This window comes from Streptomyces sp. NPDC001599 (genome assembly GCF_042893535.1).
Taxonomy (GTDB): Bacteria; Actinomycetota; Actinomycetes; order Streptomycetales; family Streptomycetaceae; genus Streptomyces.
In genome coordinates, this window is sequence record NZ_JBIAVA010000013.1 from 114,493 (window position 1) to 212,249 (window position 97,757).

Annotated in this window: 89 protein-coding genes and 6 pseudogenes (1 of these 95 running past the window's edge); 47 read left to right on the forward strand and 48 right to left on the reverse strand. The window is 70.2% G+C overall.

The features are described from left to right. Window positions 1-515, reverse strand: partial view of a LysR family transcriptional regulator gene (locus ACFYZ3_RS28815; RefSeq protein ID WP_388523527.1) — the 5' portion only. Its footprint begins 430 nt before the window's first position; only the first 515 of its 945 coding nucleotides appear in the window; it begins with the start codon at window positions 513-515; the stop codon falls past the left edge of the window. Window positions 516-629: 114 nt separating this feature from the next. Between ACFYZ3_RS28815 and ACFYZ3_RS28820 the strand changes: the two genes are divergently transcribed. Continuing rightward, window positions 630-1,157 (forward strand): DapH/DapD/GlmU-related protein, encoded by a 528-nt coding sequence (locus tag ACFYZ3_RS28820; RefSeq protein WP_388523755.1) that lies wholly within the window; start codon window positions 630-632, stop codon window positions 1,155-1,157. Window positions 1,158-1,218: 61 nt separating this feature from the next. On the opposite strand, the gene ACFYZ3_RS28825 is transcribed toward ACFYZ3_RS28820, so the two are convergent. The 5 genes from ACFYZ3_RS28825 to ACFYZ3_RS28845 form a co-directional block, all read right to left on the reverse strand. After that, window positions 1,219-1,548 (reverse strand): putative quinol monooxygenase, encoded by a 330-nt coding sequence (locus ACFYZ3_RS28825; protein ID WP_388523529.1) that lies wholly within the window; start codon window positions 1,546-1,548, stop codon window positions 1,219-1,221. A gap of 52 nt (window positions 1,549-1,600) precedes the next feature. Further along, a complete protein-coding gene (locus tag ACFYZ3_RS28830) occupies window positions 1,601-2,626 on the reverse strand; it encodes an NAD(P)-dependent alcohol dehydrogenase (protein ID WP_388523532.1) in 1,026 nt (341 codons plus the stop codon). Then, on the reverse strand, window positions 2,623-3,432 hold the full coding sequence (locus ACFYZ3_RS28835; RefSeq protein WP_388523535.1) for an iron-sulfur cluster assembly protein: 810 nt from the start codon (window positions 3,430-3,432) through the stop codon (window positions 2,623-2,625). The genes ACFYZ3_RS28830 and ACFYZ3_RS28835 overlap by 4 nt, the downstream gene beginning before the upstream one ends. Window position 3,433: 1 nt before the next feature. Next, the gene (locus ACFYZ3_RS28840) at window positions 3,434-4,435 is read right to left on the reverse strand and encodes an amidohydrolase family protein (RefSeq protein ID WP_388523538.1); all 1,002 of its coding nucleotides are present in this window, start codon (window positions 4,433-4,435) and stop codon (window positions 3,434-3,436) included. A gap of 80 nt (window positions 4,436-4,515) precedes the next feature. Next, entirely contained in the window at window positions 4,516-5,313 is a 798-nt protein-coding gene (locus ACFYZ3_RS28845) for an acetoin reductase (RefSeq protein ID WP_282089389.1), read from the reverse strand. Between the two features lie 226 nt (window positions 5,314-5,539). On the opposite strand from ACFYZ3_RS28845, the gene ACFYZ3_RS28850 reads away from it, so the two are divergent. Further along, complete coding sequence (locus ACFYZ3_RS28850) at window positions 5,540-7,363, forward strand: sigma-54-dependent Fis family transcriptional regulator (protein ID WP_388523541.1); 1,824 nt, start codon at window positions 5,540-5,542, stop codon at window positions 7,361-7,363. Between the two features lie 162 nt (window positions 7,364-7,525). Then, entirely contained in the window at window positions 7,526-8,101 is a 576-nt protein-coding gene (locus ACFYZ3_RS28855; RefSeq protein ID WP_388523544.1) for a hypothetical protein, read from the forward strand. 42 nt (window positions 8,102-8,143) lie between these two features. On the opposite strand, the gene ACFYZ3_RS28860 is transcribed toward ACFYZ3_RS28855, so the two are convergent. The 4 genes from ACFYZ3_RS28860 to ACFYZ3_RS28875 all read right to left on the reverse strand — a co-directional run bounded on the left by ACFYZ3_RS28860 (window position 8,144) and on the right by ACFYZ3_RS28875 (window position 12,234). Next, window positions 8,144-9,634: a sensor histidine kinase gene (locus ACFYZ3_RS28860; protein ID WP_388523546.1), complete on the reverse strand. Its 1,491-nt coding sequence runs from the start codon at window positions 9,632-9,634 to the stop codon at window positions 8,144-8,146. 5 nt (window positions 9,635-9,639) lie between these two features. Then, a complete protein-coding gene (locus ACFYZ3_RS28865; RefSeq protein WP_361001330.1) occupies window positions 9,640-10,344 on the reverse strand; it encodes a response regulator transcription factor in 705 nt (234 codons plus the stop codon). 97 nt (window positions 10,345-10,441) lie between these two features. Then, window positions 10,442-11,170 (reverse strand): ABC transporter permease, encoded by a 729-nt coding sequence (locus ACFYZ3_RS28870; protein ID WP_388523550.1) that lies wholly within the window; start codon window positions 11,168-11,170, stop codon window positions 10,442-10,444. Between the two features lie 149 nt (window positions 11,171-11,319). Then, on the reverse strand, window positions 11,320-12,234 hold the full coding sequence (locus tag ACFYZ3_RS28875; RefSeq protein ID WP_388523553.1) for an ABC transporter ATP-binding protein: 915 nt from the start codon (window positions 12,232-12,234) through the stop codon (window positions 11,320-11,322). A 369-nt stretch (window positions 12,235-12,603) separates the two neighbouring features. Between ACFYZ3_RS28875 and ACFYZ3_RS28880 the strand changes: the two genes are divergently transcribed. Next, on the forward strand, window positions 12,604-14,160 hold the full coding sequence (locus tag ACFYZ3_RS28880) for an FMN-binding glutamate synthase family protein (protein WP_388523556.1): 1,557 nt from the start codon (window positions 12,604-12,606) through the stop codon (window positions 14,158-14,160). Between the two features lie 751 nt (window positions 14,161-14,911). Further along, a complete protein-coding gene (locus tag ACFYZ3_RS28885; protein ID WP_388523559.1) occupies window positions 14,912-15,772 on the forward strand; it encodes an MBL fold metallo-hydrolase in 861 nt (286 codons plus the stop codon). Between the two features lie 99 nt (window positions 15,773-15,871). Here ACFYZ3_RS28885 and ACFYZ3_RS28890 read toward each other — a convergent pair whose 3' ends face one another. Beyond that, the gene (locus ACFYZ3_RS28890; RefSeq protein WP_388523562.1) at window positions 15,872-17,401 is read right to left on the reverse strand and encodes a glycoside hydrolase family 43 protein; all 1,530 of its coding nucleotides are present in this window, start codon (window positions 17,399-17,401) and stop codon (window positions 15,872-15,874) included. Window positions 17,402-18,004: 603 nt separating this feature from the next. Between ACFYZ3_RS28890 and ACFYZ3_RS28895 the strand changes: the two genes are divergently transcribed. Beyond that, window positions 18,005-18,730: a glycoside hydrolase family 11 protein gene (locus tag ACFYZ3_RS28895; RefSeq protein ID WP_388523565.1), complete on the forward strand. Its 726-nt coding sequence runs from the start codon at window positions 18,005-18,007 to the stop codon at window positions 18,728-18,730. Between the two features lie 526 nt (window positions 18,731-19,256). On the opposite strand, the gene ACFYZ3_RS28900 is transcribed toward ACFYZ3_RS28895, so the two are convergent. Both ACFYZ3_RS28900 and ACFYZ3_RS28905 read right to left on the reverse strand, forming a co-directional pair. After that, a complete protein-coding gene (locus ACFYZ3_RS28900; RefSeq protein ID WP_388523568.1) occupies window positions 19,257-19,823 on the reverse strand; it encodes a hypothetical protein in 567 nt (188 codons plus the stop codon). 351 nt (window positions 19,824-20,174) lie between these two features. Continuing rightward, entirely contained in the window at window positions 20,175-20,849 is a 675-nt protein-coding gene (locus ACFYZ3_RS28905) for a TetR family transcriptional regulator (protein ID WP_388523570.1), read from the reverse strand. A 421-nt stretch (window positions 20,850-21,270) separates the two neighbouring features. Between ACFYZ3_RS28905 and ACFYZ3_RS28910 the strand changes: the two genes are divergently transcribed. Beyond that, entirely contained in the window at window positions 21,271-22,206 is a 936-nt protein-coding gene (locus ACFYZ3_RS28910) for an oxidoreductase (RefSeq protein WP_388523573.1), read from the forward strand. Between the two features lie 28 nt (window positions 22,207-22,234). Here ACFYZ3_RS28910 and ACFYZ3_RS28915 read toward each other — a convergent pair. Continuing rightward, a pseudogene (locus ACFYZ3_RS28915) lies at window positions 22,235-22,456 on the reverse strand (SGNH/GDSL hydrolase family protein); the annotation flags it as partial. 496 nt (window positions 22,457-22,952) lie between these two features. Between ACFYZ3_RS28915 and ACFYZ3_RS28920 the strand changes: the two are divergent. The 3 genes from ACFYZ3_RS28920 to ACFYZ3_RS28930 all read left to right on the forward strand — a co-directional run bounded on the left by ACFYZ3_RS28920 (window position 22,953) and on the right by ACFYZ3_RS28930 (window position 27,196). Beyond that, complete coding sequence (locus ACFYZ3_RS28920; protein WP_388523576.1) at window positions 22,953-24,728, forward strand: SpoIIE family protein phosphatase; 1,776 nt, start codon at window positions 22,953-22,955, stop codon at window positions 24,726-24,728. Window positions 24,729-25,836: 1,108 nt separating this feature from the next. After that, window positions 25,837-26,199 carry a beta/gamma crystallin domain-containing protein gene (locus ACFYZ3_RS28925; RefSeq protein WP_388523579.1) on the forward strand — a complete coding sequence of 121 codons (363 nt, stop codon included), beginning with the start codon at window positions 25,837-25,839 and terminating at the stop codon, window positions 26,197-26,199. A gap of 53 nt (window positions 26,200-26,252) precedes the next feature. Then, window positions 26,253-27,196, forward strand: a protein-coding gene (locus ACFYZ3_RS28930; RefSeq protein ID WP_385960704.1) for an IS5 family transposase whose coding sequence is annotated in 2 segments (ribosomal slippage) — window positions 26,253-26,700 and window positions 26,700-27,196 — 945 coding nt in all. Because the reading frame shifts where the segments join, the coding sequence is not laid out codon by codon here. A 15-nt stretch (window positions 27,197-27,211) separates the two neighbouring features. Here the strand turns inward: ACFYZ3_RS28930 and ACFYZ3_RS28935 are convergent. Both ACFYZ3_RS28935 and ACFYZ3_RS28940 read right to left on the reverse strand, forming a co-directional pair. Next, window positions 27,212-27,511, reverse strand: a complete 300-nt coding sequence (locus ACFYZ3_RS28935; RefSeq protein WP_388523583.1) for a hypothetical protein — start codon at window positions 27,509-27,511, stop codon at window positions 27,212-27,214. 557 nt (window positions 27,512-28,068) lie between these two features. Continuing rightward, window positions 28,069-28,443, reverse strand: a complete 375-nt coding sequence (locus ACFYZ3_RS28940) for a hypothetical protein (RefSeq protein ID WP_388523758.1) — start codon at window positions 28,441-28,443, stop codon at window positions 28,069-28,071. An 81-nt stretch (window positions 28,444-28,524) separates the two neighbouring features. On the opposite strand from ACFYZ3_RS28940, the pseudogene ACFYZ3_RS28945 reads away from it, so the two are divergent. From ACFYZ3_RS28945 to ACFYZ3_RS28965, 5 genes and pseudogenes are all read left to right on the forward strand, one after another. Beyond that, window positions 28,525-29,287, forward strand: a pseudogene (locus ACFYZ3_RS28945) (transposase). 879 nt (window positions 29,288-30,166) lie between these two features. Next, window positions 30,167-31,267 (forward strand): FAD-binding oxidoreductase, encoded by a 1,101-nt coding sequence (locus ACFYZ3_RS28950; RefSeq protein ID WP_019359437.1) that lies wholly within the window; start codon window positions 30,167-30,169, stop codon window positions 31,265-31,267. A 134-nt stretch (window positions 31,268-31,401) separates the two neighbouring features. Further along, window positions 31,402-32,235: an aldo/keto reductase gene (locus tag ACFYZ3_RS28955; protein ID WP_388523586.1), complete on the forward strand. Its 834-nt coding sequence runs from the start codon at window positions 31,402-31,404 to the stop codon at window positions 32,233-32,235. Between the two features lie 1,101 nt (window positions 32,236-33,336). After that, window positions 33,337-33,840 (forward strand): hypothetical protein, encoded by a 504-nt coding sequence (locus ACFYZ3_RS28960; RefSeq protein ID WP_224317186.1) that lies wholly within the window; start codon window positions 33,337-33,339, stop codon window positions 33,838-33,840. Window positions 33,841-34,113: 273 nt separating this feature from the next. After that, the gene (locus ACFYZ3_RS28965; protein WP_007389165.1) at window positions 34,114-34,422 is read left to right on the forward strand and encodes a putative quinol monooxygenase; all 309 of its coding nucleotides are present in this window, start codon (window positions 34,114-34,116) and stop codon (window positions 34,420-34,422) included. Window positions 34,423-34,544: 122 nt separating this feature from the next. Here the strand turns inward: ACFYZ3_RS28965 and ACFYZ3_RS28970 are convergent, their stop codons facing one another. Both ACFYZ3_RS28970 and ACFYZ3_RS28975 read right to left on the reverse strand, forming a co-directional pair. Beyond that, window positions 34,545-34,745, reverse strand: a complete 201-nt coding sequence (locus tag ACFYZ3_RS28970) for a hypothetical protein (protein ID WP_228773899.1) — start codon at window positions 34,743-34,745, stop codon at window positions 34,545-34,547. Window positions 34,746-34,748: 3 nt separating this feature from the next. Further along, window positions 34,749-34,903 (reverse strand): annotated as a pseudogene (locus ACFYZ3_RS28975) (transposase); the annotation flags it as partial. Between the two features lie 572 nt (window positions 34,904-35,475). Between ACFYZ3_RS28975 and ACFYZ3_RS28980 the strand changes: the two are divergent. Together ACFYZ3_RS28980 and ACFYZ3_RS28985 are read left to right on the forward strand one after the other, a co-directional pair. Further along, window positions 35,476-36,033 (forward strand): type 1 glutamine amidotransferase domain-containing protein, encoded by a 558-nt coding sequence (locus ACFYZ3_RS28980; RefSeq protein WP_388523591.1) that lies wholly within the window; start codon window positions 35,476-35,478, stop codon window positions 36,031-36,033. 189 nt (window positions 36,034-36,222) lie between these two features. Then, window positions 36,223-37,416: an alcohol dehydrogenase catalytic domain-containing protein gene (locus tag ACFYZ3_RS28985; protein WP_040247054.1), complete on the forward strand. Its 1,194-nt coding sequence runs from the start codon at window positions 36,223-36,225 to the stop codon at window positions 37,414-37,416. A 707-nt stretch (window positions 37,417-38,123) separates the two neighbouring features. Here the strand turns inward: ACFYZ3_RS28985 and ACFYZ3_RS28990 are convergent. The 3 genes from ACFYZ3_RS28990 to ACFYZ3_RS29000 form a co-directional block, all read right to left on the reverse strand. Continuing rightward, window positions 38,124-38,969, reverse strand: a complete 846-nt coding sequence (locus ACFYZ3_RS28990; protein WP_061440767.1) for an IS5 family transposase — start codon at window positions 38,967-38,969, stop codon at window positions 38,124-38,126. Window positions 38,970-39,033: 64 nt separating this feature from the next. After that, on the reverse strand, window positions 39,034-39,453 hold the full coding sequence (locus ACFYZ3_RS28995; RefSeq protein WP_019359427.1) for a hypothetical protein: 420 nt from the start codon (window positions 39,451-39,453) through the stop codon (window positions 39,034-39,036). Between the two features lie 2 nt (window positions 39,454-39,455). Then, on the reverse strand, window positions 39,456-40,457 hold the full coding sequence (locus tag ACFYZ3_RS29000) for a DUF6192 family protein (RefSeq protein WP_019359426.1): 1,002 nt from the start codon (window positions 40,455-40,457) through the stop codon (window positions 39,456-39,458). A 644-nt stretch (window positions 40,458-41,101) separates the two neighbouring features. Between ACFYZ3_RS29000 and ACFYZ3_RS29005 the strand changes: the two genes are divergently transcribed. Beyond that, entirely contained in the window at window positions 41,102-41,536 is a 435-nt protein-coding gene (locus ACFYZ3_RS29005; RefSeq protein WP_388523596.1) for a hypothetical protein, read from the forward strand. A gap of 43 nt (window positions 41,537-41,579) precedes the next feature. On the opposite strand, the gene ACFYZ3_RS29010 is transcribed toward ACFYZ3_RS29005, so the two are convergent. The 4 genes from ACFYZ3_RS29010 to ACFYZ3_RS29025 all read right to left on the reverse strand — a co-directional run bounded on the left by ACFYZ3_RS29010 (window position 41,580) and on the right by ACFYZ3_RS29025 (window position 44,842). Next, window positions 41,580-42,523, reverse strand: a protein-coding gene (locus tag ACFYZ3_RS29010) for an IS5 family transposase (RefSeq protein WP_388523599.1) whose coding sequence is annotated in 2 segments (ribosomal slippage) — window positions 41,580-42,173 and window positions 42,176-42,523 — 942 coding nt in all. Because the reading frame shifts where the segments join, the coding sequence is not laid out codon by codon here. A gap of 53 nt (window positions 42,524-42,576) precedes the next feature. Next, window positions 42,577-43,479: an SDR family NAD(P)-dependent oxidoreductase gene (locus ACFYZ3_RS29015; protein ID WP_388523602.1), complete on the reverse strand. Its 903-nt coding sequence runs from the start codon at window positions 43,477-43,479 to the stop codon at window positions 42,577-42,579. Between the two features lie 75 nt (window positions 43,480-43,554). Then, window positions 43,555-44,118: a TetR/AcrR family transcriptional regulator gene (locus ACFYZ3_RS29020; protein ID WP_388523605.1), complete on the reverse strand. Its 564-nt coding sequence runs from the start codon at window positions 44,116-44,118 to the stop codon at window positions 43,555-43,557. Window positions 44,119-44,233: 115 nt separating this feature from the next. Next, complete coding sequence (locus tag ACFYZ3_RS29025; RefSeq protein ID WP_388523608.1) at window positions 44,234-44,842, reverse strand: TetR/AcrR family transcriptional regulator; 609 nt, start codon at window positions 44,840-44,842, stop codon at window positions 44,234-44,236. Window positions 44,843-45,186: 344 nt separating this feature from the next. On the opposite strand from ACFYZ3_RS29025, the gene ACFYZ3_RS29030 reads away from it, so the two are divergent. The 6 genes from ACFYZ3_RS29030 (at window position 45,187) to ACFYZ3_RS29055 (ending at window position 51,111) form a co-directional block, all read left to right on the forward strand. After that, window positions 45,187-46,389: a saccharopine dehydrogenase NADP-binding domain-containing protein gene (locus tag ACFYZ3_RS29030; protein ID WP_388523611.1), complete on the forward strand. Its 1,203-nt coding sequence runs from the start codon at window positions 45,187-45,189 to the stop codon at window positions 46,387-46,389. 652 nt (window positions 46,390-47,041) lie between these two features. Continuing rightward, window positions 47,042-47,623: a sigma-70 family RNA polymerase sigma factor gene (locus ACFYZ3_RS29035; RefSeq protein ID WP_388523614.1), complete on the forward strand. Its 582-nt coding sequence runs from the start codon at window positions 47,042-47,044 to the stop codon at window positions 47,621-47,623. Further along, a complete protein-coding gene (locus tag ACFYZ3_RS29040; protein WP_388523617.1) occupies window positions 47,608-48,318 on the forward strand; it encodes a hypothetical protein in 711 nt (236 codons plus the stop codon). The genes ACFYZ3_RS29035 and ACFYZ3_RS29040 overlap by 16 nt, the downstream gene beginning before the upstream one ends. A 125-nt stretch (window positions 48,319-48,443) precedes the next feature. Next, entirely contained in the window at window positions 48,444-49,988 is a 1,545-nt protein-coding gene (locus ACFYZ3_RS29045; protein WP_388523620.1) for a beta-propeller fold lactonase family protein, read from the forward strand. Window positions 49,989-50,041: 53 nt separating this feature from the next. Then, on the forward strand, window positions 50,042-50,776 hold the full coding sequence (locus ACFYZ3_RS29050) for a DUF1775 domain-containing protein (RefSeq protein WP_388523623.1): 735 nt from the start codon (window positions 50,042-50,044) through the stop codon (window positions 50,774-50,776). Window positions 50,777-50,988: 212 nt separating this feature from the next. Continuing rightward, complete coding sequence (locus ACFYZ3_RS29055; protein WP_388523626.1) at window positions 50,989-51,111, forward strand: hypothetical protein; 123 nt, start codon at window positions 50,989-50,991, stop codon at window positions 51,109-51,111. Between the two features lie 207 nt (window positions 51,112-51,318). On the opposite strand, the gene ACFYZ3_RS29060 is transcribed toward ACFYZ3_RS29055, so the two are convergent. The 3 genes from ACFYZ3_RS29060 to ACFYZ3_RS29070 are packed head-to-tail and all read right to left on the reverse strand — an operon-like array spanning window position 51,319 to window position 54,411. Next, complete coding sequence (locus ACFYZ3_RS29060) at window positions 51,319-51,846, reverse strand: copper chaperone PCu(A)C (protein ID WP_388523629.1); 528 nt, start codon at window positions 51,844-51,846, stop codon at window positions 51,319-51,321. Next, window positions 51,843-54,137, reverse strand: a complete 2,295-nt coding sequence (locus tag ACFYZ3_RS29065) for a heavy metal translocating P-type ATPase (protein WP_388523632.1) — start codon at window positions 54,135-54,137, stop codon at window positions 51,843-51,845. Before ACFYZ3_RS29065 ends, ACFYZ3_RS29060 begins: the two co-directional genes overlap by 4 nt. A 10-nt stretch (window positions 54,138-54,147) precedes the next feature. Further along, on the reverse strand, window positions 54,148-54,411 hold the full coding sequence (locus ACFYZ3_RS29070; protein ID WP_388523635.1) for a hypothetical protein: 264 nt from the start codon (window positions 54,409-54,411) through the stop codon (window positions 54,148-54,150). A gap of 425 nt (window positions 54,412-54,836) precedes the next feature. Here ACFYZ3_RS29070 and ACFYZ3_RS29075 point away from each other — a divergent pair, with 425 nt between their 5' ends. Genes ACFYZ3_RS29075 through ACFYZ3_RS29085 form a run of 3 tightly spaced genes read left to right on the forward strand, consistent with a single transcriptional unit; the run spans window position 54,837 to window position 57,784 of the window. Next, on the forward strand, window positions 54,837-55,889 hold the full coding sequence (locus ACFYZ3_RS29075; RefSeq protein WP_388523638.1) for an ABC transporter substrate-binding protein: 1,053 nt from the start codon (window positions 54,837-54,839) through the stop codon (window positions 55,887-55,889). Next, complete coding sequence (locus ACFYZ3_RS29080; protein WP_388523641.1) at window positions 55,890-56,996, forward strand: FecCD family ABC transporter permease; 1,107 nt, start codon at window positions 55,890-55,892, stop codon at window positions 56,994-56,996. Beyond that, a complete protein-coding gene (locus tag ACFYZ3_RS29085; protein WP_388523644.1) occupies window positions 56,993-57,784 on the forward strand; it encodes an ABC transporter ATP-binding protein in 792 nt (263 codons plus the stop codon). The genes ACFYZ3_RS29080 and ACFYZ3_RS29085 overlap by 4 nt, the downstream gene beginning before the upstream one ends. Before the next feature lie 251 nt (window positions 57,785-58,035). Here the strand turns inward: ACFYZ3_RS29085 and ACFYZ3_RS29090 are convergent, their stop codons facing one another. The 3 genes from ACFYZ3_RS29090 to ACFYZ3_RS29100 all read right to left on the reverse strand — a co-directional run bounded on the left by ACFYZ3_RS29090 (window position 58,036) and on the right by ACFYZ3_RS29100 (window position 60,706). Further along, window positions 58,036-59,112: an alpha/beta hydrolase family protein gene (locus tag ACFYZ3_RS29090; protein ID WP_388523647.1), complete on the reverse strand. Its 1,077-nt coding sequence runs from the start codon at window positions 59,110-59,112 to the stop codon at window positions 58,036-58,038. A gap of 114 nt (window positions 59,113-59,226) precedes the next feature. Continuing rightward, on the reverse strand, window positions 59,227-59,967 hold the full coding sequence (locus ACFYZ3_RS29095; RefSeq protein ID WP_388523650.1) for a cytochrome b/b6 domain-containing protein: 741 nt from the start codon (window positions 59,965-59,967) through the stop codon (window positions 59,227-59,229). Continuing rightward, window positions 59,951-60,706 carry a molybdopterin-dependent oxidoreductase gene (locus ACFYZ3_RS29100; RefSeq protein WP_388523653.1) on the reverse strand — a complete coding sequence of 252 codons (756 nt, stop codon included), beginning with the start codon at window positions 60,704-60,706 and terminating at the stop codon, window positions 59,951-59,953. Before ACFYZ3_RS29100 ends, ACFYZ3_RS29095 begins: the two co-directional genes overlap by 17 nt. A 468-nt stretch (window positions 60,707-61,174) precedes the next feature. Here ACFYZ3_RS29100 and ACFYZ3_RS29105 point away from each other — a divergent pair, with 468 nt between their 5' ends. Further along, on the forward strand, window positions 61,175-62,347 hold the full coding sequence (locus ACFYZ3_RS29105) for a serine hydrolase domain-containing protein (protein ID WP_388523656.1): 1,173 nt from the start codon (window positions 61,175-61,177) through the stop codon (window positions 62,345-62,347). A gap of 61 nt (window positions 62,348-62,408) precedes the next feature. After that, complete coding sequence (locus tag ACFYZ3_RS29110) at window positions 62,409-63,605, forward strand: serine hydrolase domain-containing protein (protein ID WP_388523659.1); 1,197 nt, start codon at window positions 62,409-62,411, stop codon at window positions 63,603-63,605. A 42-nt stretch (window positions 63,606-63,647) separates the two neighbouring features. Here the strand turns inward: ACFYZ3_RS29110 and ACFYZ3_RS29115 are convergent, their stop codons facing one another. Further along, window positions 63,648-64,256, reverse strand: a complete 609-nt coding sequence (locus ACFYZ3_RS29115; RefSeq protein WP_388523662.1) for a DJ-1/PfpI family protein — start codon at window positions 64,254-64,256, stop codon at window positions 63,648-63,650. Between the two features lie 230 nt (window positions 64,257-64,486). Here ACFYZ3_RS29115 and ACFYZ3_RS29120 point away from each other — a divergent pair, with 230 nt between their 5' ends. From ACFYZ3_RS29120 to ACFYZ3_RS29140, 5 genes are all read left to right on the forward strand, one after another. Continuing rightward, entirely contained in the window at window positions 64,487-65,518 is a 1,032-nt protein-coding gene (locus ACFYZ3_RS29120; RefSeq protein WP_388523665.1) for an ABC transporter substrate-binding protein, read from the forward strand. 56 nt (window positions 65,519-65,574) lie between these two features. Then, window positions 65,575-66,540: a FecCD family ABC transporter permease gene (locus tag ACFYZ3_RS29125; RefSeq protein WP_388523668.1), complete on the forward strand. Its 966-nt coding sequence runs from the start codon at window positions 65,575-65,577 to the stop codon at window positions 66,538-66,540. A 3-nt stretch (window positions 66,541-66,543) separates the two neighbouring features. Then, window positions 66,544-67,359: an ABC transporter ATP-binding protein gene (locus tag ACFYZ3_RS29130; RefSeq protein ID WP_388523671.1), complete on the forward strand. Its 816-nt coding sequence runs from the start codon at window positions 66,544-66,546 to the stop codon at window positions 67,357-67,359. Window positions 67,360-67,409: 50 nt separating this feature from the next. Further along, window positions 67,410-68,180 (forward strand): hypothetical protein, encoded by a 771-nt coding sequence (locus tag ACFYZ3_RS29135; protein ID WP_388523674.1) that lies wholly within the window; start codon window positions 67,410-67,412, stop codon window positions 68,178-68,180. A 151-nt stretch (window positions 68,181-68,331) separates the two neighbouring features. Further along, window positions 68,332-68,928, forward strand: coding sequence for a sigma-70 family RNA polymerase sigma factor (locus ACFYZ3_RS29140; RefSeq protein ID WP_388523677.1), 597 nt, complete (start codon window positions 68,332-68,334; stop codon window positions 68,926-68,928). A gap of 229 nt (window positions 68,929-69,157) precedes the next feature. Here ACFYZ3_RS29140 and ACFYZ3_RS29145 read toward each other — a convergent pair whose 3' ends face one another. Further along, complete coding sequence (locus tag ACFYZ3_RS29145) at window positions 69,158-70,489, reverse strand: MFS transporter (RefSeq protein WP_388523680.1); 1,332 nt, start codon at window positions 70,487-70,489, stop codon at window positions 69,158-69,160. Window positions 70,490-70,559: 70 nt separating this feature from the next. Here ACFYZ3_RS29145 and ACFYZ3_RS29150 point away from each other — a divergent pair, with 70 nt between their 5' ends. Continuing rightward, the gene (locus ACFYZ3_RS29150; protein WP_388523683.1) at window positions 70,560-71,525 is read left to right on the forward strand and encodes a GlxA family transcriptional regulator; all 966 of its coding nucleotides are present in this window, start codon (window positions 70,560-70,562) and stop codon (window positions 71,523-71,525) included. A 23-nt stretch (window positions 71,526-71,548) separates the two neighbouring features. Here ACFYZ3_RS29150 and ACFYZ3_RS29155 read toward each other — a convergent pair whose 3' ends face one another. The 5 genes from ACFYZ3_RS29155 to cseB form a co-directional block, all read right to left on the reverse strand. After that, window positions 71,549-71,713 carry a hypothetical protein gene (locus ACFYZ3_RS29155; protein WP_388523686.1) on the reverse strand — a complete coding sequence of 55 codons (165 nt, stop codon included), beginning with the start codon at window positions 71,711-71,713 and terminating at the stop codon, window positions 71,549-71,551. Next, window positions 71,714-72,688, reverse strand: coding sequence for an endonuclease/exonuclease/phosphatase family protein (locus ACFYZ3_RS29160; protein ID WP_388523762.1), 975 nt, complete (start codon window positions 72,686-72,688; stop codon window positions 71,714-71,716). A 16-nt stretch (window positions 72,689-72,704) separates the two neighbouring features. Next, complete coding sequence (locus tag ACFYZ3_RS29165) at window positions 72,705-73,781, reverse strand: D-alanyl-D-alanine carboxypeptidase family protein (protein WP_388523689.1); 1,077 nt, start codon at window positions 73,779-73,781, stop codon at window positions 72,705-72,707. A gap of 195 nt (window positions 73,782-73,976) precedes the next feature. Next, window positions 73,977-75,239: a sensor histidine kinase gene (locus ACFYZ3_RS29170; RefSeq protein WP_388523692.1), complete on the reverse strand. Its 1,263-nt coding sequence runs from the start codon at window positions 75,237-75,239 to the stop codon at window positions 73,977-73,979. Between the two features lies 1 nt (window position 75,240). After that, window positions 75,241-75,990 carry a two-component system response regulator CseB gene (gene cseB, locus ACFYZ3_RS29175; protein ID WP_388523695.1) on the reverse strand — a complete coding sequence of 250 codons (750 nt, stop codon included), beginning with the start codon at window positions 75,988-75,990 and terminating at the stop codon, window positions 75,241-75,243. A gap of 205 nt (window positions 75,991-76,195) precedes the next feature. On the opposite strand from cseB, the gene ACFYZ3_RS29180 reads away from it, so the two are divergent. After that, on the forward strand, window positions 76,196-76,990 hold the full coding sequence (locus tag ACFYZ3_RS29180; protein WP_388523698.1) for a LysR family transcriptional regulator: 795 nt from the start codon (window positions 76,196-76,198) through the stop codon (window positions 76,988-76,990). A 303-nt stretch (window positions 76,991-77,293) separates the two neighbouring features. Here the strand turns inward: ACFYZ3_RS29180 and ACFYZ3_RS29185 are convergent, their stop codons facing one another. Beyond that, on the reverse strand, window positions 77,294-77,959 hold the full coding sequence (locus tag ACFYZ3_RS29185; protein ID WP_388523701.1) for a TetR/AcrR family transcriptional regulator: 666 nt from the start codon (window positions 77,957-77,959) through the stop codon (window positions 77,294-77,296). Between the two features lie 63 nt (window positions 77,960-78,022). Here ACFYZ3_RS29185 and ACFYZ3_RS29190 point away from each other — a divergent pair, with 63 nt between their 5' ends. Further along, a complete protein-coding gene (locus ACFYZ3_RS29190; protein WP_388523704.1) occupies window positions 78,023-79,537 on the forward strand; it encodes a monooxygenase in 1,515 nt (504 codons plus the stop codon). A gap of 226 nt (window positions 79,538-79,763) precedes the next feature. Here the strand turns inward: ACFYZ3_RS29190 and ACFYZ3_RS29195 are convergent, their stop codons facing one another. Then, a complete protein-coding gene (locus tag ACFYZ3_RS29195; RefSeq protein WP_388523707.1) occupies window positions 79,764-80,045 on the reverse strand; it encodes an isochorismatase family cysteine hydrolase in 282 nt (93 codons plus the stop codon). Between the two features lie 201 nt (window positions 80,046-80,246). Between ACFYZ3_RS29195 and ACFYZ3_RS29200 the strand changes: the two genes are divergently transcribed. Next, window positions 80,247-80,759: a PadR family transcriptional regulator gene (locus ACFYZ3_RS29200; protein WP_388523710.1), complete on the forward strand. Its 513-nt coding sequence runs from the start codon at window positions 80,247-80,249 to the stop codon at window positions 80,757-80,759. A gap of 83 nt (window positions 80,760-80,842) precedes the next feature. Here ACFYZ3_RS29200 and ACFYZ3_RS29205 read toward each other — a convergent pair. Then, window positions 80,843-80,926, reverse strand: a pseudogene (locus ACFYZ3_RS29205) (hypothetical protein); the annotation flags it as partial. Here ACFYZ3_RS29205 and ACFYZ3_RS29210 point away from each other — a divergent pair. Beyond that, window positions 80,897-81,685, forward strand: coding sequence for a 3-beta hydroxysteroid dehydrogenase (locus tag ACFYZ3_RS29210; RefSeq protein WP_388523713.1), 789 nt, complete (start codon window positions 80,897-80,899; stop codon window positions 81,683-81,685). The pseudogene ACFYZ3_RS29205 and the gene ACFYZ3_RS29210 overlap by 30 nt on opposite strands. A 251-nt stretch (window positions 81,686-81,936) precedes the next feature. On the opposite strand, the gene ACFYZ3_RS29215 is transcribed toward ACFYZ3_RS29210, so the two are convergent. Continuing rightward, the gene (locus ACFYZ3_RS29215; RefSeq protein ID WP_388523716.1) at window positions 81,937-82,527 is read right to left on the reverse strand and encodes a TetR family transcriptional regulator; all 591 of its coding nucleotides are present in this window, start codon (window positions 82,525-82,527) and stop codon (window positions 81,937-81,939) included. Between the two features lie 120 nt (window positions 82,528-82,647). Between ACFYZ3_RS29215 and ACFYZ3_RS29220 the strand changes: the two genes are divergently transcribed. After that, complete coding sequence (locus ACFYZ3_RS29220; RefSeq protein WP_388523719.1) at window positions 82,648-83,766, forward strand: ABC transporter permease; 1,119 nt, start codon at window positions 82,648-82,650, stop codon at window positions 83,764-83,766. Further along, a complete protein-coding gene (locus ACFYZ3_RS29225) occupies window positions 83,763-84,443 on the forward strand; it encodes an ABC transporter ATP-binding protein (RefSeq protein WP_388523722.1) in 681 nt (226 codons plus the stop codon). The genes ACFYZ3_RS29220 and ACFYZ3_RS29225 overlap by 4 nt, the downstream gene beginning before the upstream one ends. Before the next feature lie 322 nt (window positions 84,444-84,765). Here ACFYZ3_RS29225 and ACFYZ3_RS29230 read toward each other — a convergent pair whose 3' ends face one another. The 3 genes from ACFYZ3_RS29230 to ACFYZ3_RS29240 form a co-directional block, all read right to left on the reverse strand. Next, entirely contained in the window at window positions 84,766-85,512 is a 747-nt protein-coding gene (locus ACFYZ3_RS29230; protein WP_388523725.1) for an alpha/beta fold hydrolase, read from the reverse strand. A 604-nt stretch (window positions 85,513-86,116) separates the two neighbouring features. Next, complete coding sequence (locus ACFYZ3_RS29235) at window positions 86,117-86,701, reverse strand: hypothetical protein (RefSeq protein ID WP_388523728.1); 585 nt, start codon at window positions 86,699-86,701, stop codon at window positions 86,117-86,119. Window positions 86,702-87,030: 329 nt separating this feature from the next. Next, the gene (locus ACFYZ3_RS29240) at window positions 87,031-87,813 is read right to left on the reverse strand and encodes an HAD family hydrolase (RefSeq protein WP_388523731.1); all 783 of its coding nucleotides are present in this window, start codon (window positions 87,811-87,813) and stop codon (window positions 87,031-87,033) included. Between the two features lie 528 nt (window positions 87,814-88,341). On the opposite strand from ACFYZ3_RS29240, the gene ACFYZ3_RS29245 reads away from it, so the two are divergent. Next, the gene (locus ACFYZ3_RS29245; protein WP_388523733.1) at window positions 88,342-89,052 is read left to right on the forward strand and encodes a ScbR family autoregulator-binding transcription factor; all 711 of its coding nucleotides are present in this window, start codon (window positions 88,342-88,344) and stop codon (window positions 89,050-89,052) included. A 78-nt stretch (window positions 89,053-89,130) separates the two neighbouring features. Here the strand turns inward: ACFYZ3_RS29245 and ACFYZ3_RS29250 are convergent, their stop codons facing one another. Beyond that, window positions 89,131-90,126, reverse strand: a complete 996-nt coding sequence (locus ACFYZ3_RS29250; RefSeq protein ID WP_388523736.1) for an amidohydrolase family protein — start codon at window positions 90,124-90,126, stop codon at window positions 89,131-89,133. A 100-nt stretch (window positions 90,127-90,226) separates the two neighbouring features. Here ACFYZ3_RS29250 and ACFYZ3_RS29255 point away from each other — a divergent pair, with 100 nt between their 5' ends. The 3 genes and pseudogenes from ACFYZ3_RS29255 to ACFYZ3_RS29265 all read left to right on the forward strand — a co-directional run. After that, window positions 90,227-90,853, forward strand: coding sequence for a TetR/AcrR family transcriptional regulator (locus ACFYZ3_RS29255; RefSeq protein WP_388523739.1), 627 nt, complete (start codon window positions 90,227-90,229; stop codon window positions 90,851-90,853). 61 nt (window positions 90,854-90,914) lie between these two features. Beyond that, window positions 90,915-91,228: pseudogene (locus tag ACFYZ3_RS29260) on the forward strand (PTS sugar transporter subunit IIB); the annotation flags it as partial. A gap of 189 nt (window positions 91,229-91,417) precedes the next feature. Next, window positions 91,418-91,988, forward strand: a pseudogene (locus ACFYZ3_RS29265) (PTS transporter subunit IIC); the annotation flags it as partial. 341 nt (window positions 91,989-92,329) lie between these two features. Here ACFYZ3_RS29265 and ACFYZ3_RS29270 read toward each other — a convergent pair. Beyond that, window positions 92,330-92,488 carry a hypothetical protein gene (locus tag ACFYZ3_RS29270; protein ID WP_388523742.1) on the reverse strand — a complete coding sequence of 53 codons (159 nt, stop codon included), beginning with the start codon at window positions 92,486-92,488 and terminating at the stop codon, window positions 92,330-92,332. Window positions 92,489-92,686: 198 nt separating this feature from the next. Here ACFYZ3_RS29270 and ACFYZ3_RS29275 point away from each other — a divergent pair, with 198 nt between their 5' ends. Together ACFYZ3_RS29275 and ACFYZ3_RS29280 are read left to right on the forward strand one after the other, a co-directional pair. Next, window positions 92,687-95,416, forward strand: a complete 2,730-nt coding sequence (locus tag ACFYZ3_RS29275; protein ID WP_388523744.1) for an AAA family ATPase — start codon at window positions 92,687-92,689, stop codon at window positions 95,414-95,416. Between the two features lie 398 nt (window positions 95,417-95,814). Continuing rightward, window positions 95,815-96,195 carry a hypothetical protein gene (locus ACFYZ3_RS29280; RefSeq protein ID WP_388523747.1) on the forward strand — a complete coding sequence of 127 codons (381 nt, stop codon included), beginning with the start codon at window positions 95,815-95,817 and terminating at the stop codon, window positions 96,193-96,195. 134 nt (window positions 96,196-96,329) lie between these two features. Here the strand turns inward: ACFYZ3_RS29280 and ACFYZ3_RS29285 are convergent, their stop codons facing one another. Continuing rightward, the gene (locus ACFYZ3_RS29285; protein WP_388523750.1) at window positions 96,330-97,244 is read right to left on the reverse strand and encodes an MBL fold metallo-hydrolase; all 915 of its coding nucleotides are present in this window, start codon (window positions 97,242-97,244) and stop codon (window positions 96,330-96,332) included. Window positions 97,245-97,757: the final 513 nt, after the last annotated feature.

The following is a 97,757-nucleotide window of genomic DNA, read 5'->3' on the forward strand; positions in this document are numbered from 1 at the left end:
TGGCCGGGGCCGACCAGCAGTTCCAGGGGTTCGTCCAGGAGTCGTTCGGCGCTGATCCCGGTCGGGACCTGGTCGGCCGGCAAGGCACGGAAGGACGCGTCGACCACCCCTTCGAGCACCGCCCGGGCGGCCTGGACGGCGTTCTCCTTGTCCAGCGTGACGGCGTCCAGGTCCGTCTCGGGGCGGGAGCGGTAGAAGCGGTAGACGGCCTGCGCCGGGGAGATGCGCCGATTGAGGACATCGACGCGCAACGGACGGCTCCCGGGGTCGACGGCCCGCTCGGCCTGCTCGACGGCCGTCAGGACCCGCTTGGCGTGCGGCAGGAAGACCTGCCCGTCCAGGCTCAGCCGGGAGCCTCGGGAGCTGCGCACCAGGAGTGCGACCGCGACATGCCTCTCCAGGGCCGCGATCCGCTTGGAGACCGCCTGTTGGCTGATGCCCAGTTCGTCGGCGGCAGCCTGGAACTGGCCGGCCTCAGCGACGACCACGAACGTCCGTAGTGCTTCCACATCCACGCTGTTCAGCCTACTTCCACAACTGTGGGTTGTGTCCGCTGTGGTGATGGTTGTTTGATGGAAGGTTCTGCGGGGTGGTGGGATCGTCGCATGTCTACCCGCACAGAGCAGGTCATGTATGTCCGCACGCCCGAGTTCGCACGTCATGTGGAGCGGATCGTGGAGGTGACCGATGCGACGTCTCGACTGAACGTGCTTCCGTTCAGCGACAGTGAAGGTCGTTCGGAACTACTTTCCGTTGTGTTCGGTGGTCCGCTGCCGGAATCGGTGACGATCTACCCGCCGTTCTTCACCGAGTACGGACTGAACACGACGTTCGGGGAGAACGTCTTCGTCAATCAGGGATGCACCTTCATGGACAAGGGAGGCATCCGTGTCGGGAACGGAGTCATGATCGCCCCTAAGGCGAGCCTCATCACCGGAGGCCATCCGTTGCCCCTGGCCGAGCGCCGCGCGTACCTCTCCTTCGCCCCGATCGTCGTCGAGGACGACGTCTGGATCGGAACGGCCGCCGTGATCACGCAGGGGGTGACCATCGGCGCCGGTGCGGTGGTGGCTGCCGGTGCGGTGGTCACACGTGATGTCCCCGCAGGCACCGTCGTCGCGGGAGTGCCCGCCCGGGTGATCAAGCAGATCGGCTGACGGCGACAGGGGGGCGGCAGCCGTACGAGCGGCTGTCGCCCCCCTGTCAGGCTCGTCGGCGTCAGCCCGCGTCGACCGCCATCTCGCCGAGCAGCGACCAGTCGTCCTGGGGCACGTTGGCGTTGACGATCCTGGGGGTCGCCGCGAGGTGGGGCGGCAGCGTCTGCTGGGCCGCCCTGAAATGCGCCGAGCCCACGTGGGCCGCGCCGGCCTCGTCGTCCCGGAAGGCTTCCACGAGGACGTACTCGGTCGGGTCGTCGAGGCTGCGGGACCAGTCGAACCACAGGCATCCCGGTTCGGAACGCGTCGCGCGGGTGAACTCCTCCACCACCTGCGGCCATTGGTCGGCATGCTCGGGCAGGACACGGAACTTCGCGGTGATGAAGATCAAGGTCTTGCTTCCTTCGTCGTTCGTGCTCGGGGCTCCGTCACCCCGGGCCGGGTCACGGGACAAGGATCGCGCGGCCCCGGATGCGGCCGCCGTCCAGGTCGTCCAGGGCTTCCTGGAAACGGTCGAGAGAGTACTTGGCGGTGTGCAGGCGCACGCGGCCCCGCGCCGCGAGGACCATCAGCTCGCACAGGTCGTTGTAGGAACCGACGAGGTTGCCGATGAAGTTGATCTCGGCGGAGATGATGTCGATGGTCGGGACGTCGATGTTCTCGCCGTAGCCGACCACGTGGTAGTCGCCGGCCTGGCGCAGTATGCCGACGCCGTCCCTGGTGGAGCCGCCCTCACCGACGAAGTCGATCACTGCCTCCGCCCCGTGCCCGCCGGTCAGCTCGCGCACCCGGTCCACCTGGCCGCCGTCGGCGAGGACACCGTGGTCGGCCCCGACGGAGACGGCCAGGTCGACCGCGTCGGGATTGCGGTCGACGACGACGATCTCGGCGGCGGTGAGGGCCCTCAGCACCTGGATGCCGATGTGCCCGAGACCGCCCGCGCCGATCACGACGCAGCGGTCGCCCGGCCGGAGTCTCCGGGCCGCCTTGGCCGCCGCGTGGTACGCCGTGAGGCCCGCGTCGGCGAGAGCGGCGACGTCCGCCGGTTCGAGGGAGTCGTCGAGCCGTACGACACTGCGCGCGGAGGTCTTCAGGTACTCGGCGTAACCGCCCGCGGTGTCGATGCCCGGGAACTGGTTGTTCTCGCAGTGCACGTCGTCACCGGCCCGGCACGCCCGGCACAGCCCGCAGGTGATCAGCGGGTGCACGATGACCTTGTCGCCCTCGGACACGTTGGTGACGGCGCTGCCGACCGCGTGCACCCACCCGGCGTTCTCGTGACCGATCGTGTAGGGCAGCTCCACCCCCGACTTCTCGGCCCACTGCCCCTCCAGGATGTGGATGTCGGTACGGCACACCCCGGCGCCGCCGATCCTGACGATCACGTCGTACGGGCCGGTGACCTCGGGGGCCGGGACCTCGGCCATCTCGAGGTTCTTGCCGTAGCCCACCACCTGGACTGCTTTCACGAGACGTTCTCCTTCGCCGGATCGGTGAGTCGGAAGAGCTCACCCGCGGGTACGGGTTCCCCGGCCCCCACGGGTTTCCCGCCCGCGGGGAACTCCTCCGGGCGCGCGGACTGGTCGGCCCCGGACTGCGGGTACCGGGTACGGAGCAGGCCCCGGCAGAAGTGGGCGTTGCCGTCGATGGAGATGCGTACGGAGCGGGCGAACCGCAGCCGCAGCGGGATCTCCCCCGGCGGGCAGGGCCGGCCGTCGTCGTCCACGAGGGCCGGGTCGGCAGGGGCGGTGCCGAGCCCGAGGGCGGCGCGGCGGCGCAGCAGTGCCCGGGTGGCGGAGGTGTCCGGCAGGTCGCCGAGGACGACGTCGCCGAGCTGTTCCTCGGTCAGGGCGGGCCGGGCGCGCAGCAGCGCGGTGAGTGCCCGTTCCATCGCGGCGGTGTGCGCCTTGCGCCGGAAGATGCCCCGCAGCTCCTCCAGGTCCTGCTCCGCCTCGTGGCCGAAGGTGCCGCGGTACCCGGCATCGGCGGCCAGCCCCCGGTTGATGAGATCGGAGTCGTGGTGGTCGTCGAGCAGGACCGTGACCTCCCGGGCACCGGGCAGGGCGCTGAGCGCGTCCTTGGCGTCGGAGGCCATGAGGTGGGCGAAGTTCGGTGAGCAGAACGAGGTCGGCAGCCGCAGGTGCACGGTGACGCGGCCGTCCTCGGCGGTCAGTGAGCGCACGAAGCCGAGGTCGGTGACGGGCTCGTCCAGCTCGGGGTCGTACACCGTGTCGAGCGCGGCGCGCGCCGCCATCTCCAGTTGCGCGGCCCACATGTCACACCACCGCCGGCTCGGTGAGGCCCAGCCCGGCCGGGACCTCGATGTCGTACATGGCGGCCGCGTTCAGCCCGAGGATCTTCTTCTTCTGGGCGACGGTGAGCTGCGGATACTCGCCCGTCATGTCGTCGGGGATCCGGAAGTCGACGAACTGCTCGACGATCCACCTGGGCGTCCACAGCGCGTAGTCGCTGGAGAACTGGATGCGGTCCTCGTCCAGCCAGTACAGCAGCTCGCCGATGATCTGCGCGAAGTAGCGGGGCCGGGTGTGCATGAACGGGATCGCGACGGCGAGCCCCGCGTGCACGTTGGGCTCCTGGGTGGCGATCCAGCAGAAGTCCTCCAGGCGGGGCAGACCGCAGTGCTCCACCACGAAGTTCAGGTCGGTGAAGTCGCTGGCCGCCGCGTCGACGTCGGCCACGTCGAAGGCGTCCCGGTCCAGCGGCCGGATGGTGGGGCCCTTGTGGATGTGGATGTTCTTGATGCCCAGCTCCCGGCAGGCGTCCAGGTAGCGGTAGGTCCACGGGTCGCTGAGCTTGTAGCCTCGGGAGTCGCCCTTCCACTCGGCGGTGTAGAGCTTGACGCCCTTCAGGCCGAAGCGGGCGGCGTCCTCGCGCAGTTGCCTGAGGCCCGCCTCCTCGAAGCGCGGGTCGAAGCAGTGGTTGTAGGTGAGCTTGCCGGGGTGCTTCCGCGTGAGCGCGAAGGCCTCCTCGGTCTGCCCGAAGCCGGTGTTGTAGAACGCCCCGAGATGGGCCGGCTGGAAGATCGCGTGGTCCACGTACCCGTCGGTGAACAGGTCCTTCATCAGCCGCTCGCCGCCCTGGTACAGGAACTCCTCGTACGGCCAGAGCTCCGACGCCGGGCTCAGGTTGCGGTGGTAGTCGTAGAAGCAGTCGATGAACTGCTTGCCGTGGATGTTGCGCTGGTTCTCGCGGCGCGCGTCCCAGAGGGCGACGTGCGCGTCCACGATGAAGTAGTTCTCGCCGTCCTTGGAATACATCGGTTGCTCCTCGGTTCGCGGTGGGTGGTGGGCCGAGTGGGCGCTCGGCGGTGCGGGGCAGGAGGGCTCGACGGCGGGAGTCAGGCGAACTGGATGCCGCCGTCGATCATTACCGACTGGCCGGTCATGTAGTCCGAGTCCCGTGAGGCCAGGTAGGAGACGAAGGCCGCGACGTCGGCGGGTTCCTCGACCCGGCCGAGGGCGATCGCCTCCGCGTGCTTCTTGATGGCCTGGCCCTTCTGGATGCCCGCCTCCTCGGCCAGCCGCTCGTCGATCAGGTCCCACATGTCGGTGCCGACGATGCCCGGGCAGTACGCGTTGACGGTGATGCCGTGGCGCGCCCACTCCATCGCCGCGGCCTGGGTCAGCCCGCGTACGCCCCACTTCGACGCCGAGTAGGCGCCGAGCAGCGCGAAGGGGCGGTGCGCGACGATCGAGGCGGCACCGATGATCTTGCCGCCGCCGCCCTGGGCGATCATCTGCCGCGCGGCGGCCTGGTAGGAGAGGAAGACACCGCGCAGGTTCACGGCCATGACCTGCTCGAACTCGTCGAGATCGGTCTCCAGCAGCGGGGTCACCCGGGCGATACCGGCGTTGGCCACGTAGACGTCGACCCGGCCGAAGCGGTCCGCCGCCGCCGCGACGAGTGCGTCGGTCTGTTCCTTGCTGGTCACGTCGGCGTGCACGGCGAGGGCCCGGCGGCCCGTCTTCTCGATGCCGGCCGCCACCGCGCCCAACTCCTCGGCCATGCCGGGCAGGTCGGCGACGACCACGTCGAGACCGTCCTCGGCCAGCCGCTCCGCGATGCCGCGGCCGATGCCCCGCGCCGCGCCGGTGACGACGGCGATACGGGGGGTGGCGTTGTCGACGGAAGTCATGGGTCCTCCAGGGTTCGACTGCTCGACGGTGAGCATCCGCGCTCTCGTGCGGTGCTGCCCAACAGCGTGCGGGCGGGGAGCGCCGTCGACTTTTTCAATGTGGAACACACCCGGCCCACCCCCGATCGGGGCACGGCGAACGCCGGGAAAAGCCGTACCGAACCACCCGTTGACAGGTGCAAACGCGTTCGTAATATGGCGGAAACACGCTCATCGGAGGGGCGCCATGCTCAGTGACAGCACAGCGCGCGACCGAACCATCGCGCGAGCACGCCTGAAGTTCCTTCAGAACGCGGAACTGCCTGCGGCGGTCGTGCCCGAGGGCATCCTCAACTCCTGGCAGCGTTCCAAGTACCTGGGGATCGGCACGGACGAGGTGGTCGTCCCCTACCAGCCGGACTACGACCGGGAGAGCCGCCTGGTACGCGCCGCCACACCGGTCCTGGACCGGCTGGAACAGGCGCTGGCGGGTTCGGACGCCAGCGTGATCGTGACGGACCGCAACGGCTGGGTGCGCGACCGCCGCGTCGGGGAGAAGCGGCTCTCGGCGCACCTGGACCGGGTCCACCTGGCACCCGGCTTCAACTACGCCGAACAGTTCGTCGGCACGAACGGCATCGGGGTCGCGCTGGAGGAACGCCGCCCCAACGTGGTCACGGGCACCGAGCACTTCAACGAACGCCTGCAGAGCGTCTCCTGCGCGGCCGCCCCGATCCGCAACACGGTCACCGGGCGGGTCGAGGGAGCCATGAACCTGACCTGCTGGAACGGTCCGGCGCGCCCCCTCATGGCAGCCCTCGTGCAGGAGGCCGTCGAAGACATCGAACGCGTGATGTACGAGTTCAGCAGCGCGCACCAACGCGCCTTGCTGGAGGCATTCCAGCAGGTCACCCACTACGGTGACCGGCCGGTGCTCTGCCTAGGTCAGGACCTCGTGCTCGCCAACACCGCCGCCTCGGCGAGGCTCACCGGCGACGACCACCGGCTGCTGCACGAGGCCGCCGCCGAGTTCGGGGACGCACCCCGCACCCGCAGGGAAGTGCGGCTGACCGGCGGGGAGAGCGTCATGATGCGCTGCCGGCAGGTCGACAGCTCCGCGGGCGCGGCCGGATACCTGCTGGAGCTGGCCTTCACGGACCGCCGGGCCGACGCCCCTGGCCCCGGTACGGCATCCCGTACCGGATTCCGCCATGGCTCCCGCACGGAGGGCGGCGCCGCCGGACCCTGGCCGCTGCCGGGCCTGGCCGGGACGGACCCGGCCTGGAACTCGGTCTCCCGCACGGTCACACGCTGCGCACGGGACCGCACCCCGCTCCTGCTCCACGGCGAGACCGGCACCGGCAAGGCCACCCTGGTCCGCGCCGCGCACGCGCTGACGGGTGCGGCCTGGGCACCCGTCGTCGTGGACGCCGCCGCCCCCGGCACCCCGCACGCCGGGCAGGACCCGGCAGCCGCCCTGCGCGCGGCGCCCGCCGGACCGGGCCGCGCCCTGGTCCTGCGCAACGCCGACGAGGTGACCCCCGAGGACGAAGCCGCCGTCGCCGAAGCACTGGACACGGCGGCGGCCCGGGGCACCTGGGTGGTCGGCACCCTGCATCGTGCAACGGGCATCCCGGAGTCGCTCAGGCACTGCTTCCTCGAAGCGGCGGCGGTGCCCGCCCTGCGACACCGCCTCACCGACCTCCCGGCCCTGGTCGACTGCCTGCTGCGGCGCATCGGCGGCGGCGTGGAATGCGCCCCGGAGGTGCTGCCGCCGCTGCGCCGGCACGACTGGCCCGGCAACGTCCGCGAACTGAGCCTCGTCCTGAGCAAGGCCGCCGCGGCCCGCCGTACGTACCGGATCGAGGTCGGCGACCTGCCGCCGTCCCTGCACAGCGCGGGCAGCCGGTCCCTGAGCGTCTGGGAGGCGTCCGAGCGCGACACCCTGGTCCAGGCGCTGCTGGAGGCGGACGGCAACAAACTGCTCGCGGCCCAGCGTCTCGGCATCTCCCGTACGACGATCTACCGCAAGATGCGGGCCTACGGCATCACCCTCCCCTCCCGGCGCTGAGGCGGGCGCGGCCGCCCGGGTGGCAGCGGTGGTGGCCGCATCCAGACCCTCCGCGAACGCGGCCAGTGATCACCTGGATCTTCCGCTCCACGGCCATGAGTGCTCGGTCCCCGCCGGCCCGCGGCGTGACGGGCTGTCGGTGGCCGCTTCTACTGTTGCCGCATGGGGAACTATTTCCAGACCGTCGTCGATCTCGACGCCACACACGCGGACGCCCAGACCCTGGCAGACAGCGGACTCGACTGGCTGATCAGGGAGGGGATAGTTCTGGCCGAGCGCACCGACTGTGTCCTCGGGGCGCCGTTGGGGCATCCGCCCGGTCCCTCCTGGGCCAAGGCGGTCGGTCAGGAGGACTGGGAGCCCAGCGACGGACTCAGGGTCGAGACCGGCCGTACCGTCTTCAACTGCGGTCAGGGCGAACCCAGGTTCGCGGTGTGCCCGCATTGTGCCGGTCGGGCGGATTTCTGCACCGACCGGCTGGAGGAGATCGAGGGAGCGTGGGAACCCTTCAGCGAGGCCATCAGCGCCTGGAGCGACACCGGCAGCGCGGCAGTCGCCTGCCCGCGTTGCCTGCGCCCCGGTGATCTGACCGCGTGGACCTGGTCGGACGGCTACTTCGCCTTCGGGCATCTCGGTTTCGAGTTCTGGGACTGGCCCGACTTCGGGCCCGGCTTCCTGGAAGGTCTCTCCCGCGCGCTCGGGGGGCATCGCACGGTCCTCGTGGAGGGCAAACTCTGACGGAGCCGGAACACCGCTGTCGGGTGGCTGGCTTGAACCCGGTCACCCGGACGTGTCACGGGGCAGCAGGATGCGGAAGGTCGCACCGGCACCCGGCGCCGTTCGGAGGTCGACGCGGCCGTCGTGGGCACGCACCAGCGAGTCGACGATCGCCAGCCCCAGACCGGCGCCGCCCTCTCCCGTACGGGCACGGGCCCGGTCGGCGCGGTAGAACCGGCTGAAGACCCGTTCGGCCTGCTCGCCCGTCATCCCGGGACCTTCGTCCGCGAACTCCAGGACGGCGTGCCCGCCCTCGGTGCCGACGCCGATGCGGACCGGCGTGCCGGGCGGCGTGTGGGCGACGGCGTTGCCGACGAGGTTGGAGGTGACCCGGCGCAGCCGGGCCTCGTCGCCGAGCACGGGGGCGGCACCGGGCCGTCCGCCACCGAGGCCGGTGAGTTCGACAGGTCGCCCCGGGTCCAGCGCGCGCAGGTCGTGCAGCGCGTCGACGGCCAGGGTGCGCAGGTCCATCGGCGTGAAGTCCAGTGGGAGCGCGGCGGCGGTGCCGTGCTCGTCGAGCCGGGCGAGCAGCAGGAGTTCCTCCACCATGTCGACGAGGCGGGCGGCCTCCCGCTCGATCCGGCCCATCGAGGCGTCCACGTCGGCCCGCTCGGGCATGCCGCCCATCCGGTACAGCTCGGTGAACCCCTTGATGCCGGCGAGCGGGGTGCGCAGCTCGTGGCTCGCGTCGGCGATGAACCGGCGCATGCGCCGCTCGGAGTCGGCGCGAGCGGCGTCGCCCGCCTCGATCCGGTCCAGCATGCCGTTCAGTGCCGTGGACAGCCGGTCCAGCTCGGTGCGTGGGGCGGCCAGCCGCGGTACCCGCCTGGAGAGGTCGCCGGACGCGATCGCCGCCGCGGTGGTCTCGATACGGCGCAACGGCCGCAGCCCCGCCCGTACCGCGAACCACCCGGCGACCCCCAGAAGCGCCAGGACGACCGTGTCGAGGACCAGGACGCGGCCGGCCAGGTGCCACACGGCGTCGTCGACCTCACCGAGCGAGCCGGCCGCAACCACGCTGCCGCTCCGGGCACCGTGCCCGGCGGTGAGCGGCACCGCGACCACCCGCCAGTCGCCCGTGCCGCCCCCGCCCTCGACGGTGAACGGCTCGCCGGAACGCTCGGCGACCTCCGCCCGGTCGAGTCGCGGCAGCGCGGGCGGCTGCCGGGCGGCGGGCCGGACCACGCGCTCGACCCGGCCCTCGGGTGTCAGGTAGGCGATGTAGACGTCCCGCACCCACTGCAGCTCCACCGCGTCGCGCACCCGCGGAGCGTCGTCCTCACCGACCACCTCCGGCAGGACGGGAAGCCGCGCGGTCACCTCGGCCACGCCGCGGACCCGCTCGTCCACCTGCGCCACGAGGCCGCGCCGGAGCTGGTCGACGGCGATCCCGGTGCTGCCGAGCAGAGCGGCCACCAGCAGGGCCAGGGTGATGACGAGCAGACGGCCGCGCAGCGACAGACCCCGGATACGACGCGTCAGGGTGCTGGGCACCCTGCTCACCGCGAGGGCCTGCGCAGTACGTACCCGGTGCCCCGCACCGTGTGGATCAGCTTGGGCTCGGTGGCGTCCACCTTGCGCCGCAGGTAGCTGATGTACGAGGCGACGATGCTGTCGTCGCCGCCGAAGTCGTAGTGCCACACGGCCTCCAGCAACTGCCGTTTGGTCAGCACCTGGCCGACGTGTTCCATCAGCACCTTCAGCAGGCTGAACTCGGTGGGGGACAGCGGGACCGGCACCCCACCGCGGGTGACGTGATGGCCCTCGGGGTCGAGAGCGAGGTCCGCGACGACCAGATCGGCGTCCGGCTGCCGGCCGCCGGTGCGGCGCAGGATGGCCCGGATGCGCAGGATCAGCTCCTCCAGGTTGAACGGTTTGGTGACGTAGTCGTCGCCGCCCGCGCTCAGCCCGCTGATCCGGTCCTCGGCCGCGTCCCGGGCGGTGAGGAACAGCACCGGCGGGGGTCCGGCCGGCGCCGGCAGCCGCTGTCCGCCCTCACGCAGTCTGCGTACGACCTCGAACCCGTCGAAGTCCGGCAGCATCACGTCCAGGACGATGAGGCCGGGCGGGTCGCTCCGCACCGCGGCCACCGCCTCGGCGCCGGTCGTGACCGCCCGGACCTCGAAGCCGGCCAGTCGCAGGCTCGCGGACAGGAGCTCACGCAGCGTGCTGTCGTCCTCCACCACCAGGAGCTGTTCCGCCATGTCCGTCCCGTTCCGGTAGCGTGATCGCGCGTGCCTGTCGTGCCTGTCGTGCCTGTCGTGCCTGTCGTTCTTGCCGGTCGCCCCCGTACCGATCCTTCTACGCGTCCCGTCGGCGGAAGGTGAGGAACGCCGCGCCCAGCAGGACGGCGACGCAGCCCGCCATCACGGTGAACCCCGGCCACGGGCCCAGCAGATCGGGATCGTGGTATCCGGTCACGATCTGACCGCCCGCGGAAGGCGGCCAGTACTTCGCCACCCAGTCCGCGAGCGCACCGGGAAAGGCCGGGGCCAGCGCGGGAACGAGCAGTGTCGACGTGAAGAGCGTCGTCACCGTGGCCGTGGTGCTGCGGATCATGGTGCCCGCGGCGAGCCCGAGGAGGGCGGAGAGAGCCAGGAAGAGCCCGCCGCCGAGGACCGCCCGCCACGCCCCCGCGTCGCCGAGCGCGACGTACGGGGCACCCGAGGAGTCCAGTGCCGCCTGGCCCGCGAGGAAGCCGCCGAGGGTCGTCAGCAGTCCCGTCGGCAGCGCGATCGCCAGGACCACGATCGCCTTGGCCAGGAGCACCCGGCCGCGGCGGGGGACCGCCGTCAGCGTGCTGACGATCGTGCGGCTGCCGTACTCGGAGGCGATGGCCAGGCCTCCGAGCAGCGCCAGGGTGAGCTGGGCCAGAATGACGCCCTTGAGGCTGGTGGCCAGCGGGTCGAAGGTGAGCCTGTCCGCGGCCGACATCACGGCGTACTCGTCGCCCGCCGAGGATCCGTTCAGGGTGCCCAGACCGGCTCCGGCGCCAAGGGTGGCCAGAACCACGTACAGGGTGGAGCGCATCGTGCGCAACCTGATCCACTCCGCGCGCAGACTGTGACCGAACGCCGCACGCCCCACGGGCCCCGTGGACGGTTCCTCGTGCCTGACGCGCCGCGGCCTCGCGGACCGCTTGAGGCGTGGCACGCGGGTGGCAACCGTGCTCCGGCTCATCACGCGGCCTCCCCTTCGGCGGAGAATTCGACACTTTCCCGGGTGAGTTCCATGAAGGCGTCCTCCAAAGACGTCTGGCGCGGCGCCAGTTCGTGCAGTTCGACCCCCGTCGCGGCGGCCAGCGCGCCGATGTGCGCGGCGTCGAGCCCGGTCACGATCAGTTCGTCCTCCCCGCCCGTCCGCAGGGCGGCTCCGGCCGCCGCGAGCCGGCCGGCGAAGGGGACCGCCTGGGGACTGCGCACCACGACCTCCTGGTGCGCGACCGCGGCGATGAAGTCCGCCATGCCGGTGTCGGCGATCAGCCGGCCGCGGCCGACGACGACCAGGTGGTCGACGGTGAGCTCGACCTCGCTCATCAGGTGGCTGGAGACCATCACCGCCCGCCCCTCGGCGGCCATGCGCCGCATCAGCCGGCGGATCCACACGATGCCCTCGGGATCGAGTCCGTTCAGCGGCTCGTCGAGCACGAGCACCGGAGGATCGCCCAGCAGGGCCCCCGCGATGCCGAGCCGCTGCCGCATGCCGAGCGAGTACGTGCCGGCCGCCCGGCGCGCGACTCCCGACAGTCCCACCTCGTCCAGGACGGCGTCGACGCGGCTGCGGGGGATCCCGTTGCTCCCCGCGAGCGCCAGCAGATGGTGATAGGCGCTCCGGCTCCCCAGTACCGCGCTCGCGTCCAGCAGGGCTCCCACGGCCCGCATCGGCACGGGATGCTCGGCGAGGGGCCGGCCACTGATGGCGGCGGTGCCGGCGGTGGGGGCGTCCAGGCCAAGGATCATCCGCATGGTGGTGGACTTTCCGGCGCCGTTCGGGCCGAGGAAGCCGGTCACCTCGCCGGGGCGCACGCTGAAGTTCAGATCGTCTACGGCCAGGACCTCGCCGTAGCGTTTGGTCAGCCCGCGAACCTCGATCATTCGCTCTCCCTGATCCGCTCGTTGACAGGCCGCACGGTCCGGTGCGGCGAGACCAACGCTCGCCGGGGCCGATGGAAGCGTGATGAGCGTTTATGAGAGTCCGATGGGAATCGCGAGCGACATCGTGACGAAAATGACCGAAATGCACCCCTTGGGCGATCGCACGCCTGTCGGTCGGTGAGGAAACTCGCAGAGCACTGTCAGGACCTCGGCCGCCCCGGGCCGCGTCTCCTCCCGTCCACCGCCTAACATCGCACTGCGTTCCGCAACGGACACCGACACCGACGTCGGCCGTGCACCGCTGCCCGCACGGCAGGACGACGTCCACCGTCGGCGCGGGCGACCGGCCGTCGACAAGGGGGAAGAATCATGCGCGCCCGGAGCATCGGCACCGCCGCCGCAGCGGCACTGGCCCTGGTGGCCGCCCGCGACCTCGTCCAGAAGAAGCACGCGCTGCTGCGCAACTTCCCACTGGTCGGGCACGCCCGGTACCTGCTGGAGACCATCGGGCCGGAGCTGCGGCAGTACATCGTGACCTCCAACGAGGAGGAGCGACCCTTCAGCCGTGACCAGCGCACCTGGATCTACGCGTCGGCGAAGGAGGAGAACAACTACTTCGGATTCGGCACCGACGTCGACGTCGAGCACGTGCAGGGACGCGCGTATGTGAAGCAGCGCACGTTCGCCGACCGCCTCCCCGAGACGCACGGCCGTCCGGACCTCCCCGATGCCGTGCCGTCCGCCAAGGTCCTGGGGGGACCGCGCGGCCGGGCCAGGGCGTTCCGGCCGAACAGCGTGGTGAACATCTCGGCGATGAGCTTCGGTTCCCTCTCCGGCGCCGCGGTCACGGCCCTCAACAAGGGGGCGGCGCTGGCCGGGACGATGCAGAACACGGGCGAGGGCGGGCTGTCCCCTTACCACCGCAACGGCGCCGACCTCGTCCTCCAGATCGGCACGGCCTACTTCGGCTGCCGCGACGAGGACGGCGGCTTCGACCTCGCCAGGCTCAAGGACGTGGTCGCGGGCGCCCCGGTCAAGGCGATAGAGATCAAGCTCTCCCAGGGTGCCAAGCCGGGCCTGGGCGGGATGCTGCCCGGGGCGAAGGTCACCCCGGAGATCGCCGAGATCCGGGGCATCCCACAGGGCAAGGACTGCGCCTCCCCGTCGCGCCACACCGCGTTCGGCGACGTCGACTCGATGCTGGACTTCGTCGAGCTGATCGCCGCCGAGACCGGTGTGCCGGTCGGGATCAAGAGCGCGGTGGGCGAGATGGAGTTCTGGCGCGAGCTGGCCACACTGATGGCGCGCGGCGACCGCGGAGTCGACTTCGTGACGATCGACGGCGGCGAGGGCGGCACCGGGGCGGCGCCGCTCACCTTCACGGACTCGGTGTCGCTGCCCTTCCGGATGGGATTCTCCCGGGTCTACGGCACCTTCGCCGAGCTGGGACTGACCGACGACCTGACGTTCATCGGCTCCGGCAAGCTCGGCCTGCCCGACAACGCCGCGGTCGCCTTCGCCCTCGGCGCCGACATGATCAATGTCGGCCGTGAGGCGATGCTGTCCATCGGCTGCATCCAGTCGCAGAGGTGCCACACCGACAAGTGCCCCACGGGTGTCGCCACCCAGAGCCCGTGGCTGGCCCGCGGACTCGACCCGGAGTCGAAGGCCACCCGCGCCGCCGTGTACCTGCGCACCCTGCGCAAGGAGCTGACGAAGCTCTCGGCGGCCGTCGGTGTCGCCCACCCGGGGCTCATCACGCCCACGGACATCGAGATACTCAACGGCGACTACGACGCCCGTACCCTGGCCGCCGTCTACGGCTACAAGGAGGGCTGGGGCGAGCTCGGCCCGCACCTCGCCGACGAGATCACCGCACTGCTCACCGCCGAGCCGGGCACTCCTGGGGACGTCAGGGGTGTCTGACGTCGGCCGCGTGGGGGATGCCTGCGCCGGTCAGGGACGGGGAGAGCGTGTCACCGGGCCACCGCCCGGCGCGGGCCGGCAATCCGCCGAAAACGGTTACCGAGGCCGACCCGGTGTCGGCCGCACCGGGCGGTGCTGGACAAACTGAGGGCCCGGGGCGAGGCAAAAGGGGGGGGCGCTGACCGGGCGGCCCCGGCCGTTGCGGCAGACAGTGCACCAAGCTGCACGTTCATTCCGATGCTCAGGGCATCCCGCTCGCCGTCGCGGTGTCCGGCGCGCGAACATGCATGACGGCCTCACGCCCGGGCCGTTCATCCGCGGCACACCGCCATCCGTTCCCACGGCGGACCACGGCGGACCACGGCGGCGCCGGCCCGTCGAACGCCGCGCGAACAAGGCGTACTTCTCCGCCGGACACTTCGGTCGTCACCGCTGGACGATCGGTCCGTCGCCTGACTCTTCGGCTCCGCCGCCGCACCGCCCCGTACGAACGAATGGGCTCGCACCCCCCCTCGCCTTCGAAGAAGTCGCCGACCTCGTCGACCTCGTCGACGACTTCCGCTGCTGAAGAAGCCCCCGTGGATGGCCTCGCAGTGGGGGGCGCCATCGCGCATCCCCGTCCGTCGTGTTGATGTGCGTCACACCCTCTGGCAGGGTGACGCTGCAAACCGGGCAGGGACTTCGACCCTGAGCGGGACCAACGACCCAGTGCCGGTCAAGACGCGGCCGCAGTCTTCAAACGGGAGGGCCCATGCTGAAGCAGGTCGCCGAGGGCGTACTGGTTCACCAGAGTGAGTTGCTCGAGAACAACACCGTTGTCGTGCATGGCAGGGACGGCGTGCTACTCGTAGACGTCGGGATTACCGGCGCCGAGATGACCTGCCTGGCGAGCGACCTTCGTGAGCTGGGCCGGCCGGTGGTGGCAGGCTTCTCGACGCATCCTGACTGGGATCACGTGCTCTGGCATGCCGAACTTGGCGAAGCGCCTCGTTACGGCACAGCCCGCTGCGCGGCGTTCATGCAGGACGTGTTGTCGAACGCGGACTGGAAGGCCGGCGTCGCCGAGGGACTGCCGCCGGAAATAGCCGAGGACACACCGTTGGCCTTGTACGGCCTCATCACTGGCCTGCCTGCTGAAACCGCGCTGCTTCCCTGGGACGGCCCCAAGGTGCGGATCATTGAGCATACGGCGCATGCCCCGGGCCACGCGGCGCTGTTGATCGAAGAACGGCGAGTTCTCATCGCCGGAGACATGCTCTCCGACGTCTTCGTTCCCATGCTCGACGACACCGACGACCCGATTGAGGACTACCTCGTTGGGCTGGGAGTGCTCGAAGGCGTAGCGGACGACGTCGATGTCCTCATCCCCGGACACGGATCCGTCGCCAGGGACCAGGAGGTACGCGCAAGGATCAAACTGGATCGAGCGTACGTGGAGGATCTGCGTGACGCCCGGGTTTCCAGCGACCCGCGGGTCGTATCGCCCAAGCCCGGCTGGGAGTGGGCAAGCGGCATTCACGAAGGGCAGGTCCGAAGCCTGGCCCGGGCAGGCGAGCCCGAGGGGACGCCTGACCAGAGATCCGCTTCCGCCACGGGACGACCCTGCCAGTGAACCGTTGCCGGGAGTTGGGCACCACGCCGGGGCGGTATCGGGACGAGACAGCGGGGCGGCCCGCCGACGTCGGAACAGACCGAAGACCGCTCACGGGCGTCACACGGACGGTGCCGGGGCGTACTCGAACCAGTCGAAGGCGACCGCGCCCTCGGTGGCGTACATGCCGATCACACGTCCGGTGAAGCCGCAGGCGACCTCGGTGGAAAGGTAGCGCCCGTCCAGCTCGGCGAGCGGCTGAGTGTCCGGGGCATCCGGGTCGCCGAGCCCGAAGGCGATGGTGTCGGGTCCCGTGGTCCCTCCGTCGGTGAGTTCGGGAGACGCGGGAACGAGGCCTGACGTCCGGATGGTCACGGTGAGATGCAGCGGCCCGGCCGGGACCGGTCGGCGGGCCACGGTCTGGCGCAGCGGCCCGATCCGGGCGACGACACGGACTTCCCCGCCCCCGACCTCCACCTCGTAGTGGTGGGCCTCGTCCAGGCGCACGCAGAGACCACCGCGTCCTGTATCCGGGTCGATCAGGGCAGTGACGCGGCAGTCGTGGTGCTGCTGGCGCCGCCCGACAAAGGTGTAGCCGGGGCGGTCGAGGGCTGGGCCGGTGGCGCTGAGACGCAGCCAGCCAGGCTGCTCGGTGAGCGACCAGGAGCCTTCCTGGCGGGCGAACGGCGAGATCCAGTGCGGTGCGAGGGCTGGCCCGTCGAAGTCGTCACGGGTGGACGGGGCCGGAAGGGGGTGCCAGGCACCACCCGGGGCCGCATGGCTCACAGGAACGGCCGCGACGACGGGCCATCCGTCCCGGTCCCACTCCACCGGGGTCAGAAACGTCTCGCGACCGAGCACGTGCACGTCGGGCGTGAAGCCGCGGGGGCGGACACCGAGCAGCACCATCCACCAGCTGCCGTCGGGAGCCTCGACCAGATCGGCGTGGCCCGTGTTCTGGATGGAGCGGGCGGTCCCGCTGTGGGACAGCAGGGGGTTGGTGGGCGCGCCTTCCCACGGGCCGCGCGGCGAGCGGCTGCGGGCCACGGACACGCTGTGACCGCGTTCCGTGCCGCCCTCCGCGATCAGCAGGTACCACCAGTCGCGGATGCGGTAGAGGTGCGGCGCCTCGGGGTACTTGAGGCCGCTGCCCGACCATGTGGCGAACGGCTTTTCCAGCACCTCGCCCGTTACGGGGTCGATCCTGGCCATGTTGATCCCCCCTTCGGGGCCTGAGAAGGCACACCAGCAGGTGCCGTCCTCCTCCCATGCCAGGTCGGGATCGATTCCGGTCAGGTCGATCCACACGGGGTCGCTCCAGGGCCCTTCGGGCCGCTCGGCAGAGACGACGAAGTTGCCTCCACCGTCGACGTTGGTGTTGATGACCCAGTAACGGCCGTCGTGGTGACGGATGGTCGGGGCGTAGAGGCCTCCGGACGCCTTGGCGCCGGGAAGAGGCAGCGGCAGTTGCCCTGGCCGGTCGAGCACGTTGCCGATCTGCTCCCAGTGCACAAGGTCCTTGCTGTGGAAGAGCGGCAGTCCGGGGAAGTACTCGAAGCTGGAGCAGACCAGGTAGTAGTCGTCACCGACCCGGCACACGCTCGGATCGGGGTGGAACCCGCTGATCACCGGATTGTCATACATGTGCATGTGAGCGTCTTCCCCTCGAGCAGCCGGGTGCCGAGAGTCTAACCAGCGCACCTGGCCCGCTCGCAGCAGACGCCAGGCGAGACCCAGCTCGGGACGTGCTGCCCGGAGTTGCCGGGAGCAACGCTTGCGTTCCCGAACGTAGGTCTCATCGCCCACCGCGAAGCGGGCGCCGGACGGGCCTGTCGCAGTAAGCAGGAGCTTCGGCAGCGCCGGTCCAGCGGTGTCAACGCCCGTACCGCCCAGGCCATTCGAAACTTTCGGACACTGTGTACATGATTGCGAGATGCCTCTCTCGTATCTCGTCTCTTCTCTCGCGTCGATTCACGTGAGAGGTGTCATGACCAGCAGAATAGTGGCCGCCAAGCCCTCTTCTTGCAGGGGGAAGATTTCCGAAACTCTGCCGAAACTGTTGACAGGAGCATGGCGTTCTACGAAAGCTGTGGCCCACCGAACGACAGGAGGCCGTCGGTTCGCTCACGTCACGTGGCCGAGTACGGCGTCGGTTGTCACGGCGCCGTGACCGGGCGGCCCGCCCCGTGGTTCGGGCAAGGCCGCGGGCGGCAGGAGCCGCCCGCCCCCCACCAGCCTTCATCGGGAGAACGCATGCAGCAGGACGGCACGCAGCAGGACCGGATCAAGCAGAACCCCGCCCCCCACAACGGAGTGAGCCGCCGAGGCTTCCTCGGCGGCGTCGGCACCCTCGCGCTCGCTACCTCGTCCGGGCTGCTGCTGCCCGGCACCGCCCACGCCGCCACCACCATCACCACCAACCAGACCGGCACCGACGGCATGTACTACTCGTTCTGGACCGACGGCGGCGGCTCCGTCTCCATGACGCTCAACGGCGGAGGCAGCTACAGCACCCAGTGGACCAACTGCGGCAACTTCGTGGCCGGCAAGGGCTGGAGCACCGGCGGACGCAGGACAGTCCGCTACAACGGCTACTTCAACCCGTCGGGCAACGGCTACGGCTGCCTCTACGGCTGGACCTCGAACCCGCTGGTGGAGTACTACATCGTCGACAACTGGGGCAGCTACCGGCCCACCGGTACGTACAAGGGCACCGTCTCCAGCGACGGCGGTACCTACGACATCTACCAGACGACCCGGTACAACGCCCCTTCCGTGGAAGGCACCAAGACCTTCCAGCAGTACTGGAGTGTCCGGCAGTCGAAGGTGACCAGCGGCTCCGGGACCATCACCACCGGCAACCACTTCGACGCCTGGGCGCGCGCGGGCATGAGCATGGGCCAGTTCAAGTACTACATGATCATGGCCACCGAGGGCTACCAGAGCAGTGGAAGCTCGAACATCACGGTCAGCGGTTGACCTCCGTCCGGCGATCCTGATTCGGCAAAGCCCGGTGGTTGGCGCGGAGCGGCGGCCGGCCCCTCCGCGCCGGCCATCGAACGGCGTGGTCAGGAGAAGCGTTGTCAAAGCCCGGTCCACGGCGGGGGATTGCCGCCCGTGAGAATGAAGAGGACGCGGGAGAAGACCGGACGGGGGAGGCCGGCCCCGCAAGCGGGCAGATCGCGGGTCGGTCGGGTTCCTCGCGATGTCAGATACCAGTACTGGTACGTGAGCGGTTCGCATCCGGGAGCACCGTGGAGTCGGCGAAGCCGTCGGAGCGGGGCTTGTTCGGGACTCGTGACATCAGCCGGTGTGTGCCCTCAGGACGAAGCACGCCGCGCAGCCGGCGCGTGGTGACGATGCGGCTGTTCACCCCTGGTTGGGCGTCAGGTGGTGGACTCCTCCCTGAGTTTGCGGGAGAACGCCGTCGCGGACGCGCGTGTGGCCTGCTCCACGATGCTGATGCCGACCTCCTGGGTGCTGCAGTTGTTGAGGAGTACCGCCATCAGATAGACGCGACGCGACCGTCGCGCTGTGTTCGACCGATGCTGTTGACGTCCCATTTCCTGGTCTGAGTCCGCTTGAGCCACCCGTTCTTCAGTGCGGTCGTGCCCGAGTCGGCCGCTGCGGACAGGCCCCAGGTCTGGCTTCCCACGACGTGCCGCATCAGATCCTCCTTGTAGGCACGCGACGCCTCGCTCAGCGGCGACTTGTCGCCGAACACGGACTGGAGCAGGCGTATCTGATCTTCCGCTGTGGTCGGGGTGATGCCCCAGACGGTCCCATCACCGCCCTGTGTCTGGGACAGGCCCAGGCGTTCGTTGGCCGAGTCGAGCCCGGGGGCACTGCCTACCCGGGCCAGAGCCGGTTCGAGGTCGAACGGCTTCTGCGTCGAGGTGGGCGACGGCAGCGGTTCTGGCGACTCCGCAGACGCCTCGCCTGCCTTCGCCCGGGCCGAGACGGCCGGTGGGGACGGAGCCTTCGCCCGGGCGGGAGCGGAAGAGTCACCGGAGTCGCTCCCGGTGATGGCATAGGTCGCGCCGCCGCCGACCAGGATCACGACCGAGGTCACGGTCCACGTGATGCGGCGTCGCCTGTCGAATCAAAATTCGAGGTCCCCGGCGCCTCGGGGCCACCGAGCCGAGGCGTGCGTGTCGGCGCCCAGCCGGGCGAAGGCAGCGTTCACCCCATCCGGGCGAGTCCGGCGACTCCGACGAGTCGGCCTGCGGCCCCAGGGTGTCCATCGGCATCGACCGGCACGGCAACACCGGCGGCGGCATTGTCCCCGACTTCGTGATCCGGGTCCTGAAGCGGATCAGCGTCCGCGCCGGCAGCCCGCTCACCAGCGGGTCGATGCCTGCGAGCACAACGCCACGGCGCGTCGGCCGCCGCGGTCTGGCTCACGGCTACTGCCTGGAGGGGCTCAGGCGGAGGCGCGGGCGACGGTGCCTGCCGTGAGCGTGGCCAGCATCTCCTGCAGGGTGGTCACGAAGTCCAGCTTGAACGCGGTGAGTAAGGGGTCGGCTTCGTAGGCGGCGAGCATCGCCGGGGAAGGTCGTGCGTGTGTCCATACGGCGCCGATGGCCATGATCATGGCTGCGGTCAACTGCGCTGCGCTGTTGCCCAGCTCAGGAAGGTGCCGGCGGGCCAACGCCGCGATGTCGGCGACGTTGGCCACGGCTGCGCGCTTATAGCGGGCGGCCGCCTGCGGGGAGACGTTGTGCTCCAGTACGCCCGCCTGCGCGCTCAGCAAGTCACACAGGACCTGGCGTTGGGCGAGAGAGGCCGCGATGACGGCGGCGAACTGCTCTGCACGCCGGCTCACCGGAGCGTCCTGGTCGATGCCGACGTGCGCAAGGGCAGGCAAGTCGGCAACCCACTGTTGCCAGGCACGGTCGAGCAGCTCCAGCAGGATGGCCTCACGCGATTCGAAGTAGCGCAGCACATTGGACTTCGCCAGCCCGACGCGGCGGCTCAGCTCGTTCAGGCTGACCTCGGCGATGGGCATCTCCTCGAGCATGGCGGCGGTGGTGTCGAGGATGGCCCGGCGCCGTATCTCACGCTGCTCCTCACTGCGCGCGCGCTGGAAGTTCGTCATGCCTCCAGATTACAGACTGTCGGTCTTTTGACATCAGACCGGCGGTCTTCTACGTTTGGTCCCAGCCGAACAGACCGCCGGTCTGAAAAGAAGGGGGCAGGTCTTGGGCAGCGCACCAGGACCGGCACCCGTCACCGACGAAGTCGTCAACAGGGGCTGTCTCGACGTTGCCGACCGGCTCTGGGCGGTCGGCACGACCTGGCGCGGCGGCAGCCCGGGAGAAAGCCGGCGATTCCGACGCCTCGTCGACAGTGGGGCGACCCGGTGCCGCCGGTGCCTTCAGCGGTATACGCCCGGACATCATCCAAGTCGTCGTCGACGCCGCCTTCGCCGAGGGCATCCCGGCATGCTCTTCCATCCCGGTGTCGCCACCCTGCCGAGCGCCGCATGACCGAGCACACAATCAAAGATTCCGAGGAGCGTGACGACAGTGAACCACTGGACCCCCGGCGACATCCCCGACCAGACCGGCCGCACCGCGCTGATCACCGGCGGGAACAGCGGGATCGGACTGGAGACCGCCCGCGCGCTCGCCCGGCACGGGGCCCGCGTGATCCTGGCCGGCCGCAACCGGACCAGGCTGGACCAGGCCGCGGAGGCTGTACAAGCCGCGACCCCCGAGGCCTCGACGGACACTCTCGTGCTCGATCTCTCCGACCTTTCCTCCGTCCGCGACGCGGCGACTCGAATCGCCGAGACCGAGACGGTCGACCTGCTCTTCAACAACGCCGGCGTGATGAACCTGCCCGAGCGCCGAACCACCCACGACGGCCTCGAGATGACGGTCGGCACCAATCACCTCGGCCACTTCGCCTTCAACGCCCAGGTCTGGCCAGCCGTGCGCCGCTCGCCCGCACCGCGGGTGGTCACCGTCAGCGCCGTCGCGGCGCGGTGGCCGATGGGCAGGCTGGACGACCTGATGAGTGAAAAGAGCTACCGCGCCATGGGCGCCTACGCCAAGTCCAAGCGCGCCAACATCGTCTACACCCTCGAACTCGCGCGCCGCACCGCAAGCAGCCCCGTCGAGGCATTCGTCGTGCATCCGGGGTCGGCGATGACCAATCTGCAGCAGCATGGCACCGGCCCCCTGAGCCGCATGGTGACCCCGATCGCCGCACGCCTTCTCATGGGCTCGGCCGAGGGTGCCGCCTGGCCCTCCCTGTATGCGGCGACCAGCCCGGACGTCCAGTCGGGCTGGTTCATCGGCCCCGCCGGACGCGACCAGACTTCCGGCACCCCCAGACCCGCCAAGCTCCCCACAGGCGCCGACGACCCCGCGGAGGGCAGGCGGCTGTGGGCGGAGAGCGAACAACTCACGGGTGTCCCCTTCGACATCGAAGCCGGGGCCGCCATCTAAGTGATCCCCGACGGCGCGCCGGAACCGGCTACGCGTTCCGGGTCGAGAGCCAGGTGTCGATGACCTCGGCCACAAGGGTGGCGCCGCGGCTGTTCTGATGGATGCGGTCGGTCGTGAGCACTGGACCCCGGCGCCGCGAGATCGTGTCGAGGCTGCGGTGCAGCAAGGCGCGCCGGACGAGGACACTGACGCTCGCTGCGGGCGTCGGGTCCCGGTAGGGGATCGGCGGCGGGTCCGCCTGGCACAGTTCCCGGTGGTTCGCCGAACTCACGCAGAAAAGGCTCAAACGCGGCGTCCACCGCGCGGTGTTCGTGGACGGCGGCGAGCGGGCCGGCGACGGGATGACGACGTCGGGGATGCCGGTGTCCGGGACGACGACGGTCTGCGCCCTCAACAACGGGCATCTCGCCGGGCACGGCACCCACGACGAACTCGTTGCCGCCCGCAGCCGGTACGCTGCCGTGTTCGCCACCCAGGCCGCAGCGTACGCTCCGGCCCCGAGCATCCCGATCCACACTGCGCCGTCCGTCTCGGACCAGGTATGCCTCGCTTGGCCGAACCGCCGCCACATCTGCACGGTCGACCATGTTCTGCGCACCGTGCCGCGAGGCTGGCGTGCCGTCGCGTGCGGTCGACGGCCACGCCGTACGGGCTGCCACCGGTGGATCATCGTGCGTGTCTCCACTGACGGGCCAGGTGTGCATGGAAGAGTCGCTTTCCATGCCGGTCATGAGGAGGGCAGAGCGATGCGGAGACACGGCCCCTCGACACCCGATGGACCCGCTCCCGCGGACGGGCCGGAGCATCGGCCCGCCGTGCTGGACTCACTGGCCTGCGCCGCATACCTGGCCGACGGGCAGGGCATCATCACTGCCGTCAATCCGATGGCCGAGCAGCTTCTCGACCGGTCGGCTGCCGAACTCCTCGGACAGGACGCGCATCAAGCGCTGCACCGGAACGCCCTGGGCCAGCCGGCGCCGAGAAGCGAGTGCCCGATCCGCAAGGCCGCTCTGGCGAACCGCACCACGCAGGGCGGCGAGCTCTGGTTCGAGCGGGGCGACGGCTCAGTCGCACCTGTGGCATGGCTGGTCACCGGGTTCGACGACGGCAGCCGGCAGGGCACGGTGGCGCTCTTTCACCCGCTGGACGACACGGAGGCCGGCTCGCTGCAAGACCCCCTGTCCGAGCTGGAGCGCCTGGCGTTGTTCGCGGAGCTGACCACCCAGCTCACCTCAACGATGGACGCCGAGGAGGTCACGAACCGGCTGGTGCGTCTGCTGGTGCCGCGGCTGGCGGACTGGGCGGTCGTCGACCTGATCACTGAGGCGGGCGAGGTGTGGCGCCGTGTCGTCGTCCATGTCGAGGACGGCGATCTGAAGAACCAGGAGCACCTCGTCGGGCCCATGCCGGCAGTCCCTCAAGAATCCCAGCTCCCTCTCTCGCGCGCTCTGAGGGGCGCCGCGTCCGCGCTGGCGGGCCCCGAGACCTATCAGGGAGAGCCGGACTCGGGAATCGCCGTGGAACAGGGTCGGCTCTTTGCGGCCACGGGCATCCAATCCGCCATCATCGGCCCGATCCGCGGTCTCCGGGACGTGTTGGGCGCGCTGACTCTGGGCCGCTGCGAGGAATCGCACCCTTTCACAACTGCCGATCTGCCCTTGTTGGAAGAGATCACACGGCGGGCCGGGCTGGCACTGGACAACGCCCGTCTCTACGAGCGGCAGCGCAAGGTGTCGGAGACGATGCAACGTCATCTTCTGCCGCAGCTGCCGCGTGTGCCGGACCTGCAGATGACAGCCCGCTATGTGCCGGCACCGGACGCCTCCCAGGTGGGCGGCGACTGGTACGACGCGTTCGTCCTGCCCGACGGCGCGACCGCTCTGGTCATCGGGGACGTCGTCGGACACGACTTGGACGCAGCGGCCGACATGGCCCAGCTGCGGAACATGCTGCGCGCCTACGCCTTCTCCCAGCAGAAACCGCCCAGCAAGATCGTCGAATGGCTGGACCAAGCCGCCATGCAGCTGTCCGGAACCGACATGGCCACCCTCGTCCTGGCCCGGCTCACGAACGTCGGGTCCCTCGGCTGGGAGCTGACCTGGACCAACGCGGGCCACCCACCTCCACTGTTCATCACCCGCGAGGGGGTGACCCAGTACCTCACCGACGGGCACGGCATGCTCCTCGGGACCGGCTTGTGGGAGCCACGTCCGGACGTATCGCTGCTCCTGCCACCCGGTGCCACACTGTTGCTGTACACCGACGGCCTGATCGAGGAGCCTGGTGCGTCACTCGACGAGGGCCTCGACCGGCTGAGCCGGCAGGCCGCTGCCCTCTCGCACCACTCGCTGGACACCTTTACAGACCAGCTACTTGCCCGTGCCCGCCCCGCAGCCAACGAGGACGACATCGCCCTTCTCGCCCTGCGCACCACGGACAACCGTGAACGGCCTCGGTCCTCCAGCCGTTCTTCTCTCAGAAGCCCTGGGCCGGGTGAGGATCGCTCGGTACTCGCCGGCTGAAAGGGCAACCAGTACTCCAGTGCCACTTCGCCATCTTGTAGGAAACCCTGGCCGGGTGGTGGTCGGCTTCTCCTCGCCCGCCGCCCTGAACGCCCGCGATGTGGCTCCCGCGCGGCGCTCCCAGCACAGTAACAAGCGTTCCCAGCCCCGGCGTTCTCGGCCGGGAGGTTGACCGTGCCTGCCGCTGTTGCGCGGCCTCGTCGTACGGGCGGACCGAAGCAGGCGTCTTGATCGCTGTCGGACCTGCTGATTGGCCGGCCGGTGTGCGTGCGGGGGAGGAGGCTTCGCTCCGAAGGACCTTCACGCGGCGGAGTCGTTCTTGCAGACGCTGAGGCCGTTGCATCACATGGGGCAGTGTCGGCTCGGAAGTACGCGCCGTCGCTGTTTGGCTCGATGGCTGAGCCGGGCTGTGGGCCGGGCACCGCGGGCGCTGCGCGGTATCCGGATCGCCTGGCGCGCCACCACTGGGCCTGGGTGGAGTGCGCAATGACCGTGCCTGCCTGATCCGTCGGCAGTGCGGGCCGCGACCGTACAGGGGGAAGGGCCCGCGAATTCCGCTGACTACTTTGATCAACCAAGAGTCCCTGAGTTGCACCCGTGTCACCGGTGGTGTGTCTTCCCGTGTCGGCGGATCTCCCGCCTCCTGCATTTGTCCGCATGCAGACGTTGCGGCTTGAAGCACCGACTGTGGTGAGAGCGTGTCTCGCTTGGTGACCGTCCACCATCGGCTTCAGTCCTTCGCTGCCGGGGTGTTGTCGGCCAAGGCGCCGACGAGCGGAGGCAGTCTCTTTGTGTCCGACAGGACATGCGGCTGGAAGCCGGTCCCCCGTGGTCCACGGGACACGGACCTGTTTGTTCGCCCATGTCGAGCCCAACGTCGCCTCACCACGTCCCTCGGAGGGGGCCACGGTGGTGCAGTCCGGGTCCGATGCGAGGGGGCCCAACGCTCGTACGAGCGCGGTCAGGGTGGTGTCGAGGCGCTTTTGAGGATCAGATGAGATCTGACAGGTATGTTTCATTCGATATCAGCCATGGTCGGAGAAGTCATGCCCTCTCATTCCAACGCCAGGGCACACACCGTCAGGAGGCAAACATGAGGCGAAGGACCGTGAAGAGCAGACTCGGCGTGACGGCTGCCGTGATCACCGCTGCGTTATCCCTGGCCATCGGAGTCACCGCGCCGGCCCACGCCATCAACGAGAACTCCTTCATCGTCTGCATGTTCGACGCGCAGGGTGAGTATCTCTCTCTGGGTATCCGCAACGACAACGGTACTGGCACATACCGGTGCTTCGCCAACGCAGGCCAACTCGACCTGCGCCAGTCCGGTGTCGAGCGCTTCAGCAGCGGCAACAACGCCGGGTACATCGAGTACGAGCCCGGCGACGGCTATCTGTACCGGCACTACTTCGGCAAGTGGGAATCGGAAACCGCCAACTACATCACAGTGACCAAGATCGTCATTTACTAGGAGCTGTCCGGCCGATCATGTGACCGTCGCCTGATCTGCTCGTTGGTTCGGGCATGGAGCGGGGAGAACGCGGTGACCTGTCGGATGCCGAGTGGGAACGACTGCGGCCGTTCTTGCCGGTGAGCAACGGTCGGTGCGGGCGGTGGCGTGATCACCGACAGGTGATCGACGGGATTCTTCACCGGGTTCGGACGGGGGTGCACTGGCGTGATCTGCCGGAGCGGTTCGGGCCGTGGAAGACGGTCTACGAGCGTCATAGGCTGTGGTCGGCTGACGGCACGTGGGAACGGCTGCTGCAACAGGTCCAGGCCGCGGCGGACGCGGCGGGCGAGATCGATTGGGATGTCGCGGTGGACTCCACCATTGTGCGCGCCCACCAGCACGCGGCCGGCGCCCGCACCGACCCGCCGTCGGCCCTCGTGAACTCAAAGGGGGACGAGGCGCTGGAACACCAGGGCGAAACTTCGTGGCAGAGCCTCGCTGGCCGACTGGTGGAGGTGGTGCGGGAGGCGAGGGCCTGGGCCGCTCGCGCGGCGGCTTCACCAGCAAGATCCACCTGAGCGCGGACGGTTTCTGCCGTCCGTTGTCCCTGATCGTCACGCCGGGGCAGCGGGCCGACTGCACCCAGTTCGTTCCGGTGCTGGAGAAGATCCGGGTTCCGCGGCTCGGGCCGGGCCGGCCCCGCAAGAAGCCCGACAGCGTCGCTGCCGACAAGGCATACAGCAACGGCCCTTGCCGTCAGTACCTGCGGCGGCGCGGCATCCGGCACGTGATCCCGGAGAAGGCCGACAGCCAAGTTGTCCGCCTGCGCAGGGGACCGCGAGGCGGGCGGCCACCCGGTTTCGACGAAGAGCGGTACAAGAAGCGCAACACTGTCGAGAGGGCCATCAACAAGCTGAAGAACTCTCGCGCCGTCGCGACCCGTTACGACAAGCGCGGCTACGTCTTCCTCGGCACCGTCACCACAGCCGCCCTGGTGATCTGGCTCCGCACCTGACCGCGTGTCATGACATCAACCCACCGAGGCACCCGGCGCAAGCACCAGGCCGGCTGCCGCGATGAAGTCCTCAAGGCTGATGGTGCCGCTGCCGGTGCCATCGTCCCATTCGATCAGGAGCCCCGAGCGGCCTTCGTTCCAGGACTCCGGACTGTCATCAAAGTCAGGGCCGGGGTGCCACTCGACGCTGCCCTCGCCATGCCGGTATCGGAGACACAGGTACTGGCCATCTGACGTCCAGGCGTCCCACTGCGATGGGAAGGCAGAACACGTCTGCACGACCCGCGTCAGTTTTCGACCTTCATCCGTACCCATCCGACGATGGTCGCGCAGCACCAGGCGCCCGGCAATCGACTTCGATCTCAAGCAACAGCCACACGCACGCCATCAATGATCGGCCGGACAGCTCCTAGGCGTTACGAGCGGGGTCGGGATCCACTGGAAGAGGAGCAAGCCACCGCGCCACACGTGTCCCTGGCCCCGCCTGGCAGTTCCAGTTACTGATTGTTTCAGAATTCTAGGAGTGTCGGCTCACGATTGAGTTGGCGTATGAAGCCGGGTCGTGGACCAACCTGCAGGCGCCGTCTCCTGAGCCTTTCCAGAAGGGGAAGGGTGTGCCGGTAGGTTGCTGACCAGGTGATGCCGGTGCCGCCGTGGGGTGCTCGGGCCACGTCCACAGACCCCCGATGAGAAGCGAACAACCCTGCGGCCTGTTCGTAGCTGAAGCATCCAGGAGCGCGGCGTAGACGAGAGCAGTAGGCGCCGATGAGTGCGAGGTAGCAGTTACACCAAGGGACGACACCCAACAAGGCTAAAGGCTGTCCCGTAACCACGGCCCATCCCCGCGGGCGGGGCACTCCGCGCTCCCGGGGCTACCCGAAGATGAGCTCGACGTCCTTGTCCATGCAGGACCGCAATACGGTGATCAAGTCCCTGACGTCTTCGATGCGCCGTCGGATGACAGGGTCGCTGTCGTCAGACTGTCGCTGGTCGAGAATCGCTTCCAGCCGGGGCAGCATGGCCGCGCATTGAGCCGGCGTCAGGTCGGGGCCGTCGTCGTCTGGATGGTTGAGCAGTGGCGCCAGCGTGGTGGAGACACTGCGCCACTGGCGCTCTCCGCCGAACCCGTTCATTTCGGTGAGGGTGAACCCCTCGGCCTGAGCCAACCACTTTCTGAACATGCTGAAGCCGGTGTATGACCAGGAGACGTCCGGACTTGCCACGTCGTCGTCGCCCGGGAAGAGCATCAGTCCCACCTTGTCCCCCTTGGCTGTTCGTAGCCCAGGATCGCCGTGAGGAAGAGTGCCGGCAACTGAAATGATCTCCGGATGGCCGGCGTGATCACGGCGTCGGAGCCGTCCTGGATAGCCCCGTTCACCGGGCTGAGCCCACCGCTGTTTCGGCAAGCTGGTGACGGCTGTGCGCCGCGAAACTGCGGCCAAGGAGCAGCGCGGGCGCCCCTGGAGGCTGCCGCTGGAGGACCGCATCCTGTTGGCGTACTGGCGCACGAACTTGACCATGCGCCAGCTCGCCCCACTGTTCGGCATCTCGAAGTCGGCGGCCGACCGGATCATCGACCATTTCGGGCCCCAGCTCGCGCTCCAGCCACGCAAGCGGTTCGCGAAGGACACCGTGCTCATCGTGGACGGCACTCTGGTCCCCACCCGGGATCGCACGATCGCCGAGCAGTCGAAGAACTACCGCTACTCCACAGCCCACCAGGTCGTCATCGACGCCGACACCCGGCTGGTCGTCGTGGTCGGCCGTCCTCTGCCCGGCAACCGGCACGACTCCCGCGGTCGGGAGGAATCCGGTGCCAAGGAGGCCGTTGGCAAGACCGTGACCATCGCCGACGGAGGCTACCAGTGCACCGGCCTGGTCATCCCGCACCGCAGGGCCAAGAGCGAGGACCTGCCCGCCTGGAAGGAAGAACACAACCGCTCCCACAAACGCATCCGGGCCCGCGTCGAGCACACCTTCGCCCGCATGAAGAGCTGGAAGATCCTGCGCGACTGCCGCCTCAAGGGCGACGGCATCCACTACGCCATGCTCGGCATCGCTCGCCTACACAAGCTCAACCTCGCTGGATGACAGGTGAGTGCATGCAGCGGTCGACTATGTCAAAACCGACCTCAAGATCAGTCACGGGACAACCTTTTAGAAGTTGTTTTCGATCTCGGAGCGTCTGAGGTGTGACTGAGCGCGATAGCTGGCCCTTGATCGCGCCAGCTGGCCGCAGAGCGCGCGATGGCCCGCTTGACGTCGTCCTGAGTGATCTGACGAGGCGCAGGCCGGGAGTGGGCGACTTGGCACCTGGCCGCCCCGGGCCTCGTGGGGCTCGGCATGTCACGCCCACCCTGGACCGGACCAGGCCACCGAGGCCGCACTTGTCCTGCCGGTAGCCCTGAACTCTGTCGTTTCCCCGTCCTGATGTACGACTTCGCCTGGCCGGTGACTGGCGTGCACAGACCTCCCCCTCGCGCACGCTACGGGCTGGCCAGAGCACGGGGAACGACACGATGAGCCTGGACTCTGATGTGCAGGATGTCCTGGCTGCGGAAGCTGCCAAGCTGATCATGATGCAAGGTCATTCCGCACCCATCGCTCCGATTGCCGTCACCACGTCCGGCGGGTCGACATCTCGGCCGAGCGGAACCCCTGCAGCCCGCTGGTCTGGACAGCGACGGAATCGCCAGCCGGCCGATGTACTGCTCAGACTCCTCCTGCCGTGCCTTGACCGGACGTCCGACCCGCGGCTCTCCGCCGGTGGGTCACGATCGTTGTCCGAGGTGACCGGTTGACATATTTCGTACCGGTGTGAGGCTGGAGGAGGCAGGGTTGCGCCGCCAAGTCACGTAGAACTGGCAATGCTCATGGGGTCCAGTCACCCACCCGTTCGCGGCGGCGACAGATGAACTTAGTCCCTGGCCCGCAGGGGGACGGCTCCGGGACGCGAAGTGAGGCGATCGAATGGACCGGGTTCCCGAGGTGGCCGTGGTCGGGGCCGGCATCGTCGGACTCTGCACCGCCTACGCACTGGCCGAACGCGGAACGGCGGTGCGGGTCTACGAGAGCGGCGTTCCAGGCCACGGGCAATCCGGTGGCCAGTCCCGCATATTCCGCCACGCGCACGACGACGCCCGCCTGGTGGAATTCACCCGGGAGGCCCGCGCCGTTTGGGACGAGTGGGCCGACCGGTTGGGCGCAGAGCTGGTCTCCCGGGACGGAGTGGTCGCACTGGGCAGTACCGTTCCTGGGAGACTGCGCATTCTGCAGGATGCCGGCGGCATACCGGCCCGCACCGTGGACAGCGCCGAGCTTCACGCGCGCATGCCGCTGCTCGCCGACTACCGCGGTCCCGCGATGCTCGATGAGGGCGGCGGTGCCATCCGCACCCGTGCCGCGGTCGAGCGGCTGGCCGATGCGCTGGGTGACTCGCTGGTCACCGATGAAGTCATCTCGCTGTATCCGACGGGCCGCGGCACGGTGGAGGTGGTCAGTAGCGTCGGCCGCGAAGAGTACGCGACGGCCGTGGTGTGCGCGGGCGTGGGCACCGCGCGGCTGGCGCGCAACGTGGGGCTTTCGCTGCCGGTACAGCCGGCAGCCCACGTCCGCCTCACCTTCCAGGTCAGGGGAGCGCCCCCGGAACGGGTCGCCTGCCTGCAGGACAGCAGCGGCGACTTCGGTGAGGTTGGCGTCTACGCAGCCCCTTACCCGGGCAACAGCCGGTACGCGGTGGGTCTCAGCGAAACGGTCGAGGTGCGGGAGGACGGCAGCTTCGCGGACGCCGAAGCCTTGACGGCACTCAGTGACCGCGCCCGCGCGTACATCTCCCACGCATTGCCCGGCCTTGACCCCGAGCCCGTCGAGCGCCTCAACTGCTGGGTGACAAGCCTGCCGTGGAGTGAGGACGGCATGGCGGTCTGGGAAGCCGACAGAATCTTCTTCGCCGCCGGGCACAACCTCTTTAAACAGGCACCTCGACTGGGACGGGCCTTGGCCGGCGCGGCCATGGACGATGAACTCGAGGAGAACCTGCGGCCGGCGGCAGCACTCGGCCAGCCCCGCTGAACGCCCCAACAGTCGGCGCATCCTGCTCCGACGACGTGGTACCTACGTCGGTGATCGCGGTGCCATCCGATGCGCGATCGTGGTGCTGTTGGTGGTTGGCAGTCTTTGGCCACCGTTACATCCAGGAGGAAGCCATGGCGGATCCGAGGACGGTCATCCTTCCTTGCGGGGTTGCGGTCACGGTGCTCGGTCAGGGCACCTGGGGTATGGGGGAGGATCCCGGGCGCCGCGCGGCCGAGGTGTCGGCCCTGCGCGCCGGGCTGGACCTGGGGATGACCCTCGTCGACACCGCGGAGATGTACGGGGACGGCGCGGCGGAGGAAGTGGTGGCCGAGGCGGTGGCCGGACGGCGGGACGAGGTCTTCTTGGTCAGCAAGGTGCTCCCCACCCATGCGGACGCCGGTGGAGTGGCCGAGGCATGCCGGGGGAGCCTGCGTCGTTTGCGCACGGACCGGATCGATCTGTACCTGCTGCACTGGCGTGGAGCCGTGCCGCTGGAGGAGACGGTCGAGGCATTCGAGTCCCTGGTGCGGGAGGGTGCCATCCGCTCCTGGGGAGTGAGCAACCTGGACGTGGATGATCTCGCGGATCTGCCGCCCGGAGCCGGGCCGCAGACCGACCAGGTGCTGTACAACCTCAGCCGTCGAGGGCCTGAGTACGGTCTGCTGCCCAGGTGCCGTGAACTGTCGATCCCCGTCATGGCGTACTCGCCGGTCGAGCAGGGCCGTCTGCTCGGCCACCCGGCGTTGCGGGACGTGGCAGCTGCCCACGGTGCGACGCCCGCGCAGATCGCCCTGGCCTGGGTCCTGCGGCACGAGGACGTCATCGCGATCCCGAAGGCGTCTTCCCGCGCGCACGTCGAGGAGAACAGAGCAGCTCTGGAGGTGGACCTGACCGCCGAGGACCTCGCGACGCTGGACCGGGCGTTCCCGCCGCCGGAGAGCAAACGGCCGCTGGAGATGCTGTGACACCCCTGCAGCGTGCCCGACCGGGCTCCGCCCGGAGCCGGGTGGCCCGACCTCACCGGTGGCGGCAGAGGGCGTCGCACTGTTCCTGCAAACGCGGGCATTTTCCGCAACGCCCTTGGACTTCGCCGAGACCGTCCGCCAGCTGCTGGAAGAGGGCTGGACGATCGAGCCGGAGGACCTGGCGCGCATCTGGCCGTACCTGACCGAGCACATCAATCGGTTCGGTGAGTACTCCACACATGAGCTCGGTATCCAGCCCGAGGTGTCCGACCGAAGCTGGACGTGGACTGCACTCCGCTGCGAGAGCAGGACCTCACGGCGGCCGGCTTCGGTCAGACCGCCTGACTGGCCGGGGCCGGGTCGTCGCCAAGGCCACCCAAGGATCGTGATGACCTGGGACGAGCGCCTGGGCATCATCTCCAACCCGAACACCCACAGAACTTGGTCAAGTCCTGTTCGGGGTCGGCGCGGCCGTTAGAGCGGAGTCCAGAGAGTCGCCGCCTGGTCCACGAATCGGACGCTGGTCACCCGCGGACTGCGTTTGCACGTGAGGCGAAGCCAGGTGACGGTGGAGACAGCTCGAACACTTTCACGGCGTCGAGCCACTTCGCCCCGGAGAGGAACACGCGATGAACGGCAAGGCACTGACGTTGAGCGGCCTGGCTGTGGGCGGCGGGGCAGCGGTGATGATCCGCCGGTGGAAGGGTGAGTCGAGCGGGGCCGCCAGCGGGCACAGCGATCGCTGGCACACGGTAACGATCAACCGTCCGTCGGACGAAGTCTCTGCGAACGGACGGCTCCCCGAGCCGCTCGCGAAGCTCGGCGACAAGATCGAGGTCCAGGTTCGGCCGGCTCCCGGAGACCGCGGCACCGAGGTCGCAGCCCGCCTGCGCGAACCCGTGCCCTCCGGACCGGGAGGCGCCGCGGCCCGGCTCAAGGGCCAGGACCCGCGCGGGCCGGTCCGCCGGGCTCTGCGCGATTCCCGGGCGCTACTCGAGACGGGCGAGGTACTCAGCCCCGACAAGCCGCCAACGACCCACCCCGGTCCGGGCGGAAAGCTGACTCTGCCGCCACCGCGCGCGCACGCGAGGAGGGAAGGCTGTGAGAGCACTCACCTGGAACGGAGTCAACGACCTGACCGTCGAGCGGGTCCCCGACCCCCAGATCATCAACCGCCAGGACGCCATCGTCAAGGTGCGCCTGAGCTCGGTCTGCGGCTCGGACCTGCACCTGATCGGCGGCTACATGCCGGCCATCGCCATCGACCGCTTCCCCGAGCGTCTCGCCATGACCGCCGAGCACGTCGGCTGCGAAACGATCGATTACACCCAGACCGACGTCAGCGGAGAGCTGCTCGAGCGCAGCGGCGGGCGCGGCCCCGACGTCTGTATCGAGGCCGTCGGCATGGAAGCGCACACCGACGGACCGGTCAACCTCTACGACAAGGCAAAGCAGCAGCTCCGTCTCGAGTCCGACCGGCCCAGCGCCCTGCGCGAAGCGATCTACTACTGCCGCAAGGGCGGGTCGGTATTCTGCCTCGGCGTATTCGGTGGCCTGATCGACAAGTTCCCCATGGGCGCGCGGGGGAAGGTCCAAACGTCCTGAATCGTCTCCCACGAACTGCCACGGGATCAGGCCCCCCGAGGGCTACCAGCACGTCGACCAGCGCGACAACGGTTGGACCAAGGTCCTGCTTCACCCCGATGGCGGCTGAAGCGCTGGCCCATATCCCCGGAAACGACTTCAAGAAGGAGCGCGCGCCATGACCAGCATCGAAAGCATCTCCCTTCAGGACGCTCGGCGGGTTATCGACGCGGGAGAGAAACGAGCGCAGGAGCTCGGGCAGCCGAGCAACAAAAGGAAGAGGAGAGACCCAAGATGGCAACACAGGTCAGCAAAGCACTTCTGGTACGCCTCGAAGCACTTCCCGGCAGGGAGGACGACGTCCAGGACTTCTTGAACCAGGGGCTGTCGATCGTCGAGGGGGAGCCCAAGACCGTCAGGTGGTTCGGAATCCAGTTCGGACCCTCGTCGTTCGGAATCTTCGACGCCTTTCCCGACGACGACGGACGCCAGGCGCATCTGTCGGGTGAGGTCGCGCAAGCGCTCGCTGAGAACACGGGTGAGCTCTTCGAGGAGCCCACGATCGAGCAGATCGATGTCCTCGTGGAGAAGCCGCCCGCCTAGAGCAGGTGCTGCCCGCGGGGCGGCGTGGTCAGCCGTAGCTGTCGCGGATAGTTGGTGGAGAGCCGGGGCTCGATTGACGTTCTGGTGGGGCGGTGCCGGATGTGGGGAGTCCGACGAGGGCTTCAGGGTGGGGCGAAGGGCTGGGGGCCGTGCCACTGGAGGAGGACGGTGGTGGCGTCGTCGCAGAGGTGTCCGTGGTGGCTGTGCATGAGGCGGCGCAGAGTCTCGGGGAGGGGCACGCCTTCATCGATGTGGCCGGTGAGGAAGGCAAGGAAGCGGTCGAGGCCGAATTCCTGGCCGGTTCGGGAGCGGGCTTCAGTGATGCCGTCGACGACGTATCGGGTCGCGTCGACGATTTCGCGACGGGAGTGCTTCTCCGGCAGGCCACCGCGAGCCGTGTCGCAGGCCGCCAGCGGCAGCAGCGGTTCGACCAGAGCCCAGTGGCATCAGTGGTATCCGACGGATAGCGAGGATGACGCATGACGGCCGCCCCAGCGATGTGACGGAGGCCGCCCGATCGGCGACGGACGGTCCCCTTGCGGACAAGATCTCCGGGACCGGCTATGAAATCGAGGGTCGCTCGAAAGAGTTGAGCTGGGCGACGATGTGATTGACCCGCTTGTCGTTCGGCTGGACAACGCTCCGAGACCGGATCTGACCTGGTAGGCGGACAGGTCCGTCGCGCGGACGAGCTGGCCGAAGTCCAGCCCGGCCGAGCGGTCTTCGAGGAGCACGAAGCGGACGGTGTCACCGCGGCGTCTGGCCGCATCTCCCTTCCTGCCGTGGTCTGTCGTGGGCCGGGCAGGCCGGGTTCCCGGCGCGCCACCGGCCAAGCGAGACTATTTGCACCTTTTGACGTGTCTTGTGAGGGTGGGACAGTGGGAGTGGTGAGGTCGTTATGTGGGTGACGTGCCCACCAGACATGGGGACGGGCCAGGCCAACCAGGCTGATCGAGCAGGGCAAGGACCAAGGTCCTCCTCCCCGACGGCAGCTGAGCGGAGGGCACGGACCCGAACCGGTCCTCCGCCGATCACCGGAAGGAACCACGCACCATGACCAACGAACTGCACGGCAGGAAGGTCGCAATCCTGGCCACGGACGGCGTTGAGCGCGTCGAGCTCGAAGAGCCTCTCGGCGCACTGCTGGGCGCTGGAGCGCAGGCTGAACTCCTGTCCCTCCACACCGGCGAGATCAACGCGCGCCAGATGGACATCGACCCGGCCGGAACCTTCACCGTGGACAAGAAGGTCGCCGACGCACGCGTGAGCGACTACGAGGCGCTCCTGTTGCCCGGCGGAACCATGAACCCCGACCAGCTGCGAACCGACCCCGACGCCGTCGCCTTCGTGAGGGAGTTCGTGGAGACCGGCAAGCCCGTTGCCACCATCTGCCACGGACCCTGGACCCTGGCAGAGGCAGACGTGCTGCACGGCCGCCGCCTCACCTCCTGGCCCAGCATTCGTACTGACCTGCGCAACGCCGGCGCCGAGGTCGTCGACGAGGAGGTCGTGATCGACCGCCAGCTGATCTCCAGCCGCGGCCCGCAAGACCTCCCCGCCTTCTGCAAGGCGATCATCGAACACTTCGTCAACGCACCGCAACCCGCCTGATCGGCAGAAGACGCGCTTGACCGGGCGCTTGGCACGCAGCGTTAGTGCGATGGCACGCAAGAGGGTGTGGCGCTGGCCTGCATACCTCGGATGGAGCCCTACGTTAGGAAACCCGAGGTCGCAAAGTCGCCCAAATGACCGCCGACACTGACTCGGCCGAGTCACCGTGAATCAGCAGAGGAGATCGTCATGGCAAGCAGCAACCGTGCTGTCACCTTTCAGAACCCGAAAGACATGCGCGTCGAGTCGCTCGACTTCCCGAAGCTTCAGATGCCGAACGGGAAGAAGGCCCCGCACGGAGTCATCCTCAGGATCGTCGCCACCAACATCTGCGGGAGCGACCTGCACATCTACCGCGGGTCCTTCCCAGTGCCCCAGGGCATGGTGATGGGGCACGAGATGACCGGTGAGGTCATCGAGGTCGGCCCCGACGTCGAGTTCCTCAGTGAGGGCGACCTCGTCTCAGTCCCGTTCAACGTCGCCTGCGGCCGATGCCGCAACTGCAGGGCGCGCCGGACCGAAGTCTGCGAGACCACAAACCCCAAGGTGTCCTGCGCAGCGTACGGCTTCAACCTGGGCGACTGGACCGGCGGCCAGGCCGAATACCTGTTCGTCCCCTACGCCGACTTCCAGCTCCTGCGCTTCCCGGACAGGGACCAGGCCATGGCGAAGATCCGTGACCTGGCGCTGCTCTCAGACATCCTGCCCACCGCGTTCCACGGTCTCATGGAGGCCGGCGCCAAGCCGGGCTCGACCGTGTACATCGCCGGCGCCGGACCGGTCGGCCGCTGCGGCGCAGCAGCTGCGCGCCTCCTCGGGGCGTCCTGCATCATCGTCGGCGACTACCACAAGGACCGCCTGGAGCTGGTGAAGAAGAACGGCTGCGAGACGATCGACCTGAGCCAGGACGCGGCGCTCACCGACCAGATCGAGGCCATCCTGGGCGAACCCATGGTCGACTGCGCAGTGGACTACGTCGGCACCGAGGCACACGGCATCGGCCGCGAGGCCGAGGACATGGACCCGGCCCACGCCATCAACCAGGTGCTCGACGCCACCCGCGCGGGCGGGGCCACCGGAGTCATCGGCGTCTACGGCGCCGACCCGCTCGCGAAGTCGAAGGCCGAGCAGGAGGGAACGTACCCGATCGACTTCGGCAAGGCGTGGATCAAGTCGCCGCGGATCGCCGCCGGGCAGGCACCGATCATGCACTACAACCGCGAGCTGATGATGGCGATCCTGTGGGACCGCATGCCCTACCTGAGCGCCATGCTCAACACGAAAGTGATCAGCCTCGACGACGCCCCCGACGCCTACGCGACCTTCGACACGGGAGTGTCCGAAAAGTTCATCATCGACCCCCACGGCCTCATTCCCGCCTGAGGCCCGCCCTCATCCGTCCCTGCGAACTCATAAGCGACGGCGTAGTGGGCAGTCCGTCACCCCCGACGACGCGACGGACTGCCCAGGTGCCCCAAGGGGCGGTTAGTACCCGCTGACGCCGTAGGCGCTCAGCGCATCAGCCATCGGTTGGAAGAAGATCGTGCCGCCGCAGCGCAGTCGCCGACCGCGACAGGTGGGCGGGAGGCGTGGGCGGCGCTGTGCCTCGCGCCAGTGCAGGACTCCTGGTAGAAGACGTTGCCGGAGCGTGCGGCCGTTATCTGCCGAGCTGACTGGGGTCCATGCTTTCTTGGACGAGCGCTTCATCGTCGGTCGTCGGTACGGCGGGAGACGCGATTGCGGCTGCTGTATCTCAAGCGCCGCACCGACTGTGTTACCAAACGCCGACTCGTTTCGCTGGCGCCGGTTCTGCCGTACCCCGGTGCCGCAGCGGACCGCGGACGGTGGATGAGCTCGGACACGACGGGCGTGCAAGCACACTGGCCCTCCTCGACCTCATGGCTGACCGCTACCGGTGCTCCGGACCCGAAAAGAGCTTGCGGTCTCTCGGGCCAGCGGCACGTTCACCCGGCCAGCCAAGGCACAGGCTGCGGACCGTGCTTCCTCCACCCAGATGCCCCTGGCGGTCCTTGATCAGCAGCCTTCGACCTGTACGCGTGGCCCGGCCCGGAGCCGGGCGAATAACCAGTTCAGGCGCACGTACTGGGCTTGCTGGCCCAGGCGGAGCCCGCCCCGTTGCGGGTCAGACGCTTGGTCATCAGCGTGATCGCCGCCCAGGTGATCAGCGTTTCGGAGTGCTGGACGAGCCGTTCGTAGTCCCTCGCGTGCCGGCGGGCGTTCATCATCCATGCCAGCGAGCGTTCAACGACCCAGCGGCGGGGCAGCAGGACGAACCCGGAGGAGTCCTTCGGGCGGGCAACGGTCTTGATCGTGAGGTTCAGATGCTTCTTCGCCCAGGTAATGAGCTTGCCCGCGTAGGCGCGGTCGGCCCAGACGATGGTGATCTCGGGGTGCATGAGACGGAGACGGAAGAGGACTTCCTTGGCCGCGGCGGAGTCATGCAGATCGGCCGGGGTGACCATGACCAGCAGCGGCAGGCCGCGGGTGTCGACCACGAGATGCCGTTTGCGGCCATTGATCTTTTTGCCTGCATCGTAACCGCGGGAGTTCTTGCCGACGGTCGATGCCGCTTTGACTGACTGCGAGTCGATGATCGTCGCGACGGCTCTGGAGCCTTTGCCCACCTCGCGGCGGATCCGCTGGGTCAGGGCGTCACGGATCTGACCGATGACACCGCGGGCAGCCCAGCGGGCCATGAACCCCCAAACGGTCCTCCAGGGCGGGAAGTCCGCGGGTAGGGCCCTCCACTTGCAGCCGGTGTCCACGACATATCGAATCGAGTCGACGATCTCGCGCCGGGGGTGCTTCTCCGGCCGGCCGCCGCGGGCGGTGTCGCAGGCCGGCAGCGGCAGCAGCGGTTCGATCAGGGCCCACTCGTCATCCGTCATGTCCGACGGATAGCGGCGCTGACGCACTTCCCCTCCCGTCTGTGACCTGCTGCGGGGCCGGCCGGCTTCGCCGGTCGGCCCCGTGGATCGGTCAGGCGCTGGCGATGAGGTCGAGGGTGGATTCGATGGAGTTGAGCTGGGCGACGATGTGCCGTACCCACTTGTCGTTCGGGTGGGCGGCGGCGTGCGGGGCGACCGTGCCGGTGATGAACCGCCGGAACTGGGTCAGCTTCTCGCCCACGACCTGCCGCTCGTAGGCTTCGAGCGCGGCCCGCTCCGCTCCGAGCTGGTAGCCGTCGAGACGGTTCCAGATCAGCGGAGGCCAGCCCTTGGACGCGGCCTCGTCCTTCAGCGCGGCCAGGCCGGAGCGGACCTGGTGCGGGGAGAGCGCGCTCGCACGGACCAGCTGGTGAAACTCCAGCCCGGCCGGGCGGGCCTCGAACAGAACGAAGCGGACGGTGTCCGCGTGTCGTCTGGCCGCGTCCCCTTTGCGCCGGGAGGCGCGGGGCACGACTACTCGCCCCGCAGGATCGCCGCGAGCTCGTCGTCCATGTCGACCTTGCCGGTGTCGACCGCCGTTTCGATCCAGTCCAGAGTCGCTTTCACCTTGGCTACGTTCTGGTGGACGATGGTGCGTTCGTCCTCCGACAGTTGGCGGTCGCGCAGGCCGGGGACGGTCCGGCCAGCTGCGGCGACGAACGCGTGGAAGGCGGTCACCAAGTCAAGGAACTCCACCGTCCGGTCGATGTTGCGGACTGCCGGGGCGACGGGATTCGAGCGCTCGAAGTGGTCAAGGGCTTGCCGACTGCGCTCGGCCTGGGCAGAGTTGACCTGGAAGCGGGCGGTGTCATCGCTCATCGCCTTGAACGCGACGTCCGGCCTGCGGAGCAGGCTGGTCGCGGCGGTCGTCGCGACCTGCTCGTCGCGGGTGAATTCCTCCACCACCCGGACCTTGTCCTCCGAGGACACCTTGGCCGCGACCTGGGGACGCTTCAGGAAGTCGGTGGTCACCGCAGCCGCGACCTCGGCGTCCCGGGCCAGCGAGTGGATCGCGGTAACCTTCTCCTGCGGGGTGATGGGCGTCTCGACCTGCTGGCCGACCTGTCGATTGGCGTCGTCCTTGGTCCAGCGGGCCTTTCCCTCCGGGAGCGTCAGGATCGTCGCGAACCGCCTCTCCTCGTCCTCGATACTCGCCAGCGACCGGTGGACCGTGTAGGACGCGAGCTCGGGACGGCGTCGTTCCTTCGGCCACCGCGACGCCACCCACCTGGCCGTCTTCACCGTGGAGAACCTCAGGCCGATGTCCTCGGCCAGGCGCGTCAGCGATTCCTCGACCGTGTACTCGCTGTCCCCGGTTTCGCCACCCCGCTGCCGCATCGGTTCGACCTCCAGGGCCCGGTCCCCGATCGTGAACTGGCCGCGGGTCTGCTGTTCGACGACGTCCCGCAGCTCGGCCACGATCTGCTCGTAGCGAGACTGGCTGACGGCGCCGATGGTCTCGTTCTCCTCGGACATGGCTTTCACCATCCAAGTGCGCTCCCAGGCGCGGCACTTCGGGCCGTGACAGGACAGGGACCGCATCTGTTTCCGAGAGCCAGACCGTAAATATGAAGATCGCAAGGAATGACCGCAATTGACCGTTCCGTGAACGAAACTGGTCCAAGGATGCGTTCGCTCAGTGGTCACTGTGCACGATCCGCGTACGGATCCTTCCGCTTCCGCCAGGCCCCCACGACGCAGCGCCGCGAGCAGAACCGGGCGTCCGAACGACGGTCGACACCCGCCACCCAGCGGGCCCCGCACTCGGGGCACTCGACCAGGCCGACCTTGTCCCGGACAGCTGCCAACCGCTTCCGCAGCCGCTGTTCCTTGCGCCACTGCCTGGAACGACAGACCGACGAGCAGAACACCGCCTCGGGCCGGGCGTCCGGCCTCAGCCGTTCACCACAAGCCGGACAGTCCCTCACTCTGGCCCTCTCGGCACCCTCAGACACCGGTCCAGGCTAGGGGGCAAATCTACCCAGAACCTTGGATCGGAAACAGCTACTTAGACAGTGTCTCACCATGATCGTGTTACGAGCTCTTAGGAGCTGTCCGGGCGATCACTTCTGGCCGTTGTGTTCGGGCTCCTGTCGCAGGTCCTCGGTATGTTCGCCGGCATGGGAGCGAGTAGCTGGTTGCACTTCACGCCTGTCCTGCAGAGCGAGCAGGCCGCGCTGGACTGTCTCCGTGAGGCGGTCTTCGCGCGTGATGCCGAGTACTACAGGGAAGAAGGTGTCGAGTCGCTGGCTGCGCTGATGGAGAGCGGCTGGCTGGAGGAAGACCCGGCGCATTCGGTGCTCGACGTCGAACGCATCGTCCGTTGCGAACCCGACATGGAAGGTCCCGGCGATGTCAGGGTGGTCGAAGGCCCGGAAGTCGTCGAACTGTTCGGGACAGCGAAGCCGTCGCGGGACATCGCTCAGCGGGCCGTCAAACGTGCTGGTGACGGGTGGTTCCCTCCGTTCGGCCGCGGCTCCGGCTGTTGCACGATCGTCTATGGCGGCGACGGCCGTCCAGAGGAACTGTGCTTCTGGGGGACCACCGGCGATTGATCCAGAACCGCCAGGTGAGACCTTGACTGAACGGACCGCTTCCTCACGAGCGGAGCCAGATGACCAGGGCCGCCGCGGTGACGGTGCCAAGGAAGACGTAGCCGCGCTTGTCGTAGCGGGTCGCCACCGCCCGGGAGTTCTTGAGCTTGTTGATGGCACGCTCGACGGTGTTGCGCTTCTTGTACCGCTCCTCGTCGAAGCCCGGCGGCCGTCCCCCTCGCGATCCCTTACGCAGGCGGGCAGCCCGGCTGTCAGCCTTCTCCGGGATCGCGTGCCCGATACCCCGGCGCCGCAGGTACTCGCGGCAGGGGCCGTTGCTGTAGGCATTGTCCGCCGCGACGCTGTCGGGCCTCTTGCGGGGCCTGCCCGGGCTGCGGCGGGAAACGCGGATCTTCTCCAGCACTGGCACGAGCTGGGTGCAGTCTGCGCGCTGTCCCGCGGTGACGAGCAGGGACAGCGGACGGCAGCAGCCGTCGGCGCTCAGATGAATCTTGCTGGTGAAGCCGCCGCGCGAGCGGCCCAGGCCTTCACCTCGCTCACCACCTCCGCCAGGCGGCCGGCGAGGCTCTGCCACGGCGTCTCGTCCTGGTGTTCTGCCGCCTCGTCCCCCTTTGGCATGACCAGCGTCGGCGGCGGGTCAGTCCGGGCGCCGGCCGCATGCTGGTGCGCCCGCACGCTGGTGGAATCCACCGCCACGTCCCAGTCGATCTCGCCTGCCGCGTCGGCCGCGGCTTGGACCTGCTGCAGAAGACGTTCCCAAGTCCCATCCGCAGACCACAGCCGGTGGCGTTCGTAAACGGTCTTCCACGGGCCGAATCGCTCCGGCAGATCGCGCCACTGCACGCCGGTCCGTATCCGGTGCAGTATCCCGTTGATCACTTGCCGGTGATCACGCCACCGCCCGCACCGACCGTTGCTCACCGGCAGGAACGGCCGGAGCCGTTCCCACTCCGCGTCTGACAGATCCCCGCGTTCACCCCGCCCCATGTTCGCAACAACGAGCGGATCAAACGACGGTCACATGATCGGCCGGACAACTCCTAGGTGGTAACTGTCCCCAGCAGTGCACGGGTCTCGGCGACCACCCGCGCGTTGAACGCCGGGTCGTGCACCTGTGCGGAACCCCGCATTGGCCGTCCTTTCTCGTCGTAGTAGACACCGGTGGCGTCCGATTCGCCGGTGAGTACCCGGGTGATCATGCGAGCAGCGGTGCCCGGGTTGGTCCAGTACTTGATGAGCGGGGCCAGTGGCGACAGTACGTACTTCGACAGCAGGCGCAGGAACAGGTTGGCGTCACGGCCGAGATTCGTGCCGGGGGCGAAGCCGGGCTCGATGGCGTTGAACCGCAGTCGGGGCGTTTCGCGGGCGAAGGCGAGCGCCGTTGCCAGGTTGCACTGCTTGGACGTGGCGTAGGCGTCTCCGCCGGGCAGTTTCGAGCCGCCGGGCTTCCACTCACCGCGGGTGCTCGCCTCGGCTGAGACGTACCGGGCGCCGCGGAAACCGGACATGGTGGCCGCCTTCCGCTCCGGATCTTCCACGGCCGAGACGATGAACACCACCTGCGTGCCGTCTTTGAGGTGGGGCACGAGCGTCTCGGTGAACACGAAAGGCCCGATGTGATTGGTCGCGTAGGCGATGTCCCAGCCGAGGGCGTTCGTACCGGGACGGTTGGGGAAGATGCCGGCGTTGTTGAGCACGCCAGTGATCGGGAGACCGAACTCGACGATCTGGGCGACGGCGCGTCGCACGCTCGTCAGGTCCGACAGATCGCATACGACGGACACGGCAGCTCCACCTCTGCCTTCGACGCTCCTGCGCACCTCGTCGAGCTTGGCACCGTCGCGCCCGACCAGGACGACGGTGCCGTGCGCGGCCAGTTCGAGGGCGGTACGGCGGCCGAACCCGGAGGTCGGGCCGGTGATGACGTAGGCCTTGTCCTGCATGGTTGCTCCTTAGCCGTCTGACTGGTCAGTCATTAATGGTTGTGCGTAAGTACGGAGGGTGGGCCTTGAGGCGGGTCAGCCGATCATGCGCCAGAGCGCGTCAAAACCGGACTGCTTGTGTTCGTCGGCGCGATCCGGATCGCTGATGATGTAGTCGATGGTGGCTTCAGCCAGGGCGTTGCACAACGTGAACACCAAGGCCGCCGGAGCATCCCGCATCGGGCCGTTCGCGCGGCTGCGCTCCAGGATCTCCCCGATGCCGGTCATGGTGCGGCTTGCGGACTCGTGAGTGGACGCCTTGATCTCGTCCGAGACCTGGAGCTGCGCCAGAGTGCGGCGCTTCTGGGGATTGGCCGTTGCCCAGTCCATCCATCGCGACCACATGTGCAGCATCTGGGTGCGCGCATCGGCGACGGGCAGGCCGCCGAGTGCGGCTGTCCCCATCTCGCCCTTCAGCTCCAGGTAGAGCTGGTTCAGCAGATCCGCCTTGGTGTCGAAGTAGGTGAACAGCGACCCGTTCGAGACGCCGGCCTCCTTCGCGATCGCCGCCGTCGCTGCCCCCAGTCCCTGAGCGGCGATGATCCGTGTGGCAGCGACCATGATCGCCGCGCGTTTGTCGTCGCTTCTCGGTCGGGGCATGAGTGCATCATGTAGGAGAGTGGCCAGTCAGTCAATCTACGGAGTTGCCTTTCCTCCGCCGTGACCGGCTCGCCTCCAGGGCGCGACGGCACCACGCCCGCCGCCCCCGTGGGGGTCAGCCGCGCACTGCCGCGACGCACTCGTCGTACAGGTCGATGATGTCGCCCTCGCCGTCCCGCGCGACCCACGTCATCGACGCCGCGTCAAGGCATGCGCACGCCGTCGCGATCACCGCGCGAGCTCGTGGATCCGTGCCGCCGGCAGCAGCGCCCATCCGCGCTTCGACGAGCGGCAGGAGGTTTTCCTGGAGTCGCAGCTGCTTTTCGAGATAGCCGGCCCGCAGCGAGGCGGTGGTGTGCAGGAGCCGGAATCGCTGCAGGGCCTGTTCGCGACTGTCATGCAGGGCCAGGACGGCAGTGAACCCTGTGCGCAGGGCATCCCAGACGCCGACGTCGGCGGGCTGCGCGCTGACCGTGTCCGCCAGGACCTGCGCGAACCGGTGCTGGTCGCTGCCGAGGAGGTCTTCCTTGGTGCCGAAGTAGCGGAAGAGGGTCCGCTGGGAGACGCCGGCCTCTCGGGCGATCTGCGCTATGGGGGTCTCGTCGTAGCCCTGTTCGGTGAACAGGCGCAGTGCCGTCTCGAGTATCTCCTGAGAGGCGAGTTGTCGTGTCCGGTCCCACAGTGTGGCCGGTGCGGCCGTCCCTGACTTGGCTTCCTGCTTCATGCCACCAGCTTAGCCCACTGCCAAGGAGGCAGCCGCTTTAGACTTGGCAGTCGCTGCCAGCATGGCGTACGCTGTCTGGAGTGGTTGTTCCGGAACGTCCGATGCCGCCCACAGGCCGGACCGTCGGCCGATCACCCATTTCTCCCCAGAGCACGTGAAGGAACGCATCATGTCCGCACCCGCAGCCCTGATCGCCGGCGGAACCAGCGGCTACATCACCGGCGACAACCTCACCGTCTCCGGGGGCGTTGGAGTCCGCACCGGTCCATGACGAGCAGGCCTCCGGAACGCGGCCGCCGCGGCCATCCGCCCCGGCGGGTGCCCTTCCCGCTGCGGATTCGGGCGTGGTTCCTCACACCGAGGCCGTCAAGACCCTCACCGAACTCGAACGTGAGGGCAGGCCCACGGGCGGCGCGCTCGACATCGCAGCCAGCTGCCCTGACCTCCCGATCGCCTTTCCCTCAGGAGCTCTTCGAATGAACACGCACATCTGGGTGCTCGGCGGCGCCGGCCGCAGTGGCCGCACCATCGCGGCGCAACTCACCGAGCGCGGCCTTGCAGCCGTGCTCGTCAGCCGGAACGCCAACCGCCTGCAGGCCGCAGCACAGCAGACCGGCAGCGAAACCCTGCTGTCCACCGACCTCGCCGACACGGCCGCCGAAATCCGGCGGCAACGCCCCGCCGTGGTCATCAACACGGTGGGACCGTTCACGGCAACGGCCCGCGGCATCGTGGACGCCTGCCGGGCCGCCGGCAGCCACTACATCGACCTGGCGAACGATGTCGCGGCGCTCTCGGCCGCGTTCGAGCAGCACGACGCTGCCACCCAGGCCGGTCATACGGTCGTCACCGGCGCCGGGTTCGGCGTGACCGCCACCGAGAGCGTCGTGGTGAAACTGTGTGAGGGCCGCCCCGCACCACTGCGGGTCCGGGTCGACATGTTGCCCTCGATGGCGATGGAAGCAGGACCCGCCGGCGAAGCCCTGATCGGCTCTCTCCTGGGAAGCCTCGAAGGCCGTGAGATCACCGACGGCCGCGTGGTGCCCGCCCGGATCTTCAGCAGCGCACAGCACCTCACCCTGCCCGACGGCTCACAGGTGACCACCGCGAGCATGCCGCTGGGCGAACTGCTCGCCGCTCAGCGGGCCAGCGGCGCCCGCGATGTGCTCTCGGCATCGAGCGAAGCTCCGTCCTCGCCCGTGATCCGGTCGGTGATGCCTCTCGTGAGCACGCTCATGCGGTGGGAGAGGCTGCGGTCGTTCACCACGGCCCGTCTCGCGGGGATGCAGGTCAAGGCGAAGGAGCGGCCGCGCGAGCACTCCTGGGGGCACGCCGTCGTCACATGGGCCGACGGCGAGACCCGGGAGGGCTGGCTGCGCCTGGGCGACGCCCAGGAGTACACCGGAGCGGTACCCGCAGAGGTCGCCCGGCGACTGCTGGCCGGTGAGGGCCGACCCGGCGCCTATACCCCGGCCGCCCTCTTTGGCCCCACCCTTGCCGAATCGTGCGGCGCCACGTACGTGTTGCCCCAGCCCGACCGGCAGTGACGGGACTGACCTGCTGCGATCCAAGGCCCACGAAGGCCGTTGACGCGACCTTCGAACGCCGATCTGCGGCAGGCCAGACTCGTCGTGGCTGCCTGCCAGAGCCGCCCCACTGCGACCCGGACCAGGCCGGCTGCCTCCTCGGGACGTGTCCGGCGACTCCGGCCGTCTTTCGTGGCAGGCACGAGGCCCTCGCCGTGCCGCGCCGCTTCGGATCGCCGCCCTCGGCGGCCGAGCGCGGTCCGCACGTACTCGTCGACCGCGTCCGGGGTGGCGCTGTCGGGCCGGCTGCGCTCGTACTTGATCATGTAGGTCCCGTTCCAGGTCCGACCGCGGCCGACGACCGCGGCCGACGACCGCCGGCGGCGCCCGCGACGCCGACGCGACCGCCGCGTCGGCACCGCCGTACCCCCAGTGAATGTCACCGGGCCCGTGCCACCGCTGCCCGCGGTGCGCGGGCCGTTCATGTGTCCCGCGGCACCGAGGATCAGCGAGTGCAAGTATGTGACCTGGGTGTTCTCCGTCGTCCCAACAAGTTCTCAAGCTCTTTCAACACGAATGTCGAAGGCCGCGTATCCCCTGGTGACCACATCGTCTGCGGAAATGGACGGCATCATGGCCCCCTGGCACGGATCGGACACGGACGGCCGTGTCGGTGAGCGGTAGCCCCGTGAAATGGCTGCGCGGACGGTTCGCGTCGAAGGACGTGGAGCCGACCGCGCTGCGCACCGACCGCGAGGTGCAGGCCGCCTACGATCTCTACGGCGGTGAACTCTTCGGGTTCGCGTTCAAGGCCCTGGACGACCGGCAGCTCGCCGAGGACGTCGTCCAGGAGACCTTCGTCCGCGCCTGGAAGTCGCCCCGCGGCTACGACCCGAGTCAGGGATCCATGCGGACCTGGCTGTTCGCCATCGCCAGGAACGCGCTGGTGGACGCCATCCGGCGGCGCAAGGTCCGCGAGGGCACCGGCCACTCCTCGTGGGACGCCGTGTCCGAGTCGTCCTCGGCGTTCGACCCCGTCGATCAGCTCCTGGAGCGGATCCAGCTGGGGGAGGCGCTGGAGCGGCTGAGCCCGCAGCACAGGGAGGCGGTGGTGGAGGTGTACTTCGGCGGTCGTACCTGTGCCGAACTGGGTGAGGAGCTGGGAGTCCCGGCGTCCACCATGCGCAGCCGGCTGTACTACGGCGTGCGGTCGTTGCGGCTCATCCTCGAGGAGAACGGGTGGCTGGCACCATGAACAAGGCATGTGTCCCGTATCGGCCTCTCCTGACCGAACACCTGCTGCTCGGCACCCCGCTGCCCGAGGAACTCTCCCGGCACCTCGACCAGTGCCCGGACTGCGCCCGCGAGGCCGCCGAGACAGAGGACGTGGTGCGCACACTGCGACGGGCCGACCCGTTCGCCGACCCGGTGGGCGAAGGAGTACCGGCGGTGCGTCCACGGCCCTCCGGCGATCTCGGCGACCGTATCCGACGGATCGTTGCCGCCCCGCCGCAGCCCACCCCCCGGCCCCGCCACCGGCACCGCATCGCCCTGGGCGTGTCCGCCGCCCTCGTCACGGCGGCCGCTGTGGTCGTCCCGCTCACGCTGGACCAGAACCAGCCGCCGTCCACGACGACGGCGTCCGTCGTGCTCGTCCGTGACGGAGTGATGGTCGAGCGTCCCGGAGGAACCGAGGTGCCGGTGGTGCTGTCCGGGCTCGAGAAGGGCGAGACCTACCGGATGATGACCGTCAACGCCGACGGCAAGCGCATGCCGGGCGGAAGCGTACGGGCCGACTCCGACGCAGACGTGTCCACCCGCATGATGACGGCCATGCGCCGGGAGACCATCACCGCCCTGCTGGTCGAGGACGAATCGGGTCGTGTGGTGACTCACGTCCGTGTGTCGGCGCCCCCGCCGCCCTCGCCGTCCGCGTCCCGGCCGGCCTGACAGCCGGAAACACACCTACCGACTGACGCCGTATGAACCGGGCGCTCAGGCGGTCCGCCGTACCCGAAAACCCCGGTGCTCCGCCCTGCCCGAAAACAACAGCCAACAGACAACGGAGACCCAAGATGTCTACTGCGCGTCGTGCGACATGGATGCTCATCGCCACGCTGGGAGTGGGGGGCGGCGGTGTCGCGGCCGCTTCCATCGCACAGGCGAGTGCCGAGCCCGCGTCCAAGACCGTCGCCACGGACAAGGACCGTCCGATCCCGATCTCGGGCCGCGACCGGCTCTACACCGCCGACCAGTCGTCCAACACGGTGTCGGTGATCGACCCCTCGACCAACAAGACGCTGGGCACCATCGCCCTGGGCGACCAGCGCGTCGGCAGCACCTTCAGCCCGCAGTACAGCGGCGACTCCGGTGTGCACGGCCTGGCCTACTCGCCGGACCGCCGGCTGCTGGCCGTGGTGAGCGTCACGAGCAACACGGTGCACATGGTGGACACCGGGACCAACAAGGTCCTCAACACCACCGACGTGGGCCGCGCCGCCCACGAGGGCAGCTTCACCGCCGACGGCAAGGAGTTCTGGGTCGCCAACCGCGGCCGCGACACGATCTCCATCGTCGACACCGGGCACGGCGGCGTCACCGGCACCGTGCGCGTCGGCGACGGCCCCTCGAAGGTCCTCATGAGCCCCGACGGCCGGTACGCGTACGTCAACTTCACCAGCAAGGCCGAAGTCGACGTGATCGACGTGCGCACCCACAAGATCACGAAGCGCATCACCGGACTCGGTGCCACCTTCTCCTCCGACCAGGCCATCTCCCCGGACGGCAAGCGGATCTGGGTCTCGCACAAGCGTGACGGCAAGATCACCGTGCTCGACCTGAAGCGCAACGAGGTCGTCACCGTGCTCAACACCGGCCCCGACACCAACCACCCGCAGTTCGTCGACAACCGCAAGGGGAAGTTCGTCTACCTGACGATGGGCGGGCTCGACGAGACCTGGGTCTACAAGCGGACCGACGGCGCCCCGCAGCTCATCACCAAGATCGAGAACGGTGGGCACGCCCCGCACGGCGCCTGGGCCGGCGGTGACGGCTCCCGCCTCTATGTCGGCCTGGAGAAGTCCGACGCGGTGGACGTCATCGACACGGTCACCAACAAGGTGGTCGACACCATCGCGTCCGGCCAGGAACCGCAGGCCGTCGTCTACGCCCCCCGGGCCACCAACCGGCCCGGCAGCGCTCCCAACCTCGGCCGGCAGGGACTGGGCCGGCAGGCCCACAACGTGCCGACCACGCTGCCCAACGGCGAGCGCGGCGACACCCTGGACCCGGTCAAGGGCCGCGTCCTGGAGGCCACCATCCGTCCCGTGGCCGGGCTGGACATGATCCAGCTCCAGGCGCGCGGGCTCAAGGCGGACACCGTCTACCAGGCCTACTCCGTCGCCGCCGACGGCAAGAGGACCCTCCTGCGGACGTTCCCCACGGACAAGGAGGGCAAGACACCCATGGCCCTCTCCTTCGGCGCCTTCAACGGCGAGAGCATCGCCGTCGAGGTCAAGGGGGCGGTGACTCCCGTTCAGAAGGCGGCCTTCGCCTCCCAGGCCGGCGGTCACAGCCACGGTGTGAAGACCGCCGACCTCCTGTACTGCGACTGCTGCTGACCTCGATCCCGACCCCAACACCGACACCGACACCGACCTGAGAGGACGTTGCCATGTCCCGCCGCACTCGACGGCACATCACCCCACTGATCACTGTCGCCGGGGCGGCGGGCGCGCTCCTGCTCTCGGCCGGCGCCGCCACGGCCCATGTCCGGGTCATCGGCGACGTCATTCCCGGCAAGCCCGCCACCCTCCAGTTCCGCGTACCCAGCGAACTCGCCGAAGCCACCACCGTCCGCATCACGGTCGAGGTCCCGAAGGATCTGATGATCACCTCGGTGCCGAAGCTCGACGGATGGAACCAGGAGACGCTCCCCGGGACGGGCGGCAAGGGTACGCAACTGGTGTGGACGGCGGAGCAGGGACACGAGATCCAGCCCGCCCAGAGCGAGACCTTCCAGGCGAACGTCGGCCCGATTCCGGACCGGTACTCCCTGACCTTCAACACGGAACAGACCTACTCCAACGGCACGGCCGTCGCCTGGAACCAGCCCAAGACCGGCGCCGAGGAACCGGAGTTCCCCGCACCGGTCCTCGTCGTGGACCCCGAGGCGAGCCCGCCCCCCGGATCCGCCGACGGTACCCAGCCGCCGGGCACCTCCGCATCCGCCCCCGCGCCCTCCGTCGACGCGGCCACACCCGCACCGGCCGCCGCGGAGGACTCCGACGCCGACTCCGGACCGTCCCTCCCGCTGATCGCACTGATCGGAGCGGGAGTCGCGGTGGCCGCGGCCCTCACCGCCGCCGTACTGCGACGGCGTGGTGCGCGGGACGGTTCGCACGTGTAGCGCCCCGGCCCACCAGGACACTCGGCCGTGGTCCTGGCCGGGCTCCCGAGAAGGCGGCCCGATGTCCCACACGGCACTGTTCTCGAAGAACGGTGACGCCGACCCGCTGTCCACCACGGCCCCCAGGCGGGCCGTGGTGGACATGCGGGCACACGTGCGGGGCGTCCGCGCCACCCCGCCGCTTCACCGCGGCCGTCCTGTCCCGCTGGGGAGTGCAGGGGGAGGACAGCGAGACGGCCGAGCTCATCGCAGGTGAACTCGCCATCAACGCGGCCCGGCACGGCCGGTCCGACCTGACGGTCGCACTCGCCCTGGCCGGGGACACCTGCACATGACGCCCACGACGAGGCGGACGGGTCATCCGCGTGGAAAATCCACCTCGCGCACGGTCGGTCCGCCGTGCGGACCGGTCAGGCGCGGCACACCGTCGTGTGCCGCGCTACGGCGCCGGATACCCGTACAGACTCCTGTGCCACCGAAGTGGTCGGCGTCGTGGGCAACACGGTGGCCTCCTACGCCGGGGCCGGCCGTCTGAAGGCGGTTCATGCCGGTGAGCCTCCCGGCGGCGTGACCACCGCGAGGGCCTCGACGCTGCCGCGGCGTTCGAAGCGCAGGGTGAAGCGGACGAGGTCGCCGGGGCGCCAGCCGGGCCGTGCCGTCAGGGTCACGTCCACCCCGTGCGGGGACATGAACAGGCGGTCGCCGGCCGAGACGTCGACGGATTCCAGGGATTGCTTCGACGCGGCACCACTGGGCGTCATGTAGTGCCGGCTGAGTCCGGCCTCCCCGCCGGAGTAGGCCACCGCGACCAGCCGGTCGTCGGTGTCACCGGTGTTGGCGATGTCGAAGTAGGCGGACGTCTCCGTGGTCTCGCCGAACGGCAGGAAGACCCGGCCGTAGGAGACGTTGATCCGCACGGTGGGGCTGCCGGCCCCGCCCGCGCCCGTCCAGGCGGTCAGGCCGCCGAGGGCGACGCCGCACGCGACGACGGGGGCGAGGGCGGCCAGCGCGGTGTCGGTCAGCCGGCGCCGGGACAGGCGCTGCCAGAGTCCGTTCTTCGGGCCTGTCATCGGATCCTCCTCCGCGCCGGCGCGGGCTGCCAGGCGCGCAGCCGCAGACTGTTGCCGACCACCAGCAGGGAACTCAGCGACATCGCCGCGGCGGCGAGCATGGGGTTCAGCAGGCCGACCATGGCCAGCGGCACGGTCACCACGTTGTAACCGAAGGCCCACAACAGGTTGGTCCGGATGGTGCGCAGGGTGTGCCGCGCGAGTTGTACCGCGTCGGCCAGGGCGTCGATGCTGCCGCGGGACAGGGTCACGTCGGCGGCTCCGACGGCCACGTCCGTGCCGCTGCCCATGGCGATGCCGAGGTCGGCGCCGGCGAGTGCGGCGGCGTCGTTCACACCGTCGCCGACGACCGCCACCCGGTAGCCCTGATCCCGCAGGTCCCGCACCAGACCGGCCTTGTCCTCGGGGCTGCGACGCGCGTACACGTCGGTGACACCGAGAGCGTCCGCGACGGCCCGTGCGGGCGCCTCGCGGTCCCCGGTGGCGAGCACCGGGCGCACACCCAGTCGCCGAAGCCGGTCCACGGCCCGGTAGCTGCCGGGTCGTACGACGTCACCGACCTCGATCACCGCCTGTTCCAGCCCGTCCACCCGCACCAGTACGGGGGTGTGCGCGGCCTTCTCGGCCGCCGCCAGAGCCTCGGCCAGCGGGCCGGACAGGTCGTCGCCGGGTGCCAGGACCTCCACCCGACGGTCCTCCACCCGCCCGGACACCCCGCGCCCGGTCAGCGCCCGGAAGCCCTGCACCTCGGGCAGCTCCTGTGCGGGCGCCTCCCGGCGCGCGTGCGTGGCGATCGCGCGGCCCAGGGGATGCTCGGAGCCCTGCTCCACCGCACCGGCCAGCCGCAGTACGGCGTCCTCGTCCAGTCCGCCGGGGACCGTCGTCACCCGGGCGACGCTCATGTGCCCGGAGGTGAGGGTGCCGGTCTTGTCCAGGACGACCGCGTCGAGGTGCTGGAGGCCCTCCAGGGACTGCGGCCCCTTCACGAGAACGCCGATCTGCGCGCCGCGGCCGGTGGCGGCCATGAGCGCGGTGGGTGTGGCCAGACCCAGGGCGCAGGGGCAGGCGACGACCAGGACGGCGACGCACGCGGTGACGGCCGGCTGCGCGTCGGCTCCCGCGCCCAGCCAGAAGCCCAGCGTGGTCACGGCCAGCGCCAGCACCACCGGAACGAAGAACCCGGCGACCCGGTCCGCCAGCCGCTGCGCCTTCGCCTTGCCGGCCTGGGCTTCGGTCACCAGCCGCGCGATCCGGGCGAGCTGGGTGTCGGCGCCGACCGCGGTCGCCCGTACGAGCAGCAGCCCGCCGGCGTTGACCGCTCCGCCGGCCACGGCCGAACCGGGGCCCACCTCGACCGGCTCGCTCTCGCCGGTGACCAGCGACACGTCCACGGCGGAACTGCCTTTCACGACCTGGCCGTCGGTGGCCGCCCGTTCACCGGGGCGGACCACGAAGACCTGCCCGACGGTCAGTTCCTCCACGGGGACGAGCCGCTCGGTGCCGTGCTCGCGGACCGCCACCTCCTTGGCCGTCAGCCGTGCCAGTGAGCGGAGCGCCTCCCCGGTCCCACGCCTGGCCCGTGCCTCCAGGAAGCGGCCTGCGAGCACGAACAACGGGACGCTGACGGTCGCTTCGAGATAGATCGCCGGGGCATCGGTGGCCGCGCCGGGCAGGAGGGAGAAGGCCATCTCCATGCCCGGCTCCCCGGCACCGCCCAGGAACAGCGCGTACGTGGACCACGCGAAGGAGGCGACCACACCCAGGGAGACCAGGGTGTCCATGGTCGCGGCCGAGTGCCGCAGCCCGCGCAGGGCCCGCGCGTGGAACGGCCACGCGCTCCAGAAGACGACGGGGGCGGTGAGTGTGAAGCACAGCCACTGCCAGTTGACGAACTGAAGCGCGGGCACCATGGACACGGCGAGCACGGGCAGTGAGAGCAAGGCGGTGACCACGAGCCGGTGGCGTTCTCGCCGGTCGGTCCCGTCCTCGGTCCCGCTGCCCGGACCGGCGGCGTCGCCCGCGTCGTCCGCGGGCCGCGCCTCGCCGGGCGGCTCGGGGACCGTGGCGGTGTAACCGGCCCTCTCCACGGCCGCGACGAGTTCCTCGGCGCCGATGTCCGCGGGGTGCTCCACCCGCGCGCGGCCGGTCGCCAGGTTGACGTCGGCCGTGACCCCTTCCAGTTTGCCGAGCTTCTTCTCGACGCGGCTCACGCAGGCCGCGCAGGTCATGCCGCCGACGACCAGGTCGGTCGTCACCATGAGGGGGCCGGTGGCAGTGGGTTCGGTGTCCATCGGTGGTTCCTCAGCCCATTCCGTCCATGTCCATGTCCAGGTCCCCGCCCCCGCCGCCGTCCCCGCCCCCGCCGCCGTTGCCGGGAGCCTCGACGCCGGTGTCCGACGAACCGGACATCCCGGGGGAGACCGGGCCGGCGGCCGACCCGACGGCGTACGACACCGCGAACATCAGCGCCAGCAGCAGGAGGAAGCCGTACAGAACCGGGGGCGGAGCGAGGGATCGGGCCGACGGGCCCGCCTCCGGGGGGTTTGGTCGGGATTCGGCCGTCACGGGTTCTCCAGGTCGCTCGCGGTGCGCGGCGTCGAACGGATCGGGCCGCGTTTCCTGAGGAGTCGGGGAGCCCGGGGCGTGAGTTCCCCGACGGGCGCGTGGCGCGTGTCACAGGGGCCGCGTACGGGCGACACGCGGGCGCCGGGCCGGTTCAGCGTCTTGGCGCAACGGCGCCTGAACCCGAACGGCACCCGGGCCGGGCCGCGTTCCTGGGCGGGAGGAGACCCCGCAGACAGCACGTGCCCGGCGTAAGGAGCTGCTGGCGATGACGCCAGACCGGCCCCCACTCCGGCGCCTGAGGGCCGGGTCTCCCCGCGTGCCGGAAATTCCGAACGGGCCGGGAACTCGTCGCCTCACCACTACGACCCCTTGTGCGGAGCCGGTTGACAGGGCTTCTCGATCGCACGCGACCTTGGAGGTTGAACGTGTCCGGACTGTGGCGCCCGGTCAGTGGTGTCGTGCTCACCGCGGGGCTGCTCACCGCCTGCGGGGGCGGCGGGGGGAGCGCGTCGCCGCCCGCGCAGGGCGCCGGCCCCCGGGTGTCGGTGGAGAACTGCGACGGTGAGAAGGCGGTCTTCGACTCGCCACCCGGCAAGATCGTCACGAGCAACGCGTCGGCGCTGGAAATGCTGCTGCGGCTCGGGGCCGGGGCCAGGGTGATCGGCACCGGATTCCCGCCGGGCAAGGGCGCGTTGCCCGCCGAGCTGGCCGACCAGGCGTCCGACGTGCCGGTCCTCGGCCGGACGGTCATCCCCAAGGAGAAGCTGCTCGGTTCGGGCGCGGACGTCTATGTGCAGACGTTCCGGCCCGCGAACGGCACCTCCACCGGCCCCCGCCCCGAGGAGTTCGACGCGGCCGGTGTCAAGGTGGTGGAGCTGCTCTCGACAGCCTGTGCCACTGCCCGGCACCCCGGACCCCAGAAGGACCTGTCCGCGGTCATGGGCGACATCGAGCGGCTCGGGACCCTCACCGGGACGTCCGACCGGGCGGACGAGATCGTGGCCGGGATGCGCGAGCGGGTGGGCGCGGTGGGGGAGCGGGTGGCAGCCGTGCCCGAGGCGGAACGGCCCACGTACTTCGTCTTCGACTTCGACGCGGGCACCAAGCAGCCCAGCGCGGTGTGCGGCGGGCAGGTGGCCAACGCGGTGATCACCCTCGCCGGGGCCCGCAACGTCTTCCGCGACTGCGGCGGCACCTTCGAGAAGACCGGCTGGGAGGACGTCGTCGCCGAGAACCCCGACTGGATCCAGCTGACGGTACGCAACCGGGGCAGCGCCGAAGCGGACGAGAAGGCCTTCGACGAGGCCGAGCGGTTCCTCGAGTCCTTCCCCGCCACCCGCGGGCTGACCGCCGTCAAGAAGGAGCGGTTCCTGCGGATCCGGTCGGAACGGATGACGACTCCGTCGGTCGCCAACGCGGAAACGGTCGAGCGGATCGCCCGCACCCTGTACCCGAACAAGTTCCAGGACGTGCGGTAGATGCGGGCGGCTCCGTCGTCGTCCGCGGACGCGGCACGCGGGAGGGCGCCGCGGGCACCGGAGCCCGGAGACAGGGACGCCAGGACCGTTCCCGTCGGCCTGCTGCTCGCCGGCCTCGCCGTGACGCTGGTGCTGGCGCTCACCGCGGCCGTGTCCTGGGGCTCCTCGGGCGTGCCGTTCACCGACGTGTGGTCCACGGTGCTGCACCGGCTGACCGGCGGGCAGCCGCGGCCGGGTACCCAGGACCTTATCGTCTGGCAGCTGCGGGTGCCGCGTGCGCTGCTCGCCGCCGTCGTCGGGGCCGGACTCGGCGTCGTGGGCACCGCGGTCCAGGCACTGGTCCGCAATCCGCTGGCCGACCCCTACCTGCTGGGCATCTCCAACGGGGCCTCGCTGGGAGCCGTCGCCGCCATCGTGCTCGGCGCCGGCACCGGGGGACTGCTCGGGCTCGGGGTCTCCGGCGCCGCGTTCCTCGGCGCGTTGCTCTCCTTCGCCCTGGTATGGGCCGTGGCCCGGCGCGGGGGCGCGTTCTCCCCGCTGAGACTCGTGCTGGCCGGGGTGGCGATCGGCCAGTTCCTGTCCGGGTTCACCAGCTACCTGGTCCTGAGGGTGGGGGACGAGCAGCAGACCCAGGGCGTGCTGTTCTGGCTGCTGGGCAGCCTCGGCGGGGCCCAGTGGAGCACCCTCGCCCTGCCGGCCGCCGCGGTGCTCCTCGGTCTGCTCGCCCTCCAGGCACGGGCCAGGGCACTGAACGCCCTGCTGCTGGGCGACGAGACCGCGGCGGGCCTGGGCGTGGACGTGGCCGCGCTGCGCCGGGAACTGTTCGTCGTGACCAGTGTCCTGACGGGCGTCCTGGTGTCGGTGTCCGGGGCCGTCGGCTTCGTGGGGCTGATGGTGCCGCACCTGTGCCGGCTCGTCGTCGGCGGCGACCACCGCAGGCTGCTGCCCGTCTCCGCGCTGACCGGTGCCGTCCTGCTGGTCGTCGTCGACATCGTCTGCCGTACGGCGCTGCCGTCGACGGAGCTGCCGGTGGGCGTGGTCACCGCCTTCGTCGGTGCTCCCGTGCTGCTGTTCCTGCTGGACCGCCGACTGGAGCGCGCCCGATGAGGATAGAGGTGGAGGGCCTGCGGGTCGCCTACGACGGTCGTACGGTGGTGTGCGGGGTGGACCTGTTCGCCGCACCCGGAGAGATCACCGGGCTGATCGGCCCGAACGGCAGCGGCAAGTCGAGTGTGCTGCGCACGGTCTACCGGCATCTGCGTCCCGTGTCCGGGCGGATCCTGCTGGACGGCACGGACCTGGCGACGCTGTCCCCGGCACGGTCCGCCCGGCATGTCGCGGCGCTGCCCCAGGAGCGCGGCGGCGACTTCGAGCTGACCGTGCGCGAGGTGGTGGCGATGGGACGCACCCCGTACAAACGGGCCTTCGCCGGTGAGGACGACGGGGACCGCGAGATCGTAGCCGACGCCCTGGACCGGGTGGGCATGGCGCGGTACGGCACGCGCGGGTTCGCGGCCCTGTCGGGCGGGGAACGGCAGCGGGTCCTGCTGGCCCGCACGCTGGCCCAGGATCCGGACGTGCTCGTCCTGGACGAGCCCACCAACCACCTCGACGTCCGCCACCAGGTGGAACTGCTGGCCCTGCTGCGGGCCCAGCACCGCACGACGCTGGTGTCCCTGCACGACCTGAACGCGGCCGCGTCCGTCTGCGACCGGCTCCACGTGCTGCGCGCCGGTGAGGTCGTCGCCTCCGGCACACCGCTGGAGGTACTCACCCCCGCACTGATCGCGGACGTCTTCGGGGTGCGGGCAGCGGTGATCGAGCATCCCCTGACGGGCGACCCGCTGATCGCCTTCGACCACACGGCCACTGTGGCCTCGGCCCCACCACCGTAGACGCGGGCCCGCTGTCGTCATCGTGCCGAGTCTGCGGGATGCCCAGGTTGACGGGTGGTCGACGAGCGGTCCGTCCGTGTGAACCACCCTGGGAATCAGGGGTGTTCGAGGCGCAAGGCGGCTGCGGCTCGACAGCCGCGTACCAACAGGCATGCACCAACTGGACCCTGCTCAGTCCTCGACATCCGGCACGGAGGGGACGTGCGGTGGTGTGCGAGGGGCCCCGCACACCACCGCATCGCCCGCGCGAGTCACCGCACGGCCGGCACCGTCCGAGTCGTCGACGGCCCGCCCGGCAGCGGCCGTACGCCGGTGAGGACCGCCAGCCCCTGGCGGTCTTCCAGGAGTTGGCTGCCGAAGAACGCGGTCGCGTAGGCGGTGAGCGCGTCCTGCTGCCGGTCGGGGGTCACCTGCCGGTCCGGGCAGGTGCTGTCGTCCTCGCCGAACAGGAAGGGCGGCGTCCAGGTGGTGTTGAAGAAGTTGTGGTTCGCGTCGTGGAGCGACACGGAGTAGTCGGTCGCCCGGTTCCGCCCCGTGACGTCGTCCAGGTACTCCTGTCCGGCCTCGCGGACCGCTCCGTCGCAGCCACCGGTGACCACGGCGAACGGAAGCCGGGTGACGAGGGTGTCGCTGTTGTCCCCCTCGGGGTCGTCGAACTTGACCGGGGCGAGCGCCAGGACGGCACGCACACGCACCCCCGCCGGCCATTCGCCGCGGTGCTTGTCGGACGCCTGCCACATCACGCCCTTGCCGCCGCGCGAGTGGCCCAGGGTGCCGACGCGGGTCATGTCGACGTGGCCGGCGAAGCGCGCCGCGACCGGGTGCCCCGACCCGTCGACGAGCCGGTCGATCAGGGGCCCGCCCCGGCCCGCGGTCAACCGCTGCCACAGACGCAGGTGTTCGTTGACGAGACGGGCGCGGTCGCCGTAGTCGAAGGACGTCTGATTGATGCCGTCGACACTGATCGACGCGACCACGAAGCCGCGGGCGGCCAGCGCCGCGCCGAGGTAGTCGTACCCGCGGTGGCTCGGGAACGGGCGGGAGCCGGACGGACAGGGCCAGGTGGCGGCGTCCATGCGGTCGCAGGCCCACCACGAACCGTGCGCCATGACGATCAGCGGTGCCCGGCCGGTGAGGTGCCGCGGGTAGTGAACCACCGCACGCACCTCGCTCACCGTACCGGTCCGCGGATCCCGGAAGGCCGTGTCGCCCAGGTCGTACTCGGCGGCGGCGACCGGGTTCTGGCTCTCCTGCGCGGCGGAGGGTGCCTGAGCCTGTGCCGTCAGGACGCCGGTCAGAAGTAACAGCCCTGTCAGCAGCCGGAACAAGGATCGGAGAGGAGTTCTCATGCCGGGTAAGAGCGGGCGGACGTCACAGGCGTTGCCCGGCGAGGCCGCCGGGGACCGGTGGACGGAGATCGCAGACGCGGCTCCGGGCCGAGGTCACGAGGGTGGTGTGCCGGCCCCGTCTCGGGGTTTCCTGCCTGCTTCCGTGCGCGGATCCACGGGCGTGTCCGTCAGCGGATCCCCATCGGTGTGGCGGTCCATCTCCTGCCGCCACAACCGGTGTTCCCGGTTGGCCCAGGTCCGCGACACCGTCCCCCGCCACATGCCCTCCCGGGCGCCGGGGTCGCCGGCCGCCTTCCAGATGTGACCGGCCAGCACCACCGCGATCGTCAGGGCGAGCCAGTCGTGCACGAACGTCGCGCCCATGCGGATGGACAGGGAGGTCAGTTCGGGGAACCAGAGCAGCAGCCCCGTCCCCACCATGACCAGGCCCGCGCCCGCCGTCCAGGAGGCGTAGAGCTTCTGGCCGGCGTTGAACTTGCCGGAGGGGATGTCCGAGGTTCCGGTGCGGCGGACCGCCGCCCGCAGCCAGCGGCGGTCGTGGGGCGCGAAACGGCCGAGCCGCCGCAGGTCCGAGCGCAGGGCCCGGGACGCCATGCCCACCAGCACCGGAACGGGGAGCGCGATTCCGGACCACTCGTGCACCAGGGTCACCAGCGGCCGGCGGCCGACGAGCTGGGAGAGGGGCGAGATGTACAGGCACGCGGCGGTGAAGACGCACACCCCCGCCAGGAGTGCGGTGGCGTGATGGGCCCAGCGTGCCGAGGCGGTGAAGCGCGGCAGCCGGCCGGTTCGCGACAGGGGCGAACCGTCGGCGGAGTCAGACCGTCGGGGCATCGTCACGTCCGTTCGAGCGTCCCACCCATGCGTCCACGTCGTAGCCGCGGCGTTCCCAGTAGCCGGGGATCACCTTGTCGGTGACGTTGATGCCGGACAGCCACTTCGCGGACTTGTAGAAGTACATCGGGGCCACGTAGAGCCGGACCGGGCCGCCGTGGGCGTGGGTGACCGGTTTGTCCTCCATGCTGGTGGCCACCAGCACCTCGGGATGCCGGGCCTGTTCGAGGGTGAGGCTCTCGGTGTAGGCGCCGTCGAAGCAGCTGAACCGGATGGCCTTCGCCCTGGGCGACACACCCACGGCGTCCAGGAGGGTGGACAGGCGCACACCGGCGAACGGCGTCTTCGGCACCCGCCAGCCGGTCACGCACTGCACGTCCCGCACCAGCCGGGTCTGGGGCAGCGCGGCCAGGTCGGACAGCCGGAAGGTCGTCTCCTTGTCCACCATGCCGCCGATCTGGAGACGGTAGGTCGTCTCGTCCATCTCGGGGGTGTCGGAAGTGACCGTGTAGTACCGGAAACGGTTGCCCGGCAACAGGTCCGACAGGCCCGTTGGATCCTTCTGCGCGACGGTGTCGATGCCCTTGGCGACCACGTCCTGGATCGGACCCCCGGCCGCGACGCCGAGGGCGCCCAGCCCGAGCATGCCCAGCAGGACGCGCCGGCCCACCGGGGCGCCACCGTGGTCGGCCTCGGGGCCCGGGGGTGGGGACGGCAGCTTGGAAGGAGAGTCGCTCATGCCTGGTATACGCACATCCGCCGCACGGTGTTGAAGGACCGGGGCGGGCGTGACGGCCGGCCGAGCCCACCAGAGGTGGCGAACCGGGGAGATCCCGACATTTTCTGCCATCCGCGTGACTGGTCGGACGGGCTACTGAACAACAAGCTGGAAGACGGTTTCGCTGCAACTCGCCGGAATCGGCCCACGACGGTCCGGCGCCCGACGCCCGATGCCCGCCCGGGAAAGTCCCGCGAATCCCTCAACACCGCCCTTCCTCGAGGAACCGGTTCGCGTGCTCAGTCGGCTTTGCAACCGTTGTCATGAGGGGATACGCCGCTGTGTCACGTCGTGTTGAAGGAGGGAAACCCCACCCGGCACGGTAGCGCCTGCGCTACCAAGGCTCGGCAGTCCACGGGATCGAGATGCGGCGGGCTCCGGAGCAGGCTGATCCGTGTCAGCAGGAGCGTCCAGCAGGGAGTGTCCCCCGTGTCTCAGCATCGTGTCCCGAAGTCCCGCCTGCGCCGGCGTTCGGCCATCGCGGTCTCCGCCCTCGCGGTCCTGGGCGGTGCCGTGGCGGTGTGGCTGCCCTCGGCCAGTGCCGGCCAGCCCGCCGCCAGACCGAACGCGAAGGTCCAGCGGAGCCTGGACGGCCTGACGCGCGACAACGGCTTCCCCGCCGCGCTCGCCTCGGTGCGCGACGAGAAGGGGCACACCCGCAACTACTCCGCCGGGGTGGGCGACCGGGAGAAGAAGCGGTCTCACGTTCCGGTGGACGGACAGGTCCGGATCGCGAGCACCACCAAGCTGTACACGGCGACCGCGGTCCTCCAGCTGGTGGGCGAGGGCAAGATCGGTCTGGACACCACGGTGGAGACCTATCTCCCCGGTCTGGTGCGCGGCGACGGTATCGACGGCCGGAACATCACCGTGCGGCAGCTGCTCCAGCACACCAGCGGACTGCCCAACTACACGGAGACCATGCCGCGGTTCTCCGAATGGCGGCACACCTTCGTCGACGACTACGACCTGCTCGACATCGCCTTCAAGGAGAGGGCGTCCTTCGCCCCGGGCAACGGCTGGGAGTACAGCAACACCAACTACACCCTCGCGGGTCTGATCGTGCAGAAGGTCACCGGCCGCCCCGTCGGCGAGGAGATCACCGACCGGATCATCGAGCCGCTCCACCTGCGCCACACCTACTGGCCCCGCGAAGGCGAGCAGACCATCCGCGAACGGCACCCGCACGGCTACGCGTTCGACGAGCCCGGCGGTCCGCTCATGGACGCCACCGAGGCAGACCCCTCCTGGGGCGGCGCGGCCGGGCAGCTCGTCGCCCGCCCCAGCGACGTCAACCGCTTCCTCACCGCGCTGATGGACGGCAGGCTCCTCCAGCCCGCCCAGCTCAAGGAGATGCGGACCACGGTCGAGACCAAGGGCCTGCACGACGGCTGGCGCTACGGCCTCGGCATCGTCGAGATTCCGCTGAGCTGCGGCGGCGTCGCCTGGGGCCACGGCGGTGACTTCGACGGCTACGAGAACCGCAACGGCGTCACGGACCAGGGCCGGGCGGCCACCGTCGCCGTGACGGCGCTGCCTTCCACCCTGGAGGGCGCGGAAGCCGTCAACAAGGCCCTCGACACCGCTCTGTGCACGCCCTGACCCCGATCCCGCCCGCCCCGCCCTCCCGCTTCCGCGTTCCGTGTTCCGCAAGGAGAACTCCATGTCCAAGCCCAGCCGCCGCCGCACCCTGACCGCCCTGAGCGGGGTCGCCGCTGCCCTCGCCCTGTCCGTGCCCGTGGCCGACGCCCTGACGAGCCACACGACCGCCACCCCGGCCGCGCACAGCCAGGACGCGTTCAAGAGCCGGACCGACGCCGCCGTCCGCCAGAGCCTCGCGTCACTGGTGAAGGAGGACGGCTTCCCCGGCGCGCTCGCCTCCCTCAGCGACCCGGGCGGCCGCGCCCGCAACTACACGGCGGGAGTGGGCAACCTCAAGACCAGGTCCAAGGTGCCCACCGACGGCCAGGTGCGTATCGCCAGCAACACCAAGATGTTCACCGCGACCGTGGTCCTGCAACTGGTCGGCGAGGGCAGGATCGACCTCGACGTCCCGATCGAGACGTACCTGCCGGGTCTGGTGCGCGGCGACGGCATCGACGGCCACGAAATCACCGTGCGGCAGCTGCTCCAGCACACCAGCGGACTGGCCGACTACGACGAGGAGGTGGTGCAGGACTACCTGACCAAGCAGCAGCACCGCTACTTCGAGCCCCGCGAGCTCGTCGAGATCGGTCTCGGCAAGAAGGCGCTGTTCGCCCCCGGCACCGGATGGAGCTACAGCAACACCAACTACGTCCTGGCCGGCCTCCTCGTGCAGAAGGTCACCGGCAGGCCCATCGGTGAGGAGATCACCAACCGCGTCATCGAGCCGCTGGGCCTGCGCCACACCTACTGGCCCGGCGTCGGCGACCAGACCATCAAGGGCCGGCATCCCCACGGGTACTTCGCCACCGCGCCGAACACCCCCTACACCGACGTCACCGAGCAGGACCCCTCCGCCGGCTGGGCCGCGGGAGGGCTCATCGGCACCCCCAGCGACCTGAACCGGTTCCTCACCGCGCTCCTCGACGGCAAGCTCCTCGGACCGGAACAGCTCAAGGAGATGAAGACCACCGTCGAAGCGCCCGACCTCGACACCGTCGGTGACGGCCACTACGGCCTCGGCCTGGCCACCTTCAAGCTCAGCTGCGGCGGGTACGCCTGGACCCACGGCGGCAACGCCCCCGGCTACACCACCCGCAACGCCGTGACCGAGGACGGCCGGGCGGCCACCGTCGCCGTCACCGCGCTGCCCACCACCCTCCCCGCCGCCGAGCACATCGAGGCCGCCCTCGACACCGCGCTCTGCACCCGCTGACCCGGCCGCCGGACCGGCCCCCGCTGCCGGTGCTGAGCCGGCCTACAGCGAAGCGCCGGCGTCATCGGCCCACGCGTATTCCAGTACGTGCGCCACCTCCCGGGCCTTGGCGGTCCCCTCGACGCGGTCGACGAGGTGCAGTGCCATGTCGATGCCGGCCGAGATGCCCGCGCTGGTCACGATGTGCCCCGCGTCGACCCACCGCTGCTTGGTGCGCACCTCGACGTCGGGGAACGTGGCGAGGTCGTCCAGCACGCTCCAGTGGCTGGTGGCGGGCAGCCCGGCGAGGAGTCCGGCCGCCGCGAGGACCAGGGCACCGTTGCAGACGGACGCCAGAAGGGTGCCCGAGCCCGCGAAGGACCGCATCCGTGCCAGATGGGTCTCGTCGTTTCGGAGGCGGTCGATCCCGGAACCGCCGGGATGGATGAGGAGGTCCGGCCTCGGACCGTCGTCGACGGCACCGTCGGGGGTGACGGCCAGTCCCAGGCTGCACCGCACGGGCCCGCCGTCGAGGCTCGCGGTGCGGACGACCACGTCGCGGTCGGTCAGCTCCTGCCAGAAGCGGAGGGTCTCCCACGGCCCGAAGGCGTCCAGCTCCTCCACGCCCTCGAACAGCAGCACGGTGACTCGGTACGGAACGGTGTCGGGCATGACGGGTCGGCCTCTCTGGGAAGGGTGCGGGGCGGGCGAACAAGCTAACGCGTTTCCGGGCCGCCGGAGTGGCCGCGGCCCGGTGACGAGTACGACACCGACGAGATGGCCAGTCCCGGGAACCCACGGCGGTCCCGCGGCGACTACTGCACCGAAACCACTCGGTCCGAAGCACTCAGTCCGAACCGCTCGGCCCGTGAGCGAATACGGTGCGCACCACTAGGAGTTCCATGTCGATGAAACGGCCGGCCGCCGCCGCCCTGGCCGCGGCCCTCTGTCTGCTCACGGCGGCGTGCGGCTCCTCCTACGACGCGGCGAACGACACCAACGGCGAGGCCGCCGGACAGACATCCGGCTACCCGGTCACGCTCGAGAACTGCGGCCGGAAGCTGACGTTCGAGAAGGCCCCCGAACGGGTCGTCGTGATGAACGGCGCGTCCGTCGCCGAGGTCTCCACGCTGCTCGCCCTCGGCCTCGAGGACCGGATCGTCGCCAACCAGCAGGGCTACGGCAGGTCCGAGGTGCCCGGCCGGGCCGATGCGGTCGAGCAGCTGCCCACCGGCGGCGTCACACTCAACGAAGCCGGTGACATCCCCCGTGAGGCCATGCTCGGGCTCCGTCCCGACCTCGCCCTGTCCGTCACCTCGTACGGCTACGAGCAGAAGAACGGGTTCGCCACCCGCGAGCAGCTCCAGCAGGTGGGCGCCAACAGCTACATCTCCCCGCAGGGCTGCGACGACGACCCCTCCAGGATGACCGTCGCCGACAGCTACCAACTGCTGCGCGACATGGGGAAGATCTTCCACGTCGGCGACCGGGCCGAGAAACTGATCGCCGAGTCCGAGAAGAAGATCGCGGCCGTCACCGGGAAGGTCAGGACGGACAAGCCCCCGAAAGTCATGGTGCTCTTCGCCAGCCCGACGGGTAGAACCGACTTCAGCCTGGTCTTCGCCAAGGGCATCGTCAACGACATCCTCGCCCGGGCCGGCGGCGCCAACGCCTTCCAGGACTCCGCCGAGACGCTCTTCGCCAACGTGAGCAAGGAGAAGGCGGCCACCACCGATGTCGACGCCCTCGTCGTGATCGACGCCGGCGGCGCCGACGCGGCGGCATACGCCAAGAAACTGCTCAAGGAGTTCCCCCAGTGGCCGGCCGCCGAGACCAACACGTACGTGACACTGTCCGACTCGATGTACCTCGGCCCCAGCAACGACCTGGCCGTGCAGAAGATCGCCGACGTGCTGCACCCGGGCGCCGGCTGAGCCGGCTCACACTGCCACTCGCGTTCGTCCTCCTGCCCGTCGCCCTGGTCGCCACCATGATCGTGGCGATCGGTGTCGGAGCGGTCAACGTCCCTGTCGGCGACGTGTGGCACATCGTCGTCCACCACGTCACCGGATCGGGTACGGCGTCCTCGGATCCCGCCCTCGACCAGATCGTGTGGAACTTCCGCGCCCCCCGCGTGGTTCTGGCGGCGCTGGCCGGCGCGGGCCTGGCCGTGTCCGGTGCCGTACTGCAGAGCGCCGTCTCCAACCCCCTGGCCGACCCCACCGTGCTGGGCTTCTCCTACGGCGCCACCCTCGGCGCCGTCCTGGCCATCACCCTGGGCGGCTCGGTGGCGGCCGCCGGCCTCGGCGTCTCGACAGCGGCCTTCCTGGGGGCGATGGTAGCGGGAGCCCTGGTCTTCGCCCTGGGACAACGACGCGGACGCATGGCCCCGACCCGGCTCGTGCTGGCCGGGGTGGCCGTCGGTTACGTCTTCCTGTCGGCGACGAGTTTCGTACAGCTCCACGCCTCCCCGAACGAACTGCGCACGGTGCTGTTCTGGACGCTGGGCAGCGTCGCGGGAGCCCAGTGGGACCAGCTCCCCACGGTCGCCGTCGTGGTGATCGCCACGACCGTCCTGCTGACCCTCTTCGGCCGTCGGCTCAACGTCCTGCTGGCCGGCGACGAGTCCGCCACCGCGCTCGGCGTCGACGTCCACCGGCTCCGCCTCGTGCTGCTGGTGCTCAGCGCCCTGCTGACCGGCACGGTCATCGCCGTCGCCGGCGGCATCGGCTTCGTCGGCCTGATGATCCCGCACCTGGTCCGGCTGAGCACCGGTGCCGACCACCGCCGCCTGCTGCCCCTGACCGCCCTGCTCGGCGCGGTCTACCTGGTCCTCGTCGATCTGCTCTCCCGCACCCTCGACCGCCCCAACGAGCTGCCCCTCGGCATCCTCACCGCACTCCTCGGCGCGCCCTTCTTCCTCTGGCTGCTGCGCCGCAACAAGGCCATGGACTGACGCATGCACCTCACTGTCGAACGGCTCCACATCGCCCTTGACGGCAACCCGATCCTGCGCGACGTGAACCTGAAGGCACGCACGGGCGACATCGTGGGACTCGTCGGTCCCAACGGCAGCGGCAAGTCGACCCTGCTGCGCACCGTCTACCGCTCGCTGCGCCCGGCGGACGGCGTCGTGCGGGTCGGGGACGACGACGTGTGGACGCTCTCCGCGCGCGCCGCCGCCCGCCGTACCGCGGCGGTGCTCCAGGACTCCGGCGGCAACACCACCGGCCTGACCGTCACCGAGATCGTCGCCCTGGGCCGCGCTCCGCACCACGGCCTGCTCGGACGCGACGGAGCCGAGGACCACCGGGCCGTCGAGGACGCCATCGACCACTGCGGCGTACGGCCCTACGCCGAACGCGACTACGCCTCCCTGTCCGGCGGGGAACGCCAACGCGTCCTGCTGGCGCGGGCACTGGCCCAGCACCCGCACCTGCTGGTACTGGACGAACTCACCAACCACCTCGACATCCGGGCCCGCTTCGAGCTGCTGGAACTGGTCCGCGCCACCGGGATCACCACACTGGCCGTCCTGCACGACCTCGACCTCGCCGCCCGGCTCTGCGACCACCTCGTCGTCCTGCACGAGGGGGCGGTGGTGACCGCGGGCGCAGTCCTTGAGGTGCTGACGCCGCAGGTCCTCGGGGAAGTTTTCGGCGTACGGGCCGGCACACGCCGGCACGACGACGGCGTCATCCGCATCACCTACGCCGCCCAGCCACTCGCCGCCGACCTGTCGGCCCCGCGCGGGCGACACCCACGACAGCGGTGAACTCCACCCGGGTGTCCGGGTTCTTCCCGTGGGTGCCAGGATGAGCTGTCATGGCTGCCGACGGGGCGTTGCGTGCGTTGCGGGCCGCGGTGTTCGCGGCCGTCTGCGTGGTGCTCGCCGCCCTCGGCCACGTGTTGATGTCCGGCTCCGGACTGCCCTGGTGGGTGCTGCTGTGCGGCCTCACGGCGGTCGGCGCGGTGGGCTGGTCCTTCGGCGGCCGGGAGCGGCGGGGCGCCGCGGTGGCCGTCCTGACCGTGGCCATGCAGGCGGTCCTGCACGTCGGCTTCACCCTCGCGCAGTCCCCGGCCCGGCCGCCCACGGCGGCGACCGGTGGCACGCAGAGCGTTCAGGAGTGGGCGCGGTACCTGCTCTGCGGCGCCGACCCGACCCCGGCCCAGGCGGCCCGGGCCTACGCCATCGCGCAGCGTGCCGGTCTGACCGAGCACCTGCACCACGGGCCCGGTCACGGCACAGGGGCCATGGCCACGACGGGCGCCACGGACATGTCGGGGCCGGCCGGCCTGCTCCACCTGGGGCACATGACCGGCACCGCGTCCTGGGGCATGCTCGCCGCCCACCTGGCGGCCGCCGTCCTGTGCGGACTGTGGCTGGCACAGGGGGAACGCGCGGCCTTCGCCCTCGTACGCGCCTGCGCCGACCGCGCCTTCGTGCCGCTGCGGCTGGTGCTCGTCGTCCTCGTGCCGCCTGCGTGCCCGCCCGCCTTCCGGCCCGCCAGGCGGACCCGTCCGCGGCTGCGGCGGCTCCTGCTCGTGCACACCTTCGCCACCCGCGGTCCTCCCCGGGAGACCGCTGTCGTCTGACAGCAGGTTCACCGCCGCGCGTTCGATGCGCCCGGCGGTCCCCGTGCGCGCGTGCGCGACCGGGTCTCCCACCTGTGCGGCGGGCCCACGGCCCCCGAGCCCCTCCTCGGCACCGCCGTACGGGATCTTGCCGAGGAAGGACCACGGGACCATGATCCCTGCCCTGCCCGCCGTGACCGACGAGACGGTCACGGCATGGGCGCTCGCCGCCGCCGGCGGCGACACCGAAGCGGTCGACCGCTTCGTGCGCGCCCTCCAACGTGACGTACTGCGCTATGTGGCGTACCTCGCCGACGACGCCCAGGCCGCCGACGACCTCGCCCAGGACACGTTCCTGCGGGCACTGACCGCGCTGCACCGGTTCGAGGGCCGCTCCTCGGCCCGTGTGTGGCTGCTGTCGATCGCCCGCCGGGCGGTCGCGGACAGCCTCAGAGGAGCCGCCCGCCGGCCGAGGACGGACGGCACCGCCGACTGGGAGGACGCGGCCGAGCGTGCCCAGCCGGCCGGTCTGCCGGGCTTCGACGACGGAGTCGCCCTGATGCACCTCGTCGAAGCCCTGCCCCGGGACCGGCGTGAGGCATTCCTGCTCACGCAGGTGTACGGCCTGCCGTACGCGGACGCCGCGAAGGTGGTCCGGTGCCCGGTCGGCACCATCCGCTCCCGCGTCGCGCGGGCCCGCCTGAACCTGGCCGAGATGATGGCCGACGAGCCCGACACCACGCCCCGGTACGCACCGGCCGTGGCCTGACGGAGCGTCATGGTCCGTGCTCGCGGCGCCGTCTGGTCACGCGAGCACGGACCGCGGCCGGCCTCCCTGTCACGGCACCTGCCGCACGGCAATCGTGGCGTCCGGTGGCAATCTGTACGAGACAGGGAGGGCGGTGTGGAGGAGAACCCTCCAGCAGGCTCTCCCGCCGACAGCCGCACGAGAAGTGACCTGATCCTCGCAAGCACGTCGAAGGCTGAGAAACCGCTGGTCAAGAGATCTCTTGAGTTGGCGGCTGCGATCGCGTCGCACCCCCGGGGACACGGGCGGCCGGGTCGCGGCGGTCGGGGTCGGGGTCGCCGTTCGCCCGGACCGTCCCGGTGGGGCCGGCCATGTACGACGTGCCGGCGGATCGTGGTGACCGGTTCGTCAGCAGCAGGCCGATGAGGGCCGCCGCCGAGAGCGCAAGGACCGCCCACATGTACCGACGGGCGGTGGGGACGAGCCCTCCGCCGTGGACGACCAGGACGCCGGCGACGACCGAGGGTACTCCCATGCCGAGATAGCTCACGACGTAGAGGACGGACATCAGACCGGCCCGCTCGCGGGGCTTCGCACGGGAGACGACGGTGCGCAGGCCGCCCTGGAACCCGGCGCCGAAGCCGATGCCGGCGACGACCGTGCTGCCGAAGAACCCCGGTGCCGACTCCGCCCCGACCGCGGCCAGCGCGGCGAGTGTCGCCGCCATGAGCACGGCGATGCCGAGCACCATCACCCTGCGCGGTGAGGTGCGGCCCAGAACGGCGGCCGACACGGTGGCCGCCACCGTCAGCAGGAAGAGCCCGAGCCCGGCCACCACCGTCGAGTCGGAACCGGACAACTGCCGTGCGAGTGCGGGACCGAGGGAGCCGTAGAAGCCGGCGAGCGCCCAGGTGGCGAAGAGGATCGGTGCCGCCGCCAGCACGGTGCTCCACAGTCCGGACGGCACGGCCATCCTGGGGACCAGCGCGGCGCGCGCGCCCGGCGTTCGGCGGACGGTTTCCGGCATCCGGAGCACGGCCGCGCCCTGGACGACGAAGACACCGACGAGCAGCAGGTACACCAGGTGCGTGGGTGCCGGCGCGTACTGCACCAGTACCCCGGACAGCAGTGCGCCGCTGCCCGTGCCGATGCCCGGTGCGGCGGCGTTGGTGACGGCACCGCGGTGCCGGTCCACGTCCAGCATCGCCGCGCCCAGCGCGCCGACGGCTCCCCCGGTGGAGACGCCCTGGAGCACCCGTCCGAGCAGCAGAGCGTCCACGCCCTGGGCGGTGGCGAGCACGGCCAGCGCGACGGCCTGGAGGGCGAGCGCGGTCAGCAGCACGGGCCGTCGGCCGACGTGATCGGACAACCGCCCGAACACGAGCAGGGACACGAGTACGGCGATCGCGTAGACGCCGAAGACGACGGTGGTGGTGATCGGTGAGAAGTGCCAGGCGTCCGCGTACGTCGCGTACAGGGGCGTGGGCGCGCTGGAGGCGGCCAGCAGGGACACGACGATCGAGCCGAGCAGGAACAGGCCACCGGGGCCGGTACTACGGGTGGGAGCAGCTGATCCGTTCATGGCACAAGGGTTGCCGGACCGCCCGGCCGTCACGAGTGGCAGAAGTGCCCTCTCCCGCTAGGATGCTGCCATGTCCGTTCACCGAGTGGCCGTACTGGCGCTGGCGGGGATGGCCCCGCTCGACCTGGCCATCCCCCTGCAGATCTTCGGTCCGCGTCCGGAGACTCCGTACGAGCTCCGTGTGTGCGGGCCGGGCGGGCCCGTGCCCACGGCCCACGGATTCGCGATGGCCGTGACGAGCGGACCGGAGGGTCTCGAGACGGCGGACACGGTGATCGTGCCGGGAGGATTCGAGCAGGGGCCGCCGCCGGGACCGTTCCCGCCGGAGGTGCTCGACGCGCTCGTCACGGCCCACGCCCGGGGCCGGCGTGTGGTGTCCATCTGCACCGGAGCCTTCGTCCTGGCACAGGCCGGCCTGCTCGACGGGCGGCACGCCACCACGCACTGGCGGTACACCGACCGGCTGGAACGGGAGCACCCGGCCGTCCACGTCGACCGCGACGTGCTCTACGTGGACGAGGGCTCCGTCCTGACCTCGGCCGGAATGTGCTGCGGCATCGACCTGTGCCTGCACATCGTCCGTCGTGACCTGGGTGCCGCCGTGGCCAACCAGATCGCCAGGGGCATCCTCGCCGCTCCCCACCGGGAGGGCGGCCAGGCCCAGTTCGTGCCCGCTCCCGTCGCGGACCGCGGCGAGAGCGCGCTGGCCGGCACCCGGGCCTGGGCGCTGGAACGCCTGGGGGAGGCGCTCACCGTGCCCCGGCTGGCCCGGCACGCGGGCATGTCGGAGCGCACCTTCATGCGCAGGTTCGTCGAGGAGACGGGCACGACGCCCCTGCGGTGGCTGGTGGGCGCACGGCTCGGGCTGGCGCGCGAACTGCTGGAGACCACCGACCGCTCGATCGACGTGGTGGCCCGCGACTGCGGCCTCGGCTCGGCCGCCAACCTGCGGCTGCACTTCCGGCGCGCGCTCGACACCACGCCCACCGCGTACCGCAGGACCTTCGGCAGCAGGGCGCCGTACGCCCACGCCTGACGCCCTCCCGGGTGAGACGCCGTTCAGCAGGCGGAGACGCCCGCGTCGAGGGTGACGGTGGTGCCGGGCTGGAGCGGGACGCCCGCGGTGGTCAGTGCTCCGGCACCCTCCGTGCCCACGGCGCCCACGAGTACGCCCCGGCCACCCGCGGACGTGCCGACCGCGCCGAGGGCGACTCCGGACGGCACCTACAGCCGCAAGGACGCCGCCACCGGCAGGTGGTCGCTGTCGGTGGCCGGGAGGGTCCAGGCCGATCGCGCCTCCATGCCCCGCAGGAGGATGTGGTCGATCCGGGCCAGCGGGAACGCGGCCGGCCAGGTCAGCCCGAATCCGGCTCCGGCCGCTTCCTGGGCCGAGTGCATCGGGGAGGTGAGGGCGGACAGGGCGCCGTCGTCCGTGGTGCCGTTGAGGTCGCCCACGAGCAGGGTGCGGGGGAGCGGTTCGGCGCGCAGGGCCGCCGCCAGACGGCCTGCCGCGCGATCGCGGGCGTCCGTGCCGAAGCCCGCCGTGGCGCTGAACCGGACCGACAGCAGGTGGGCGACGTACACGGCGACCGGCCCCTCGGGCGTGCGGACCGTGGCACGCAGGGCGCGCGGCCAGGGAGCGATGTCGACGGTGCGGGTGTCGGTGAGCGGATAGCGGCTCCACAGGCCCACCGTGCCCAGCACCGAGTGGTACGGGTAGTCGGCGGCCAGCGCCTTCTCGTAGACGGAGGAGTCGCCCAGCTCCTCGAGGGCCAACACGTCGGCGCCGGAGGCGGCCAGGGCACGGGCGGTGTGCGCGGGGCGCGGGTTGTGCTCGTTCACGTTGTGGGTCACCACGGTCAGGTCGCCGCCGTTCGCCTGCTTGTCGGCGAGTGTCCCGCCGTAGAGCGTGCCCCACACGAGGGCGGGAAGCAGTACGGCCGCCGCGGCGGTCGTGGAACGGCGGACCGCGGCGCACACCAGGAGCAGCGGGACGACGATGCCCGTCCAGGGCAGGAAGGTCTCGGTGAGACTGCCGAGATGCCCGGCCCCGTCGGGAACCAGGGAGTGTCCCAGCATCACGAGTGCGGCCAGCAGCGCGACAAGGGCGGTGAGCAGGCCGCGGCGGCGGACGCCGGGGAGGCGGCGAGGCGGTCGCGGAGCCGCGGGTCCCGGCCGGGCGGAGGAGGTGTCGAGCACAGTGGTCAAGGTCGTCTCACCGGGTCCGGGACGGGGAGTTGGAGGTCGTGGCGGGGTCGGTCGCGGCCACCCGGTGGCGCACGCCCTCCACGAGCGCGCGGCTGGATTCGAAGGCGGTTCGCAGACCTTCCTGCGGGCTGGTGCCGGGGCTTTGGTGCAGCACCACGCCGAGGGCGAGATGCCGTCGGCCGCTCCGGTCCGCAACGTCGACCGCCCACATCAGCGCGCCCCCGGCAGGGGTGCTGGAACCGGTCTTGATCCCCGTCACGCCCGGTGTGCTCAGCAGTTCGTTGCTGTTGGGAATCGTTCCGGGACCCACCGCGGCCGCGGTGCGCGGCAAGGAGACGACGGACCGGAAGACGTCGTCGCGCATGACCTGCCGCGCCAGCTTCAACTGGTCCGCGGCCGTACTCGTGGTGGTGGGCTCGATACCGCTGGCACCCGTGTACGTGGTGTGGTCCATGCCGAGGTCGTCGGCGGCGCGGTTCATCCTGGCGACGAACGCCTCCTGCGACCCGGCGTCCCAACGGGCCAGCAGCCGGGCGATGTTGTTCCCGGAGGGCACGAGCATCAGTTCCAGCAGGCGCCGTTGGCTCAGCCGCCGGCCCTGCCGCACCTCGACGGTGGACTCCGCGCCGGAGAAGGACTCGTTCGCGGCCTGTTCGTCGACGGTGACCAGGGGGCCGGACGCGTCGCCGCGCAGTGGGTGGTCGCGCAGGACCACGTACGCCGTCATCACCTTGGTGAGGCTGGCGATCGGCACCGGCCGCCGCGGTCCGTGGACGCCCCTGGCACCGCGCGGTCCGAACCCTTCGACCAGGACGGCCGCCTGACCCTCGTCCGGCCAGGGCAGCGACGCGGTGAGGGAGGTGCCCGGCCGTCCGCCGGGCCCGCCGTCGACGCCCGCGGCCGACGGCGCGTCGTCGGCGGCTCCGCGGGCCACGAGGACGCTCCCGAGGGTGACCAGGGTGACCAGGGCGGTCGCGCCGGCGCCCAGGAGCGCGGAGCGCCGCCGCGGGCTGTGCGGCAGCCGGGAAGCCGACGGCGGAGCGGGGGAACGGTCACGCTCGCCGGGTTCGGGGCATGGGCGCATGGAGAACCTCCAAGGGACGCGGTGCGCGTCGTTCGCGCATCGCGGTCACTCTCGGCGAGGGGGATGTCCGTACGGCCGTCGCCGTGCCTTTGCCGCCGCTCGGCCGGTCATCCGTTGTGTATCGGCACCTGCACCTGCACCTGCACCGCGGTCCGGCACGCCGCGACGTGCCGGACCGCGCACGCTCCGGCGGGGTCAGCCGGCGGCGGTGGGCAGCCGGAGGGTGGCGACGGCCCCGCCGTCGGGCGCGTTGGCGAACGACAGCGATGCGCCGAGGACCTCGGCCTGGCCCAGCGCGATGGTGAGTCCCAGGCCGTGCCCCCGGCCGCGTTCCGGCGCGCCGGTGCGGAACCTCTGCGGTCCCCCGGTCAGCAACGCGGCCGGAAAGCCGGGACCGTGGTCCCGTACGGTCACGGTGGTGCCGGCGACCGTGACCTCGACGGGCCCGCGACCGTGCCGGTGGGCGTTGACGACAAGGTTGGTGACGATCCGGTCGAGCCGGCGCGGGTCGGTCTCCGCGGACAGGGCGCCCCTCGCGGTGAACCGTGTGTGCAGCCCTGTGCGGTCCAGGGACTCGGCGACCGCCTCGGCCAGCGGCACTCTTCTCGGCTCGGCCCGCTCGGCGCCCGCGTCGAGCCGGGAGATCTCCAGCAGGTCCTCGACCAGGGCCCGCAGCACCCGCACCCGGTCCTGGACCAGGCCGGTCGCCTCCCCCTCGGGGAGCAGCTCGCTCGCGGTGACCAGGCCCATCAGCGGCGTCCGCAGTTCGTGGGCGACGTCCGCCGTGAAGCGCTGCTCGGTCAGCAGCCGCTGGTGCAGGCTGTCGGCCATCGAGTCGACCGTGGCCGAGATCGCGGTGATCTCGTCGTTGCCGCGCCCGGCTCCGGTCCTGGCGGTCAGATCGCCGTCCGTGATCCGGCGGGTGGTGCGCGCCACCCGCCGCAGCCGGCGGTACGGCAGCTCGGCGGCGAGCGCCGACAGGGGGACGACGACGGCCAGGGCGAGAAGGGAGTACTTCCACATGTGCCGGTCCAGGGCACGGCGTGTGAGCAGGTCGGGCGTCATGTCGATCTCCGTGGCGACGGGCCTGCCGCGGTAGATGCGCGCCGCCCACATCGAGGGGTGGTCCCCGGCGTCCGGATCCTCGTACCAGGTGACCGTGTCGTGGTGCGGCTCCGGTTCCTGCCGGTCCTCCAGCCGGCGCAGCAACTCGTCCGGAAGCTCCCCCGGCACCAGGCGGATCCCCGGGGGCGGGACGCCGTCCCGCTCGTAGGCCTCCACGTCACTGAGAAGCGTCGCGGTGGCCTTGGCGGCCCCGTCGTTCATCGAGCGGGCCCGGGTGCTGGAGTGCACCAGGGTCCCGATGGTCAGCGCGACGGCACAGCAGCACACCGTGACGAGCAGACAGGTCTTCCAGCGCAGTGAACGCCAGTTGAGCAGGTCGCGAACGGCGTGCACGTCAGCGCCGCAACTTGTAGCCGAACCCGCGCACGGTCTCGACCCGGTCGGCCCCGATCTTCTTCCGCAGCCGCTGCACGCACAGGTCGACCACGCGGCTGTCACCGTCCCAGCCGTAGTCCCACACGTTGCGCAGCAGGGTCTGCCGGTCGAGCACGGTGCCGGGGTGCGCGGCGAACTCCAACAGCAGCCGCAGTTCGGTCGGGGCCAGCGCGACGGGCCGGCCCGCCAGCGACACCTCGAGGCCCGCCGTGTCGACGGTCAGGTCGCCGAAGACCAGCAGGGCACGCCCATCGGCACCGGCCCGCTCCGGCCGCCCCCGGTCCGCGGCGGGCGGGGCGGTGGCGGACGCGGCGGCGGGGGTGTAGACCGCCCGCCGCAGCAGCGATCGGATACGGGCCACCAGGACCGCGGTGTCGACGGGCTTGACGACGTAGTCGTCGGCGCCCGCCTCCAGACCGGAGACCACGTCCAGGGCGTCACCGCGCGCGGACATCATCAGCACCGGGTCCATGCTGGTCTCCCTGATCCGCCGGCACAGCCCGATGCCGTCGAGGCCGGGCAGCATCACGTCCAGGAGCAGCAGATCGTGGCGGCCCTCCCGGAACAGCTCCAGTCCGGTCAGACCGTCACCGGCCGACACGACCCGGTAGCCGTAGCGTTCCAGCGCGAGCGTGACGGACCTGCGGATGACCTCGTCGTCCTCGACCAGCAGGATCGTCACGGGCACCGGGGCGTCCTCCTCGCTCACTGCGCCCGACCTCTCCTCCTGCCGCCCGGGGAGGCGGCGCCGACTCGTACTGCCCGCATTCTGCCTGGTGTGTGTCGTCCTGGGGCATCCGGCAGGGCTCGGCTGTGTATCAGCCGCGTATCGGACCGGCCCCGGCACGTGCGCGCACGGCCGGCGGGAGCGGCGGGTGGCGGGAGCGTCGGGCGGCGGTGGACAGAGTCGCGGGGTGGAGATTCCCCGCCTGCTCGACGGCCGGCTCAGGTTCCGGCACCTGGTCCTGATCGACGCGCTCTCGCGCCATGGGAGCGTGGTCGGCGCCGCCGCCGAACTCCATGTGACGCAGCCCGCCGCGACCCGGAGCCCGCACGAGCTGGAGGACATCCTCGGCGTGCCGCTGTTCGAGCGCGGCCCCCGGGGCGTCACCCCGACGGTGTTCGGCGAGGCGTTCACCCGGCACGCACGGGCGGTGCTGGCCCAGCTGACGCAGGCGGGACGGCGCGCGGTGAAGCCGGCCGACGCCGATCGCGGCACCGTGGTCGGCGGCACGCACCCGCTCACCGGCCGGGAAGGGGTGGAGCCGGGGGAACTGGTCGACCACCTGTGGATGCTGCCGGGGGCGCAGACAGCGCTGCGCCGGGAGAGTGAGGAGCTATTCGGCCGCCACGGTTTCGCGCTGCCGCTGAACCGGGTGGAGACCACCTCGTTCCTCACTATTCGCCAACTCCTGCTGGAGACCTACGTCGTCGGGGGTGGTGCCCAGCTTGATCGTCCGGGACCGACAACCGCATGGTGCGGCTGTCGGTCCCGCTCGCCCCGGCCGACTGGGCCGGGAGTCGGACACGTATGTGACCCGGCGGTCCGCGTGGGTGGGTCACAGCGCGGTGACGTCGGCCGGAAGGCGGCGGCGCATGAACGGCGACGAAACCCGCGCCTCCTGAGGCTCGCCATGCCCATGACTCAGCGGGCGATCGACGCCTTCCTCGCCGTCACCGGCATCGCAGTACGACCGACGAGTACGTGACCCGGGCCCTGCGCGCCGGCGTCAGCGGATTCGGGCAAGGGCATCGCCCCCGTCGGACTCTTCGGCGCCATCCCACCGTCGCGGGCGGAGACATGATCCTGTGCCCGCTTGCCACGCACACGGACATCAGCCGCTACCTCGCCGTCCCGGGCCGGTCCGGGACGGCGCCCGAGGCGATCGACACACTCACACCCCCCCCGCGAACGCGAGGTCCTGGCGCAGGCGGTCATAGGACTCACCAACCACGAGATCGCCGATCTCCTGTGTCTTAGCCCGCTGACAGGGTGCCCGGGGGCACCGGGATCACTGCCGGACGGCGCGCAGTCCGTCCAGGAGCAGCCGCAGTCCGAACTCGAAGTGCGCCGAGAAGTCCGTACTGGTGAGCACCGGCAGGGTGGCGGCGAGGTGGGGATACGTCCCTGCCGCCACCGCCTCGCGCAGGGTCGCCCCGTCGAGGGGCCCGCTGCCCCTCGGCGCGAGGGCGGCCTGTTCCTCAAGCGTGTGGCCGACGGTGAAGTTGGCCACGGAGTACAGCGCCCGTGCCGCATCGCCGTCGCCGAAGCCCGCCTCGCGCAGTACGCCGACGAGGCCGTCGGCAAAGCCCAGGGTGTTCGGGCCGGTCGCGTGCGTGCCGGCGAAGACCCGTGCGCCGTCGCGATGGGCGAGCAGGGCCGTGCGCAGCGCGCGGGCGAGGCGCGTCGTTCTCTCGCTCCAGTCGCCGTCCCCCGCCGGCCCGGCGGCGTCGGCGACGCCGTCGACCATGTGCTCGGCCATCGCGGTGAGCAGGTCCTGTTTGGCCGCGAAGTAGCGGTACAGCGCACCGGCCTGGACGTCCATCGCGTGGGCGAGCCGGCGCATGGTCAGCGCGTCGAGGCCGGACTCGTTCAGCAGGTCGAGGGCGGTCTGGACGGTGCGGGCCCGGTCGAGTCGGGCGGGCCGACCTCTGGTCCGGCTTGACGGGAGGCTCATGGACCTCACTATAGTGAACATCGTTCACGTGAACACCGTTCACTAATGAGGAGGTCATCTCCGATGAGCACCGATGTGATCGTCGTGGGCGCCGGCCCGACCGGGCTGATGCTCGCCTGCGAGCTGGCACTGGCGGGCGTACGGACCCGGATCCTGGAGCGCCGCGCCGAACCGCAGCGCGATTCGCGGGCGCTCACCCTGCACCCGCGCAGCGTTGAGCTGATGGACCAGCGGGGGCTGCTCGACCGGTTCCTCCCCCTCGGCCGGGCCATGCCGGGCTGGCACTTCGCGGGCCTGCGCACCCAACTGGACTTCAGCGCCCTCGACTCCCGGCACGGCTACACCCTCTTCCTGCCCCAGGCGCGCACCGAGGCGATCCTCGAACAGCGTGCGCACGAGCTGGGGGTGGAGATCAGCCGGGGCCACGAGGTGCTCGGCGTGCGCCAGGACGGCGACGGGGTCGAGGTGGAGGTACGCACCCCCGGCGGCGGCACCGAGACCGCGCACAGCCTCTACATGGTCGGTTGCGACGGCGGACGCAGCATCGTGCGGCGGGCCGCGGGGATCGGCTTCCCCGGCACCGACGAGACCCTGACCGGCGTACTCGGGGACTTCAAGGTCGTCGACCCGCGGCCCGGCGCCCTCGATGCCGCACGGGCCCGTGACGTGATCGTCGTGCCGCTGGAGGCAGGAGTCACCCGGTTCGTGTACCTGGATCCGGAGCGGATACGGGTGCCGGCCCGTGAGCCGGTGAGCCTGGAGGAGTTCCGTACGTCGCTCACCCGGATCACCGGCTCCGACTGCGGCGTCGCCGAGCCCGTCTGGCTGTCGCGCTTCGGCAACGCCACCCGGCTCGCGGAGAGCTACCGCTCGGGGCACATCCTGCTGGCGGGCGACGCCGCCCACATCCACTTCCCCGCGGCGGGGCAGGGTCTCAACACCGGGCTCCAGGACGCCGTGAACCTCGGGTGGAAGCTGGCTGCCGTGGTGGGCGGCTGGGCCCCGCCCGGGCTGCTGGACGGTTACGACGGTGAGCGCCGCCCGGTCGGCCGGTCGGTGACCGAGAACACCGAGGTCCAGACCCTGCTGGTGGAGCTGACGCTGGTCACGCAGTACCGGCGCCCGGCCGCGGCCCTGCGCGCGCTCCTCGACGAGTTGCTGGGCATGGCGGAGGTGAACCGCAGGCTCGCCGACCGCGTCTCCGCGCTCGGCACCAGCTACCCGCCGCCGGACACGGACGCCGATCCGCTGGTGGGGCGGCGCATGCCCGACGTCGGCCTGACCGCCGCGGGTTCGGAGGCGACGCGGGTCTGCGAACTGCTCCGCGGGGGCCGCTTCGTTCTGCTCTCCCTGGCCGGGAACCCGGACCTTCGGGAGTCCGTCGACGCGGGCTGGGGCCCACGGGTCACGACCGTCGCCGTCGACAAGTCCGACCAGCACGAGGACCTCGACGGCGTGAGGGAGGTTCTCGTACGCCCCGACGGCCACGTTGCCTGGGCCACCCGGACCACCGACGGCGCCGCACGCGGCGACGAACGGGTCCAGGCGCTGACCGCCTGGGCGGGGACGCCTTCCTGAAAGGAGCTGCCGACGGGGGAGCGGGCACCGTGCCCACCGCCGAAGCACTCAAAAGGTGTACTTCCAGGACGGCGGCCGCCGTGCGGAAGCCTGGAAGGAGTCCGGCTCACGGACGTCGAGCACCTCGAGTCCGGCCTCCAGTGCCGCGGCAGGCGGTGCTCGCCCCGCTCCTCGTCCGGTGATGCCGGGGTGGCCGCGGACAGTCGGTCGGTGATCTCGTCGGCGGTCAGAACGAGGGCGAAGCCCTTGCGCAGGACGGCGAGTTCGGGTTCGCGCAGGCCTCGTCGTCGGTGGCCGTGACGTCGGATCCGAAGACGACCTTGTAGCCGCGTTCGTAGGCCTGCCGGGCCGTTGTGCCACAGCAGTAGTTGGTGAGCGTTCCGGTGACGACGACCGTGTCACGGCCGAGATTGCGCAGCATCGTGTCGAGCGGGGTGTCGTAGAACGCTCCGTAGGACGCGCCGTAGGAGGGCTTGCGGATCACGACCTCGTCGGGGCGAGGGCTCATCGGCGCCCACACCTCGGCAGGGCCTGGTCGGCGCCACTCGGTGTCGGCGTGCGGGAGGAGCCGCAGGGACGCACGGCGAACGATGCCCGGCCGCGCTCGTAGGCGCCACGCGCTCGCGTCGGCACCCATTCCTCGGGGTACGTCACTCTCGCCACCTGCATCGATGCGAGGTACCTCGTTTCGATGTGCGAGAGTAGCGGCATGCTCGAACTCGCGATCCTGGGATTCCTGGCAGAGGGGCCGTTGCACGGCTATCAACTACGCCGCCACATAGCCCAGTTGTCCGGCCATGCCCGGCCTGTCAGCGACGGAAGCCTCTACCCGGCGATCAACCGGCTGGTCAACGCCGGACTGCTCGCTCGGCAGACCGAACCGGGCGCTTCGGCCGCGCGGCGGCACACCCTGAGCCTGACCGACACCGGCCGCTGCGAGCTGCTGCGCCGACTGCGGGATGCCAACGGCCTGGACATCACCGACAGCACCCGCTACTTCACCGTCCTGGCCTTCCTCTCCCACCTGCCCGACACCGCTGCCCGGCACGCGGTACTGCGCCGCCGACTGGAGTTCCTCGAACAGCCGGCGAGCTTCTTCCGCGACGGCGACCGCCTACTGGGGGCCGGCGACACCGACGACCTCTACCGGCGCGGGATGCTCACGATCGCCCGTGCCACCAGCCGTGCGGAGAGGACCTGGCTGCGGGAGATGCTGGCCTGACACGGGCACCACCAGCAGTCACCCCTCCCAGGGCATCCCGCGCGCCGTACCGCCGCCCGGCGCCGCTCGGCCCGCCTCCGGCTTCAATCAGTCCCTGCGAACTCCGCAGGGGTGCCGGGGAGGATCAGGTCGCCGGGATGGAGCGGGATCATGGTCGACCCGTACGCGACCGGGTACTCCGGGGTGAACAGGAGCTCTGCGACCGGGTGTTCCTGGACCGGTCCGGCGCTGCGCAGTCCGACGGCGTGATCAGTCTGGCGTTCGGATGCGATTACGGCAGTCCGGATGGGCTCGCGCAGTCCATCGCCGAGGAGAGCGCCGCTCTCACCGCGCTGGGGCAGGAACTCATGGGAAGCGACCGCCCGATCGTCACGGTGTCCGGTACGCCCTGGGTGCCGGGACGCGCCTCCACCGAGGCCGATCCGCTGCCGACCGACGGACCGGTGGGCGGTCGAGGCCGTTCGGTCACAGCGCTGCTGGATCTCGCCTCGCTCGGTCTGCGCAGCATGGCTGTCCGCATGCCGCGCACGGCCCACCATGAGGGGCAGGGCGGATTCGCCGGCCTGTTGGCTGATGCGGCGCGCCGCACCGGGGTGGCCGGCTACCCGGGCGACGGCACCCAGCGCTGGCCGGCCGTGCATGCGCTTGACGCAGCGGTCCTGTTCCGTCTGGTCCTGGAGTCGGCGCCGGCCGGGTCGGCCTGGCATGCCGTCGCCGACGAGGGCGACACCGTGCGGGACATCGCCACGGTCATCGGCCGGCGACTGGGCCTGTCGGTCGAGGAGGTTCCGCAGGAGAGCTTCGGCCCGATCGGCCCGATCTTCGCCATGGACCAGCCGGCGTCCAGCGCCCACACCCGCGAGGCCCTCGGGTGGCGGCCGCCCCACCCCAGCCTCCTCAAGGACCTGGAGAACATTCAGCCCTGACGCACCCTCGCTCGAAGGGGACCGTCCGGGGCTGGCTCAAGGGGGTGCTGTCAATGGGCTCGTACATCCGGTTCACGGGGCTCACGCATCGGTCGTGGGTGACTGTCTGCTGAGTGAATCCGTCAGCGGTTGACTTCGAGGTTCGTCAGGACGAGCAGGGCACGCGGGAGGCGTGTGGTGCGGGCCGGACCGGTGCGGATCCGCCGGCTTTCGAGGTGGGCGAAGCCGTGCTCGACCGGCGCGCGGTCGGTTCAATGCGGGCCCGAGAGCGAGGCCACCGCTCCCGTGGCCAGGCGGACCGCGTGCCGGGTCACGGCGTCGAAGTCGTCGCCGGACTCCACCGCCGTGGTGGCCGCGTTGACGAAGCCCTGGAGCAGGCGCGCCGTGCGGTGCGGCGCGTCGTCACCGAGGTCGGTCAGCGCGGCGATCAGGGGTTCCAGGATCTGTGCGTGCGCCTGTGCAGCGCCCTCTCTGAGCACGACCGCGTCCCGGTCGCCGGCCAGCGCCTGGGCGATGCGGTGCTCCCCGTCCCGCACCAGGATCAGCTGCGCCCGTACGTAGGCCGCCACGGCTTCCTCCGGGGTGCGGGCGTCCGTCATCTCGGCACGGATCCGGGCGGTCCAGCGGGGCGCGGCCTCGCGCACGACCTCGGCCAGTAGCTGTCCGCGGTCGGCGAAGTACTTGTAGACGCTGTTGCGGGCCAGTCCGGTACGGGCGGCCACCGCGGTGAAGGTGACGGCCGAGGCGTCGCCCTCCTCCAGGATCTCGCGAGCCGCGGCGACCAGCGCGGCACGCTGCTGGACCCGGTGGTCGGCGACGGAGGCTGCACGGATCTTGGGCACGTCGTCAGTGTATGAGGCGGTCGACGCGGCGCGGGTCGACCCCCACTTGGGGACGCCGTGTCGCCATCTTCTATGTTGGGGACACAGTGTCCTCAACATTCTCCCTGGGAAGGCCTTCCCGTGTACTTGGCTCTGCTCGAACTGAAGGCGGCCCGCGGCCGCTTTCTCCTGATGGGTAGCGTCGTGGTCCTCGTCGCCGCACTCGTCGGAATCGTCAGCGGTTTCACCACCGGACTCGGCGACGACACCATCTCCGCGCTGCGCAGACTCCCCGCGACCCACCTCGCCTTCGACCGCGGGGCCGACTCCGACCAGTTCGCCCGCAGCCTGGTGGACGAGGCGGAACTGGACGGCTGGCGCGAGCGCGGCGACGTCGAGGTCACTCCGCTGGGCGTCTCCATCGCCCGTGGCACCACGGACCGGAAGGTGGAGGTGGACTTCGCCGCCTTCGGTGTCGAGCCCGGCTCCTTCCTCGACCCCGGCGCCGCCTCCGGCACGGTCCTGTCCGCCGGTGAACCGTTCGGCGTCGTCGTCTCGCGTCAACTCGTCAAGGACGGCGTACGCGTCGGCGACACCCTGACCGTGGACCGCCTCGGTATCGAACTCGAGGTGACCGGCACGACCGGGCGCTCCTCGTACGGGCACGTCCCCGTCGCCTATCTGCCCGTCGAGACCTGGCAGCGCATCCGCTTCGCCACGCCCGGCACGCGGGCCGCCGACGTGCGGCCGCCGAACCAGTACAGCGCGGTCGCTCTCAAGGCCGGAGACGGAGTGGACCTCACCGGGGCGGACCGGGCCCTGAGCACCCGGACCGTGACCGTCGAGGACGCTTACGCCGCTGCTCCGGGCTACACCGGGGAACGTCTGACCATGACCTCGATCCAGGCGTTCCTCTACGCCATCGCGCCGCTCGTCGTGGGCGCCTTCTTCGCGGTGTGGACCGTGCAGCGCCGCCCCGAACTCGCGCTGCTGCGAGCGATGGGCGCCTCTCGGGCGCGGCTGCTGGGTCACACCCTCGCGCAGGCCGCGATCGTGGTGACGGCAGGTGCGGCGGTCGGAGCGGCGCTGGCCGCGGCGCTGGGCCTGGCGGTCGGCTCCGAGGTCCCCTTCAGCCTCCCCGCCGGAGCACTCGTCGCCACCATGGCGACGGTCGTCCTGGTCGGCCTGGCCGGCACCGCCGTCACGCTCCGCAAGGTGACCACCGTAGACCCGATGACCATGCTGGGAGCCGGCCGATGAGCCTCGACCTTCTCGACGTCACCGTACGACTGGGCCGCGGCGAGTCCCGCGTCACCGCTCTGACCGAGCTGACCGTGAGCTTCGCGCCCGCCGCCCTGACCGCGCTGGTCGGCCCCTCCGGGTCGGGCAAGTCCACCCTGCTGGCCGTCGCGGGCGCCCTGCTGCGGCCGGACGCGGGCCGGGTGCTGCTCAACGGCACCGACATCGCGGGACTGTCCCCCGCCCAACAAGCCCGGCTGCGCCGGGAGCGGGTCGGCTACGTCTTCCAGAGCGGCAATCTCCTCGGCGGCCTCACCGCCCTCGAACAACTGCTGGCCGCCGCGTCCGTCGCCGGCCGCTCACCGCGGGCGGTACGCGCCCGCGCCACCGAGCTGCTGACCGAGGTCGGTCTGGGGCACCGGCTGCGGCACCGGGCCGACCAGATGTCCGGCGGGGAACGGCAGCGCATCGCCATCGCCCGCGCACTGCTGCTCGAACCGGACGTCCTGCTCGTCGACGAGCCGACGGCCGCGGTCGACCGGGAGCGGGCGGCCGGCCTCGTGGACCTGCTCGTCGCCACGACCAGTCGCCACAGCTGCGTGACCGTGGTCGCCACGCACGACCCGGTCGTGGTGGACGCGGCGGACCACGTGGTCGACATGGCCCGGTTGCGCGCCGGAGCGGACAGCCCGCTCTGACCGCCGGGCAGCGCCGACCGGCGAAGAGAGACCACTCCCGGGCCGGTCCCGCTACCGCGTCGGCTCACTGCGCGCGGCCTGCCTGCCCGTCAACCGATAGACAGGCAGGCGGCGCACAGTGACCCGTCTCCACCGCAGATCACCCCGTTGTTCGCCGGCGACAGGGCGACGCCGGCCCGGTGGCTCCCGGCGACAATCGCGCCCCGACGGCCGCGGACGCACCCGACCCTGGACGCGGCCGGGGAACCCGCGAGCCCGCCATCGGACCGCTGTGACGCACTTGGGCCGTCGCCCCGGTCCCGTTCGTCAGCTCGGCCGTTCGTCAGCCCGTTGCCCGTGCGATCTTCTCGATTTCCTCGAGTACGAGAGCGGGCCGGTCCTTGGGGATGTCGTGCGAGCTGCCCTTCGCGGTGACCAGTGTCCGGTCCGGGCCCTGCCGGACGAAGGTCGCGGCGGCGTCCCGCCAGCGCTCGGCGTCTTCGGGCGAACCGTCGAACGGGGTCTTCTCCGACACGATGACGGTTGCCGGGACGGTGCCGGGCCACGTGGCCCGGTGATACGCCTTGTGCAGCGGGACGTAGCTCTCCGCGACGGAGATCAGCTGCCTGTTCCGGGGCTCGGTGGGATCCTTCCCGGCGGCGTCGACGGCGGGCTGGTTGGCGGCGGCGAGGCGGGCCGTCTCCTCGTCCGTGTACAACGGGGGCAGACTTGCGTCGACGAGTACGGCGCCGGTCACCAGTCCCGGGTTCTCCTTGGCGAAGTAGGTCGCGATCTCACCTGCCTGTGAGTGGGCCACCAGAAGCACGTTCTCGGTCACACCGAGTTTCCGAAGGCCCGTCCTCAGGTCGCTGACGGCGTCCTCCACTTGCCACGCTCCGGGGACGGCATCGCTCTGCCCGAGACCGGCCCGGTCGTAGGTGATGATCTCGGCCCCGGTGGCCGCGTGGAGCCTGGGCACGATGTCCTTCCAGTACGAGGAGTCCTCGCCGCCGCCCGAGTCGAGCACGATGGTCGGACCATGGCCCTCGGTGACATGGAACGCGAGACGGTGACCAGCGTTGTCGATCATGTGAAGCTTCTGCCCGGCCGTCCGGTCCGCCCCCGGGCGTGACGGGGCGGAGGAGGGCGCGGGGTCCGGCCGGTTGGGCGCCTCGTCGTTGCCGCAGGCTGTGAGACCGCCGACGGTGACCGCGAACAGGACGACGGCCGGAACAACGAGGTGTGCGGACCGACGGGGGAGGTGGGCACGTGCCATGAGTGATTCCCGAGTGCAGAGGATGCGACGAGGTGCGGACGAGTGACCATGCTCGCGGGAACACGTCCCCGCGGGGCAGCCGGACACCCCGCCACTCACCGGTGCTGCTGCACCCACTGGCACGCTGGGGGAAACCCCACCCCGCCTACGCCGCACCCGATCGGCGAAGGGCTTTCTGCCGGCGCGTCCGCCTGGGAACGCGTCATGCGCGACCTCGACCCCGCGGAACGCGCCACAGTCATCACCGCCCTGCACGCCTACGAGGCCGCCCTGGAACAGGCGGGCGGCCGGCATCGGAACACAGGGCTGGGTTAGAGACCGGCTCAACCGGCGCGTCGGCCATCGTCCTCGTCGGCGGTGAGACCGTGCCCAGTTCGGTCGAGGCCATGGGCTTCGCCGAAGAGACTGCCCAGTAGCTTCACGCCTCGACGATGATGGTGCCTATGGACGATTCCGGACCGGGTCCTTCCGGACGGTCGACCTTCCACCAACCCAGCACGTCCTGGTACTCCGGCTGTGGGATCGCGCGCCCTTCGGCCGTCATCAGGCGTCCCTGATACCCCTGGGCGTACCGTGCTCGAACCGAGTAGACGCCCGGTTCGTCGGGGACGACGAGGTCGCACGACACATTCACCCACTCCGCCGGGCCCGGGTTGTCTTCCGCCAGCGCCTCGACGGGCGAGCCGGCATTGACCACCTTCACGCCGCCCCCGCTGCGCTGCTTGCCGTTCCACACCGACGCCTGGGCTCGATCCTGGCCCGCCAGACCGACGATCACCTGGTTGATGGCGTTGCCGCACTCCGAGCAATCGTGCAGCACGTCGAAACTGACCTTGTGCGAGCCGCCTCCGCGAACGTGTACCAGGCTGGCCCGGTCATCGATCTTCACGTTGCGGATCTTGAACCGAAATCCCGTCCCGCCTCCGTACGGCTCGACCATCTCGGTGCCGGGAGTGAGAGCCGTGGTTCGGTGGGCATCGCTGTGCTTCATCTTGTCGGTCATGGGCCAAGTAAACAGGTGGCCACTGACAAGGACGGGCCCGCCCTTCAACGAGGTTGGCACGTCAGCGTCAGGACACGGCTTCTCGGCCGTCGTACGGGAAACTGCCTTGGTGTCCCCAAGTCCGAGCGCGGTGCCCGGGAGGCCTGGCCCACCAGTACCGGCACGGACCGCGCTGTTCAGGACCACTCAGGCACGCGGCCCACCAGCGGGCGGCAGCCGCCCAGTTGGGCGAGGGCGAGGGCGAGGTGTCGGTGCCGGCGGCGGGCGGCAGCGCCGCGGGGGCGTATTCGGTGCAGGGCTGAATCTCCTGCGAGGCCGCCGTGAGTTCGCTATGCGGGCCGGCCGTTCTTCCGGGGCCCGTCGGAATCCGTGGCCCGGACCGGTACGCGCATTCGCACCCATGACAGGATCTGTTCGGAGTCCAGCCCCGTGGCCCACGCGTCGGCCCGCCCGCTGCCCTCTTTTGGCAGGGGCCCGACGCCCAGCACCCTCAAGCCGGCACGTGACGCCGACTCGACTCCTGTGAGGGAGTCCTCGATCGCGAGCGCGGACCGCGGTGCGACCCCGCACAACGAGGAGGCCCTGCTGTAAACATCGGGCCATGGTTTGGGCCGCACGGCCTGCTCCGACCGGTCGTCCGGTGCCTCGTCCGAGTCGTCGAAGTCTCGCTGCACGGTTGGCACGACGACGTGGCGGAAGTACCGGCGCAGGCCGGCGCGAAGCAGGCTCTCGTCCACCACCTCCACCGGGCAGTTGCTGGCGACGGCCAGGGGAAGCCGACGCCAGCACAGCCGAACGAACTCGGAGGCGCCTGGCATGGTCACCGGGTCCTCGGCGACGAGCGACATGAAGTGCGCGAGCAGGGCCGCGGAGAGGTCGGAGGCCAGATCGGGCTTGTTCGTCTCCTGCGCCATCAGGCGGCCGCAGTCGAGGTAGTGCACTCCTTTGGCCCGCTCGGCGAAACCGGGTGGCGTCTGCAGGCCGAAGTCACGGAACGCCCGTGTGCGGGCGTCCTGCCAATGACGCTCGGTGTCCATCAGGGTTCCGTCACAGTCGAAGACGATGGCCTCGGGTGACCAGTTCGGCAGGGTGGTGCGTGAGAGGGGCGTCACGGTGGCCTCCTTGAGGGTCCGCGCGTTGCGGGACCACTAATCGCGGTGATGCCGGCTCACGTGAAGTGCATCGGGGGCCGTCTCCGTTCCCTTCCGGTTTCCGGTGTCAGAAGGGTTCACATTTGGGGCATCAGCCGCAAAAGGAAAACATTGCGACGGCTACGTTATTTCTGTCTCGAAACGAGGCGCAATCACCATTTCGAGTGCTCGCCCGTCAAGCGTTCATGGTGTATGTGCTACTAAGGAGTAGGGCGGAAGGGACAGCCCTGACTGACCGTCATGAAGGGTGTGGAGGGCACGACTTGAGGACGTCGTCGACCCAGGCTCCTCCTGGGGAGACGGGACGTAGGCGTGCGATGCGGGTGGCCAGGAAAAGCACCTGGTCGGGTCACGTATCACCCGCACGCGTGCATCTTCGAAAGATAGACGCACCAACCCGCGCACAGTTGACGCCGGACTGCGCCACGCGTACGCGGGCGCACTACATTTTCCGTCGTTCATTCCACGACAAGCGGAAAGCGCGGAACTGTGCAGGAACGGGCCAGAGAAACCCGCAGATCACTCCTCGAGGCGGCCGCCTGCCTCTTCGCCGAGCACGGATACGCGGGGACCAGTGTCAACGACATAAGCGCCCGGTCCGGACGAACCAGCGGCTCCATCTACTTCCACTACAGCAGCAAAGAGGGCATCGCCCTCGCCGTCGTCCGAGACGGCTTCGCCACGTGGTCCGGCCTTGCCACGTGCTATGCCGACCGCACCGTGCCGCCGATGGAGCGCCTCGTCGCGCTGAGCCACAAGATCGCCCGGGCGCTCGCCGAAGACTCCCTGACGCGCGCGGGCGCCCGTCTGTGGGCGGAGCGCGAGGCCATCAACGTCCGCCTCCCCGACCCCTTCGTTCTCTGGACCACGGCAGTGACGCGACTGCTGGCGCAGGCGCGAAACCACGGTCATCTGGCCGCCCACGTCCGGCCTGCCGCCACCGCCCGGACTCTGGTCCGTGCGTTCTTCGGTTTCTGTACCCTCACCGAGGCACTCGACGGGCCCGAGGCCCTCAGCGGCCGTGTCTCCGACTGGTGGGAACTGACGCTGCCCGCACTCCTTTCGGGCCCGCGTCCGGTACCGGCGCCGGGGCGGCATGCGACGCCGGCGGAGAGCGTCTCGGCGTGCGGCACCTGTGAAGCGGCCTCGCCGAGGCTCGAAAGCCCCGGCTCCGCGCTTCTTGCGACGGGCGACGCATAGCCGTTCTCATCGTCACTGCAGAGGCACTTCTGCTTACGTGATCACCAGCCGGACGGACCACTTCGTGAAGGCCCGGGGTCAGAGGCCCAGGAGCCGTTCGGCGGTACCGTGGGCTATGCGGTTCTTGTCCTCGACACACAGGTCTGCCTCGTCGAGGAAGGCTGCGACGCCTTCGTTTCCCACGAACGGATAGTCGACCGCGAGGACGATGCGCTCGACGCCAAGCGTCTCCACACAAAACCGGAGCTGCGCCTGGTTCCACATGCCGCTCGGCGTGATGTGGACATGGTGCTTGAAGTAGTCCGCGAACGGCCGGTCCAGTTTCGTGATCCCCTGCGGCAGCAACTCCTCGATCCTGTCGAGATAGAACGGGATCATCTCGCCCCAGTGACCGAGAATGACCTGGAGGTCCTGGTACTTGTCGAAGACACCGGAGAGCACCATGTGGATGAAGTGCTCTGCGGTCTCCACGTGCCACCCCCACGCCGCTGTCTGGAGTCTGCCGGTCACAGGCGAGGGAAGGCCCTCGTAGCTGGCCTCGGTGACCGCACGTGGCGGCATCGCGGGGTGCAGGTAGATGGGCACACCGAGGCGATTGGCCGTGCGCAGGACAGGATCGAATCGCGGAGCGTCCAGGAACTCGTCCTCCGTGCGTCCGTTGATCAGCGTCCCGACGAAGCCCAGGTCGCTCACGCAACGTTCCAGTTCATCAGCGGCGGCCTCGGGGGCGGCGGTCGGCAGAGCGGCGAACGCGGCGAAGCGCCCGGGGAACGCCTTGACCGCTTGTGCGGCGGTGTCGTTCGCGGCCCGGACAAGTTCCGGCGCCACGTCGGCCGGGGCCTGCTGCGCCCACAGACAGGACAGGACCTGGGTGGTGATGCCGTTCCGGTCCATGTTCGCGATCCGCTTCTCACCGAGGTCCAGCAGCATGGACTCGCTCTGCAACGAGCCCGCGAATCCCGTCCCGGATGCGTAGGCCGCAGCGAAGTTCGGGGCGAGTCGGTTGATGGTGGGGCTGCTCGCAGCTGTGAGCGCAGGGTCTGTGAAGTGCTCTTCGAGCGTGATGATCCGCATGGCAGCAACCTCGAATAGAGGACAATATTGTCTCTTAAGTTGAGAGTAACAGGAGCGTTCGACGTGACGCGAGCTCGGGCGAACGGCTATAAAGGACACGATGAGCCGATCCTCCGCCACCCGTTCGAAGGTCCGCGCCCCTGTTGCCGCGGAACGGCCCATGCGTCGGCGTGGCACGGAACTGACCCGGGCGATCTTTGAAGCGACACTGCGGGAACTCGCGGAGACGAGCTTCGAGGAACTGAGCTTCGAGTCGGTGGCGTCGGCCGCAGGCACCGGTAAGTCCGTGCTCTACCGCCGCTGGAGCACCACCGCCGAACTCGTCCTGGCTGCGCTCAAGGATTATGAGGTGGGGCTGGCCAAGCCCGTGGTGCCGGACACCGGCACGCTGCGCGGAGACCTGATCGTGATTCTCTCGACCCTCGCCCAGGTTCTGGACGAGCCGCGTGGACGTGCCTTGTGGCCCCTGCTGGTCCAGCGTGCCCGCCACCCTGAACTCTTCCAACAGATTATGGACCAGGTCAGCCGCCCTCACCGGGTCGCCCTGTTCGAGTGCATCCGCGGGTTCGCCGACCAGGGCCAGGTCGGCCCGGCCAGGGCGACGGCACGCATCGCAGCCGTCGGCCCGCGCCTGATCATCGCCGAGTGCCTCGAGACGGGCAGTGTGTCCCACGACGACGTCGTGTCCGTCGTGGACGAGGTTCTGCTGCCTCTGCTGTCGCCATGACAGGATCGCAATCGACATCTCTACCTGCTCAAGAGCAGAAGTCGCCAAGGGCAGGAAGCCCGCGGCCAAGGACGCCACTGCGGCCCTGTCGGAGCACAAGATCCTCACCGTCTGCGGCAACGGCGTGGGAACCAGCCTGTTCCTGAAGAACACCCTGGAGCAGGTCCTCGACCGCTGGGGCTGGTCCCGTCAGGTGTCAGTGGAGGCCACCGCCACCGACACCATGCCCGCCAAAGGGAAGGCGCCGTCGCCATCCTCACCTCTCAGGAGATAGCCAGAACGCTGGGTGACGTCGGCATCCCTGTGAAGGTCGTCCGCGATTCCAGCAGCACCACCGAGGTCGACGCGGTCCTGCGCGACATCTACGACGTGTGACGAGAGAGAACCTGTCATGAACTGGGTGATAGACACAGCGAAGTTCCTCGTCAACGGGATACTCAGCCAGCCCGCTACCTGATCGGCATCATCACCGCGGTGGGACTGGCCGCTCTGCAGAAGTCCGTCGGGCAGGCGCTGGGCTGGTCAACTCGTCCCTGGATCCGCTGGGCCGGATGATCCAGGGCGGTCGCCACCGCCCTGTCGATGGTCCTCATCTACCTGGTGATGTCCCTGCTGTTCCTGGCCAAGGTCGGCCAGGACGCGGCGTTCAAGGCGTTCGCCGGCAGTGGCGGTGACCCGGCGGCCGACGTGGGCAACTACATCATGCAGTCGGTGATGCAGGGCCTGCAGTTCGGCATCGGCGTCGAGGTCATCCTCCTCGGTCCGCCCCATCCTCGGTGAACTGGTGCCCGCCTTCCAGGGCATCGCCAGCTGTGTGGTGCCCGGTGCCAAGCCGGCCCTGGACGCCCCGGTCGTCTTCCCGTACGCGCAGGAGGCCGCACTGATCGGGTTCATCTTCGGCTTCCTGGGCGGCCGGACGGGTCTGGCGGCGCTCATCTGGGTGTTCAACCCGGCCTTCGGGCTGGCCCTGGTGCTGTCCGGCCTGGTGCCGCACTTCTTCACCGGCGGCGCGGCCGGTGTCTACGGCAACGCCACCGGTGGACGCCGCGGCGCCGCGGTGGGCTCCTTCCTCAACGGTCTGCTGATCATGTTCCTGCCGGAGACCCTGCTCAAGGCGCTCGGCTTGTTCGGAGAGGCCGCCGTTGCGCCCGTCGGGCGGCCGGGGGCTCTCCCTGCCGACCGCCCGACGGTGCTCTGTGTGAGCGTCGAGTAGAGGCCCGCGGCCCGGCTTCCGTCGAGCAGCGTGACGGACACCGGGCGGAGACGTCTGCGAGTGTGCTGCCGGGGAACTTGCCGGACAGTGTGATCGCGCTCTCTCCCTCACGTACGCGGCGTCGCTGGTCAGGCCGCGCAGCGGATTGCTTGCGGACACCACCTTGTAGTCATGGGCTCACTCATGGCGTCCCCCCTCGGGTCGGCCTCAGCGTCGTCAACGCACGACAGCAGGTGTCGCGTGCCCAGCAGCGCCTCGACACCTCACGAAGGCGGCAGGCCGTCGACGCCGCCACGCACCGCCGGGTCGTGCAGGCGTTCCTCGGCGCCGCGCGAGGCGGCGACCTGGAGACTTTGGAGCGGATCCTGCTGCGCGAGGCGGTCCCCGCCACCGCCGAACAGGTGCCCGCAGCGGTTCACCACGTGGTACGGGGAAGGGGCCCGCGTACAGCTCAGGCCCGAAGCGAAACAGGGAACCCGCTGGTGGCGGCTTTCGGAGGCCTCGTGCCGGCGTTCGCAAGGCGGGACGCGCGACACCGGCAGGAGTAGGCTCATCCTGTCACTGCCTTCTGGCCCAGTGCGGGGTGAGTGGTGCTCGGTCGCAGCCGTGAACGTCAGGCCGTGGAGCAACTGGCGGCGCAAGTACGGGACGGCCGCAGCGCCGCCCTGGTGGTGCAGGGAGAGGCCGGCATCGGCAAGACCGTGCTCCTCGACCACTTGGCGGCCCACGCGCAAGGCTGCCGCACGGTTCGTGCCGCGGGCAGCGAGGCCGAGATGGAGCTGCCGTTCGCCGGACTCCACCAGCTCTGCGGCCCCCTGCTCGACGACGCCGACCACCTCTCCACCCCCCAGCGCGAAGCACTCGACGTGGCGTTCGGTCTCGCCGCCGGGCCCGCCCCGAACGCGTTCCTTCTCGGTCTGGCGACGCTGAACACGGTCGCGGAGGCGGCCCGGGACAGACCGTTGATGTGCCTGGTGGACGACGCCCAGTGGCTCGACCGCGCGTCCGTGCAGGTACTCGGTTTCGTCGCACGCCGCCTGCAAGCGGAATCGGTCGGTCTCGTCTTTGCCGTGAGGGAGCCTGACACCGAGCGGATGCTCGAGGGTCTGCCGGCGCTGATGCTCGAAGGACTGCCGGAGGACGAAGCCCTGGCCCTGCTGCGCTCGGTGATACCCGGACCGATCGATGCGCACGTCCGCAGCCGGATCATTGCCGAAGCCCGGGGCAATCCGCTCGCCCTGATGGAACTGCCGCGTGGCATCACCATGGCCGATCTGGGCGGCGGCTTCCCCCGCCGGGCGTCGCAGCCTTCGGCGAGCCGTATCGAAGAGAGCTTCCGGGACCGGATCGGGTCCCTGCCGCCCGCCACCCGGCACCTGCTGCTCCTCGCGGCAGCCGAACCGCTCGGCGACGTCACCCTGCTGCGCCGAGGAGCGGAGCGGCTCGGCATCTCCATGGACGCGGCGTCACCGGCCCTGGCACTCGGACTGATCGAGATCGGCGGCCGGGTCCGCTTCCGTCATCCACTCGTGCGCTCGGCCTGCTACGACCACGCGAACGAGCACGACCGCACCGAGGCCCACCGTGCCCTGGCCGAGGCCACCGACCCGGTGCGGGACGCGGACCGCCGGGCCTGGCACCGCGCCCTGGCCACCGTGCTCCCCGACGAGGATGTGGCCGCCGAACTGGTGAGGTGCGCCGACCGGGCCCGCGCGAGGGGCGGGCTCGCCGCGGCGGCGGCCTTCTTCGAACGCGCCACGGAGCTGACCCCGGACCGTACGACGCGGTGCGCGCGTGCTCTGACGGCCGCCGAGGCGGCATTCGACGCGGCATCTGTCGACTCCGCCTATCACCTGGCCAGAGCGGCGGAGGCAGGCCACCTCGACCCGCTCCAGTTTGCCCGGGTGCGGCGGTTGCACGCGCGGATCGTCTTCGTCCGCAGCCGCGGCAGCGAGGCCGCCCCGCTCTTCATGGAGGCAGCCGACCGTATGGCACCGCTCGATGCGGCGCTGACCCGCGAGACGTGTCTCGAGGCCTTGGCGGCGGCCATCTTCGCCGGGCGACTGGGCGGCGGGACGACCGTACGGGAGGCGGCGGACTTCGCCCGGGCCGCTCCTCGCGTGCCCGGCCCGCCGAGCCGCGTGGACCATATCCTGGAGGGGGTCTCGACGCGGTTCACGGCCGGTTACGCCGCCGCCGTGGAACCGCTGAGGGGGGCTCTGCGGGCCTTCCGGCGGGAAGCTGGAGACGGACACGTGGACATTGCCCGCTGGCTGTGGCTGGCCTGCCCCGTGGCTCCCGAACCCATCGCGCCTGAGCTGTGGGACGACGAGGCGTGGCACGACCTGGCGGACAGCGCGGTCAGGCTCGCCCGCGGCGCCGGCGCGCTCGCTTCGCTCCCCGTCGCGCTGACCTACCGGGCCGGCGTGCACCTGCAGGCCGGTGAGTTCGCCGAGGCGTCCGCCCTGCTCGCCGAGGCGGACGCGCTGAACACGGCCACCGGCAACACCCCGCCGGACTACACGTCCCTGTTGCTGGTCGCCTGGCGCGACGACGAGCACCAAGCGAAGAAGGCGATCGAAGAGGCGGTTCGGAGGGCAACCGACAAGGGCCGAGGACGGGCCCTCGGGCTGGCTCACCATGTGACCGCCGTCATGTACAACGGCCTGTCCCGGTACGACGCCGCGCTCGCCGGTGCCCAGCGGGCCTGCGAGTGCGAAGACTTCGGCTTCTTCGGCTGGTACCTCGTCGAGCTGGTGGAGGCGGGCGCGCGCAGCGGTGCGCCGGACATCGCGCACGACGCGCTGGACCGGCTCACCGGGACGACGGAGGCCGCCGGGACGAACTGGGCGCTGGGGGTGCAGGCGCGTTCGCGTGCGTTGTTGGAGAAGGAGGGAAGCGCCGAGAAGTCCTATCGGGAGGCCGTCGACCGGCTGGGCCGCACAAGGCTACGGGTGGAACTGGCCCGTGCGCACCTGGTGTACGGGGAGTGGCTGCGGCGGGAGAGCCGAAAGGGCGACGCCCGGGAACAACTACGGACGGCCTACGACATGTTCACCGACTTCGGCGCGAGCGGGTACGCGGCCCGTGCCGCCGGCGAGCTGCGGGCCACCGGGGAGACGGTGGCGCGGCGCGGCACGGCGGCCGGGGCGGCCCTGACCCCGCAGGAGGCGCAGATCGCGGGGCTCGCCCGGGACGGGCTGACCAATCCGGAGATCGGTGCGCGACTGTTCCTCAGCCCGCACACGGTCGAGTGGCATCTGCGCAAGGTGTTCGCCAAGCTCGGGATCAGTTCCAGACGGCAACTGCGCACGGTGCTCACCGAACGACCGACGACGAAACCCGGCTGAATGGGAGATCCGCACGGAGGCACATGCCAGGGTGACCGTCACCGTCGATCAGCCCGCCGCAGCCTGATCAAGACAGGACTGAAAACCTCTCCCTACCACATCCTGACACCACGTCAGGTATGCAAACGCGCCCCGTATCGGCGCAGCACCGAAGGCTCGCTCGCCGACCTGGACGGGAGTCCGGCGAAGCATTGAACGCTGTGAGGCGCCCGGACCCGGGGCCGGGGCGGCTGCCCAGCCCCCGTGAGGCCGCCCCTGCCCACTGCCCGCGCGACGTGGCCGTCACAAAACGAGGGGCGGTCCAGTCAAACAGGGTGAAGAGACTACGGACCACGTGTGCCGCTGACCCCACGCCCGGACCTCTCGGCTCACGACGCAGCCGGAGCGGAGACGGGATCATGCTGCTCGGGATGGACCATCCCGGTCATGGGGCCATTCCCGGTTCCGAGCTCGCGGACCGGACCGGCCCGACGCACGACGGCGCACGGCAGATCGTGAACGGGCAGAGGACGGGCGGCCGTGCTGACAGCGCCCAGTCGGCGACGTGGCTGATCGGAGTGCCGTTCCGTGCTCAGGGTTCCCGCCTCGTCTGGATGTACTACGTGGTGGACGGGGCCCGCGACGACTTGCACGCGGCGCACGCGGCGACGGAGCGTGCCTACAGCGCGCAGGAAAGACGGGCCCGCGGAACCATGGCCGCGGCGACGGAGCCCTTCAAGGTCCAGCGGATCCTGCGGGACGCCATAGGCCGCGTCACCCTGGACGCCGGTCAGCCGTGAACACGACGAGCGTGTCCGGTCCGAGCAGACGCCGCGCGACGAGGGCGCGGGCAGGCTGCGGCGCTCGCCGCGGCCTGCCCGCATCCGCCCCGCCCAGGCCCGCAGGCTGACGGAATCGGCAGCGACGCCGAGGCTCAGTAGTCCCAGACCGTCGGCACGAAACGGAAGGCGTTGCCGGCGGTCGCCACGTGGCAGACTGACGGGAACGGCAGGTGGCTGGCCATCAGGTGCTCACCGCTCGCCGCCATCTCCTTCAGCAGACGCATCCGGACCCGAGCCGATTCCTCGGGGTCGTGTTCGAAGCCGTTGTACCAGCCGGGCTGGTCGAACCCGCACTGGAACACAGCGTCACCGGCGAACGTCAGCCGCTCTCCACCCGACTCCAGACGGACGATGCTGTGGCCGGGAGTGTGACCGCCGGTGCGCTTGATCAGTACGCCGGGCGCCACCTCGAACTCGGTCTCGAAGGGGTGCAACTGACCGCGGTAGACATCCAGGAACCGCGCGGCGGTCGTGACGAGCGTCTCGGGCACCGGCGCCGGCATGGCGGTGCGGGAGAAGTCGGGCGCTTGCCAGAACTCGGCTTCGGCGGCGGCCAGGTGGACCCGAAGATCCTTGCGCAGCCGGCCTCGCAGGCCCTCGACGAGCAGTCCCCCGATGTGGTCCATGTGCAAGTGGGTGAGCACCACGTCGGTCACGGACGCGGGCTCGATCCCGGCGGCGTCCAGCCTCATGGCCAACTGCCCGGCCCGGGGGAATCCCGGGAACTCCGAACCCAGCCCGGAGTCGATGAGGATGGTCCGGTCCCCACTGCGGACGACGGACACGTTCAGCGGGTAGTCGATCACCTCGGGCGGCAGGAAGTTGTCACGGAGCCAGGCCGACAGCTCGGCCTTGTCGGCATTGGTGGCCAGCGTCGCAGGGTTGATCGCCAGCACCCCGTCGCTGATCACTGTGACGTCGATGTCGCCGACCTTCAGCGCATAGCGCGACGGAACTGCCTCGTCCCTCATTGGTGCGTCCGGGCGTGCGTCGTTGATCTGGTTCATGTTGTCGTCCTCTGCAAAGCGTCGACAGAAGCCATCGACGAAGTGACGAGGTCACTCCGTCCTGCACTCTTCAAGACCGTGCAGGGTCAACGGTTGTGACGACCCATCGCATAACACGGTGCCGCGTCGGCACAGCACTTCGCAGCCCGCCGCCTCTCAGGCCTGAGCCCCCGCCGACTTGAAGCGGAGGCGGGTGGGCGAGCCTTCTGCACCCCAGACTTCGACCGAGAGGACAGGGCCGGCCCAAGAGCGTCCGTCCCTGTCCCCGCTACACTCCCCAATGCAGGCCGTTGACCAGGAGAAATGCAGAAGTCCGGCTGGGGGAATAGGTCTGGTGCAGTGATGGTCTGGGTCTCTGGTCCGATGCCATGCTGGAGGAGGCGTATCGCGCGAACGCGCTGTTCGACGCGCACCGTGACGACCCGGAGTTCGGCTACCGCTTCCTGGCCGACGAAGCGCGCGGCGCCGGAGCCGTGATGGCGGACCGGACTGCATGGCGGATCTGCCGGGACA

Excerpts from the sequence above, each read along its gene's own strand:
- ACFYZ3_RS28820 (WP_388523755.1), top strand. The coding sequence starts at position 630 with ATGTATGTCCGCACGCCCGAGTTCGCACGTCATGTGGAGCGGATCGTG.
- ACFYZ3_RS28835 (WP_388523535.1), bottom strand. The coding sequence starts at position 3,432 with ATGTGGGCCGCGCAACTGGAGATGGCGGCGCGCGCCGCGCTCGACACG.
- ACFYZ3_RS28840 (WP_388523538.1), bottom strand. The coding sequence starts at position 4,435 with ATGTATTCCAAGGACGGCGAGAACTACTTCATCGTGGACGCGCACGTC.
- ACFYZ3_RS28845 (WP_282089389.1), bottom strand. The coding sequence starts at position 5,313 with ATGACTTCCGTCGACAACGCCACCCCCCGTATCGCCGTCGTCACCGGC.
- ACFYZ3_RS28850 (WP_388523541.1), top strand. The coding sequence starts at position 5,540 with ATGCTCAGTGACAGCACAGCGCGCGACCGAACCATCGCGCGAGCACGC.
- ACFYZ3_RS28855 (WP_388523544.1), top strand. The coding sequence starts at position 7,526 with ATGGGGAACTATTTCCAGACCGTCGTCGATCTCGACGCCACACACGCG.
- ACFYZ3_RS28865 (WP_361001330.1), bottom strand. The coding sequence starts at position 10,344 with ATGGCGGAACAGCTCCTGGTGGTGGAGGACGACAGCACGCTGCGTGAG.
- ACFYZ3_RS28870 (WP_388523550.1), bottom strand. The coding sequence starts at position 11,170 with ATGCGCTCCACCCTGTACGTGGTTCTGGCCACCCTTGGCGCCGGAGCC.
- ACFYZ3_RS28875 (WP_388523553.1), bottom strand. The coding sequence starts at position 12,234 with ATGATCGAGGTTCGCGGGCTGACCAAACGCTACGGCGAGGTCCTGGCC.
- ACFYZ3_RS28880 (WP_388523556.1), top strand. The coding sequence starts at position 12,604 with ATGCGCGCCCGGAGCATCGGCACCGCCGCCGCAGCGGCACTGGCCCTG.
- ACFYZ3_RS28885 (WP_388523559.1), top strand. The coding sequence starts at position 14,912 with ATGCTGAAGCAGGTCGCCGAGGGCGTACTGGTTCACCAGAGTGAGTTG.
- ACFYZ3_RS28890 (WP_388523562.1), bottom strand. The coding sequence starts at position 17,401 with ATGCACATGTATGACAATCCGGTGATCAGCGGGTTCCACCCCGATCCG.
- ACFYZ3_RS28895 (WP_388523565.1), top strand. The coding sequence starts at position 18,005 with ATGCAGCAGGACGGCACGCAGCAGGACCGGATCAAGCAGAACCCCGCC.
- ACFYZ3_RS28905 (WP_388523570.1), bottom strand. The coding sequence starts at position 20,849 with ATGACGAACTTCCAGCGCGCGCGCAGTGAGGAGCAGCGTGAGATACGG.
- ACFYZ3_RS28920 (WP_388523576.1), top strand. The coding sequence starts at position 22,953 with ATGCGGAGACACGGCCCCTCGACACCCGATGGACCCGCTCCCGCGGAC.
- ACFYZ3_RS28935 (WP_388523583.1), bottom strand. The coding sequence starts at position 27,511 with ATGGGTACGGATGAAGGTCGAAAACTGACGCGGGTCGTGCAGACGTGT.
- ACFYZ3_RS28940 (WP_388523758.1), bottom strand. The coding sequence starts at position 28,443 with ATGCTCTTCCCGGGCGACGACGACGTGGCAAGTCCGGACGTCTCCTGG.
- ACFYZ3_RS28950 (WP_019359437.1), top strand. The coding sequence starts at position 30,167 with ATGGACCGGGTTCCCGAGGTGGCCGTGGTCGGGGCCGGCATCGTCGGA.
- ACFYZ3_RS28955 (WP_388523586.1), top strand. The coding sequence starts at position 31,402 with ATGGCGGATCCGAGGACGGTCATCCTTCCTTGCGGGGTTGCGGTCACG.
- ACFYZ3_RS28965 (WP_007389165.1), top strand. The coding sequence starts at position 34,114 with ATGGCAACACAGGTCAGCAAAGCACTTCTGGTACGCCTCGAAGCACTT.
- ACFYZ3_RS28980 (WP_388523591.1), top strand. The coding sequence starts at position 35,476 with ATGACCAACGAACTGCACGGCAGGAAGGTCGCAATCCTGGCCACGGAC.
- ACFYZ3_RS28985 (WP_040247054.1), top strand. The coding sequence starts at position 36,223 with ATGGCAAGCAGCAACCGTGCTGTCACCTTTCAGAACCCGAAAGACATG.
- ACFYZ3_RS29000 (WP_019359426.1), bottom strand. The coding sequence starts at position 40,457 with ATGTCCGAGGAGAACGAGACCATCGGCGCCGTCAGCCAGTCTCGCTAC.
- ACFYZ3_RS29005 (WP_388523596.1), top strand. The coding sequence starts at position 41,102 with ATGGGAGCGAGTAGCTGGTTGCACTTCACGCCTGTCCTGCAGAGCGAG.
- ACFYZ3_RS29015 (WP_388523602.1), bottom strand. The coding sequence starts at position 43,479 with ATGCAGGACAAGGCCTACGTCATCACCGGCCCGACCTCCGGGTTCGGC.
- ACFYZ3_RS29020 (WP_388523605.1), bottom strand. The coding sequence starts at position 44,118 with ATGCCCCGACCGAGAAGCGACGACAAACGCGCGGCGATCATGGTCGCT.
- ACFYZ3_RS29025 (WP_388523608.1), bottom strand. The coding sequence starts at position 44,842 with ATGAAGCAGGAAGCCAAGTCAGGGACGGCCGCACCGGCCACACTGTGG.
- ACFYZ3_RS29045 (WP_388523620.1), top strand. The coding sequence starts at position 48,444 with ATGTCTACTGCGCGTCGTGCGACATGGATGCTCATCGCCACGCTGGGA.
- ACFYZ3_RS29050 (WP_388523623.1), top strand. The coding sequence starts at position 50,042 with ATGTCCCGCCGCACTCGACGGCACATCACCCCACTGATCACTGTCGCC.
- ACFYZ3_RS29060 (WP_388523629.1), bottom strand. The coding sequence starts at position 51,846 with ATGACAGGCCCGAAGAACGGACTCTGGCAGCGCCTGTCCCGGCGCCGG.
- ACFYZ3_RS29065 (WP_388523632.1), bottom strand. The coding sequence starts at position 54,137 with ATGGACACCGAACCCACTGCCACCGGCCCCCTCATGGTGACGACCGAC.
- ACFYZ3_RS29080 (WP_388523641.1), top strand. The coding sequence starts at position 55,890 with ATGCGGGCGGCTCCGTCGTCGTCCGCGGACGCGGCACGCGGGAGGGCG.
- ACFYZ3_RS29085 (WP_388523644.1), top strand. The coding sequence starts at position 56,993 with ATGAGGATAGAGGTGGAGGGCCTGCGGGTCGCCTACGACGGTCGTACG.
- ACFYZ3_RS29095 (WP_388523650.1), bottom strand. The coding sequence starts at position 59,967 with ATGCCCCGACGGTCTGACTCCGCCGACGGTTCGCCCCTGTCGCGAACC.
- ACFYZ3_RS29100 (WP_388523653.1), bottom strand. The coding sequence starts at position 60,706 with ATGAGCGACTCTCCTTCCAAGCTGCCGTCCCCACCCCCGGGCCCCGAG.
- ACFYZ3_RS29110 (WP_388523659.1), top strand. The coding sequence starts at position 62,409 with ATGTCCAAGCCCAGCCGCCGCCGCACCCTGACCGCCCTGAGCGGGGTC.
- ACFYZ3_RS29115 (WP_388523662.1), bottom strand. The coding sequence starts at position 64,256 with ATGCCCGACACCGTTCCGTACCGAGTCACCGTGCTGCTGTTCGAGGGC.
- ACFYZ3_RS29120 (WP_388523665.1), top strand. The coding sequence starts at position 64,487 with ATGTCGATGAAACGGCCGGCCGCCGCCGCCCTGGCCGCGGCCCTCTGT.
- ACFYZ3_RS29125 (WP_388523668.1), top strand. The coding sequence starts at position 65,575 with ATGATCGTGGCGATCGGTGTCGGAGCGGTCAACGTCCCTGTCGGCGAC.
- ACFYZ3_RS29130 (WP_388523671.1), top strand. The coding sequence starts at position 66,544 with ATGCACCTCACTGTCGAACGGCTCCACATCGCCCTTGACGGCAACCCG.
- ACFYZ3_RS29135 (WP_388523674.1), top strand. The coding sequence starts at position 67,410 with ATGGCTGCCGACGGGGCGTTGCGTGCGTTGCGGGCCGCGGTGTTCGCG.
- ACFYZ3_RS29140 (WP_388523677.1), top strand. The coding sequence starts at position 68,332 with ATGATCCCTGCCCTGCCCGCCGTGACCGACGAGACGGTCACGGCATGG.
- ACFYZ3_RS29145 (WP_388523680.1), bottom strand. The coding sequence starts at position 70,489 with ATGAACGGATCAGCTGCTCCCACCCGTAGTACCGGCCCCGGTGGCCTG.
- ACFYZ3_RS29150 (WP_388523683.1), top strand. The coding sequence starts at position 70,560 with ATGTCCGTTCACCGAGTGGCCGTACTGGCGCTGGCGGGGATGGCCCCG.
- ACFYZ3_RS29165 (WP_388523689.1), bottom strand. The coding sequence starts at position 73,781 with ATGCGCCCATGCCCCGAACCCGGCGAGCGTGACCGTTCCCCCGCTCCG.
- ACFYZ3_RS29185 (WP_388523701.1), bottom strand. The coding sequence starts at position 77,959 with ATGAGCCTCCCGTCAAGCCGGACCAGAGGTCGGCCCGCCCGACTCGAC.
- ACFYZ3_RS29190 (WP_388523704.1), top strand. The coding sequence starts at position 78,023 with ATGAGCACCGATGTGATCGTCGTGGGCGCCGGCCCGACCGGGCTGATG.
- ACFYZ3_RS29195 (WP_388523707.1), bottom strand. The coding sequence starts at position 80,045 with ATGAGCCCTCGCCCCGACGAGGTCGTGATCCGCAAGCCCTCCTACGGC.
- ACFYZ3_RS29200 (WP_388523710.1), top strand. The coding sequence starts at position 80,247 with ATGCTCGAACTCGCGATCCTGGGATTCCTGGCAGAGGGGCCGTTGCAC.
- ACFYZ3_RS29210 (WP_388523713.1), top strand. The coding sequence starts at position 80,897 with ATGGAGCGGGATCATGGTCGACCCGTACGCGACCGGGTACTCCGGGGT.
- ACFYZ3_RS29225 (WP_388523722.1), top strand. The coding sequence starts at position 83,763 with ATGAGCCTCGACCTTCTCGACGTCACCGTACGACTGGGCCGCGGCGAG.
- ACFYZ3_RS29230 (WP_388523725.1), bottom strand. The coding sequence starts at position 85,512 with ATGATCGACAACGCTGGTCACCGTCTCGCGTTCCATGTCACCGAGGGC.
- ACFYZ3_RS29235 (WP_388523728.1), bottom strand. The coding sequence starts at position 86,701 with ATGACCGACAAGATGAAGCACAGCGATGCCCACCGAACCACGGCTCTC.
- ACFYZ3_RS29250 (WP_388523736.1), bottom strand. The coding sequence starts at position 90,126 with ATGCGGATCATCACGCTCGAAGAGCACTTCACAGACCCTGCGCTCACA.
- ACFYZ3_RS29255 (WP_388523739.1), top strand. The coding sequence starts at position 90,227 with ATGAGCCGATCCTCCGCCACCCGTTCGAAGGTCCGCGCCCCTGTTGCC.
- ACFYZ3_RS29280 (WP_388523747.1), top strand. The coding sequence starts at position 95,815 with ATGCTGCTCGGGATGGACCATCCCGGTCATGGGGCCATTCCCGGTTCC.
- ACFYZ3_RS29285 (WP_388523750.1), bottom strand. The coding sequence starts at position 97,244 with ATGAACCAGATCAACGACGCACGCCCGGACGCACCAATGAGGGACGAG.